This window comes from Chitinivorax sp. B (genome assembly GCF_005503445.1).
Taxonomy (GTDB): Bacteria; Pseudomonadota; Gammaproteobacteria; order Burkholderiales; family SCOH01; genus Chitinivorax.
Window position 1 is genome coordinate 1 of the sequence record NZ_SCOH01000002.1, and the last position, 115,343, is coordinate 115,343.

Below are 115,343 nucleotides of genomic sequence, written 5' to 3' on the forward strand. Positions count from 1 at the left end.
AATTGCCCGCCACCTTACCGCCTGAACTCGCGGCCCGCTGGCCCCACGTGAAGACGCTTATTGAAGTGAGCAGTGAGCGCACCGAGGGCGGCCGAAGCTGCAGCGACGCACGCCGGTACCTGAGTTCCCTGCCGGTGGACGCCAGGCAGGCAGCCCATGCGGTTCGCCGTCACTGGGGCATCGAGAATGAACTGCACTGGGTACTCGACGTAGTCTTCCGTGAGGACGAGCTGCGTGTGGCTGACCCGGAGGGTGCGGCGCAGCTGGCGTTATTCAACCGCGTGGCACTGAGCGTGATCCGGCAGCATACCAAGCGCAAGGATAGTGTCGCGGGCAAACGACAGCGGGCAGCATGGGATCCGCGCTTCAGGACTGAGCTTTTATTTGACTAAACAAGGAGTAAAGTTCGATCCCGCCCTGGGAGCAATAGTAAAACAACAACTTGCAATTGGTTAAGGCACCTCTGCACAAATCGGATTTTGACAGATTCTTCAATCTTAAGTGCTTGAATTTACTAGGTGCTGTTTTTCGATTTTTGATTCGTGCAGAGATGCCTTAAGTTAAATATTTAAATAGAATGACTTAACTTTGCCTACTGTCGCTGTACTCGGCAAGGATACTTCTCCATACAATATGAATAACCTCCCTGTTTATGGATTAAGTCCGTGTTTCGACGCACTGCAGTTCCGCTAGTCTAATACAGGTCGCTGACAATCATGGGAGCCCATGACTTGCCAAAGTACAATTCATCTGCTTGTTCATTAGAGCAAGCAAGGTACATTAGATATGTCTATACTCGATATAAAAAGATTAAGTAAACTCAATTTCTTAGCCCTACTTGCTTTTGGGCATGACATCACTGCTGTTGCAATCGCGTGGTATCTATCGTTCTGGCTACGCTTCAATCTCACCTTGCCAGAACCATTTTCCACCACAGTTTGGCACTCTATGCTATTAGCACTGGTGATCTATTCAATTTTTTTCTGGAAATTTGGTCTATATCGCGGTATCTGGCGCTATGCCAGCTTACCAGACCTGAAAAATATCCTGGCAGCCATTACCATTGCAACCATGGCAACCTTTCTGGTGGTCTATATGTTACAGGTCAGCCATATACCACGGTCTGTTGCGATTCTCAATCCATTGCTGCTGGTGTGTTTGATGGGTGGTAGTCGCGCACTCTATCGATCATGGAAAGATCGGGCACAGTACAATGCCGATCGGGAACCTATTTTAGTACTAGGAGCAGGAGCCGCCGCTTCAAAACTGCTATGGGATCTTTCACGCCACCCCAAGTGGCGTGTAGTGGGACTTCTAGATGATGACCCGGCTAAACATCAACGGGAAATATATGGTGTTAAGGTATTGGATCCTATTATCCATTTACCAACATGGACAAAGCGTATGCGGGTTTCAACCTGCCTGATAGCTGCACCATCCGCTACGCCTAGTGAGCGGGAACGTATGCTGAGAGTCTGCGAGGCAGCCGCAGTGAAAGTACTGACAGTTCCATCCTTGGATGATTTGCTTTCAGGTAATATCTCCATTTCTGCAGTACGAGAGGTGGAAATTGACGATCTCCTTGGCCGCCACCCTGTTGATTTGGATATTGCAGGTTTGAAACATTTGATCACCGATAAAGTGGTATTGGTCAGTGGCGCTGGCGGATCCATTGGCTCCGAACTTAGCCGTCAAATCTTGAAATTCCGCCCTAAGCGACTGCTGCTGCTTGAACTGAATGAATTCGCGCTGTATCGAATTGAACAGGAATTTGAGAAAAATCATCGCGATGAACTCATCGATTATCTGGTAGGGGATGTCAAGGACAAAGCTCGGCTGGATGACATCATGTCCCGTTTCAAGCCATCTCTTGTATTCCATGCCGCAGCCTATAAGCACGTTCCATTGATGGAAAGCTGCAACGCATGGGAAGCAGTACGTAACAATGTATTTGGTACTTACTGTCTAGCCATGGCAAGTATGGAATATGGTGTAAGTAAGTTTGTGCTGATTTCAACAGACAAAGCAGTTAACCCGACAAACGTGATGGGTGCCTCCAAACGCATGGCTGAAATGGTCTGCCAAAGTTTGCAAGGCCACCATGATACTGAGTTTGTTATTGTTCGCTTCGGCAATGTATTGGGCAGCAATGGAAGCGTCGTGCCTAAATTCCGTGAACAGATTGAGCGCGGTGGTCCAATTACCGTCACCCACCCAGAAATCACCCGCTACTTCATGTCGATTCCTGAAGCTGCACAACTTGTGTTGCAGGCAGGTGTAATGGGTACAAAAGGACAGATTTTTGTATTGGACATGGGGAAACCCATCAAAATCGTTGATCTGGCAAAAGAAATGATCCGTCTTTCAGGTTTTGATGAAGAGCAAATTCCAATCCAGTTTACTGGGCTGCGTCCTGGTGAAAAATTATACGAAGAATTGCTCGCAGATGACGAGCATACACTCCCTACCCCACACCCTAAACTGAGAATCGCCAAGGCTAGAACAGCAGAACATCAATGGCTGGAAATGACTGTCTCGTGGATTACCCAAACCCGTCGCCCGTCGCCCCAAGAGTTGCGTTCCAGCCTGCAAGCATTGGTCAATGAGTATCAGCCCAGCAAGGAAGCCACCCGAGCCTTCGTTAACTGAACAGACGGGTTGCCAGTAACAGGCAACCCGTCTAAAATGTCGCCTCTGCTGAACGCGGGTGTAGTTCAATGGTAGAACGGCAGCTTCCCAAGCTGCATACGACGGTTCGATCCCGTTCACCCGCTCCATCTCCCTGTCACTTTAATTATCCTCTTCGTTTTCGTACCGTACCGCATCTGAGCAATACATCTCCAGATTCGGATGGTGCAATGCACCACAAAAGTCAGATTCGCTGTCTACAATGCCTATTGCAGTCAAGTACCGGCATCCCATAATGCAGTCCTGAACTATCGATATCCGCCTTCCGAATATTGCATTTACTGACTGGCAACTTGGCATGCTGTCGGCGGCCAAGTGATACACGATAGAACAGGGTCACCTTGTACGAGGAGTGATCATGGCAGGCAAAGCAGCTTCATCCCGTAGTCAAAGAACCGCACTGCTGATTGGTGGTGGTGCGCCTAATTCCAGTTTGATGGCCGGTGCCTTAGTGGCCTTCATTGAGCACAACATGCAGTTTGATGTCATTTCTGCATCGGGAGCTGGTGCATTAATGGGCTTGCTTTATCAAGCTCCCAAAGACGGTGATGCGATCAAGGCACTCAAGGCTTGGTCGTCGGTTGGCGTATCTAACGCTATTTATGATGTCTTCCCGGTCAATTACAAAGTATTTATGAAACCAGGTCCTGCAGCTGAGTGGTATCGGGCAATGTTGGCACAAAACCCCATTACACGACCTATCGTCAGTGATTGGTCTGGCGACGGACTATCTGGCGTAGTCGGAGATTGGTTACGCTTGATATTGGCCACGTTTTCGCCAACCGACCTTAGCAGCCGAAGCTTGGGGCTGTGTGCTCATCTCCCGTTTGCCGAGCAGGTAATTGATTTTTCTGCAATTGCCAAAATAAAACCAGAATTCTATATAAACGCATATAACGTTACCAGATCGGAAATGGAAATCTGGGGAAAACACGAGATCACGCCTGCCCACCTACGATGCGCGTTCTCGTTCCCAATGATCTACCCGCCATTCCATTTGGATGGCAATGACTATATTGAAGGTGCAGCAATCGACACATTGAATTTCAAAGCTCTGGTATCTGACGACGACAATCGGCCAGGCTGCGAGCGTGACGTCGATACGCTGGTGATCTTTGACATTCTTGGGGCAGACAAACTGATACGTACACCGAGAAATCTCTACGATGCCTGGGTACAATCAATCATCACACCATTAGTTGAAATTGCCAAAGACGACATCCGACTGTTTGAACTTTGCCATAATGTAGATCAGCAGACAGGCAAACCCAAACGCAAGCTACTCAAGGTGGACCTGATGGGAAGCATTCCACATGCTTACTGGCCGGAGATCATGGACTGGTCAAATTCCAACCTAAAGTATCTGTATGAGGTTGGATATCAGGCAGGTGTACGCTTCTGCCAGGAGCATCCAGAATTATTGCCTCAATTTACACCGCCACGCTCAACCAAGCAGGAAGCCTTGGCAACCATGGCCCAGTAAGCAGCAATCCAATTTGTGATGGAAACACCAAACCCGCGTGGTTTTGCTCGGCATGTCACGATCGAAGCCGGCAAATGTGTGTTTCCATTACAAACTGGCATGTACAACACACACGTGATCAAGCCCTGCATTCCCACTCCAAAGCACGTCCATTGAAACACATGTATCAGATGGTTCCAACCCAATGGCATGTATCTCAATTTGCCTAAGACATATCGTTGACAAGGTCATCGTATAGTAATACCAGTCTAACACTCGACCAAAGCAAAGAGAGGACCAGATGCGGAAGTATGTTTTCGGGGCATTGCTACTGCAATGCCTTCCTCTGTGCATTGCAATTTACATGCTTATCTGCCAAGGAACACTATTTGGTGCAGCAGTAGTAGCAATATTGGGTGGCATTATTCTGACTTGCAATTTGTTTTGGCTGGAGAAAAACATTTGCAAGCCAGTTCATTGCCTTATCGAGACGGTCGCAGACATGGCTGAGCGACACCCCCAAAACTTGGCATTACCCATACCAATGCCGGGCGGACAGTTCAATCCTATTGCAGTAGCATTCAATCACTTCCGAATAGGGTTGGCCGACACCCTGCAAGTCACACGACACGACAATATCAAGCTTTCAATTGAAGCCGCCCAGGTTGGTAAGCAGATAAAAGATGCCAACCTTAAGGCGCAAGAACAACGTGCTTTGGCTCAAGGTATCTTTGCATTGACCGAACAATCCAACCATGAGGTCGATAATGTCAAAAGCAGCATTAGCGTCATTGCAGGCTTTACCCAAGATTTAGCCATTGGTGCAGAATCCACACAGAGTGACATGTCGATCGCCAACGACAACGCGATGAAAGCTGCCAATGTTATGCACGGATTTACTGCCAGTATTGGCAAACTTTTGGAAGATACCGAAACCATTATCAGCAGCGTTGGTGAAATCCGTGAAATTTCAGATCAAACCAACCTGCTTGCATTGAATGCAGCCATCGAAGCAGCCCGTGCGGGTGAAGCAGGACGAGGCTTTGCTGTGGTGGCCGACGAAGTGCGAAAGTTGGCTGAACGAACACGTGGCCTGGCAGAAAATGTCACCGACAAGGCTCAGCGTATCCACCTACAATCCCAAGAAACCTCCACGTCTGCCACTTCCATCGCTACGAATATCAGTCGAACCAGTGAAGTACTAAGTGCAGCTACCACACAACTCACCCAATTTGCCAACGGCAGTCAACGTGTCAATACCGAGATTGATAGCATCTGCGGTGCGATTGACGCCCTGTCAGCGAACAATCATGAGGTTCACCGAAATGTTGGCTCGATGAACGAGCTGACAAGCGATATGTCAATGTTGATGCAGAGTTGCTATGACACTTCACTGGATCTGATCAATGCTGCCGAACACGTCATGCGCAAGCTAGGGCGATTCCACCTTGGTGATCATGCTTTCGATCGCATCATCAAGCAATTAGATGAGGCGCGCCTACAATGTGAGGGCATGCTGGACAGACTAGCCAATGACGGACACAACTTGTTTGATAAGCAATATAAGGTGATTCAAGGTACTAACCCACTTCAGTATCATGTCAGCTATGACACTGCTTTCGAAAAGCTATTTCGACCCTATTACGACCAACTTACAACTTCGATATCAGGATGTGATCTTGCAGTTATGGTAACGGCTGATGAAACCTACCCTCCTACCCATGTCAGCAAATACTGTGAAACGCAAACCCACGATGTTTCGCACAATACTGCATATAGCCGCGACAAACGCTTTCATAACAGCAATCCAATGCTCTACAAATGTGGCAAAGATCAAGGTGACTTCCTGTTCCAGGCTTATGTGCGCGATATTGGGGACATCTTTGCATTACTCTCTGTTCCGATTTTCCACAGGGGGCGACATTGGGGTGGTTTTATGTTTAGCTTGCAACATCAGGCGCTACTGCAACCAATGCCACCCAAATAGAAGAATAACCTATTCATTTGTTTTTTATTGGGAATGTCTGAAGCCAGACTATATTGACCAGAAAAAAAACCCATGCATTGCATGGGTTTTTTGTTTTCTGGCAATACCGATCAATTCAACTTGCCATGGCACTGCTTATATTTCTTACCTGATCCACAAGGACATGGATCATTTCTACCAACTAATGAATATTCGTTCGCCTCGGCACTTGCCACGGCAACAGTCTCGTCACTTGGTGACGCATAGGATGAGCCAAAATCGGCGTGGCGCATCTGCATGTTATCTGGTTCGTGCAACGATTCCTCAACAGCCTCGACATCTTCCTGGCCACGAATTTGAACAGTCATGAGGATTTGTGTTACATCACGTTTCACACGATCCAACATAGCTGCAAACAGGTCGAACGCCTCGCGCTTATATTCTTGCTTCGGGTTTTTCTGGGCATAGCCACGCAAATGAATACCCTGGCGCAGGTGATCCAATGCTGCCAAGTGCTCACGCCACGCATGATCCAGATTCTGCAACATCACCGCACGCTCAAACTGGTGCATTGATGAGGCACCAACCATTTCTACCTTGGCAGCATATTGCTTATGGGACTCATCCACAATTCGCTGCAGCATCCCCATCGGGTCCAAGTTCTGATCCGCTTTCAACCATTCCTGAACAGGCACCTCAAGCAACAGGTCGCTTGCCAATGCTTTTTCCAGCCCCGGTATATCCCATTGCTCTTCAATACTCTGTGGTGGAACATAAGTATCAAAAGTTGACTGGATAACACCCTCGCGCATACCTGTAATGGTTTCCGAAATGTCTTCAGCTTCCAATAATTCATTACGCTGCTGATAGATCACTTTACGTTGGTCGTTTGCCACATCATCATATTCAAGCAATTGCTTACGGATATCGAAATTACGGCCTTCTACCTTACGTTGAGCATTCTCAATGGCTCGTGTCACCCAAGGATGCTCAATCGCCTCACCTTCAGGCATCTTCAAGCGGTCCATGATCATGGCTACGCGGTCACCGGCAAATATACGGAGTAAAGGATCTTCCAGCGACAGATAGAAACGGCTTGAACCTGCATCCCCCTGGCGACCCGAACGGCCACGCAATTGATTATCGATACGACGCGACTCGTGACGTTCCGTACCTACAATATGTAAACCACCAGCATGTAAAACCTGATCATGCAAGGCTTGCCACTCGCTTTTCAGTTGCTCAATCTTGGCTGCTTTTTCCGAATCAGAAAGCTTCTGATCTGCCTCAGCAAATGAAATCTGCTTTTCAAGATTGCCTCCCAGCACAATGTCCGTACCACGACCAGCCATGTTGGTTGCAATAGTGATCGTACCCGGTCGGCCAGCCTCAGCAACTATCTGCGCTTCGTTCTCATGCTGCTTGGCGTTCAATACCTGGTGCTTGAGCCCTTCGGCGGTCAACATTTTCGACAACAACTCAGACGCTTCAATTGAGGTGGTGCCAACCAAAACAGGCTGGCCCCGACTCTGGCAATCTTTGATGTCGAGGATAATGGCCTTGAATTTCTCATTGACACTGCGATATACCTGATCCAACACGTCCTTACGTGCAATCGGACGATGGGTCGGGATCACAACAGTTTCCAGACCATAAATTTGCTGGAACTCATAAGCTTCAGTGTCAGCAGTACCAGTCATGCCCGCCAACTTACCATACATGCGGAAGTAATTCTGGAAAGTGATCGAAGCAAGAGTCTGGTTTTCCTTGTTGATGGTTACACCTTCTTTGGCCTCAACCGCCTGATGAAGTCCATCTGACCACCGACGTCCAGGCATCAGGCGTCCAGTAAATTCATCAACAATAATGATTTCATCATTTTGCACCACATAGTGCTGGTCGCGGTGGAACAAGCTGTGTGCACGCAACGATGCATACAGATGGTGCATTAACGTAATATTTGCCGCAGAATAAAGGCTGTCACCCACAGCAATCATGCCGGCTTCAGTCAGCAGTTGTTCGGCATGCTCATGGCCTGTCTCAGAGAGGCTGACTTGATGCGCCTTCTCGTCCACCCAATAGTCTCCCGGGCCTTCTTCCGTCTCCTGACGGATCAACTGTGGGGCAATGCCATTCATACGCTGATAAAGATCAACGTTATCGTCAGCCTGACCAGAAATGATCAGTGGCGTACGGGCTTCATCGATCAGAATCGAATCAACTTCATCGACAATTGCATAATTCAGACTTCGCTGCACCCGCTCATTAGGTGAATACACCATGTTGTCGCGCAAATAGTCGAAGCCGAATTCGTTATTCGTACCGTATGTAATATCCGATGCATAAGCCGTTTGCTTGGTATCGTGATCCATTTGACTCAGATTGATACCGACAGACAAACCAAGGAAATTGTACAAACGCCCCATCCATTCCGCATCGCGGCGCGCCAGATAGTCGTTGACAGTAATGACGTGAACACCCTTACCGGAAATTGCATTCAAGTAGGCAGGCAATGTCGCTACCAGCGTCTTACCTTCACCTGTACGCATTTCAGAAATCTTGCCGTAATGTAGAACCATCCCACCAATCAGTTGCACATCAAAGTGACGCATCTTCAGCACACGCTTGGATGCTTCACGGCAAACCGCAAAGGCTTCCGGTAACAAATCATCCAGCGATTCGCCCTTCTGATGTCGGGCCTTGAACTCCTCTGTCTTGGCCTGCAATTCGGCATCGGTCAGCTTGGCGATGCCCTCTTCCAGAGCATTGATACGCGCGACCGTCTGACGATATTGCTTGATCAGCCGATCATTCCGGCTACCGAAAATTTTCTTCAGGACGTTGGCAATCATGGGCGTTTCTTGTCTGGCCTTAAACAAACGGCCAATTGATCTTATCGTTCATAAAAGGCAAGGGGAGGTAGAACCCGCCCCCTTGCCGTGAAAATCTATGGGATAACGAACAAATTCATCCCAAATGCATTTTGCATGTTATTGCAAAACCTGGGCATCTTACCATAGCTACTGATCCCCGCGCACCCGCCAGCCAGTTAACGCCTATGCTGTCCACTGGTTGACACTTGGCGATATAGTACAAGCCCAGCTAAGATGTGGATACTCAGTGGAATATTCAAGTCTTATGCCGCAATTAAAGGATTGGCTGCCCAGCAGCGAGATGTCAGTTTTCAAACAAACCCAACGCATGTTGGCCACCCAACGCCAAGTTGCGTCATTGTTACCTTACGGCGGAAAAGGATTACAGGTGGTTCGATGGGATGGCAGCGTGTTGGTTTTGTTTGCCGAGAATGCGGCCATTGCTACACGTGTCAGACAACAAACCCCTAGTCTGCTGAAAAAAATGCGCGAAGCGGGTTATGAAGCATCTGATATTCGTGTCAAAGTTACGGTAAATGAAGAGCGGGCAATCAAAGCTAAACAGGCACTTATGAGTGATGCAGCCCTGAACAGTCTTGCCCAATTGGCAGACACCGTTCAAGCACCGGAATTGAAAGATAAACTGAACACATTGCTACAACGCCAGTTACATCAACGTTAAGCACAGAGCATTCTTGTATCGCAGTGGAACTGGATTCATATCAGCCTACCGAGCAGGTAGTATGCAACATACAACAAACCTACCAGCAAGCCAGTTTTGATCAAACGTTTTGCTAGTAGTACGTATCCAGGCTGCCGAGTGAGTACTCCCAATAACACCAATACAATGCTTACCACAGCTACGACAATAACAATTAGTCGCAGCCAACCCACGGTCATCAGACCAATGTGGGTTGCAAACGGTGGAACGAGTTGGGCACTTGCTCAGGCTTGTCAAAAGTTACCCACTCCCAAGCAGAGGCATCCGCCAATAGCGCCCGCAACAGCTTATTGTTCATCATATGACCGGATTTGAACCCTGAGAATGCACCAATCAACGGGTGCCCTAAAATATACAGATCCCCTATCGCATCCAGCACTTTATGACGGACAAACTCGTCTTCATAACGCAGTCCATCTCCATTCAGTACACGATACTCATCCAGAACAATTGCGTTGTCGAAACTTCCACCACGGCCCAAACCCATTTCACGCATCATCTCGACCTCATGCATGAAACCAAAGGTACGAGCCCGGCTAATTTCCGTCACAAAGCTCGTATCGGCAAAATCAATGGTGACCGATTGGCTGGATTTACTGATGGCGGGGTGACGAAATTCGATAGTCAAGGAAACCTTGTACCCATTATGGGGCTCTAGCTTGACCCATTTGTCGCCATCGCGTATTTCTACTGCTTTCAACACCCTGACAAACCGTTTCGGTGCTAGCTGCTCCACAATACCTGCTTGTTGGAGTAAATAGACAAACGTTGCCGCGCTACCATCCATGATCGGCGTTTCTTGAGCATTGATATCAATATAGAGATTGTCCAGACCTAAGCCCGCAAAAGCTGACATCAAATGTTCAATCGTGGCGACCCGTACACCATCTTTCACAAGCGTTGAAGATAGACGCGTATCGTTGACCAAATCCGGCGTCACCCGAAACTCTGGAACAGCGGGTAGATCAACACGACGAAACACCAAACCAGTGTTGACCGGCGCAGGCCACAAATGCAGCGTGACACGATCCCCGGAGTGGAGCCCAACACCACTAGCTTTAACGGGTTGCTTGAGTGTACGTTGCTGAATCATGGTAAGCGTCGATGCAAACTATTCGAAAGGACATGAAAGTCTAGCATATCGGTCTACTCACCCCAATTGAGTATTACTATTACATTCATCACCTGTTCAGCTAAAAAGCTGGGCTAGGTCGCCGCTGCAATGGTAATTCGATTTCGGCCCGCTCGCTTTGAAGCGTACAATGCCTCATCAGCTGCATTGATCAACTCTTCAACTGAATCAAAACCTGGATAGGCAGACACACCAGCACTAAACGTGATATTGAAACGGGTATCACGATATGGGTGTTCGATCAGGGCAAAATCTCCACGAATCCGGTCCAGCACCAATCGAGCCTGCTCTGCATCCACACCAACCAAACCGATCACAAACTCTTCGCCACCATAACGGCCAATAATATCGCTCTTACGTAATCGCTGTTTGAGCAACCAGGCCAAACTTCGAATGATTTGATCTCCCACAGGGTGACCGTAGGTATCATTCACTTTCTTGAAATGATCGATATCTAACATCGCTACCGCCAACCGGCCATTTTCCCGCAGAGCGTAATTCAATGCAGCATCCAACGATGTTTTTGTACTGGTATGATTGAGTAAGCCCGTCAGACTGTCGTGAAACATTGAACGCCGCAACATGCGATAGCGCTCAATTTTGCTTTTTACAATCGCATTTAGAAAAACTTGATTGAACGGTTTGGTCAGGAAATGATCCCCCCCCAAGCGCAATGCATCAACCTGCAACGCTACATCAGTTTCACCCGATAAATAGACAATAGGGATCGACAGAAATTCGTTGTGTTGCCGAATAACACGAGCAGCCTCAACACCCGTGCAATTGGGCATGTACATATCCATCAGGATCAAATCTGGCTGGAACTGCCTCAAGGCATTGAGAACCTGAAGTGGGTCTTGAATTGATTGTGTCGTGATATGGTGCTCTTCCAACGCACGCTGAATGGCCCTTGCTGCTGTTAGAGAATCCTCTACCACCAATACCCGGAACGGCTCCTGATCCGTAGGGTCGTTCAGCTCAAGGATTTGTGCTACCACACCTTGCAAGGAAGCTCCATGTGGAAAGCACCAGTCCGCACCACTTTTCAAGGCAAGTTGCAGTAAACGAAAATCCGAAGGCACGGACAAACCAATAATTTGTGCGAGTCGATGCTGTTCACGCAATACTTTTAACCGCGTAGACCAATCCTCCGTTGGAATGTCATTAGTATCAAGCAATATTAAAGGATTGGGAGGGGCATCCAGCGGCAGCCGATCATCCCACCGCAGCTCCAGCACCTTTACCCCAAAATAGGTAAGCTGCCCAAGCAAATCCAACCACTCCTCGGCTGAATGTCCAATGAAATAGACAACTCGTGTAGGCCGCATTTCCTGTTGACTACGGCCAGCGCGACGATCATCCAAACGTTCTGTCGCGTGGACGTAACTTTCCACCAACTTGGAAAGTGTATGCACTCGGTCATGCAGATCCTGCATCGACATATCCGGCATAGGGTGATTGGTTTCATCACCAAACAGCGACAACGCAATCTGCTCAAGCTCCTTACTAGCGTGAAGCAGGCCAGTGACTGCCTTATCGATCAGATAATCGGTAAATGCATTAAGGGAAACCGCAAACTCGACGAAGTTCTCAAAGCTTGGAACTTTGCGATACCGTTGCCAGGTCAAGATCAGAGCCTGGTTCTTTTGGGCGAGTTCGACCGGCGAACAGGACATTTATGGAGTCTTGATATCAATATCCGAGGAAGGCCATAACCAACACGGCCACTTAGGAATATTCTAGCACGGTCGTTGAAGTCTGCCTGGAATCCATCGCCCAAACAAAAGGCCAGCATAAGCTGGCCTTAATTTTGGTGGGTTGTGCGCGACTCGAACGCGCGACCAACGGATTAAAAGTCCGCTGCTCTACCGACTGAGCTAACAACCCGGTTTTTTGCGGGTATTGAAATCGTGCAATTGCGATTTCATTGAAATTGGTGGGTTGTGCGCGACTCGAACGCGCGACCAACGGATTAAAAGTCCGCTGCTCTACCGACTGAGCTAACAACCCGCACGCGGCGAGCTGCCACGGGAGGAAACTTGGTGGGTTGTGTAGGGATCGAACCTACGACCTACGGATTAAGAGTCCGCTGCTCTACCAACTGAGCTAACAACCCAAGAAGGCCGGCATTTTAACAATCGTATGAAAATTGTCAACTAATTAACCGACCTTTTTAAAATCAACGATAGCGCGTTACATCAACAACCCCTGCCAATTCAAAGCCTTCCTTGCGCAAACGGCATGAGTCACATTGCCCACAAGCACGTCCTTCTTCATCGGCCAGATAGCAGGAAACAGTCAGTGCATAATCCACTGCGCGGGTGACACCGGCAGAAATAATCTCTGCTTTGGTAAGATCAATCAACGGAGTATGGATTTTGAAAGGATGCCCTTCCACCGCAACTTTGGTAGCAAGGTTAGCCATATCTTCGAAAGCCGAAATATATTCAGGGCGACAATCTGGATACCCAGAATAATCCACAGCATTGACACCGACAAAGATGTCTTGTGCCTGTAGAACCTCTGCCCAAGCCAACGCATATGAAAGCATGATGGTATTCCGTGCAGGGACATAAGTCACTGGAATAACACCCTCCTGCACCCCATCCGTTGGCACGTCAATTGACTTATCAGTTAATGCAGAGCCTCCAAATGCAGCCAGATCAATAGTCGCCAACCGATGCTCACGGGCACCCAAGGCATGAGCAACACGTTTGGCAGCAGCCAATTCAGCCGAATGACGCTGACCATACTGGAAGCTCAAGCAATAGCAATCAAAACTCTGTTCTTTAGCAATAGCCAGCACCGTTGCAGAATCAAGCCCGCCAGACAGCAGGATGACAGCTTTTTTGTTCATTTCAACCATCCTCAAAACCGAGCCGATCATTTACCCGGGATATTACCCCATAACACTTTGTGCAACTGCAGCTGATACCTGACCGGCAAGCGGTCACGTAATAACCAGTCGGCCAGTTCATGCGGCGCCACTCCACCATTGACTGGCGAGAATAGGACAGGGCAACGTAGATGTAACTGATGTTCCATCAACACTTGCTTGGCCCATTCATAATCCGCTTCGTGGCATATGACAAATTTCAGTTCATCATAAGGTGTCAACAATTCGATATTAGGCCAATGATTTTTCATGACCTCGCCAGAACCGGGGGTCTTCACATCAACGATCCGTGAAACACGAGGGTCGACATCATTGATTGGCAACGCACCACTGGTTTCCAGCGATACAGAATAGCCCTCATCACAAAGCCGCTTCAAAAGCGTCAAACAGGTTTTCTGTGCCAGCGGCTCACCACCTGTCACACAAACATAGGGGGTACCATATTGCTGCACTTCATCCAAGATACGATTAACGGTCCAGCCCGAGCCACCATGGAATGCATATTCGCTATCACAATATCCGCAGCGTAATGGACAACCGGTGAGGCGTACAAAAACCGTTGGTAAACCAACTCGGCTGGTTTCACCTTGTAGTGAATAGAAGATTTCAGTAATGCGTATGGATTGCGTGGTGGACATCGTCTTGTGAGCCGGCGCGTTGTGATGCACGTCGGCTGCTTGAATTATCGGCTATTGGCAAGCAACCGCTTGGCTTTATCTGCGGCTGTTGAAACGGGATACTTGGCAACGAGGTCGTCAAGTGTCTTTCTGGCGGCTTTCTTCTCCCCCAACTCCAGCTGATTGGCGGCAATATTAAACATCGCATCCGGTACTTTGCTTGCATCCGCCCATGCGGCAATCAACTTCTGCTGGGAGACAATCGCTCCTTTGTAATCTCGCAACGCTGACTGGGACATACCGATCCAGTATTGCGCATTCGGTGCCAGCTTACTCTCTGGGTATGCTTTCAAGTATTCACGGAAGCCAGATACAGCTCCTTGATAATTACCCATTTTGTAAAGATTGAATGCCGCGTCATAAGCTGCCTGATCTCCTTCAGCTTTGGCCACGGTAACCAGTGGCTTTTCACCACCGCTACCCGTCCCAGCGTCAGCACCGCTATTGGGCTCCAAAGCACGCAGGCGACTATCCAGATCAATATACAAATCCTTTTGTCGCTTTTGGGTTTGCTCGATGTTGTACTGCAACACCTCCAATTGCCCATTAAGTTTGTTCAGGTTATCCACTTGCGCATCCAGCTGCGAAACCAGATTGGATACCTTAAGGTTATCCACACGGGTTTCCAGTTGATTCAGACGATCACGCATTGCATGATTATCCTGACGCAATTGCTCAATCTGGGCTTTCAGATCAGCAATCATCTTGCGCGCTTCGGTGTCATCAAACAGCCCCGCTTGGCTGCTGGCAGCATAGGCCAGCAGCACTAGCGGGAACAGGCGCTTCATCAGACGCGGCATCATCGCTTACTTATCGTCAGAATAAACGACATCAGCACGGCGGTTGATGGCAAATGCCTCTTCATCATGGCCCGTTGCCTTCGGCTTTTCTTCACCGTAACTGATGGTTTCGATCTGGCCTTCGGTTACACCGAGTGTCGACATCATCTTCTTAACCGCTTCAGCACGCTTCTGGCCAAGCGCAAGGTTGTATTCACGACTACCACGCTCATCTGCATTGCCTTCGATCTTGACTTTCAGGTCACGTTTCTCAGTCAAGTATTTAGCGTGTGCTTCAACCAGCGCCTTGTGATCGTCACGTACGACATACTTGTCATAGTCAAAATAGATGCTACGTTCAGCAAGCTTATTGTTCGGGTCTTGATGCGGCGGCAGATTGGCAGTGCTCAGGCCATCACTTGGCACCGGATTGGTTTCAGGTGACTTGGTCGTGTCTTGCTGCGAGGTTCTGTCTTCAACCGGTACCTTGGGGGTAGCTTCCGGCGCGGGAGTGCTGGCGCAAGCAGCCAACAGGCTGACTACCAAAGCGCTGAGCAGTACTTTTTTCATGTTTTCTCCTAATGATATAGGTGGGAATACTTCCCGGCGGGGTAAGTTTGATCTTCCCACTTAACTGATTATGTTAACGTATCTGGTCCAAATATGATCGATTCAGGCATCAATACTGAACAATACAGAACCACCAAATGGGCTGGAGATACTTGGTATTCCGCATAAAACACAGAGTCATCTCAAGCCAGACCTTTATTGAAAAGCTGGGCTCCATGCTGGTTCACGAATATCGCCTGATTGCACACGTAAGCGCTGCTTGACCCGACCATCACTTGATGCAGCCGCAAGCACCCCCCTGCGCCCTACTTCAGTGGCATAGAGAATGATTTTACCGTTTGGCGCAAAAGATGGCGATTCATCTGCCGCAGTATCGGACACAATTGTCGTCACACCACTCGCCAAATCCATCACAGCCACCTGAAATTTGCCACTTTCCCGTTTGACGAAAGTCAGGTTCTTACCATCAGGGCTAAACCGTGGCGATACACAATAATCACAATCAAAAGTCACACGCCGGACATCACCACCAGAAGAAGACATCATATAGATTTGAGGGCTGCCACCTCGATCAGAGGTAAACACGATGCGGCTACCATCAGGCGAGAACTCCGGCTCGGTATCAATACCGGAGCTATTGGTGAGTCGAGTCAAGCCAGAACCATCTGCGTTCATTCCATAGATCTGCGACAAGCCGTCCTTGGTCAGCACCACAGCCAATCGACTTCCATCTGGCGACCAGGCTGGTGCGCTGTTGCTGCCCTTTGAGGCCGACACGACACGACGTTGCCCGGTAGCTAGCACATGCGAATAAACGATAGGTTTTTTCTGCTCGAAGGACACGTACGCCAATTTTGCACCATCTGCAGACCATGCTGGCGAGATGATTGGCTCTGAAGAAGCCAGTACGGTTTGTGCATTGAAGCCATCAGCATCAGCCACTTGAAGTTCATAACGCTTACCTTGCTTCAGGATATAGGCGATTCTGGTCGCAAACACACCTTTGTCACCTGTCAGTTTCTCGTAGATCACATCCGCAATCTTATGGCCCGCCAAACGAATCTGATTCGGTTTGACCACATGGCTTACCCCGGCCAACTGCTGTTTGCGCAATACATCCATCAAGCGCACACGAATAGTGGCGGACCCATCGCCATTATCACTCACCGACCCAATGGCAATCGCTTCCGCCCCTTTGCTCTGCCAGTCCCCATAATTGAGTTGATTGGGTTCGGTGGGCACGGGATTGACACTGGCGGCATCCACCAGCTTGAACATGCCGCTACGCGCCAGATCAGCTTGCACAATGGCTGTTACCGATTCCTTGAGGACGCCTTCTTTACCCAAGGGCGCAATAGCCACCGGGATCTGCTTAGCGCCACCGCCAATAATCTCGATGGTCAAGGCCGCATTTGCGTATTGACATGCCAAACCGCAAGCCAGTGCGGCCATGGCGAATAGTTTTTTGCTGATCATGAAACGACTCATTACTCCATCCAATCAATCGTTGGGCCTGAACACCAAACGCAACACTCGAAAATCCTGGAAACGCATGCCATCCGGCAATGGCGGCAATGGGCTGGATTTCAAAATGGCACGCTCAATCGAATCATCGTAGGCGGTGCTGCCACTGGACTTGCGCTTGACAACATTAAGCACTTCCATCGTCGGCAACAACGTCACTTCAAACACGGCTTCTGGGTTGTCGCGCACATCATCGGGCACATTCACGAAGCGCTTGATCCGCGATTGCACTTGCGAAATATAGTCTCCAACTGCCTTCTGTTTAGCTGTATCAGCAGCAGCCTTGAGCTTGGCCTCATTTTGTGCAGCCGCCCTGGCCAAGGCATCCTGCGCTGTTTTAAGCTCATGCTTGATCTTCTCATCTGGCGGCACTGGCTTAAGCTCAGGCTTTTTCTCAACCGGCTTGGATTCCGGTTTCGGCTCTGGTTTCTTCTCTATCTTTTCCGGCTCACGCTTTTCAGGCACCTTCTTGGGTTCCTTGATAGCAATGTCCGGTTTGGCAATGTGATCCGACACCTCCGGGTCCGGTTCAGGCACCGGACGTTTCACCACCTTCTTTGGCGGAGTAGGCTGCTCAACCGGGCGTGTGGTTGGCTTGGGCATGCCCGCCCACAATTCGACCGATACCGGTTGTTTGCGTTCATTCTGCCACTGCAGGCCAAATACCAGTAGACAGAAAAAAACCACATGAACGCCGACAGACAATGCGAGCGATAGCCCCCGTTTGTCTTCATGTTGCGACTGCGTCATTTGCTCTCCGGCCGCACCAGCAGCCCAACACGGCTGATCTGCTCACGTTGCAGGCGATCCATTACACGCATCACCGCATCGTATTTCACATTCTTGTCTGCTGAAATCACAACCGGACGATCGGCTTTGTTTGCTACCGCGGTCTTGACCTGCGACACCAGTTCATCCAGCGACAAATGCTGGGTATTGCGTTTACTTTCCGTGTCTCGCAAGGTCAGTTCGCCTTTGGCATCGATCTGCACTTCCAGAGGCGAAGCAGGTGGCGTCTCGGCTTTGCCGATACTGGGCAAGTCGACAGTACCGGATTGCATCATCGGTGCAGCCACCATAAAGATGACCAACAGTACCAACATCACGTCGATGTAAGGTACGACGTTCATCTGCGCCATCGCGCGGCGACGGCGTCGACTCATCGGTGTGCTCCCTGCCGCTGCAGGATGTTGGAAAATTCCTCGATGAAGCTTTCGAAACGCACCGCCAAACGATCAATATCAGCAGCAAAGCGGTTATAGGCAATCACAGCCGGGATAGCTGCAAACAAACCAATAGCAGTTGCAATCAACGCCTCTGCAATGCCTGGTGCCACATGTGCCAATGTTGCCTGGCCTACGCTACCAAGCGCCCGAAATGAGTTCATGATGCCCCAAACAGTGCCAAACAGACCAACATAGGGGCTGACCGAACCCACTGTCGCGAGAAATGACAAATGGCCATCCAGTTGATCAAGCTCCCGTTGAGAGGAAGCCTTCATTGCCCGACGAGTACTGTCCATGACGTCAGCCAGTTCTGCACCGGGGGTTTTGCGCTGCTTCATGAATTCTGTAAAGCCGGCTTCGAAAATTCGCTCTAGCGCCAAGCTTCGCCCCTGTACATCGGTATAAAGACGGTTCAAATCCGCCCCACTCCAAAAACGCTGTTCGAAATCAAGCGTGCGAGAGACCGCGTGGCGCACAGCAAATAGTTTGCTGAAGATCATCGCCCACGATGCCATCGACGCCAATGCCAAGCCCAGCATCACCAACTGCACCACAATACTGGCATTTGCAATCAAGCCTAGCATCGAGAGATCGTGACTGGTTTCCACAATTTCCTTTCAACAAATCGATGATACGAAAACAGAGAATGATAACGTATTACAGAGAAAGTTCGCGATTTCGCCGACGTTCCGGATAAAAACCAGCGGCTTAAAGCACCTTGAACAGCAGAATAGGTAACAGTACCAATGCAGCCACTAATTTGATCAAGTGCCACACCAACACCGGATCAAGCGGTACCAGCGGTGGCGCCGGCTCGACAACAGGGCTGTCAACCACAGATGGCGCGACTTCTTCGTCATCCGTTGTATTGATCTTCGGCTCAGCCATGAATCATCACGGGGTCAGCTGCCATTCCACAAATCGCCGTTGACCGGCTGCGTTTGTGGCGCTTGCAAACCAAAATGTTGATAAGTGGACATAGTTGCCATTCGGCCACGCGGCGTACGCTGTAACAGACCTTGCTGAATGAGGTAGGGTTCCAGCACATCTTCGATCGTATCGGTACTTTCGCCAATCGCTGCGCCTACATTGTCCAAACCTACCGGACCGCCACCAAATTTGTGAAGAATGGCGGACAACAGCTTGCGATCCATCAAATCCAACCCGGCATGGTCGACATCCAGCATGAACAAGGCTGCATCGGCCACCTCCAGTGTGACATGACCATCAGCTTTAACCTCAGCAAAGTCACGCACCCGCCGCAACAAACGATTAGCAATACGAGGGGTGCCACGTGAACGACGAGCAATCTCGAAAGCACCATCCTCAGACATTTGCACATTCAGTAAACTGGCCGAACGCCTGACAATCTTGGTCAGTTCTTCCGGCGTGTAAAACTCAAGTCTGGCTACAATACCAAAGCGATCACGCAATGGATTGGTCAACATGCCCGCCCGAGTCGTCGCACCCACCAAGGTGAAGGGCGGTAGATCCAGTTTGACTGACCGGGCTGCCGGGCCTTCACCAATCATGATATCGAGCTGAAAGTCTTCCAGAGCCGGGTAAAGAATTTCCTCGACAACGGGGCTCAATCTGTGAATTTCATCAATGAACAACACATCATGCGGCTCAAGATTGGTCAGCAAAGCAGCCAGATCGCCAGCCCGCTCCAACACCGGACCAGAAGTCTGTCGCAAATTGACACCCAGCTCCCGCGCCACAATATGGGCTAATGTGGTCTTACCCAGACCTGGTGGGCCAAACAACAAGACATGATCCAATGCCTCGCCACGCATCTTGGCGGCCTGAATGAAGATAGAGAGTTGCCCGCGCGCCTTCTCCTGTCCCACATATTCGTCCAACAACTTGGGGCGTAATGCACGCTCCAATGCTTCTTCTTGGGCAGAAAGCTTATGTGAGGTGACGATCCGGTCTTCAGAGGGAGCTGCCTTGAGATTGTCAGTCTGGATCATGGTGGAGTCTGATTACATGCATTTGATAAGACATTGTAACCCGGATAACAGCAAACTTAGCCCTGCTGCACACAGGGTTGAACCATCCCCATGATATGGATATAGTCCGCCTGCCGGCATACTGCCGGTAACATTCAGTGCGTCTTCAGGGCGGGGTGCGATTCCCCACCGGCGGTATGGTTGAAAAACTGAGCCCGCGAGCGCTTGATGCGTATGAATCGATGTACGATCAAGGTCAGCAGATCCGGTGAGAGGCCGGAGCCGACGGTATAGTCCGGATGAAAGAAGATGCAAAGTGCCGCCGTTGCCTAGCTTTGGCTGTTGCCTAAAGTACGGCCACGTGTTGACGCTTCCGCCCTGAAACGCTTATTGCCGACATCCAGCAAGGAGCGTTTCACCATGAACTTCAATCCCGATGATTTCCAAGTGCGTGTTACAGCAGCATTGGATGCCATGCGCATTGGCAAACCTGTGTTGCTGATGGATGACCTCGATCGCGAAAACGAAGCTGATCTGATCATAGCGGCAGAACGCATCACTATATCCACCATGGCAATGCTGATTCGCGATTGCAGCGGCATTGTCTGTCTGTGCCTGACAGACGAGAAACTCAAGCAATTAAACTTGCCGCCAATGGTCAGCCACAACCAAAGTCGACATGGTACAGCTTTCACCATAACCATTGAGGCACGTCACGGCATCAGTACGGGCGTATCTGCGGCAGACCGGGTCACGACCGTTCAAGCGGCGATTGCAGCAGACACCAAAGCGGATGATCTGGTCAGCCCTGGCCACATGTTCCCGTTACGCGCAGCACCCGGTGGAGTGCTTTCAAGGCGGGGACATACTGAAGGATCCGTCGATCTGGCCTTGTTGGCGGGATTACAGCCTGCCACTGTCTTGTGCGAATTGATGAATCCAGATGGCACGATGGCACAGGGTCAGGCTATATGGGATTACGCTGCACTGCATGCACTGCCGATTCTATCGATAGAAGATATTGTCCGCTTTCGCCAAGCCAGTTGCCTGGCGGCATAACACCCACTGAAAACAGGCTTGAAGCAGATCACCACTCATCGGCTATATGACTCTCCGGTGAGTTGTGAGCTATGGCCTAAACTTTGGCCAAGCTTTTCAATGCAAGGCGAATGCCATCCGATACACCAACATCGTTTGGCAGTAACTTGATGGCAGCAGCAGCTTCGCGTTCGTTGTATCCCAACGCCAGCAATGCATTGATAATGTCGCTGCGTTCAGATGCCACCGACAGCAACGGCAAGCCACCACTCGGTGTCGGTGCACTACCACCATCAAAACTCAGCTTGCCACGCAGCTCCAACACCAACCGCTCGGCTGTTTTTTTCCCTATACCAGGGATTTTTGATAGCCTTGCCACATCCTCACCTGCGATCGCAATGGCAAGCTCATCAGCGCTCATACCGGAAAGAATGGCCAGGGCAATCTTGGGGCCAATACCGGATATCTTCAGCACCTGCCTGAAGGTCTCACGTTCACCTTTGGTAGCAAAACCATATAACAGATGAGCGTCTTCCCTGATCACGTGGTGAGTAAACAGGGTGACCTTTTCGTTCAAATGCGGCAGAACATAAAACGTGCTCATCGGAACATCAACCTCGTAACCTACTCCGTTTACATCGACCACAATTTGCGGTGGCTGCTTTTCAGCCAACACACCATTCAATCTTCCAATCATGTTTTCTTTCCGTCATTGCTCGGATAACGCCCAATTAAGATAATCAAGCATGATGAATCATACAGAGATCAGGCCAAACGCCCGCGCTTGACTCGATAACCCTGACTGGCCAGACCTTTGGCCAACGAACCATTGTGGTTGGCATGACACAACGCACAGGCCAAGGCATCCGCCGCATCCGCCTGTGGATAGCCTTCCAGTTTCAACAATCGTTTTACCATTTCCTGCACCTGCTCCTTGGCAGCCTTGCCATGACCAACCACGGCCTGCTTGACTTGCAACGCGGTATATTCTGCCACCGGCAGATCACGCATCACTGCCGCAGAAATCGCCGCACCCCGCGCCTGCCCCAAAAGAAGAGTTGATTGTGGATTGACATTGACGAAGACCTGTTCAATTACCACCTGATCAGGTTGATACTCCGTAATAATTGCAAACAAACCATCAATAATGCATTTCAGCCGGGCAGGTAATAAGTCATCCCCTAGGGTGCGAACGCATCCACTGGCAACGTAGTAGCGAGCCTGCCCTTTCACATCGATCACGCCGAAACCTGTCACCCGCAAGCCAGGGTCAATACCTAATATCCGCATAAAGAGGGTTGAGCTCGTATAAAAATGCTATGTTTATGAAAGAGCAAGCTTTATTCCATATTTCAAGCAGCACGACTACACAAACTATTGTATAAAACCCCATTGTGGCAATGTTTCATCAGTTTGAATGTAGCGTACTTACCGACTTTCGACAGCTTGCCATACCCGACGACCGACACAATCAGCCGTTGGCCCTATTGGCGTGGAGCCATGTTGTGTCACCCACAGCGTGCATCCTTTGCCCCTGAAAGCATAACGTGCGGCCTGCAAGTCACTTACTCACCAACCATGACCCAACATTGCAGCACGCATTTGCAATGATGACGGTCGCTGCGTTACTGGACGATGTCGACATATTGATATTCGCCACCGACTTGGACGGGCGTATACTGTTTCTCAACCAAACCGCTGCCAGAACACTAGGAATAGCCCAAACATCAGGTGCTGAGCTGATTTGTGCCGAGCTGATGCCCGCCTGGTCACATATTCTGCTAATGAAGACAGCCATCCCCCACGCCAATACAGAGCGAATTTGGCGTGGGGAACTGGCCTTACTGTCCAGTAATGGTGGTGAAATCCCGGTGCGTTTACAGCTATTGGCACACCAGCCATCACCAGACAGCCCCATCATTCATCTATTTTATGCGCAGAACCTAACTGGCGAACGTCGCCGAGAACATGCACTGACAAGGGCCAAACACGATGCCGAAAACAGCAATCACGTACGTGGGCAATTTCTGAGCAATATTGCGTCACAGCTGCGCAACCCGATTGACTTGTTGCACGATGACTTAACGCAGCTTTGCCAAGCAGACGAACTAGATGTGGCACATCGCGTGTTGTTGCAACAATCACTCAATCAAATCCGGAAAATTCAACGCTTCATAGACGACGTGCTTGCCTACATCGATCTCGAAAAAATATAGTGATTGCGCCTATCGCGCCATGACTGCCAGCTCATTGGCTTCCGCCAAACGTGCTGGCGTCCCGACATCCAACCAGTGTCCATTAAATCTTTCCCCACTCACCCTACCTGACTCAATGGCAGGGCGAAGCAACTCAACCAGTTTCATTTTGGCACCATGGGGTACCGTTGCGAAAAATGCAGGGTGGAAGCAGGCAATTCCAGAGTAGGTCAGTCGCTCACCACCTTGTAATTGGAGCAGACCGCCCATCAAGCCAAAATCCCCGGCAGGATGATGAGGTGCATTCGGCACCATCACCAAATGCGCCCGACCAGAGACACCAGATGCAAGCCCTTGCAAAACCGGAATCAAGATTGCAAAGTCAAACACGCAAAAAACATCGGCACTGACCACAATAAACGGTGCGTCATCCAGCAAAGGCAAGGCTTGGGCAATACCGCCCGCCGTTTCCAGCGCTTCATGTTCGGCCGAATAACGGATGCCCACCCCAAATTGCTCGCCTGCCCTCAAGACCTGCTCAATTTGATTACCTAGGTGAGCATGATTAATAACCATTTCGGTCACGCCCGCCCTGGCAAGGCGCTCGATATGCCACTGGATCAAGGGCTTTCCACCGACCATCAACAGTGGTTTGGGGGTGTGGTCAGTCAACGGCCGCATCCGCTCACCACGGCCAGCCGCCAAAATCATTGCACGATAAGTCATCAAGTGTGTCTTTATCAGAAGGTATAGCCCACCTGCGGTTGACGGCCTTCAATCTCATCCATCAACTTCAGCAAAGGTTTGAGTTGGATATAGCGAGTAGCATTCTTTCTCAGGTAATCCCAAACCCGAGGCAAATCGATGAGGTAACCTGTTTTGCCATCCCGATGTGCCAATCTCGCGAAAATGCCAACCACCTTGAGTTGGCGCTGTACACCGACCATTTCGAAGTCCTTATAAAACTCGGTCACATCCGGCGGTACCGGCAAACCCACTTTACGTGCCCGTTCCCAATATCGAATTACCAGATCCAGCACTTGCTCTTCTTCCCATTCCAGATAGGCATCTTTCAACAAGGACATCAAATCGTAAGCCAATGGGCCATACAGTGCACCCTGAAAATCAATGATGCCTGGGTTGGGTTTGCATACCATCAGGTTACGGGAATGAAAATCACGATGCACAAACACTTTGGGCTGGGCCAGTACGCTTTTAAGTACGACCTGTTTCGTGTTATCAAACCAACCTTGCTGCTCTGTAGAAAGAGTCAACTTTGCCTCATGTGGCAAGTACCATTCCTGAAAGATATCGATCTCGCGTGCCAGAAAAGCCTCATCGTAATCTGGTAGCACACCTGGGCGGCTGGCGAGCTGGATGTTGATCATTGCATCAATCGCATCCAGGTACAGATTGCGCATGGTGTCAGCATTCAACACATCCTGATACATCGTTGTGCCAAAATCCTCCAACAACAGAAACCCCTGTGCCAGATCCTGCGCATAGATCATTGGCACATGCACGCCAGCATTGGCGAATACCTCGCGAATCTGGATAAACGGGCGGCAATCCTCTTTTGCCGGGGGAGCATCCATGATAATTCGGGTACTGCCGTCATCCAGCGTGGTGCGGAAATAACGCCTCTGGCTGGCATCTTCCGACGCTGGAACCAGGTTCAGGGATTGGCCGGGGAACAAATCCGCCAGCCAGGACTCAATTTGCTGCTTTCGTTGCATGTTAAAGACTCGACGCGCTTTTAAGATAGAATGCCTAATTTTACATCGTCCACGTGCGCAACCGTACTATGCGGCCGTTCCACCTGACTCCTATTGCACTGCTCCTGCTGGCATCCACCTCCCATGCGGAAGGCCCAACAGCCCCGTTGAAGCTGGATTCCAATCTCATCCTCAATCCGCCCCGCGGGGAGCCGGTTGGCGCCTGGCACCTGTCGGCAGACAAGATTGAGGGTAGTCCTCAAACCCAGCTTAACGCCAGTGGCAATGTGCAATTACGCCGCCGAGGAGCGTTGATCGCCGCTGATACCATGTGTTATCGCAGCAATCCAGAACAGATCGAAGCCGAAGGCAATGCCCGTGCCGAACAGTATGGGGACATTGTATGGGGTGATCAAATGCTGCTGCGACAGGATAACTCAACCGGTTTTGTAAACAATGCCCGTTATCAGATGGGACTTGGTGCACGCGGCACTGCTCGCAAAATGGTGATGGAAGGCGAGAAACAATACAGTTTCGAGACTGGTAGCTTCACCACCTGCCAACCCGACAACGACGATTGGGTATTCCGCAGTGACAAACTGACACTGGATTACAACCGCAACGTAGGTGAAGCCCATCACACCACCTTGCATTTCCTTGGCGTACCAGTCCTGTATTGGCCCTGGATGGATTTTTCATTGAATGGTCAACGTAAAACGGGCTTTCTTCCCCCGATACAAGGCTCATCCAACAAGGGTGGTTTTGAAATCACGCTACCGTTTTACTGGAATATTGCACCCAACTACGATGCAGAGATTGCACCACGTATCATCAGCCGACGCGGTTTGGCGCTGAATACCGAGTTTCGTTATCTGCAGCCCTCGTTCACCGGCACCTTGAAGTCAGAGGTACTGAACAGTGACCGACTCACCAATACCCGCCGGTCTTATGTTTCGTTCCAACATCAGCACAAGCTGCTGGATAACCTGCATGCCAATTTGAATTTGCAGCGTGCTTCTGACGATGAATATTTCATCGACCTCAGCAACAAGGTCAGCTCAACTTCACAAGGTATTCTGCCTCGAGAAGGCTCGCTGACGTATACGAATTCGGGGTGGGTCGCACAGACCAGAGTGCAACGCTACCAGACGCTCAAAGACGAACAGCTCAATCTGGTATCAGCCCCTTATGCACGCGTACCTCAAGTCCAGTTAACCAGACAGGGCTATGATGGCTTCGGGACCAATTACAACTTCATGGGTGAATATACCCATTTCTCCCATCCGACCCAGGTTTCCGGCAAACGTCTGGTGATCAATCCATCGATCTCCACCACGCTGAATACCACTTATGCCTACATCACACCGAAGCTTGGGCTGCATTACACCCAATACAACATTGACCGGTTTGATCAGACCCCTGGCTATCGGTACAAACGGACACTACCCATTTTCAGCACCGATGCAGGCATCGTGCTGGAGCGCGACGATTCATGGTTCGGTAACGAATTCGTGCAAACATTGGAGCCACGTATCTTCTACGTACGCACACCTTACCGTGAACAAAACCAATTGCCACTTTTTGACAGCGCTCTGCGTGACTTCAACTATGCATCGATGTTCAGCGAAAACCAGTTTGCGGGCCAGGACCGCATCAATGATGCAAATCAGATCACTGCGGCAGTCACGACACGCTTTCTGGAAACCTCAACGGGCCGAGAACGGTTGAGGTTTGGAGTGGGGCAGCGCTTTTACCGAAGCCCACAACGAGTCACCTTGACGCCACAGGCCGAAGACCCGTCCGGACGCTCTCGCAATTCATCTGACATCATCACTTTCGGCGGCGGTCAGCTGACTAATAGCTTGGATGTGGATGCCACTTGGCAATACAACTCCAGTATTCACAAAACACAGCGTATTGATTACAACTTCCGATACCAACCGGCAATTGGCAAAGCCATCAATCTTGGCTATCGCATGAACCGTGACTTGCTGAGGCAAGTTGATTTCTCTACCCAGTGGCCTATTAGCAGCCGCTGGTCTGGCGTAGGCCGGGTTGCCTATTCGTTGAAGGATCGGAAGAATCTAGAGAGCTTGGCAGGTATTGAATACAATGCCGGCTGCTGGGTATTACGCTTGGTTGGCCAGCGCTTTGTGGCCAGCACCAATCAGGTCAACAGCAATATTTTCCTACAGATTGAATTGTCCGACGTTGCGCGAATCGGCACCAACCCGCTGGAATTGCTAGCGCGGACGATTCCTGGTTATTCAAAATTGACGGCATCACCGCAGCCTCTACAAAGCGATGCCTACAAATAAGCCCTGTTCACAATGAAAGTATATCCCCGATGAAGTTGCATCTAATCCGTGCCGGCCTGCTGGCCGCCCTGATTTCCGCCGCAACCGCCCAGGCTGCGCCGATTGCCGTTGATCGTGTCGTCGCAGTGGTGAACAAGCAGGCGATTACTTATAACGAGCTGAAGGAACGGGTGAAAACGGTCACTCGGCAGATGAATGTTCAGAAAATCCCGCTCCCCAAGACAGAAGTACTGGAATCGCAAGTACTGGAACGGATGGTTAGTGAACAGGTATTGCTGCAATTGGCATTCGATACCGGTATTCGAGTGGACGATACTCAACTTGACCGAACTGTAGAGCGAATCGCACAACAGAATAATATGTCCCTGCCGTCTTTCCGTGCAGCGCTGAAAAAAGATGGGATCGACTTCAAGCAATTTCGTGAAGAGATCCGCAGTGAAATCATTATCAGCCGCCTACGCGATCGGGAGGTGGACAACCGAGTGGTCGTGACCGATGCAGAAATCGACGGCCAAATGAAGCAGCAAGAGAGCCAAGGGGAAGGCGGCCAGGAATATCAGCTGTCACATATTCTGGTATCGATCCCGGAAAACGCCACACCAGAACAGATCGCCAAACTGCGTGAAAAAACAGAGAAAGCCGCCGCCGAAATCCAGAAGGGCACCAACTTCTCGCAAGTAGCGGCCAGCTATTCCGATGCACCGGATGCACTGGAGGGGGGATCGTTGGGTTGGCGCCCAGTAGGGCGTCTACCAAGCCTGTTTGTCGAGCAAATCGAAAAAATGAAGGCTGATCAAGTCAGTGGCGTACTAAAGAGTGCCAAGGGCTTCCATATCATCAAACTGCAAGACAAGCGCATCAAGAGCGAACAAATGGTGGTTGAGCAGACCCACGCACGCCATATTCTGATTCGTACCAATGAGGCGGTTTCCGAGCAGGAAGCCAAGCAATCCATCGACAATATTGCGGCACGCATCAAAGGTGGTGGGAAATTTGAGGAAATTGCCCGTCAACAATCCGAGGACGGCAGCGCACCCAAAGGTGGTGACCTTGGTTGGCTCAGCCCAGGTGATACCGTACCTGAATTCGAAGAAGCCATGAACAAGCTCAGCCCCGGGCAAATGAGTGAACCGATACGTACCGCTTTTGGTTGGCATTTGATTAAGGTGATTGAGCGTCGCAATCAGGATGTCAGCACAGACCGGCTACGTAGTTCTATCCGCCAAGCGATCCGTGCCCGCAAGTCGGATGAAAGCTTTGTTGACTGGGTGCGCCAACAACGTGACCGGGCTTATGTCGAATTGAAGCTGGAAGATCGTTGATGGCAGTTGCCCCACTTGTTCTGACCAGCGGTGAGCCCGCTGGTATTGGTCCTGATCTGGTATTGATGTTGGCACAGTCAGCGCAGATTTGGCCTATGGTTGTCCTGGCAGACCAAGACCTGTTGGCAGCCCGCGCAGAACAGCTTGGCATGCAGATTACACTAAGATCTGCGGACTCAGGCCCAGCCCAAGTTGGCGGTGGTGTATTGTCAGTACACCATGTGCCACTGCAGGCAAGTTGCCAAGCAGGTAAATTGAACCCAGCTAATGCTGGTTACGTTCTGGCACTGCTTGAAGCTGCTGTCATTGGTTGCCAGACAGGTCGATATGCTGCCATGGTGACGGCCCCTATTCACAAAGGCGTCATCAATGAAGCGGGTATCCCGTTCACCGGCCATACCGAATGGCTAGCCGAACGTACAGCTACTTCAAAAGTGGTCATGATGTTGGCTGGCGAGGCGATGCGGGTTGCGCTTGCTACCACTCATCTGCCATTGAAAGACGTCTCAGCCTCGCTGACAATCGAGAGTCTGCGGCAGACATTACGGATTCTGTACCACGACCTGCAGAACAAATTCGGTTTTGACAATCCACGTATTCTGGTGGCTGGACTCAATCCTCACGCTGGTGAGGGAGGTCATATGGGACGGGAAGAAATCGATGTCATCATTCCTGTCTTGAATCAGCTACGTGCAGAAGGTATGCAACTGATTGGTCCATTACCAGCCGACACCCTGTTCAATCGTCCAGTCTTGTCGCAAGGTGACGCCGTATTGGCGATGTACCATGATCAAGGATTGCCAGTGCTGAAATATGCCACCTTTGGTGAAGGCATCAACATCACCCTCGGCCTACCGATCATTCGAACTTCGGTTGACCATGGTACCGCACTGGATCTGGCCGGAACTGGCCGAGCAGACGATGGTAGCTTGCGTGCGGCCGTCAATCTGGCACAGATACTGGCTAATCGCACAGCAACGCACTGACCGCGACAACGGCTACAACAAAAGCGCCTTCACACACTACAATGCAATGGCTTATTCAAAGCATCGCACTTGGCCTACAAATTGGCCAGATCGATGTTGCGCATCTTTGTATTCAGTCTTACTGACGCGCGACAGCGCGTCTGCTTTTCAACACGCTTCGTGGTAACCCATTATGAGTCAACATATTCCGCGCAAGCGCTTTGGCCAGAACTTTCTGGAAGATCAAGGCGTCATTGGCGACATCATTTATGCCATCAATCCTCGCCAGGATGACGTCATTGTCGAAATTGGTCCAGGGCTTGGCGCCCTCACCCAACCATTGCTCGCTCACCTCAAGCACCTGCACTGTGTAGAAATTGATCGTGACATCATTGCGCGATTGGAAAAGCGATATTCAGCGGATCGACTAACCATCCATGGCATCGATGCCCTAAAGTTTGACTTTTGCACTTTAGGCGACAAACTTCGTATAGTCGGCAATTTGCCCTATAACATTTCATCACCACTGTTGTTTCATCTTGCTGAATACAACAGCCGCATTGTCGACATGCATTTCATGTTGCAAAAAGAAGTGGTCGATCGTATGGTTGCAGAGCCGTCTACAGCGGATTACGGCCGACTGTCTGTCATGTTGCAATATCGGTTCTACATGGAAAAAGTACTGGATGTACCGCCGGAAGCATTCAATCCACCACCCAAGGTAGATTCAGCAGTTGTTCGCATGATCCCGCTGCCTAAGCCCACTTTGGCTTGCCAGCACATTGGTCAGTTGGAACAACTTGTCACACAAGCCTTCTCACAACGCCGCAAAACTTTGCGCAATAATTTGAAAGAGTGGCTGGATATCACGGATTTTGAACAGTTGGGAATCAACCCGGGTCTGCGCCCTGAAAACCTGTCGGTAGAGGACTTTGTCAGGATGACCAATTACTTGTCATCTCGGCTTGAAAAGTAGCTTGTACGCGGGATAGCAGGATGTTGGCACCCGTAACGCAAGATGACATACAAGCACAAATGCACCATACAGGAAATTAGCAATTGTACTTAAACGTCGGTCGGTTACGATGCGGCAAAAAGAAGCCATATCGGCATTTGCAGATACAAAACTGTAACATCCAGGCTCATCAGGGCCGAGCTTCATAATTCAAGGAGACATTTTATGCGCGTCAGCAAGACCATTCTGGCCATGTTGGTTACTGGTATTGCCGCATCAGGAGCAGTACACGCTGCGGAACTGACCGGCACCCTGAAAAAAATCAAGGATAGCGGGTCCATCACCATCGGCCACCGCGAATCGTCGATTCCTTTTTCCTACATGGACGACAAACAGAAAGTGGTTGGCTACTCGCATGAAATTGCGATGGCCGTTGTTAATGAAGTGAAAAAACAACTCAGCACCCCTGGGCTGATTGTTAAACTCAACTCCGTCACCTCGCAGACACGCATTCCGCTGGTACAGAATGGCACAGTGGACCTGGAGTGCGGTTCTACCACCAACAACACCGAGCGCCAGAAGCAAGTCGCCTTTTCCAACTCGATTTTCGTCATTGGCACTCGCCTGATGACCAAAAAAGATTCTGGTGTCAAAGATTTTCCAGATCTGTCTGGCAAGAATGTCGTGACTACTGCTGGCACCACCTCTGAACGGATCATTCGTAAAATGAATGCCGAAAAGAGTATGGGTATGAACATCATCAGCGCCAAAGACCATGGCGAATCATTCCTGATGCTGGAAACCGGCCGCGCTGTAGCCTTCATGATGGATGATGCACTGCTGTACGGTGAAATGGCCAAAGCAAAGAATGCGAAAGACTGGGTCGTGACCGGTAAACCTCAATCTTTTGAAGCTTATGGCTGCATGATGCGCAAGGATGACCCTCAATTCAAGAAAGTGGTCGATGACACCATTGCGGGTTTGATGAAGAGCGGCAAGGTCAATGAAATCTATAAACGCTGGTTCCAAAGCCCGATTCCGCCCAAGGGTCTAAACCTCAATTTTCCATTGAGCGACGATATGCAAGCATTGATCAAGAATCCGAACGACAAGGCATTCGAGTAATCCACACCATGAACTGACTTGGTAAGCACCCGAGCAATCGGGTGCTAGATTGGCAGATCTATGCCTCTGCCAACTACCTCTTCTGCGTCCCAAAAGGACCAACAGTTCGTAACGGATTGCCTAATATCAAATACAACAGATAGCTGGGTGGCATCCAAAACCCACCCATTGCACGAGAGCTGTTCACCACACAACGCGTATCACCCGCAATGCAGGCTTACCAACCATCGTCATTGATGGCAATGGGCTAGCCGCGTCTGCCATCGGGGGATGGCGTGATGTGATTTTTGCTTTGTCGTGTTCCACTCTGGAGATGCAGCATGTCTTACCAATGGAACTGGGGAGTCTTCTTCCAGACCACACCGGATGGTACGGATACCTATCTCGGCTGGCTCATTACCGGTATGAAATGGACATTATCCGTTTCGCTTTCCGCCTGGGTAATTGCGTTGGTAGTCGGATCCGTACTGGGCGTTCTGCGCACAGTCCCCAATCGCTGGCTGTCCGGCTTTGCCACCGCTTATGTCGAACTATTCCGGAATATCCCGTTACTGGTTCAATTGTTCATCTGGTTCTATGTTGTTCCCGAACTGCTACCAGAAAGTATCAAGATGGCGATCTTCTCGCTGTCGCCAGTCACATCGCAGTTCATTTTCGGCTTTGTTGGCCTAGGTATGTTTACCGCTGCACGGGTCTGTGAACAAGTCCGGTCTGGGATCCAGTCCCTGCCGGTGGGCCAGAAAAATGCTGGGTTGGCCATGGGGTTCACCCTGGCTCAAACCTATCGCCATGTATTGCTACCCATGGCATTTCGCATCGTCATTCCACCGATGACGTCCGAGTTCATGAACATTTTCAAGAACTCCGCTGTTGTATCTGTAATTGGCATGCTGGAACTAACCGGCCAAGCTCGTCAGTTACTGGAATATACCGCTCACGCCTATGAATCCTTTACTGCCGCCACGCTAGGTTACTTCCTGATCAATGTGATTGTGATGTACTCCATGCGCTGGCTAGAAAACCGCACCCGTGTACCGGGCTACATGGGAGGTAAATAATGGCCTACGAATTTGACTGGAGTTCCATACCTGGCGCGGTACCGGCGCTACTCGACGGAGCCAAGATCACCTTTGAAGTATTACTGACTGCCTTGACGGTTGCCATCCCGTTTGGTGCGTTGCTGGCTGTCATGCGCTTATCGTCCAGTAAGCCCCTCTCATGGTTTGCGGCAGCGTATACCAATACCTTCCGATCAATTCCATTGCTGATGGTGATCTTGTGGTTCTACCTGATTGTGCCACAACTGCTGCGCTCAGTATTAGGAGGTGACATCGAGAATATTGGCTTGGTATCAGCCATGACCGCCTTCGCCTTGTTTGAATCAGCCTACTATGCGGAAATTTTCCGTGCTGGTATCCAAAGTGTGCCCAAAGGCCAGATGGGGGCTGCCACAGCGTTGGGAATGACCAATAGCCAAGCCATGATCCTGATCATCCTGCCACAGGCATTTCGCAATATGACGCCATTGCTACTGACACAGGCAATCGTATTGTTTCAGGACACCTCGCTGGTCTATATCATCGGCGTAATGGATTTCCTGAAAGCGGCGTATTCCGTAGGTGAACGCGATGGCCGGATCGTTGAAATGCTGATCTTTGCCGGTGCCATGTATTTCATTGTCAGCTTTGCCATGTCGCACGCTGTCAAACAGCTTCAAAAGAGGATGGGTAAATGATTTCTATCAAGAACGTCAGCAAGTGGTACGGCCAGTTCCAGGTGCTCACCGACTGCTCGACTGAGGTCAAGAAAGGTGAAGTGGTTGTGGTCTGCGGCCCGTCCGGCTCGGGTAAGTCCACGTTGATCAAGTGTGTGAATGCATTGGAGCCATTTCAAAAAGGCGAGATCATTGTCGACAATATTTCGGTTGGTTCACCCAAAACAGATCTCCCCAAGTTACGCTCACGGGTGGGAATGGTCTTCCAGCATTTTGAACTGTTCCCGCACCTATCAATCACGGAAAACCTGACGATTGCCCAAGTCAAAGTCTTGAAACGCAATCCTGATGAAGCTCGTGATAAGGGGTTGAAGTTACTCGACCGCGTTGGCTTGAAAGCGCATGCTGAGAAATTCCCTGGCCAATTGTCTGGTGGACAACAACAGCGTGTCGCCATTGCCCGTGCCCTGGCAATGGACCCAATTGCCATGCTGTTTGACGAACCGACTTCAGCATTGGACCCGGAAATGATCAACGAAGTCCTGGATGTGATGACCGAACTGGCCCACGAAGGCATGACCATGATGTGCGTAACGCACGAAATGGGTTTTGCCAAACGTGTCGCCAACCGGGTCATCTTCATGGATCGCGGTCAGATTATTGAGGATTGTACGAAGGACGAGTTCTTCGGTACCCAGCGCTCAGAACGTGCGCAGCAGTTCCTGTCCAAAATTCTGCAACATTGATCTGAAATTCTTTGGGAAATATTGATAAACCGGCGTGACCGCCGGTTTTTTTATGCGCCAGGGAATCGCCGTGGATCAGGTTCCCGACGCAGCGCCTCAAAGGCGCTCAGCTCCCAGCTACGAATCGCCAATAGCAGGCTGCTGCCAAATCGGGTCGATTCCGGGGCATCGGTGCTTTCCTGGTGCAGTTCGGCAAACTCTTGTGCCAGTCGGCGCATACGCTGCTGCAATTTCGCATTTGCCTCCGGTGTCAGCATGCCATGTACAAACAACAATTGTTCGCCCGATTGATCAAACTTGGTATTCAGAAAATCATCCCGTACCCGCTGGCGGAAGAAATATTCAATTGGACCACTGGGCAACCATGAAAAATCACGCGCCACCTTAAGTCGAACCCGATTTCCAGGCATCAAATCGATCAATCCCAAACGGTCCAACCGCAACATATGCTGGATACACTCGGCCTCTGTCAACCGATACGTCGCCACAATCCGTGATGCAGTCCAGTGATTGATGATACAAACTGCAACCAACAGCAAAGTACTATCAGACACCAGTTCCTTTTCTTGCGCTGCAGTCAAGTGACGTACAGTGGCTTCGTGTTCTGTGGCCAAACGGGCCAGATCACTCAATTCCATATCCAGCAGACCACACAACTCTTCCAACCTGGTCAGAGTCATTTCCTTACGTGACAACAGGCGTTTGACGCTGGATTCTGACAGATTAATGCGCTGGGCAACATCCGCATAAGTCAAACCATAGGCGCGCAGTTGCCGTTTCAGAGTATCGATCAAGTGATTGGATTGGGCCATGACAAAGTACCAGATTCTGATACGACAGAGCCTATCCAATACCACACTTGCAAGCAAGCTTTACGCTAGGGTGAACATCATCGAAAGTGGCGCGGTTACTTACTCTAATTCCAATACCGTGACACTTGCCCGCCCTCACTTGATTCCAATTGCAGTATCACTTTTACTCTTGATCGTATTTTTACTTCACGGCCCAATTGGTCAACTTGATCATTATCACGACTTTGCCGATCAGCGCAGTCTCGGTGGCATTCCGCATGCCATGGATGTCTGGTCAAACGTCGGTTTTGCCATTGTTGGCACCTTAGGCTTAGCAGTCTGCTGGATGGGCCGCCGTCAATTAGGCGCTCGAACAGCTGGCTACACCATATTTTTTGCCGCCATGCTGATGACCGCTTTTGGCTCCAGCTGGTACCACATCGCCCCAGATAACAGCCGACTGGTTTGGGACCGCCTGCCAATTGCGGTGGCGTGTGCCGGGATCATGTCTGCCGCATGGGCAGAATTTGTTAACAGCAAACAAGCTCGATTTGCTCTACCGTGGCTGCTCTTGGGTGCCTGTTTGAGTGTGGCATGGTGGCACGTGACAGAATTGACTGGTATGGGGGACCTGCGCCCTTATCTCTGGCTGCAGGCCTTGCCACTGATTACTGTTCCCTTGTTGCTCTGGAAAAGCCCAAAGCGTCCAGCACGGGCCGGCGCCTGGACCATTGCCATTCTGTGCTATGTCTTGGCCAAAGGGTTTGAACTGGCAGATCATGCAATCTTTGATCTGCTTCATTTGATTAGTGGCCACACCTTCAAGCACCTGTTCGCCACGTTAGCAGCATGGGCCATTTACTGGCGTCTCCAACAGCTTGTTTCAACTGACACAAGTTATGAGCCAGTGACCCAACACAAGCTATCTATGATCAGCAAGGCCCATTGATCAGAACACCAATGCCAGTATGAAAATACCCAGCATGGTAAATCCGAGGGCAACCTTGGCTGCCATTCCAAGCACGACACCGACCCATGCTGCGGCACCCACTTTGCCAGCACGGACCATATCCTTGCGAACCAGGTATTCACCCAACAATGCACCAACGAAGGGTCCTAGTAAAATGCCCGGCAGACCACCAAAAATGCCCACGACAGCACCGATTGTGGCACCCCATACGGCCTGTTTACTGGCCCCAGCTTTTTGTGCACCAAAGCTGCCAGCCACAAAGTCGATCACCTGTGACAGTATCATCAGTACTGTCAGTACAATCAGCGTACCCCAGCCAACCTTATCAAAACCGTCAATCCATGCGCCAAGACCCATACCAGCCAACATGACCGGCGTACCTGGTAACAATGGCAGGACATTGCCAGCCAACCCAATTACGATCAGTGCACCGGCCAACAGCCACCACCATGTTGTTGCATCCACATTTCACTCCATTTTTTGGACGTATTGAAAACATTTCAACTTCTGGGCAATCCATATTTTGCACGGATGATCAATCCGCTATCCAACCAAAGCGTTTAAGGTCAATTCGACCAGCATCATTGAATGCAACTCCTTCCTCTTCCAGCAATATACGCTGATATTCATCACACCCATCCAGGCCACGTGGGCTGATTCGACCCTGACTATTGACCACTCGCCACCACGGAATATTCACGCCGTCCGGCATTTGACGCAGTGCGTAACCCACCAGACGGGATCGGCGCGGTAGTCCCGCCAATTCGGCGACCTGCCCGTAAGTGACAACATACCCTTGTGGCACTTGACGAATCACCTGATAGAAGCGCGCATAAGTATCTGTTGAGGACATCTTATCCCTATATCCTTTTATAACGTTTGGCAGACATCAGGATAGCCTAGGCTATGATAGCCAGCCGCAACACCCCTATACATCGATTGAGGATGCTATCAATGAAGAAAACTTTGGCTGCCTTGCTATTGTTCACATCTACCTGGGTTGGCGCAGGAACTTTACAAGTGCCGTTGGATAAAACCAAACCCTTTCCCTACAACGAACAGGCTGACGCAAAAGCCGACCTCCGAGCAGTCCAGACCGCAGCCCGTGTCGATGGCAAGAAGGTGCTGGTGGTATTTGGCGCCAATTGGTGCCCAGATTGTCGTGGCCTATCTCAGGAATTGGTATCCGGTGAAACAGCCAAGATTGTGGCCTCATCCTATCATGTGGTGAAGATCAATTTGGGGCGCTGGGACAAAAACCTGGACATCGCTGACATTTACGGCAAACCACAGGCGAAAGGAATTCCCGCGTTGGTGGTGTTGGACCAAGAAGGTGTACTACTAAAAACAATGGATGGCGAAGCGTTGGATAAAGTTCGCGAAGGGCATGATGCAGATATTGCCAAGTTTCTAAAAGAACAGGTAAACAAAAAAGCATCTTGAACATGAATCGGTGCCGATAATCGGCACCGATTCATCAGCCATGCTTAACGATGACGCTCGACCTGGGTTACGTCACGCACAGCTCCGGTATCCGCTGATGTCGCCATGGCAGCATAGGCACGCAAGGCTGCCGATACCGGGCGATTACGGTTCAGTGGCTTCCAGGCATCTTTGCCTTTTGCCTCCATCGCTGTCCGACGTTTGGCCAACACATCATCAGCCACCTGTAAGCTGATCGTCCGGTTAGGAATGTCGATATCGATGGTGTCGCCCTCTTCCACCAAGCCAATCAATCCTCCCTCCGCGGCTTCCGGGCTGACATGGCCAATGCTCAAACCAGAAGTACCACCGGAAAAACGGCCATCTGTCAGCAAAGCACAGGCTTTGCCCAACCCTTTCGATTTCAGGTAGCTGGTGGGGTATAGCATCTCCTGCATGCCTGGGCCACCTTTGGGGCCTTCATAACGGATCAGCACAACATCGCCAGCTACGATCTGATCCGCCAAAATGGCTTCTACCGCAGCATCCTGGCTTTCAAAGATGCATGCCCGGCCAGTGAACTTGAGGATGGAATCATCCACGCCCGCTGTTTTCACAATACAGCCACGTTCTGCAATGTTGCCGTACAACACAGCCAGACCGCCGTCTTGCGAATAGGCATTGGCTTTGTCGCGGATGCAGCCACCCGCTCTGTCGATATCCAGGTCCGGATATCGCATGCTCTGGCTGAAAGCGATGGTTGTGGGAATACCACCTGGCGCAGCACGGAAGAACTGGCGCACTGCATCGCTGCAACTGGCACGCATCACGTCATATTGATCCAACGCTACGCCCATATTGGGGCTATGCACCGTGTGTACCTCACGGTTGATCAGACCGGCTCGGTCCAACTCGCCCAAGATGCCCATGACGCCACCCGCGCGGTGCACATCTTCCATATGGTATTTTTGGGTAGCCGGTGCCACCTTGGCCAGACATGGCACGCGACGGGACATGCGGTCGATATCCTTCATCGTAAACGGTACATTGGCTTCTGCTGCGGCTGCCAGCAAATGCAATACCGTGTTGGTGGACCCACCCATCGCAATATCCAGCGCAATCGCGTTCTCGAAAGCTTCAAAGCTGGCGATTGAGCGCGGCAGCACGCTGTAGTCGTCCTGCTCGTAGTGGCGGCGGGCCAGCTCCACAATCAGCCGGCCCGCTTTCAGAAACAATTCCTTACGGTCGCCATGGGTCGCGACTGTTGAACCATTGCCCGGTAACGACAAACCCAAAGCTTCGGTCAGACAGTTCATCGAATTGGCAGTAAACATGCCGGAGCAAGAACCGCAGGTTGGGCAGGCAGAACGTTCAATTGCGGCAACCTCTTCGTCACTGACCTTATCGTCTGCTGCTTCCACCATCGCATCCACCAGATCCAATGCCCGTGTTTCTCCATGCCAGTTGACCTTGCCAGCTTCCATTGGCCCGCCGGACACGAATACCACTGGAATATTCAAGCGCAGTGCTGCCATCAGCATACCTGGCGTGATTTTGTCGCAGTTCGAGATACAAACCAACGCATCGGCACAGTGGGCATTCACCATGTATTCGACCGAATCCGCAATCAGATCGCGTGATGGCAACGAATACAGCATGCCACCGTGACCCATGGCAATACCGTCATCAACGGCAATGGTATTGAATTCCTTGGCAACGCCGCCGGCCTTTTCAATTTCCCGCGCCACCAGTTGGCCCAGGTTATGCAAGTGAACATGGCCAGGAACAAACTGGGTAAACGAGTTGGCAATGGCAATGATCGGCTTCTGGAAATCTTCATCCTTCATGCCGGTGGCACGCCATAATGCGCGTGCACCAGCCATGTTGCGACCATGTGTGGTAGTACGGGAACGGTAAACGGGCATAGCAACCTCAATCGATTCGGAAACAGTCAGGCCTGCTGTGCAGCGCACAGCAATGTCTTGGGCGTCGCTGTGGGTGATGCGACGAAGTGGCAGGGTTAGCCAGAAGTCACGGTGCTTGCCCGGATGAGAGCAAGCACCATGCGGTCATTCAAGTGTTGATGTGATTGTAACAAAAACAACGGTGATACGAATGCGGACAAACCGTTAGGAGCTACGTGCAACCTTCATACCTTGCCGGGATGCATGCCTGCGGCCACTTCACCCAGTGCAGCCACATTTTCAATACGCGAGATCTGTTGCAACAGGTGGTCGGCGACCTGATCCTCAACGACTGCCAGCTCATTTTCCATCATGCCTAAAGCCTTGCCATACTCAACAATGCGCGCCCTTTCAGTGGTGGAATACTGGCCATCTGCATAAGCCAGCAACAGGCAGGAATGGAGGAATGCGCGTTTCAGTTCTGGCGTATTGAAATTATCTGCCAAGGCTGACAGATCCAGCTTGACGGATACCAACTCCTGAAAAGTGGTCAGTGCCTGGCTATCTGCCTGGCAGGCTTGGTAGAAGCCGTTGAGCATGACCCGCTCAGCATCATGTACGCCATCGACCAATGACAGCTCGTGCATGGCACGAACCAGCAGCTGGACGTGATTGATGTTCAACTCGATATTCATGGTGGAGATCATGGTCTTCCTCTCGTTTCGAAATAGTGCAATCCGTTGAGCGTCATCGCCTCGATATCAGGGCTAAAGCCGCAATTCACGCTTCAGTTCCCGCAGACGCTGATGTATCTGTTCTTGTGTGTAATCACGGTAGCGGGCCGGCAACATACTGCGACGGGATGCTTCAAATACGGCTTGCAGCTCCATGTACTCCAGCATCGCGCTATCACGTGAGGGCATGTAATCCTGCGCTGCAGTGTCCAGAATCGGCAACGTAATGGCCTTGCCATCCGCCAGTGCGTGCGCCAACAACGCCACCGCTTCCAGATCCGCATTGGCGTAGCCAGTCAGCCGGCTCAAAACCGGGTCAGCTTGAGACCAGTCGAAACCGCTCGTCAGGCGATGCCGGGCGAACAGCGCTTGCAAAATGGCCGATACTTCATCGACCGAATCCGGGTAGAAAAACGGTATCTTGCGATCAAGCCGACCGGCCCGTTTGATGTCGATATCCAGTTTGTCTGGTCGATTGGTCATCATCACAAACAACACCACCCCCCGGTTTTCCGGGTCGCTCATGAATGCCTTAAGCCGGGCGATGATTCGCGAAGAAGTACCGCCATCTGTGTCTTCAGAGCCCCCGCCAAAGCTGCGATCACCTTCGTCGATGATCAGAACAATAGGGCCCAGTGCTTTGACCATGCCCAATACCTTTTCCAGATTGGCTTCTGACGAACCCACCCACTTGGATCGGAAGTTCTTGAGCGTGACTGCACTCAAACCCGCACTTTTGACAAAACAATTGGCCACGAAGGTTTTACCAGTCCCCATTGGGCCAACAAACAGCAAACCCATCGGTACCCTTGTCTTGTCACCGCTACGGATCGCAGCAGCAATCTGCTCCAGCTCTGCCTTCAGCCCTTCGTTCCCACCCACAGCCGACAAATCGTGGCGAGAATCGACAAACTCAATCAACCCTTCGCACTCTTTCTCGATGATCTCCCGCTTGCGGGCATACACCAGATCCAGTACTTCTGCATAGGGATCGCTGCTGGCTGAATGTTGCTGCTGGATATCAGGGTTCAACAGGTGGCGGATTTCGTCGGCATCCATACCACGTGTCAGCAGGGTCAATTTGTCGGCACGGGTGCTGACATCCACCGAATCCGCCAACAGGGACAAAATCAACACACGTCGATCGTCATCGCTCAAGTCATCTGCCCTTGGCGACAGAATCTGGGCAATCTGCACAGCACGTAGCCCTGCGGTATGTTCTGCCAAGCGTTGCACTTGTGTTGACGGCATGGTCGTATCGCATTGCTGGATGACGGTTTCACGCAAGACCCGATCGGGTAACGGTATTTCGACAGCCGCCACACGTGGGTTGGCTACAATTTTGGCATTCAGCTCGGTCAGAGATTCGGTCAGCAAAAACACCACATTATCCTTGCGATGCAATTGCGGGCTAAGTGTCCAACGGTGAAGCCGGATGGCGGCAAAACGATCCGCGTGCGTCAGCATGCTCTCATCACCTGGTGGGGCGACACTGCTGGCGTAGGGTATGATCAACGCCGTGCGATCCTGGGCCATCAATTCAGGCTCCAGCTTGGCCAATACCTCATCGGGCAAAGCCCCGGCTGGCAACGAAGTAACTGGCGACATGACTGCCCGCTTGGCATAACGCACACCAGCCGACGGGTCGTAAACAATGATTGTCTGCTTGTTGTCCTTCAGCAATACATCCGTCAAGAAATCGACCAGTGTGTAATAGTGCCCGTCGTAAAGCTGCTCATCGAACACATTGTGATGCAGCACAAACATGGAAGCTTCACCACTCACATATTTGCGGCGAACATTTTCGGCCCAACCAGGCAAAGCTGGTCTTGCAGGCAACGACGGCGGGGTCATCATGACATTACATCTGCTTGCCAGCAGCAGCCTGGGCGCGCTGCCGCTTCAACTCGTCCAATTGGGCACGGGCAGTCACCGTACCAGTTTGTTGACGCAGTTTATCCAGACGCACATCCAGATCGGTATCGCGTAGTTCCTTGCCCAAATTGGCCTCGGCAATAGTGGTTTTGATGTGCTCACGAACACGGTCCAGCGCTTGCACGTCAGCCTCAACACTCAAACCTTCCAGTTGCGATTGAATCTGGATCCGGGCCTGGGCGCTTTGCATCTTGGCCAGCATCCGGTCACGCTCATCCTTGAGTTTGCCAATTTCACCCTGCACAGCCAGCAAGGCATTCTTGGCATCATCAGCATCAGATTTGGCCTGCTCTGCCTCGCCCACCAAGCCATTCAGATCGGCCTCGATCGCACTTTTCTTTTGCAACAGCACCAGCGCCAAGTCATCCTGATTGGTGGCCAATGCTGTCTCCAGCTCGCGCGTGACCTGGTCAAGCGCTTTGCGTTCGGTATTCACCCGGCCATCGATTTCGTCACGACGACGGATGATTGCTGCTGTCGCCGACTTCAAGCGGGTGTATTTGGTCACCATGCCATTGATGGCGTTCTCATAGGCTATTTCGGGATGTTCTTTTTCAACATCGGCAATCCACAGCGATACAAAACCACTCCACAGGTTACCCAAACGGGCAAAAAAATTAACATTCGCCATGTTTCGCTCCTATTTCTGTCAGATTCATTAAGGGGTCATGATTAACCCGCTCGAAAAAAGTTCGGTGATCTTCGGCAAAACGCTTGAAGCCCTGATGCAACTGCGCACGCAATACGTCATGCATAGCTGTCGGCACATTGCGGAAGGCCAGTCTCGCACCTTGTGTTGCCCAATCGAAATGGTCTGCCTCTGCGCCACCACCATGTCCGGAATGAATGGCAAGCCATTGGTATGCCACATGGTCTTGCCCGGCAATATTGACCCGGGTGTTTTTCAATGTCTGTACAAGCGTCGGCGCGTAGAAACACAGCGTTTCGTCAATGATGGAAAATTCACGATCCGCCAATAATTCGGAACCCAGGTGATAACCAATGCAGCTGAAAATGGCCGGTAAGTCATCTGCCGTACCAACGCCATACCCTTCGGCGACACGGGCATTCAATAATGTCAGCCATTCAGGTTCATGCAACAGGGCATTGAGGTCGGCATGCTGTAGAGGATTGGCAGCGGTCTCAACATCGATCACCCCTTTCAGCATGGATTGCGCCAGACAGCGGTGTGTATCACGGTGGACGGTATCGCGGTCATCGAACTCATCACGTGCAGCATCAAAGAAAAAGCTGGCCACAAATACGCTACGATCTGCCAATGCGGCCACTGGTTGCGTCGCATCATTGAACAGACCACGGGAACGGCCGATTTTACCGGCCAACGATGCGACACCTGAGCCAAAAAAACCGTTCCAGCTAGCATAGCGCCCAAGGAAACGAATGCGCGTCAGCGGGGCCTGTAATGCATCGGTCAGGGTATCTTTGACCAAGGCCTCGTGCAGTCCAAAATCGCACAATGCTTTCAGTTCCGAAACGGTGATGTTGCCCATAGCCTCTTCCTTACGTCGATCAATTGAAGCGATTCATTGGGTCGGCCAAGCTAACCGTTCAGTGACTGACATTCACGGTTGCTTTACCTGCAGCGGGTCGAATTGGCTCACGCAATTCGGCCTCATAACCACTACACAATTCTTCCTCCAGGCGCAGGCGATCAATGGCCTCTTGCAGCCTGCCTCCTCCTTCATTAAAGGCAGGGACGGCAATCACTGCCTGATAGATTTCCTCCACCGCATCTGGCAATGATAGCAGCGCAGCTTCCACAGCCGCTTTCCGCCCAGTCAAACGTTGGTGGCGCTGGCGAAGTTCTTCCAGATCGGCTCGCGCTTTCAACAAGCTATGCTGATCGCCACCACCGGCCGCAATCTGGCTATCGATCTGTTCAATCTTGCGTGTCAATTTGGCCTCATCCACGCTTTCCTGTCGGGATGCAATACTCAGACGTGCCAACCAAAGACTCATGAAATCCACCGGTGCATCTTCCAGTCTGGCCATATCATGGGAAGGAATGGCCGTTTCACGGTGAGATGCTGCGGCAATGATCGCCATAATGCGCTCTTGTATTTGTACCAGCACCCGCCAATTCGGATGCCCTTCATTGCAATGACGCAGGATTTCTGATCGTAGTTGCGCCATGCGCAAATCGCGTTGGCGATTCCGATAGGCCCGATCCACCTTGGCACGGAAGGTTGAAGATGATGGAATGAATGTTGCGGCAATGATTTCGCCAGCAACAAATGCAATGGCCGGCAAAATTGCGCCGGACAGGCCGAATGGTATGGCAAGCAAAGCGCTGGTCGCTGCCGTACCCAAAAAAGCATAGAAATTGGGCTGGCTCCGCAGCATCTCCTTCAGATAGGACGGTTGTTCTGTTTGGCCGGTCGTCCAGCCATTCTGCTCGCTCAAGGTACTACTGCTCCTACTCGGACATTTTCCATATCAAGGTGGTTCGACTTCAGACCGATACCGCTACCGTGCCGCGCCGATTACCACTATGCAGTGTCGCCAATACGCGCTCCTCCATTTTGATGGCTTCAGCTGATCGCAGCCATTGCTCACCGCGCGGTCTCAGCGCATGGATATTGAAGTCATCAGCAATTTTTGCCGGCTGGGTCGACAACACAATTACGCGATCCCCCAGTATCAAGGCTTCAGTGACATCATGGGTTACAAAGATGGTCAGGCAAGGTGAATCATGGTGCAGCTTGGCCAACAGCTGCTGCATTTCGGCGCGGGTCTGTGCGTCCAGCGCACCAAATGGCTCATCCATCAACAGGATTCGCGGCCTAAGGACGAGTGCCCTGGCCAACGCCACCCGCTGATTCTGCCCACCGGACAATTGCCCAGGAAGATTCCGCTTGCGGTCAGCCAAGCCGACCGCTTCCAGCATTGCATCCACTCTGTCGGTCCACTCCTTTTGTGGCACACTCTGGCGCCAGCGAGCAAAACGAAAAGGTAGTGCAACGTTGTCCCATACCGTCAGATCCGGTCGGTTGGCATAGCGCTGGAACACCATCACCACGTCATCATGAGCCGCCGTACATGGCTGACCGTCAATCAGCACCTCACCTGTAGTAGGTGTATCGACACCAAATGGGCGCACCCCACCCATCATGTGTAACAAGGTCGATTTGCCACATCCTGACGGCCCCAACAACATGTTGATGCCAGGTTTGTCGAAGCGTAGGGAAACATCATTGATGACGGTGATGGGTTGACGGCTGCCATCACGGGCCGGATATTGCTGCACGATGTTACGCAGCTCGACACTGATGGCCGGCGCAGTGCTCATAACTGGGTTTCCCATGGGTAAAGTCGGCGCTTGGCGTATTGCATCCCCTGATAGGTGGCAAGGGCCAGTGCAATGATGACGATAATGCCGGCAAACACCTGATCCATCGCCGAGAAACGTCGTGCGTTCTGAATCAACTGGCCAAGGCCTTCCTGAGCATTGACGTACTCTGCAACAGTGATATAAGTCCACATCACGGACACCGACACGATCACGGCATCCGCAATACGCGGCATCGACAGCGGCAGTACCGAATGACGTACCGCCTCCCACGGCGTAGCGCCAAGGTCACGGGCACTGATCCAATAGGCTTGCGGTACGGCACGCACAGCATCACGTACCATGGGAATCAGGTACACCACGGCCCCTACGAACAGAAACAGGATCTTCATCCATTCACCAATCCCGAACCACATCACCATGATTGGCAGCAAAGCCACCACTGGCGCCGACCTGAAAGGATCAATCAATGGCGACAAGGTAGCATTGACCCGTGGTGAGGCCCCCATCAACACGCCGACAGGGATACCGATCATCAGCACCAGGACACCTGCAGCCAGTACCCGCCCAACGGACCAGAGCGTGGCGGTCAACAGCAAACTGGTCTGACGCTCGCCATCCCAAACCAAGTATGTCAATGCTTTGGCCACCTGCCATGGTGCTGGCAACTTGTTGGGGCCTACCAGACCGGAACCAGCTAGTGCGCTCCAAACCATCAGGACAACCAATACCGCTAAAATACCCAGCCAGCGACGCTGGCTGGCGTCAAGCAACGCATAGGGATTCCAGAAACTCTTCGCGTCTGACATGGTTACCCACTCAGCGGGTCAATACAGCCGTACGGGTTGTACGGTTCAAGGCACGGCAGTCTTCAACCGTCAACTCTTCCGCCGCTGCATTGCGTTCGTCACACAACGGCTTGTCCGGGCCGTTGCCGAGGATTTTGAACCGGGCTCGGTCAAACTCCCATTGACTGACCAAGTAGTTCACCACCGCCTGAGCACGGGCTTGCGACAGGCGCATATTGGTGTCTCGCGCTCCAGTTGCATCCGTATTCCCAGAGATTTCAAAATAAGCCGATCCATTGTTTTCAATGAAAGGCACCATTTCGTCATCAATGGTCTTCTGCGCCCGCTTGGTCAACTCAGCTGATCCGCTGGCAAATCCGACCCGCACCGGTTTGGTCACGGTGGCTTCTTTGCTCGCAGCTGCTTCACGGCCCGTATCGCTGAAACTGTACTCAGGTTTGGTCGCGGCTTGCTGAGCAGCCTTGTTCTTGTCCAGCAATGTCTTTATGTAGCGCAGATCAACCGAATCCTGCGGCTCAATGACCGGAGATTTGGGGTTGGCCAAGGCACCGGCAGCACGGTAAATGCCATCAAAACGACGGTAAACCCGCTCGTAGTGGTTGGTACCACCCGCCAGACCCAGAATCCGCGCGTTGTCTTCCAAGCCCGTCCATACCAGATTATTGAACAAGCTCTTGATGAACGGTTTGCCTTGATCTTTGGCCAGCAGGGCAAAAAACTCCTCGGTGTTCACCAAGGCTTCTACTGCATCGTCTGGTTTGGCCTTGGCCGCATCGATACCTGCCATCCAACCACTGACAAAACCCTGGATTGCCGCTTGGTTGACCGGATCCTGCAACACGCGCTGGTCACACACCATGACGTCGTAAATCAGATTGGAAGCTGTCTTTGTGGAATACACCACCTTGGCACCAGGAATCTTTTTCAGCGCAAGTGACAGGTCGGGATCCCACAATGCAGCGGCATCGACATTACCAGCCTCCAGTGCGGCACGAACCCCGGCCGTACCTTCCTCTGCGTTGATGAAGACCATCTTCACCGATGCCTTTTTACGAGCAGTGAGACTGGAGCTATCCAGCGCATCAATCACCATGCCGTGTGAAGGGGTGAACTGCAACATGGCGATGTTGCGCCCGGCCAGATCTTCCACACTCTTGATGGCTGGATCACGGGTGATGATGGCATCTGCCCCCTGTGTGTTATCGACCACCATGACCGCGCGTGCATCCAAGCCAGCATTGCGCAGATTAGGCTGCTCCTGAGCCCAGAAATCCGAGGTACGCCATGCACAATGGGCAGCTTTGGATTCAAAAATGGTCGACAAGGTAGGGATATCGTCCTGAATTACCAACTTTACTTGCACCCCCTGCCGATCAAAGATTGAGCCGGACTGGGTAGTCAATGACTTACCGTTGGCCACCAGCGCTGGAGCATAACCGTGAAAGCTGACAATGCTGACCTTCAAAGGATTGCCATTGCTACCCAAAGTGCCTGACACTTTTTCCGGTGCAGATGGCGTAGCTTTACCTGAAGTAGCTGTTACATCAGTCCGCTGACCAGCATCAGCACCACTCATCGGTTGCGAATTACTCATGCGCTGTACGATGTCTTTCAAGCCGAAATGCCAGGCGACTGCTGTCGCACTACCCAGCACGGCTACCGTAATCAGGCCTTTGGCCAAAGGAGTCAGTCTTGCCATAGTTGTCGTGTGTCGTCCGAAGAAAATTGAAAAACCGAGCCGCATTCATGTTGACTGCGGTAATGAGAATTCATGCGGCAGGCGTACCAAAAATGCGCCGGATTTCCTCTAACCTGCCGATTTCCACTTGTAGTCGGGCGGTTTCACGCTCTGCGGCCTCCCGTGTCGCTCTGGCCTGGTGTTCAGACTCGGCCTTTTCATTGGCGGCCCGAGCCAGTTCCCGCTCCATCAATGCTTCCAGGTCTGTCATTTGCTGGCGGATACGTGCGACGCTCTCTTGTAGCACCTGTTCCCGCTCGATAATGGCTTGCTGCGTCGCTTGTTCGGCCGAAGCAACGGCAGCCATGATTTGCTGCTTCGCTTTCTCCAGCGCCTGCACTTTGATTGTTGCATCAGCAACCGAATCATCGATGGTCCAGCTTTCATCTGCCGCATCCAGTGCCAGCACCGCTGCTTTACGGGTATTTGCATCCAATGCCAGTAACCCGTCCAATACTTTCAGCAGTTTTTCAGCAGCAAAGGGAGAAGGGGGAATATTGAACGCACTGTAGATTTCTTCCAATGGCCGTTGCTCGGTCACACCTTCAGCTACCGGCACAGGTATTTGCGCTGGGATTTCCAGAGTAAACGGTTCAATTGGCACGTCACGCCCAGGGACATCGTCACCTGTATTGATAAGTGATTTGGTCTCAGCAACCTGGGGGTCGTTCGGGACATCATCCAGTTCAATCAATCCAACCTTGTGCAGTGCGCGCATGAAGCCACTCACGTGATACTCCCTTTGATTTTATTGATCGTATCGAGCGTCATCCACCCCATGCAAGCGAACATCATGGGCTGCATGCTGTAGTCAGACCGCCATCACAGGCGATCTCAGTATACACCGCCAGCCTAGGCTGGCGCAGTGTGTTGCATTGCATATGCAGTGTGCCAACCAACAGCGTCTTCTCACCGTCTTGTTACCATCACGCAACGGGTCAGTAAACCCATCACCACCCCCCAGAATGCAGAGCCAATCCCAAGCAAAGTCACCCCGGATGCGGTTACCAGAAAAGCTACCAAAGCAGGTTCCCGTTCAGTTTCATCGTGTAATGCGGTCGACAGGCCACGTCCGATCGTGGGCAATAATGCCAAGCCGGCAATAGAGATGATCAACTCACGCGGAAAGGCCTGGAATACATCGACAATCACCGGTGCCACCAGTGCCAAGGCAATATATAGCGCACCGGCGCCAACAGCTGCCCAGTAACGTTTACCTGCATCGGGATGAACTTCAGCACCCATGCACAGCGCTGCCGTGATGGCGGCCAGATTCAGACCAAAGGCACCAAACGGAGCGAACACCAGCGTAGTCAACCCTGTCAGGGTAATGATGCGTGAAATGGGGGCAGGATAGTGGAACGCCTTCAGTACAGCCACACCTGGCACATTTTGTGAAGCCATGGTGACCACGAACAAAGGCAAAGCAATGCTGATGATATCGGTGAATACAAATTGTGGTGTAGTCCAGATCGGCAGATTGAACGTCCCCATTGCTTGGGGTAGCGGCAGTTGCCCACATAAGGCGGCGGCGGCGACACCCACCGCCAGCACCCATGGCACAGCAAAGCGCGGTGACCAGCGTTTGCCCAAAAAATAGGTCAGTACCATGCTACCAACGATCGGGAATGCCGTCTGAAGACCTGCGAAAGTCTCCAGTGCAAACTTGACTAGTACGCCGGCCAGCAAGGCACTGGCCAATGCTGCCGGGATACGATGCATACCACGTTCGAACCAGCCCGATACCCCCATGAGCGTCAACAATATCCCACACACCACAAATGCACCAATCGCACTAGGCAAACTACCCTGATGCGCAGTAACGGCCAACAGGGCAGCCCCTGGTGTCGACCAGGCAGTGACAATCGGCATCCGTAACCAAAGGCTCGGCAGCAAGGTGGTCAACCCCATCCCCAGACACAGCACTACAGTCATAGAAATGATGTGTTCGCGGTCCATTCCCATAGCTTGGCCGGCCTGCACCACGATGGCGTAAGAGCTGGTGAACCCAACCAGCACCGTCACCACGGCGGCGGTTGCAATGGTCAAGGCGTGAGAACGCACACTCATAAATACCTTTCAATCATTCATATCCGGTTATAGCCATGCTATATGGTGATTATGGGGCCGATTAGGAAAACTTGGATAGCACCTTTCACGTTCCATGCCGCATCAGCTCATCACCTTTCATTAAGTGGCTGTGTATAATTTGCGACTTTCCTTTGTAAGCCGAGTACACCGCCATGATCACCCACCCACAATTTGACGCCGTGGCGATCCACTTGGGGCCATTGGCCATCCGTTGGTATGGGTTGATGTATCTGGTCGGATTCATCCTGTTCATCGTCTTGGGGCGCATGCGCATCAAACGCCGTCCTGACTTGGGCTGGGATAATCGCCAACTGGATGACTTGCTGTTCTACGGTGTGCTAGGTGTCGTACTGGGTGGACGCCTGGGATACGTGTTGTTCTACAAATTTGGCGATTACCTGAGTAATCCAGCAGCGATTCTGAAAGTCTGGGAAGGCGGTATGTCCTTCCATGGTGGCTTTTTGGGCGTATTGGCAGCAATGTGGCTGTTTGGCCGCAAAACTGGCAAGACGTTTTGGCAAGTAGCGGATTTTGTCGCACCACTGGTCCCCACCGGCTTGCTGGCTGGCCGTATCGGTAACTTCATCAACGGCGAGTTATGGGGTCGTGTTACCACACCTGACTCCCCCTGGGCCATGTTGTTCCCACAAGCAGCACGTGAAGATATCAACGCAGCCGCCAGCAACCCACAATGGCAAAGCTGGCTGCTGCAGTATGGTGCCTTGCCACGGCATGCCTCGCAGTTATACCAAGCTGCACTGGAAGGTCTGTGCCTGTTCCTTATTCTGTGGGCCTTTTCTGCCAAGCCACGGCCATCTGCTCAAGTGTCAGCCGTATTCCTGATCGGTTATGGCAGCTTCCGCTTCATTTCAGAATTCGCTCGCGAACCAGACAGCTTTCTGGGTTTACTGGCCATGCAATTGAGCATGGGGCAATGGCTAAGCCTGCCGATGATCATTGCGGGTATTGGTTTGTTTGTCTGGGCGGGGCGCAAACAAGCCTGATTGAGCAAGACCACCCAAAGAAACGGGATGGGCTGGCATACTAGCCCATTTTTCATGCCCGACAGTGCAGGAGCACTTTTTCAGATGCATACCTGCCATGCATCAATGACATTGCCAATCGTTGCCTAACGCCATTAGGCTCCTTGTTCACCTAGAACTATGGAGCCAACAATGTCTTCCCAACCCATCACGCTTTATGTGGATGCCCACTTCACCAGCCCCTACGCCATGTCGGTATTTGTTGGCCTACATGAGAAAAAGCTGCCATTCGAACTAGTCACCGTCGATCTCTACGCTGGTGCCAATCGCGAACCCCATTTTACCGGCACCTCGTTGACACAACGGGTACCCACGTTGGTGCATGGCGATTTTGCGCTTTCGGAGTCATCCGCCATCACCGAATACCTGGACGAGACCTTTGATGGTGTTGCACTTTACCCGCGGGAACCACAACAACGTGCACGAGTGCGTCAAGTACAAGCTTGGCTACGCAGTGATCTGATGCCAATTCGTGAGGAGCGCCCGACCACAACCATTTTCTATCAACCCAGTACAATCCCGCTATCTGACAAAGCGCAACAAGCCGCCAAGAAATTGATCTTTGCGGCCGAATCGCTATTGCAAGGTCGGGACACCCTGTGTGAGGAATGGAGTATTGCCGATGTGGACTTGGCGCTCATGCTGAACCGGTTGGCAATGAATGGTGATCCCTTGTCACCACAGCTTGCCGACTATGCCAAACACCAATGGCAACGACCCTCAGTCCAATTATGGGTGAATCGGCAACGCCCCGCCTACTAACACCGTCATGTGCCCGGCTGCTGCTCGGTCCGGGCCGTCAGATTTATTTACATATTCGATTTAATTTACATTCCAATAAAATAACAAGTAATTGATTAAAAATAAATATAACGCATTGGTGCAACCATTGCTTTCAGCACTGCATGCACATCTACCGCATAAAGGAGTCATGCCATGCTGCGTCGTCCCAAGCTGTGTGCTCTTGCTGTAACCGGCCTCATTGCCGCCTCTATCCACACCAGTTACGCCAGCCCATTCACCAGTTCACTATCCGCAACTGCCAGCAGCAGCTTTGATCTGATCAATTCGCTGGCACCAATAGGTACCGCACAACAATCTGGCTCCATTTTTCACACTGCTGGCGGTGTCATAACCAGCAGTGTATTCAACGGTGTCAGCATTACGCCCGGCTCGATCAACGGCGGCCTTACCGATGTTGGGGATGGCGTAGGCATGTCGATCGATGCCAATGGAAGCGGCCAGAGCGGGGTATCAGAAAATGGTGGTATTTTTGGCGATTGGCAAATGTCATTGCAGAATACGTCTGCCGTAGACACGCTATTCATCAGGCTTGCCCTGCATGTCGTCTACGATGGCCCGGCCGCATTTGGGCAGGATGCTTTCATGCTGTTTGATGTGTCCATTCAGGATAGTGGACTCAACGAATTGTTGTTCAGCCATCGATTGGCAGACTCGCTCAATGGTGACAATCCACCAGGAGACAGCAACCCGGGTCATATTGATATATCGCTGCTTCCAGGGCAATCAGCCAGCTATACCGGGGTAGTAAGAGCACGTGGCGGCGCGTTTGCTTTCGATTCCTCCTACAATGGCTTCATGAATGCCTCGTTCAGTATCGAGAGTGTACGAACCAGCCGACGGAACATCCCAGAACCATTCCCGCTGTTACTGATCGGAACGGGCTTGCTCAGCATCGCATGGCAACGTTCGAAATCCAGCTTCTCTAAATAAATTGATACCCCATTCAGCAATACCTACTGCGGCATCAACCCAGCAGCGGGCCGGGCCACGTCGCTGTTTCATTAACCGATAGGAGCTTGTCATGATTCGCATGCAACATCATTTGTTGATTAGCACTGTCTTGTTGGTCACGCCACTGTCTGCGACGCTGGCTTGTTCTTCAGAACCCATCCTGGGATCCATCTGTACCGTTGGATTCACCTTCTGTCCGCGCGGCTGGGCAGAGGCCAACGGGCAATTGCTTTCCATCGCACAGAATACGGCTTTGTTTGCATTACTGGGTACAACTTATGGTGGCAATGGGCAAACCACCTTTGCGTTACCCGATCTACGCGGCAGAGCCATCGCTCATACAGGGCAAGGGCCAGGCCTATCCAATCTGGACCAAGGGCAGGTCTTGGGAAGTGAAAATACCACGTTGATCGTCAACAATCTGCCACCTCACAATCACAGCGCCAGTTCCAACGCCGCCATCACAGCCAAGCTTCGTGGCAGCAGTGGCAATGGATCGACCGACAGCCCTGCTGGTGGTGTGCTGGCGAAGCAAGCCCGCACCAACATCTATGGCGCCGGACCGGCCGATACGGACATGGGACCATCAGCCATTGCTGTTAATGCGACGGTGGCAACCACAACCAGCAACACCGGTGGTGGCCAACCATTCGACAATCATCAGCCCACTTTAGTCATGCGACAGTGCATTGCTCTGGAAGGCATTTTCCCTTCCCGAAATTGACCACTGGCATGCCACAGGCCAAAACAAACGGGGCGCAACGTGTCAGCGTTACACCCCGTCATATTGAAATATCATCAACCCTACTACAACCAGCGACGTCGCCAGAACGAATAGCCCATCACCGATGCAATTACCACCAGTAAACCCAGTACGCCAAAGTAGCCCCAATGCCACTCCAACTCCGGCATGTATTTGAAGTTCATGCCATAAATCCCGGTAATTAACGTCAGCGGCAAGAAGATCGTGGTAATCGCGGTCAAAAAGCGCATTTCGACATTCAGGCGATTTGACAGCGCGGATAGATAGATATCCTGCATACCCGCGATCAGATCTCGGATAACCTCGGTGGATTCGATCACATGCACAGTGTGATCATAGACATCACGCAGGTAAAGTCGGGTATCTGCACCAAACAGATCATGCTCACCACGAGCCAGCGTACTGAACAGCTCGCGCAGCGGCCATAACGAGCGTTTCAGCAACAAGGTATCTGCCTTCAGTATATGAATACGCGGCAACAGCTTGTGACTGGGACGTTGTAGCAATTCATCCTCTAGCCTTTCAGTGGCATCATTGACTCGCTCCAACACGACAAAGTAGTAGTCAACAATCGCATCCAGAATGGAATAGGCGAGATAGTCCGCACCGGATCTACGTAATAGGCCGGTGCCCGCACTCAAACGCTGGCGAAGGTCCGCCAGTTTGCCTGTTGGCCGTTCTTGAAAAGTCAGTACCCAATTCGGCCCCACCGCCAGGCTGACCTGTTCGGAAAACAGATTGCCATGGGTGTCACAGTCAAACACCCGAGCCACAATGTATAAATAGTGACCGTAATCCTCCAGCTTGGGACGCTGATCGGTATTCAGAATGTCTTCCAGTGTCAATGGGTGCAGATTGAAGCGCTCACCGATCTCAGCCATGATCTCTGGCTCATGCAGGCCGTGCACATTCAGCCAATATACGCCGCCATTCGGCTGATAAGCTTTGCCCTCTTCCAGGCTACGAAAATGCGTCTCCCGATACCGCTCAACATCATATTCGATCAAGGTGATCGCTGGCACGTCCGTTTTCACGTCACCGATGTGTATCAATGCGCCCGGGCCTTGGCCAGTTTTGCGCAGGCGGTCTTTGTAGAGCTTACGCGCTCTTGCCATGACGAATCTCCAAGCCCAATCCAACGGCTTGCCAGAATTCAGCTTCCTGCTTCAATGCCATATCCGTCAATGGACTGTGTTCCAGCCATTTGCGATCGATCGTCAGCGTAAAACCCTTGTTACCATTGATGACCAGCTGGATATCGGGCAGCTTGACGTCCATCCGGCTCCGGAAGAACAAGGCTCCCAGACGGATCGCTACGATGCGAGACCATTCGGTCAGACTGGCACCTTTAAGCTGCTTCCCAAGATTACCGCGATGGGCCAGTGCCATGCGCGACAACGCCAACTGCTCTGGCTTGGAAAAACCAGGCATGTCGGCATTTTCAAGAATATAGGCTGAGTGCTTGTGATAACCCGTGTGTGATACCGATAAGCCGATTTCATGCAGTTTGGCCGCCCAGCTGATGATTTGTAGCGCCTGCTCATGGTCACCTTCCAGCTGCCTTGCCAGCTGTAGGTAAAGCTTCACGGCCAGGTTCATCACGCGTTCGGTCTGACCGATATCCACATGATAACGGCGTTTGAACTGCGCCACCGTCACATCACGCATGTCCTTGTGATGGTGGCGCCCCAATAAATCCCACAATACTCCTTCGCGTAGCGCACCATTGGCTGTGATCATCTGTTTGATGCCCAGCTCGGCAAACGCTGCATACATGATGCAGAAACCACCCACGATCACCGGGGCGCGATCAGGCCGTAAACCATTGAGTTTAAGATCCGCAATATTCCCCTGAGCAAGCAACATATCACGTACACGCTCCATGCCTTCAGCGGTGATGCCATTGGTACTCAGGTCGTTCAATTCCATAATGTCAGCCAGGGACCTGGCTGTACCGGAAGTGCCGACCGCCTGTTGCCAATGGGTCGCATGGAACTCGCCGACTATACGAACGATTTCATTGCGTGCGGCCAGCTCTGCTGCCCGCATTGCCTGCTTGGTGATCTTGCCATCAGGAAAAAAGCGCCGTGTATAGCTGACGCACCCCATGTAAAGACTCTCAGTCTTTTGCGGTTTAAGTTGACTACCAATGATGAATTCCGTCGACCCACCTCCAATGTCGATCACCAGACGTTTTTCCTTAGTGGCAGGTAGACTATGTGCTGCACCCAGGTAAATCAGGCGTGCCTCTTCACGACCAGCAATGATCTCAATTGGGAAATCGCCCAAAGCCTGTTCAAAACGCGGCATGAATTCGGAAGCGTTCAACGCTACCCGCAACGTATTGGTACCAACAATGCGGACCGCCTCCTTTGGCAGGCCACGCAAACGCTCACCAAACCGGCGTAGGCATTGCACAGCACGTTGAATGGCTGCCTCTTCCAACCAATCATCAGCGGTCAAGCCGGCCCCAAGTCGAACAGGGTCTTTCAGGGTATCAAGGGGATAGATCTGATCGTCGACAACACGGGCAACCTGCAGCCGAAAGCTGTTGGAACCCAAGTCAACTGCGGCAATAGTGGGAAAATTCATCGATAGGAAAATGCCGCTCACATATCGCAAGCGGCTTCAAAAATGACAATGCTGTTATTGTAACGCTTCGCGCTCGACTTCTTCGACAGAAGTGTGACGAACGTCCTTACCCTTGACCATGAACACCACGTATTCACTCATGTTTTTGGCGTGATCGCCAATACGTTCCAATGCTTTGGCAATCGACAAAATCTCCAACGAAATCGAAATGGTTCGTGGGTCTTCCATCATGAAGGTAATCAATTGTCGAATGATGGCACGGTATTCTTCATCCACCTGAAGATCAGCCCGTACCACTTGAGCCGCTGCAGTCAAATCCAGACGCGCAAAAGCATCCAGTGCCTTGCGCAACATTTCCAGCACCAGGTCAGCCATATGGCGCACTTCATGGAAACGCGGCAAATTCACCCGATCCGACTCATAGATCATCTTGCTCATTCTGGCGATTTTTTCGGCTTCATCACCTATACGCTCCAGATCTGTCGTGGTCTTGATCATTGTCATGACCATACGCAGGTCACTGGCGGCAGGTTGCCGACGGGCAATGATATGCTGGCAGGCATCATCGATTTCCACATCATAGGCATTGACGCGGTGATCATCGGAAATGGCCTTATGGATCAGATCCATATCGCCTGTGGCCAAGCCTTCCATCGCGGTGATGATTTGCTGTTCAACCAGTCCCCCCATTTGCAGCACGCGGGAGCGAACCGATTCCAGCTCGGTATCGAATTGTTTTGAAATATGTTCCGGCATTGCTGCATTCTCCTGCGACAGGCTTCATAATCGGCTGACGATAGCAGCCGATTATGACAATTGTGTTGCAATTTAGGAAATGGTCTGAACTCCATCAGGCTTGCCAAGCAACAGCACATCCGCGCGCCGGGCGGCAAACAGGCCATTGGTCACCACACCCACGATCTGGTTCAACATAGCTTCAAATTCAACTGGCTTTACAATTTGCAACCCATGCACATCAATGATTACGTTGCCGTTGTCAGTGACCACACCTTCACGCAGTGCAGGGTGACCACCCAGTTTGACGATTTCCCGAGCTACATGACTACGCGCCATCGGAATAACTTCAACCGGTAATGGGAAAGCACCCAATACGTCCACCAGCTTGCTTTGATCCGCAATACAGATAAATTGTTTCGCCACCGCAGCTACAATTTTTTCTCGGGTCAGTGCAGCACCACCGCCTTTGATCATGTGTAGATGATGGTTGATCTCGTCCGCCCCATCCACATACACCGGCAATTCGTCCACCACGTTCAGATCCAGCACTTGTATTCCGTGAGACGTCAAACGCTTCGCACTGGCTTCCGAACTGGCCACCGCACCATTGATGCGATGTTTGATCTTGGCCAGTTCATCAATGAAATGGTTTGCTGTTGAACCAGTTCCAACCCCAACGATGCAATCATCAGGCACATACTGAATGGCAGCCTTGGCCACCGCTTGTTTCATTTCGTCTTGCGTCATACCAGATATCCAGTTGATCCAGCTTCAAGCATAGCCTTTGGCGTGGTAATTACACAATAACCATGCATTGGGTGTTGGGTTTGAGAGAGAAAATAGCGTACTCAACAATTTTCGCATATGACTGCCGGTCAAATGCTGGCAAAGATATGGCTTACCAAATCCAGAGTGGCACGCCTGTAGCCCATCTGATACGCTTATTGGCTTAGACCGCACGCAGAATCAGGCACATGAAACAGGATTATCTGGAACGCATACTCACCGCCCGCGTTTATGAAGCAGCGGTTGAAACCCCCTTGGAAACTGCCCCCAACCTCAGCAAGCGCATTGACAATCAGGTATTGCTGAAACGCGAAGATATGCAACCGGTGTTTTCCTTCAAATTGCGTGGCGCCTATAACAAAATGGCATCACTCAGCGATGAGGAGCTGGCACGGGGGGTGGTGACCGCATCGGCAGGCAACCATGCACAGGGAGTGGCCTTCTCGGCGCAAAAACTTGGGGTGAAAGCCACCATCGTCATGCCTGCTACCACACCACGTATCAAAGTGAATGCAGTGGCCGCACGGGGTGGCAATGTGGTGTTACATGGCGATAGTTATGACGATGCCTATCGTCACGCGCTGTCCATCGTCGAACAGGAAGGCGCCACCATGGTCCATCCGTTTGATGATCCGGACGTGATCGCAGGCCAAGGCACTGTTGGCATGGAAATCCTGCGACAAGAATCCAAACTGATTACCGCAATTTTCGTCCCCATTGGCGGCGGCGGTCTGGCCGCTGGGCTGAGTGCCTACGTCAAACGATTGAAACCCGAGATCCGTGTGATTGGGGTGGAACCGATAGATTCGGACGCGATGTACCAGTCACTACAAGCCGGTGAACGTGTCACCCTGCCACAGGTTGGGCTGTTTGCCGATGGCGTGGCCGTTAAGTTGGTTGGGGCAGAAACCTTTCTGTTATGTCAGCGCTATCTGGATGAAATCGTACGTGTGGATACTGACGAAATCTGCGCAGCCATCAAAGACGTATTCGAAGATACCCGTTCGATCATGGAACCTTCCGGTGCCTTGGCACTGGCTGGCCTGAAGCGTTGGGCTGCACGTGAGCAGGTGAAAGGCCAGCGACTGGTCGCCGTCACATCCGGTGCCAATATGAACTTCGACCGCCTTCGCCATGTAGCAGAGCGGGCCGAAGTAGGTGAACAACGTGAAGTGTTGCTGGCTGTGAACCTGCCAGAAAGACCAGGCAGCTTCCGCCATATGTGCGAGTTCCTGGGTGGACGTTTCGTCACTGAATTCAACTATCGCTATGCCAGTGCTGATCAGGCACATGTCTTTGTTGGCCTGCAGGTGAATCATCGCAGCGAGGCGACGGAGATTGTTCGGGAGCTAGAGGTGCATGGGCTGACAGCCCTGGACCTGACAGAGAATGAACTTGCCAAGGTCCATATCCGTAACCTGATTGGTGGTCGCGCACCGGCGGCGCGCCACGAACGCCTGATCAGCTTTGAGTTCCCGGAACGCCCTGGCGCCCTGACACGCTTTCTGGACAGCATGAATCACGACTGGAACATCAGCCTGTTCCATTACCGCCACCATGGTGCTGACTATGGCCGAGTTCTGGTTGGCATTCAGGTGCCACCTGACGAAAATGCCGAATTTGGCGAATTTTTGGCCAAACTGGGCTATATATGGGCAGAAGAGACCGACAATCCTGCATACAAACTGTTCCTCAGCTGAATCACAGCATCAGCTAGCAATAATGGCCTACCCCTTGGTGGGCCATTGTCTTTTTTGTATCTGATCAATGGCTTGAACTCGGCCAACCATTTCCCACGATGCTATAGTGTTTAAAGGAGTATTTGAGCAAACAAATGTTCAATCAGCTGTGATGTTTACACCGAAGGTTGTTCCATCACCCGGAAATCTCCGCCACGAACCGATTGCATGCCACAACGGCAGGGATGACTGTACTTTCTCGCCTTGGTGCTGGACCCAATCCCCGAATGGGAGACATTGTGTTGCAAGATCCGTTTGACTTGTTGCTAGGCAAAGCTTGGCATTGGCTGACAACCTCCATCCTGACTGTGTTCTGTTCGTGCTGGATGCAGACATCACAGGCGAGCACGCTCAGCATCACCGTCAATGATCAATCAGGCAAACCGCTGGAACATGCAGTAGTCACACTTTCCCAGCCCAATCAATCGCCAGCCCTTAAGCCTGGTAAGGCCACCATTGATCAGATCGACAAGGAATTTGTGCCTTTCGTCTCTGTCATCAGTACCGGTACCAGTGTCAGTTTTCCGAATAAAGACAACACGCGACATCATGTTTACTCATTCTCCGGAACTAAAAAGTTTGAACTGAAGCTATATTCCGGTACGCCATCTCAGCCTGTGATCTTTGATAAGCCAGGCATTGTGGTGCTGGGATGCAATATCCATGACTGGATGCTGGCCTATGTTTATGTCACCGATGACCCCTATTTCACCAGCACTGGCAATAATGGCCTAGCCAAGTTTGACACACTACCCAGTGGGGACTGGCAAGTACGCATTTGGCACCCTCGTCAAACAGGAGCGGAATTCACGGCCATAGTGAAGCAGACAGATACCCATCAAGTCATCACGTTAAAAATTGATACCACCACAACCAAGCAGCCCGCCAAACGCCCACCTGGTGGTGGAAAATACCAATACGACCGACCTTGATTGAGGATCGACGGCATGGCCCATGCACGCCAAAGCTTCCGTAGCCGTATTTTCTTTTTCAGTACCGGCTTGGTGTCGTTGCTGGTATTGGTGCTGTTTTTGCTGATCAGCGATACCAGTTTCCGCTTTGGACGTCAGCAACTGGAAAAAGGCTTGGAAATTGCGGAACGTGTTTTTCGACAGTCACTTGCCGACGATCATGCGAAACTGGCGCAGGCGGCGCAGGTATTGTCTGCAGACTTCGGGCTACGGGAAGCCGTCGCATCCAACGATGGCCCCACGATCGCTTCGGCCCTTGGCAATCACGCAAATCGCATCCGGGCAACACTTGGCATCATCACCACAACGGAAGGCAAGCTGCTTGGCAGCACTGATGCCCGGTTGAAAAATCCTTTGCCAAAGGAGGTGATATCCCTGCTGTCGTCACAAGCGGGGGAAAGCTCAGGACTGATTCACGTCGGTGACAAGCTCTATATTACAGTCGCCGCACCGATTCGGGCTCCGTTACTGATGGGCTGGGTCATCCTGGGATTTGAGGTAGACGATAACCGTGCAACACGCGTGTCACAGTTGACCGGGACAGATATCACTTTCGCTTCGATTAACCATGGCCGGTGGACAATCCACGCCAGTACACTGTCAGGCAACAAACGCTCAGCTCTTGATAGCCAGCTACCACAACGTACCGGCATAACCGATACGGTGGATGGCGAACTGCTGGGGAAACACTTTCTGTTCCGGGCCGCAATCCTGGAACCCAAGACACACATTGTCGCCATTCTTCAGCAATCCATCGATGAAGCCATGCAGCCTTACTATGACCTGCGTTCATCCATTTTGCTGGTATTGTTGGCCAGTCTGATTGTCGCAATCATTGGTAGCCGATGGCTATCCAGTGCCGTTGCTCAGCCGATCGCTTCGCTGGCCAACGCCACCAAAGCCATCGCTCAAGGAGACTATACCCTGCGGGTTGATATCCGAACCAGCGATGAAGTCGCCACACTGGCCGAAGATTTCAATCGCATGAGTCAGGCCATTTCAGACAGGGAACAGCGAATTCGCTACCAGGCATATCATGACAGCCTGACCGACCTACCAAACTATAAGTTACTTCACTCCACCGGCTCCGAGATATTGCTGAAAACTGCGCGCCGTGGTGATTTTGCAGTATTGCTAAAACTGGATATTGACCGTTTTCGACTGATCAACGATGCACTGGGTTACGAAACTGGTGACGCCGTTATTCGTGAGGTTGGCCAGCGTTTACAGCACCTGATGAGCGAAGAGGATTTGCTCGCCCGCCAAAGCGGCAATGAATTTGCAATACTGATAACTGCCCCAGAACCCCTGTCGCTGGAAAAGATTCAGCATCAGCTAGAGCAGTCATTTGACAACCCGATTATCATTTCGGGACAACCCCTTGATGTGAAATTCAGCATTGGTGCCGCATTATTCCCACAACATGGGAATGGCATGGAAGCATTGATGCGTAATGCTGAAATCGCCTTGTTTGCTGCCAAACGCAGTAAAACAGGTCTGGCTACCTATGATCCACGTCATGAAGACAACGCAAGAACCAAACTCTCCTTGCTGGGTGAACTCAAACAGGCGATCGAATCCACAGATCAGCTACAATTTTTTCTTCAGCCCAAAACCAACCTGCTGGATGGCCATATTCTGCAGGCGGAGGCGCTGATTCGCTGGCATCATCCAGTCAGGGGGTTTATTTCACCTGCAGAGTTTGTCCCATTTGCCGAGCAAACCGGCCAGATCAGCGGCTTAACACAATGGATGCTGCATCAGGCCGCCACCTGGGCTCCAAAGTTTGAGGCAGCAGGCATGCCACTGACCATTTCAGTCAATGTATCCATGCGCGACATTCAAAATGAACAGTTTCCGGACCGATTGGTGTCAACGCTGCAATCCTTGCATGTCGACCCAGCTCAACTATGTCTGGAAGTGACGGAAAGTGGGCTGATGGATGATGCAGATCATGCACTGGCGGTACTTCGACGGTTACATGACATGGGGTTCAAATTATCTATCGATGACTTTGGCACAGGCTATTCCTCCCTCGCCTATCTGCAAAAGATGCCAGTCGATGAGCTAAAGATCGATCGTTCATTTGTACGTGGCTGCAAACGTGGTACTGATAGTGAATCCCTGTTACGCTCAATTATCCAGTTAGGGCGATCATTGGGGTTGCACATTGTGGCAGAAGGTGTCGAAGATACCGAAGAATGGCTGTTACTGAAGGATCTGGGCTGCGATCTGGTACAAGGCTACATCGTCAGCAAGCCGCGAGAGGTAAATGAATTTGCAGCATGGCTAAAACAGAACCAGCGATTTGTACTGCCCGATACAACACCGGAGAAGCAATCCTCAAGCTGAGCCTACTCAGCGCTTGCTTACAGCGCCTATAGTGAAATAGCACAGCACCGATCGCCAAGTGTCGGTCCGTAACATTGCTACCACCACACATGCCTCCGGGAGCCCGTCATGTCTGCAGAGCAGGACGAACTGAGCCGACAACTTGCGTTTACCCAGGCACTGCAGGCAGTCACCAACAGTATCCACGCAACCCGTAATCTCGACGAAATCATGCTGGAATTGAGCCAGTCGGTCTGCGACCTGTTCAATGCCGACAGGCTAACTATTTACGTGCTGGACGATACCCGCACAGCCATCGTATCCAAGGTAAAAACTGGTATCAATTCAGCCAAAGAACTTCGGCTTCCAATCAATGAACAAAGCCTGGCGGGATTTGTCGCGCTGCACAAGCGCGGGCTGAATATCACCGATGCCTACGATGACACCGAGTTGGAGCGCTATAGTCGCGAACTGCGCTTTCTGAAAGCGGTGGATCAGCATACGGGGTACCGCACCAAGCAAATGCTGGTATCACCGGTGCTGGACGAAAGTAACCGTTCATTAGTCGGCGTGGTTCAACTGATCAATAATCGGGCTGACGAGCCATTCTCCATGTTAATGGAACGTGGCCTGAATGAACTGTGCAAAACGCTCGCCATTGCCTTGAAACAACGCATTGGCGGTCAGCCATTTGTCGCGAATACCAAGTACGACTACTTGGTTGCGGATGGCATTCTATCGACAGCCGAATTTGAATTGGCCGCTCGTGCCGCCCGTCGCAAGCAAATGGATCTGGAAGAAACCTTGATCCAGGAATTCCAAGTCTCGATTACAGCCATCGGCCAATCACTCGCCAAGTTCTTTGGCGATAGCTACGAGCCCTATCGAGGCGACCGAATCAAACCTGCCGAACTGCTCAAAAACATCAAGCCGGGCTTTGCACAAAGCAATGGCTGGCTACCGGTGGACGAAACACCAGAAGGAATTGTCGTCATTGCGTTGGACCCGGCCCAACTGAAAAACTCCCATCAAGCGACACAGATCCTGGGCAAACAAAAGATAGTCTATCGTGTCACCACCAAACGCGAATTTGATCAGACATGTGACTTGTTCTTTGGCGAAAGCATGACACTCGGCAACATTGACGACATGCTTTCAACGCTGGATGAACAAGATGAGGAAGGCAACGAAACCGTTGATGTCTCGGCGGCGCAGGACAATGAACTGGTAAAGCTGGTCAACAAGATCATCGTCGATGCCTACCATCTGGGCGCATCCGACATTCACATCGAACCCTACCCAGGCAAACAAAAAACCTTGATCCGTATCCGACGCGATGGTTCGTTGATGAACTTCATCGAAGTCCCCGCAGCTTATCGCAGCGCCCTGGTCGCCAGACTCAAAATCATGTGCGATCTGGATATTTCGGAACGGCGGCGACCACAAGATGGCAAGATCCAATTCAAACGCTTTGGCCCATTGGATATCGAACTCCGGGTTGCTACCGTCCCAACTCAAGGCGGGCTGGAAGATGTCGTGATGCGCATTCTGGCCGCGGGAGAACCCATACCGCTGGAAAAACTCGCGCTCTCGCAACCCAATCTGGAAAACCTCAAAAAAACCGTCAGCAAACCTTACGGCCTGTTTTTTGTTTGCGGCCCAACTGGTTCAGGCAAGACCACTACATTACATTCGGTGCTCAAATTCCTGAACACACCGGAAACCAAAATATGGACAGCTGAAGACCCTGTAGAAATCACCCAGGCCGGCCTCCGGCAGGTTCAGATGAATCCCAAGGCCGGTCTGACCTTCGCGACAGCCATGAAGGCCTTTCTGCGGGCGGATCCAGACGTCATCATGGTCGGTGAGATGCGCGACAAGGAAACTGCCGCCACCGGGATTGAAGCATCGCTCACCGGCCACTTGGTCTTAGCCACACTACATACCAACAGCGCACCCGAGAGCATCATCCGCCTACTGGATATGGGCATGGACCCATTCAACTTCTCGGATGCCTTGTTAGGTATCCTCGCCCAGCGGTTAGCCAAGCGCTTATGTTCAAAATGCAAACAGGCCTATCACCCAGATGATGCCGAAATCGATGCGTTATGTGACGAATACGCCGAAGAATTACTCCCCACACCGCCATGGCAACAAAATGCCCAAACTGAACGCGCCAATTTGCTCGAACTTTGGAAACAACAATTTGCCGATTCAAATGGCCAGTTCACCTTCTATCGCCGCAAAGGTTGTGAACAGTGCGCCAGCACTGGCTACAAAGGCCGAGTTGGGTTACATGAATTACTCGTTGGAAGTGACGAGATCAAAAAGAAAATTCAGGAACACGCCCGTGTTGCCGAGCTGTTCAGTGTTGCACTGGAACATGGTATGCGGACACTGAAACAGGATGGAATCGAAAAGGTATTACAAGGGCTGACTGACATTCATCAGGTGCATACGGTGTGTATTAAATGATGACTCAGCCTGAAGTCCCCGGGTAAGACGAACACTCTTTCCGGCCCAAAATTTGCGGTCAGTACGAATGCCATTCACAAGAACTCCGACGATATCGCCACTCGAAGGATATGCTGAGAAATCTCCTCGCGCACCCGATGACTGATCCACCATACCCCACCCTTACGAATACGCCAACTTGCGGCATGACCCGCCAACAGGAATGCAGCCGTTTCGCCCAGTACAGGCTGGTGGCCGACAACAACAACCGCATGACGGGCATCAGGCCAATTGGCCGCAGTAAGAAGGGAGGCAACGCTGGCGCCAGGATTGAGCTCAGAACATATCGTGAAATGATTGGTCAATGCCTTTGCAGTAACCTGAGCACGAGCAGCTTGGCTGGTGAGGACAATGTAGTTGTCTGGCAAATGCTCACGTAACCAAGCAGCCATTTTCTCGGCCTGCTTAACGCCTTTTGGGGTCAGCAAACGTTGCAGATCTTGTTCCGCTGGACGTTCTTCGGCATCTGCATGACGCCACAGGATAAGATCCATCAAGTTTTCCTCAATTTAATGGGATATCACCGATGAGCGGCTTCCACTGGCATACTGAGCAGCACCTCTTTTCGGGTTTGATACCTACTTTTGGCGACCAACCTCATACTCACTGGCCTCATCAAGCCTGCTCTGTCGGGTACTATTTTTCCCTCAACACGTATTCGCGATTTCAGGGCGATAACTCCGCCAACAATGTATGTTGGGCCGAACGGGCTTTACCCGCCCGGGCGATTTTGCGGCGATAGCTGCCGTCTGGCTCCATCTCCCAGGCTCTGACATTATCAACCAGATAGGGTCGCAAACCTTCACGGATCACTCGACGTTTGACCTTGCTATCCAGAATCGGAAAAGCAACCTCAATACGGCCGAACAGGTTACGAGCCATCCAGTCTGCACTGGCAAGATAAACATCCTCGTGCTTGTCGTTATGAAAGTACCAAACACGTGTGTGTTCCAGAAAACGACCAATAACCGAACGTACATTGATATTGTCTGACAAGCCAGGTACCCCTGGGCGCAAAGCACACACACCGCGAATGATCAGATGAATTTTCACGCCCGCCTGTGAGGCCTTGTAGAGCAAGTCAATTACTTTGGGCTCTAGCAATGAATTCATCTTGGCAATGATGGAAGCAGAACGCCCCGCCTTGGCAATGTTGATCTCATTGTTGATGGCCTGTGCAAGCTTGTCGAACATGGTGAACGGCGATTGCCACAATTGCTTCAATTCACTGGCATGGCCCAGGCCCGTCAACTGCAGAAAGACGTCATTGACATCAGTACAAATGGTGTCGTTACAGGTAAACAGGCCAAAATCCGTATAGAGCTTGCTTGTACGCGGGTGATAGTTACCCGTGCCAAGATGGACATAACGACGCAGCTTTTCATTCTCACGACGTACGATCATCAGCATCTTGGCGTGGGTTTTGTAACCGACAACTCCATACACAACGTGCGCACCGACTTCCTCCAACTTGGCGGCCCAATTAATGTTGGCTTCTTCATCAAAACGAGCCATCAGCTCGACCACAGCTGTGACTTCTTTCCCGGCACGGGCCGCTGCAATCAAGGATTCCATCAATACAGAATCAGTCCCCGTGCGATAAACCGTCATTTTGATGGCCACGACATGCGGATCATTGGCCGCTGCCTGCAACAACTCAACGACTGGACTGAATGATTGGAAAGGATGATGCAGCAAGATATCGCCATGCCTGATGGCCGAGAATACATCCGGCGCACCTTTCAATTGTGCTGGCTCGGACGGTATGAAGGGCGGAAACTTGAGATCCGGCCGGTCAACCTTGTCAGGCACATGCATCAGTCGCACCAGATTGACCGGGCCATCGACACGGTAAAGGTCTTCCGGTGCCAGTTCAAACTGTTCCAACAGGAATTCGGTAATATGTGACGGTGTATTGTCCGCGACCTCTAACCGTACCGCATTGCCAAATTGACGATGCACCAGTTCACCCTGCAAGGCCACTCGCAGATCTTTCATTTCCTCTTCGTCAACCGATAAATCAGTATCCCGTGTAACCCGGAATTGGTAGCAACCGTTTACAGACATGCCGTTGAACAATTCGTCTACGTGAGCATGCAAGATGGAAGACAGAAACACAAAGCCGAAACTGGACCCGGAGATATCCCGCGGCATCAGGATCACTCTCGGCAAAATGCGTGGCGCTTGGACGATTGCAATACGTGATTCACGACCAAAAGCGTCCCTACCATCCAACTCGACAACAAAATTGAGGCTTTTGTTGAGAACACGAGGAAATGGATGCGAAGGATCCAGTCCGATGGGTGTCAGAATAGGCGCCAATTCACGGAAGAAAAATTCACGCACCCAGGCTTTTTGGGCGTCATTCCAGTTCAAGCGGCGGATAAAATGCACACCCTGTTCGGCAAGTGCTGGCATCAGCACATGCTGCAGTACACGATACTGTTTGGCTACGATATCGTGCACTTCATGGGCCACCAAGGCAGACTGCTGACGGAGCGTAAGGCCATCAGGGCCGATAATATCCGGATTGGCACGAATGCTTTCTTTCAGCGAGGCCACCCGAACTTCGAAGAATTCATCCAGGTTACTGGAAACGATACACAGAAATTTGAGCCGCTCCAATAGCGGCATGCTGTCATCTTCCGCTTGCGCCAGCACTCGGCGATTGAACGCAAGCAGGCTCAATTCACGGTTGATGAACAGTTCGCCGGCTACACCGGCAGGTGCCAACATCTTCATGCGGTAGCCAATCGTGCGCCGAGTGGCGGCGCGACCGGCCCCGCTGGTAGTGGTGCGGGGCAAGATCATACCGCTATCGGCTTATCAATTCTGAGGGGGGACATAACCCTGCGGCATATCTGCACCCGGGCCGAAGAAATACGATTCCAGCTGGTCCTGCAGATATTTGCGGGCACGGCTGTCTGCCAAGCTCAAACGGTTTTCATTGATCAGCATGGTCTGGTGTTTGACCCAGCCTTGCCATGCTTCTTTCGAAACATTTTCAAATACGCGCTTACCCAGTTCCCCTGGCAGTGGCGGAAAATCCAGGCCCTCGGCTTCACGACCGAGCTTCACGCAATGAACCATTCTAGCCATTGTTGCATTCCTTCTAGACGGCAGAGTCTACTGCCGATTGATGACATAATTGTGACAAGTCGCCCCTGCGGCGATCATGCATTATAGCGCCATAAACTGCATAAAAAGCGCGTCAGGCCTGAAGCATGCTGGCCAATGCCGGATGATCTGCCCGCGGTTGGTCGAGGTAATAGCCTTGAACCATATCAACACCGAAACTGATCAACATTTCCAGTGTTGCCTGATCCTCAACGAATTCTGCCACGGTCAGTTTGCCCAGCCCATGAGCCATTGCCACCATGCCTTGTACGAATACTTGGGAATCGGTGTCGTTGGGTAAGTTCCGAACAAATTGACCATCGATCTTCAGCACATCCGCCTTCAGATGTTTAAGATAGGTAAACGATGAAAAGCCAGCGCCAAAGTCATCAAGACACACGTGACAACCTGTCGCACGTAATGCATCAATGAAATGTTCGGCATCTTGCAAGTCAGACACTGCGGCCGTTTCCGTCACCTCGACATAAAGCCGTGATGGATTGACGCCATTTTGCTGCAATTGGTCGGCAATAAAAGCAGGTAACGTCGGATCATCGAACGAGCGACCTGAGATGTTCACTGAAATAGGTAGCAGGCTGGATCGTTCTGCCAACATGGTAATAACCTGTCGAATTACCCAACGATCGATTTCAAGAATCTTGCCTGTTTTTTCTGCCACAACAATGAACTGGCCAGGGGGAATCATTCTGGTTGGATCATCCAGATCACGCATGCGCAACAAGGCTTCCAAATGAGTCAGCCTTTGATGGCCTGCTTCGTAAATACCCTGATAATGCAGCTCGAACAATCCCTGATCCAATGCACTCTGGATGCGATCCGACCAACTCCAGCGCTCAACGAGCTCCGCCATCATGGTTTGGTCCGGCGAATATGCGCGCCATGTGTTCTTGCCAGCGGCTTTGGCCTGATACATGGCCATGTCTGCGTTGGCAACCAGATCCTCCCCACTGGCCGCATGTATTGGGTACAAGGCAACCCCCACACTAGTACCCATTCGAAGCAGCTGGCCTTCGAAATCCACTTTCACGCGACTGACTGATTTCACGATTCGTTCTGCCATTGCCCCAATCGCCTCCAGATTGGCATCGGGGATCAGCAATGCGAATTCATCACCGCCCAAACGATACAACAGCTCATTTTGTCGCACTTGCAATTCAATCTCGCGTGCGACCCGCACCAATACCATATCACCAGCGCCATGGCCAAAGGTGTCATTGACGTACTTAAATTCATCCAGATCAAAAAACAACAGGCCACAACTCCGGCCATGGTGATCAGCCATTGAAAGTTCTCTCGCCAGATCCTGCTGGAAACGATGCCGGTTATAAAGCCCCGTCAACGAATCACGTTCTGCCAGATACACCAGGCGTTCGGAGGCTAGACGAATTTCGGTAACATCTTCAAATACCCAAACCTGCCCCAATGCAATATGGTTGTCCCCGACCACAGGGTGGCTATGGCGAAGAATCACCCGCCCATCCGCCATGACCAATTCTTCCAATACGGTTTTGCCCAGTAAAGCGGCTCCACTCATCACGGGCGGGTCTGAGGCTGGTTCAGGGGCATTGCTGGCCACCGCCAATACCGTTGCCAGGTGCTGACCAATGGCAACAAAATCTGGTGGCAACTGCCATTGCTCAACAAATGTATTGTTGTGATAAATCACTTTGTCGTGACGATCCACAAACAGAATGCCAATGGCCATTGCACCCAATAGTGCGGTCAATCGGGCTTTTTCTTCTTCCGCCGAATCCAGATAGCGTTGTTGCATGGCTTGAGCATGTTGCAACTCAATTACCGCTTGCGAGAGAACAATCTGACTGTCTTTTTCATGACTGGCATCTCGAATACTGGCACGCATACCAAAATATTCATCCTCCGCCCCGAAGATGGGCAACCACGACATAATCGCCCAATATTCTGTCCCGTCAGCCTTCAGCCCACAAAATTCCACTTCTTCACGGCTGCGATGTGTCATACCTTCATTCAGGCGTCGTTGCATATCAGCACGGTCTGACGGGCTGATCAATGGCAATGGAAAATCTGCCATCGCCATACAGGCCTCTGGTGTATAGCCTGTGACACGTATCGCCTCAGGATTCACCCAGATCAGCCGGCCGCCTGGCTCAATCCACATCTCGCAACCATGAGTATGATTGGCAATTGCATACAACCTGCGTTCATTTTGCTTCAATGCTTCCATTCGCCACCGCAACTGATCGGCCATACCATTGAAGCTGATGGCGACTTGGCCAATCTCATCGTTGCGCTCAACAGGCAATCGAACATCCGTTTCGCCAACAGCCAAAGCGTCTGTTGCTTGTGCCAGACGCCCCAACGCCCGCGTCAACGGCAATCCGAACAAAATCAGCACCCAGGCAGACAACACAATGCTAAGGCCGACAATCAACATACTTTGCCAATACAGATCCTGCATCGACCGTACAACATGCTGAATCGTAAAACCATAACGAAGATCACCATAAACCTGTCCCGCCAATGACAATGGTGCAACAGCGTGGAACTGGGTCTGCCCGCTGGCAATATCCGGTAACGTTGAACTGGGCGGCACACGTTGATTGAGCTTCCAGCCGCTGGCAGCGACTGGTTGACCTTGCCGGTCATAAATCACCAGATAATCCAGCTGGCCAGTGCCGCGCATCTCTTCCATCAGATCGCTGGCTTCGGCGAAATCATTCGCTACCATGCTGGGGGTTAATGCTGCGGACAAAAGTGTATTCAATTCACTGACGCGGCGCTCCACAATTTCTTGCGTCAGGTGATCACTGACGCGAGAAAAATTGAATACCAACAGCAATAACAAAACCAGTTGAACAATTACCGTAGTGGCAATCAATTTCGTCCGGAGCGGAATATACGGTTGTGATGCATTCATTGAATACCCTGACGTCGTTTCAATGCCTCGACATAGGGCTGCAACACCTTCTTATCCTGATCAGTGAAGGGTCGATTGAAATTGATGCCAATGCGCACCAGGAAATTCTGCTCCGGCGGTGTATTCATGGTGAAACGGACCACAGCCTGGGTTACTCGATCACGTTCCAGTGCAGGTATTTGATGGTGCGCCAGCAATACCAACGATGGCACGACGCTGCTTTCCGACAATACTGTGACACTTTGTTTGATTTCAGCTGTCATCGGCAGCAATGCCAGATCTGAGATCAACGCGGCGGACACGTCCCCCCTAAGCAGGGCCATCGCAGCACTATTCTGGAATTCGTTATAACGGAAGGTGACGTCACGACCATCGATCATGCCAGCTTGGCGAAACATGTCGCGTCCCAGCATAGCAGTCATCGTCAGTGCATTCGGAAAAGCAATCGATTGTCCGTTCAAGTCACTCATCTGCTTGATCGCTGCACCCTGTTTGACCAGCAATATCGCCTTCAGCCCCCCTGCAGCTTTCAGTAAGGGTATATAGCCAGCTCGTTCCACAGCCAGTAATGCAGAGTGAGAACCGATAATGGCAAAGTCGTATCCTCCTCGCAGCAAGCGGGCCAGATACTCATCATAGTTACGAGCAGTCACCAACACCACCTGATGACCGCTTTGTTCGGAGATCGCATCCCGAAGCGGTTGAAAAGCAGCCACCAGGGAACGGGGAGTGAGAAAAGGTTCGACCGCGAGCGTCAGTTCCCGCGCGGATAACAGGCTTGCCCAACATAACAATAGGGCCACATACCAGCGTTTGCGACGCATGTGACCCTCCTGAGCATTACAGCGTCTTGATAAATACCTTCGACCTTCTCTGGTAATTATAGAAACGCTGTTTCTCAAGTGGCAGATCATCGACACTGGCTGGCTGGAATCCACGCTCGATAAACCAGTGAGCGGTACGTGTGGTCAGTACAAACAGACGCTTGATACCACCCAACTGACGAGCACGACGCTCCAGTTCCTGCAACAGCTTGTCACCCAGCCCACGATCGCGAAATTCTGGATGAACTGCCAGACATGCCAGCTCGGCCATGTTGTTATCAGGGTAGGAGTAAAGTGCGACACAACCAATCACCATGTCGTAGCGTTTCAACACAGTGAACAGGTTGATTTCCATCTCCAGCAGTTCCCGACTGCGCTTTACCAACACGCCCTCGTCTTCCAGCGGCTCAATCAGCGCCAAAATACCGCCGACGTCGTCAATGGTTGCCTGCCGGATCTGCTCCAACGGCTCAGCTGTGACCATGGTACCAATACCTTCACGGGTAAACAGTTCCATGATCAGTCCGCCATCTACCTTACGATTGATCAAATGGGCACGCGGCACCCCATTTCGTGCCGCACGAATGGCGCCGGGCAAATATACACGGATGTCTTCGGTCAAATCAGTCGCCACATCCAGGATTTTTTGGGCTTTTTGTGCGGGTAACTCCGATAGCAACTGACCATGCCGGTTTACCACACCGCCAGATCCCGTCAGGAATACCAGCTTGTCGGCACGCAAGGCAACAGCGGCTTCGGTCGCTACGTTTTCCAGCGTCAGATTGAATACTTCACCCGTCGGCGAGTAACCCAATGGCGACAGCAACACGATTTCACCGTCATCCAGGCTACCGTTGATCATCATGGTATTGATCTTACGGACTTTTCCTGTGTAGTTGAAATCAATGCCATTACGTACGCCCATGGGTTGCGCTGTGACGTAGTTGCCACTGGCCACCCGAATATCAGCGCCTGCCATTGGCGAGTTGGGCAACCCCATCGACAACGCGGCTTCAATTTCAACGCGCACTTGACCGACCGCCTGTTTGGCGCATTCCAACGCATCCCCATCCGTTATACGGATATCGTCGTGGTATTCCGGTGTCAGCCCCTTTTCCGCCATTTCAGCTTCAATCTGTGGGCGCGTTCCATGGACCAGCACCAAGCGTACGCCTAGACTGACCAACAAATTCAAATCATGAGTCAGATTGTAAAAAGTACCGTCCTGAACAACCTCACCACCAAACGCTACGACAAACGTCTTACCGCGAAAAGCGTGGATGTAAGGTGCCGAGGCACGGAACCAGTCGACAAATTCGGCCAGATGGTCGGAGTTCTGCATTTGCGGTACTTCGAGCTAAGTTAAACCGGTGAAGACTAACAGAAAATCCTATCTAGCACGATGCAGAAAATACATCACTAAATGGCGGCTCGTCTTAAGTTGGAGTTCGTGCAAAGACATCATCCATACACGCCACACAGTCACCCATGCAGATATCATTACACTGCGGTTTTCCGATAGCCCTTGCAAATAATGAGAGGCGGTCACGAATCAAATTTCATAACACAGATCTGTCACATTACACAATCCGATACATGCACAATTCCCCCAATCTACCAATTGCTTTATTTTAGATACCCTCTTGGCAGGTATCGATAGTCAATTTCCACATATAAATCAATTGCCTACCTATTTTCCGGCAATGACTCAGGAAACATTAGACTCACTCTGATACTGCTTCACCCTAAGGCGGCCAACGATACGGGCGTCTCTTCTTCTGGAGCTGTAAATCATCATGCAAAGAGCAACCTGGGGCTCAAAATTGGGCTTCATCCTCGCATCCGCGGGTTCCGCCGTCGGATTAGGGTGCATCTGGAAATTTCCTTATGTCACTGCATCCAATGGTGGCGGTGCCTTCCTGATCGTCTTCCTAGCCTTCTCGTTTACGCTCGGATTGGCATTGATGAAGTTGGAGCTGGCGCTGGGTCGTGCCGGCCGCGCCGGCATCGTCGGCACCTTCCGTCAATTGGGTGGCGAACACTGGCGCTGGGTGGGCATCCCCACAGTACTGGGATGTTTGATCATCATGATGTTTTACGGTGTGGTAGGAGGCTGGACCATCGCCCATATCAAGATGACCGCTTTTGGTGAATTGGCAACAACAGATACAGCCAAGCTCAGTACAGCGTTTGGTGACTTCATCAAGCAACCCATCACACCCATTGTGTACCACGGCCTGTTTTTGGCCTTGACTTTGGGTGTAGTAATTGGCGGAGTACAACAAGGGATCGAGCGTTTGTCGAAGGTATTGATGCCACTGCTGTTCATTTTGATGCTGGTATTGATCGTACGCGGGGTAACCCTACCAGGCGGCTGGGCAGGTGTTGAATTCATGTTCCGCCCTGACTTCAGCAAGCTGTCGATTGATGCGATCATCAGTGCATTAGGTTTAGCATTCTTTTCGCTATCGCTTGGCATGGGTGTCATGATCACCTATGGCTCCTACATTGACGAACATACCCACATCCCGGGTACAGCAATGTGGATTGTCAGCCTGGCTGTCATGGCCTGCTTACTGGGTGGTTTGATGGTATTGCCGCCTGCCTTCGCCTTTGGCATGAACCCAGCTGCCGGCCCAGGCTTGACGTTCATCAGCATGCCCGCCGTTTTTGCCCATATGCCAGGTGGTGTGCTGTTTGGTACGGCCTTCTTTGTTCTGCTGTTGGTTGCCGCGTTGACCTCGTCGGTTTCATTGCTGGAGGTAGCCGTCAGCTATTTCGTCGATGAACTGAAGTGGTCACGCCGAACCGCATCGATTGTGCCATCCGTTTTGATGCTGATTGGTGGTATTCCCGCTTCGTTGAGCTTTGGTCCTTGGGCAGACATCAAACTGTTCGGCCTGACGATTTTCGACATGATGGATTACCTGACATCCAACATCATGTTACCGCTGGGGGGGGTTGTCACTGCACTATTTGGTGGCTGGGTTGCATGGAAAGCGGTCGAAAAGCAGTTGGCGCACGGCAATCAATTGCCTGCCGTTGCCATGCAAATGATCAAGGTAACGGTCAGCTGGGTCGCTCCGGCTGTGATCTCCGTTGTACTGCTGAAAGGTCTGTAGGGCGCTGAAACAGCAGGTGGCACAGCGTGGAGTAATGCAACCTGTAATTCACAACAGCAGCGGGCGCTGTTTACTGCTGCCTTTGGCAGGAATCCAGTATTCCTGCTCATTAGACACGCGGCAAAACGAATCCGAAAAAAAGCCCCTCGGTCATCCGAGGGGCGCAGTCAACACAAGGGAGGGAGATTTAACGTGTCAGCTTTACTAATGCTTCGCGATACTTCTCTGCCGTTCTGACTGCGACTTCTACTGGAAGTTCCGGTGCTGGGGGTGTTTTATTCCAGCCCGTCGACTCTAACCAATCCCGAACATACTGCTTATCAAATGAAGGTGGATTGATACCAATCTGGTAGCTTTCTGAAGGCCAGAAACGCGAGGAGTCCGGTGTCAGCGCTTCATCCATCAACGTCAGTACGCCATTATCGTCCAAGCCAAATTCAAACTTGGTATCAGCAATGATAATACCGCGCGTGGCAGCATATTCTGCCGCAGCTTTATACAACGCAATGGCGGTATCCCTTACCCTTTCAGCTAACTCCACACCGATTTTGCTGGTTAGCTCGTCAAAGCTGATATTTTCATCGTGGTCACCGACCGCAGCCTTCGTCGAAGGTGTAAAGATCGGCGCTGGCAACTTGGCCGCTTCCTGCAGGCCCACAGGCAGCTGAATGCCACAGACGGTGCCAGATTTCCGGTATTCCTTCCACCCACTTCCCGCCAGGTAACCTCGTACAATAGCCTCGACCGGCACCGGCTTCAAGCGCTTGCACACCACTGCACGACCTTCCACCTGGGGACGATCAACTTCGCTGACCACGTCTTCTGGCTTGTCACCTGTAAAATGACTAGGTACCAGACCCTGCAATTTGTCAAACCAGAAGTTGGAAATAGAGGTCAGTAATTTGCCTTTTTCTGGAATCGGCTCATTCAGAATGACATCGAATGCCGACAGACGATCCGTCGCAATCATCAACATACGTTGCTCGTCGATTTCATACAGATCACGCACCTTGCCGGAGTAGATCTTCTTAAGACTTTGCAGATTGGTTTGAGTCAGGCCAGTCATGGCTATTCCTTCGTCAGATGTTTCATTGCCTCGCGCACCGAAAGCGGCGAGAGCGGGGTGTATTCGACAAAATCGCGGACTGCATCCGGGTCAGTATAGGCATATTCGCGCAACGCCCAACCTATGGCTTTGCGGATGAAGAAATCAGTTTTGTCAGCATTGATATGGCAATAGGCAAATAACCGACGGATATCAGTCTGTTGCTTCCATTTCAACTGGTGAAGAATCGCAACCCGCCGCAGCCATTTGTTCTCATGCTGGCTGAGTACATCAATTCGATGATGCAAACTGCGATTCGCCAGCACCAGCGGACCGACTACCCATACCGCCAAGCCATCTACGGTATCCCACCAACTGTGCTGGATGACCAATGCTTCCAATTGAGGTAAAGCATTGCCGGATAATTGGCCCACTGCAGCAGCCAAGGTGTCGACAGCGACGTAATGCAGCTCCCGTTGCGGGAAGGCATATAAAGCCTGTGCTGCTTCCAGTAATCCTACCTCGTTGAAACTGTGTTTGGCACCTTGCAACAAGGGCTTGACCAGCTTACGCCGCAATGGGGTTTTGACACCGTAGAAGTCAAACTGATCACGCAGATAGGCACGCATGGCAGCAGCATTCTGCACATTGGCATGCTGCTGCAGCACCTGCTGTACAGCAGCAACCCACGCACCTGTAGTTAAAATGGAACGCGCACTCACTCTGCCTGTTGAAGCATCTGCTTCAATTCAATGGCTTGGGCCAAAGCTGCATTGACATCATCTGCCAACACATCGAAGTGCCCCATCTTGCGGCCGATACGCGCCTCGGTCTTACCATACAAATGCAGCTTGACGTTCGGCTGGGACAGCAGTTTGTCCCATGCTGGCTCATCATCGCGCCATATATCGCCCAGCAGATTGACCATGGCCACTGGCTTGAGCAGGTAATTGTCCCCAGGGGGCAAAGCACACATGGTACGAACTTGCTGCTCGAACTGACTGGTCAGACAGGCATCGATTGTATAGTGGCCGCTGTTGTGCGGACGTGGGGCAATCTCGTTGATCAACAGGCTGTTGTCGTCCAGTACGAAAAATTCAACCGCTAGCACACCAACATAGTTCATTGACTCAGCCAGCTTCAGTGCCATCTCACGGGCTTTATCTGCAATGGCTGTAGGTACCCGTGCCGGCACGATACTGATATCCAGAATACCAGATTCGTGCTGATTTTCAGCTACAGGGAAAGTGCTGACCTCAGTAGTGGAGGTACGGGTGACAATGACGGAAATCTCCGTCTTCAAGTTCAACATTTTCTCCAGTACACAGGGTTTGCTGCCCATTTGCTGCCAAACGGTACGCACTTCCTCTGCAGTTTTGACCCGAATCTGACCCTTGCCGTCGTACCCCAAACGAGCACTCTTCAGAATGCCTGGTAGATAGGCTTCCATTGCCTGTACCAGATCCGCCTCATTCTCTATGGCCAGAAAAGGGGCCACACCCAGGCCTGCACCACTGATGTAGCGTTTTTCCTTGATACGATCCTGCGCTATCGATACACATTCTGCACTTGGCGTCACCCGCATTCGCGCTTGCAAAAAACGCATACTTTCCGCCGGTACATTCTCAAACTCGGTGGTCACGGCAGCACAGGTATCAACCAACATCTGCAGTGCGCCGGGATCATCGTATTTGGAACAGATATGCACATCCGCCAAGCCACCTGCTGGACTGTCCGGATCAGGGTCCAATACGGTGACACGGTAGCCCATGGCACGAGCAGCCATCGTGAACATGCGGCCAAGCTGGCCGCCACCGAGAATTCCCAGCATGGCGTTGGGCAGGATATGGGGCGTGGTCATGGTACTTACTCCACGTCAGGCAATGTCATCGCCAAGACGGTTTGTTTCTGTTTGTCGCGGAAGGCTTCCAATGCCAGACGCAGACGGGCATCCTGATTGGCCAACAGCGCCACCGCAAACAAGCCGGCATTGGCCGCACCAGCTTCACCAATAGCAAAAGTTGCCACCGGAATACCCTTCGGCATCTGCACGATAGAATAAAGGGAATCCTGACCTTTCAGATACTTCGAGGGGACAGGTACACCCAGTACAGGCACAGTAGTCTTGGCTGCCAACATGCCAGGCAGGTGAGCAGCGCCACCTGCACCTGCAATAATGGCTTTCAAACCGCGCTCTTGAGCGGTTTCCGCATATTCGTACAACAAATCTGGCGTACGATGTGCCGAAACCACGCGTGCTTCAAATTCCACGCCGAACTCTTTGAGCACGCGTGCAGCATGCTGCATCACGTCCCAATCGCTATTACTACCCATTACGACGCCGACTTGGATCATGGTGTCACTCTTGATATCAAAGGCGATGAAAAAAAGATGGCAATTTTAACCCGAATATCAGTTGAACATACGAGAATCTACCGGTTAAGCTTTATGGTCTTACAGTAAACAGAGTGCGCCCGGCTAAATATTTGAAATAAGAAATTTAACCCTGGGCACGGAGGAGTTCACACGATGGCAACCTCGATTACCATCGAAGCATGGAAAAATCAAACAGTTGTGCAACGGACCAGCAGCTATGCGGTGCTTTTACTACCACTAATATATCTGTTTTTCGGCATAGATCAATATGCATTATTAAATGAGAACGAAGGTCGCTATGCTGAAATAGCTCGTGAAATGCTGGAACGGGGTGACTTCATCATCCCACATCTGAATGGCCTACCCTATCTCGAAAAACCGCCGTTGCTCTACTATTTGACAGTGTTGTCATTCAAGTTGTTTGGCGTGACGGATGTTGCGGCCCGACTGGTACCAATCAGTGCATCATTGTTAGCAATAGGTACACTGGCCTGGTTTGGCCGGGCGGTTGGCCGACCATTAGCCGGGTTGATTGCCGCCTTCGTTCTAGGCTCGTCGCTAGGGTTTGTATTGCTGGGCAACGTGCAGATGACGGATTCGTTGTACAACGCACTGTGGTGCTCTGCTTTGCTGGTCGCATATGTTGGTCTGACTCAGCCATCCCAGCAATTGATGTCGCTTGCCTATGCTTTACTGGCGTTGGCCGTGTTGGCTAAGGGCCTAGTCACATTGGTGCTGTTCTATATGGTTCTGATCCCATTAGCCTGGATCGCCCGTGAACAGCCTGCCAATATTTGGCTGAAACGATTGTTTGCCCCGTGGCCATTACTACTGTTCGCCCTGATAGCAGTGCCCTGGCATGTAGCAGCAGCATTAACGTTGAAGGAGTTTTCCTGGTTCTACTTCATCAATGAGCATGTCTACCGCTTTACGGGTCAGCGAATGCCGCGAGACTATTTTGCTGGTGGTACGCCACTATTTTATGTCCCGCGGTTGATCTTCCTGTTCTTCCCATGGTCGATCGTCATGCTAGCAGCGGTAATCAAGCACGATATCGTGATAGATCCGAGCGATCGTCGTCTCACCTGGTTTGCCTGGTTGTTGGCTGGTGTGCCGACTGCGTTTTTCGCCATCTCATCATCCAAAGCAGACTATTACGTCATGGTGGCGTTGCCGGGCATGGCGCTGGTATTGGCTCAAGCATTGACTCGAAGCTGGCAGCGCAGTCAGCAACATGTCATGACGTGTGTGGTGTTGGGTATATTCGGTGCAGCATTCGGTGTATGGCAATCCTGGATTTTCGCACCGCCAGGCCTGTCTTCGTTCATGCCATGGCATATTCTGCCGGCCGCACCCGTTGCGTTGGCGTGGAGTGTACTGGCCGGGGCAGCGGCACTGCTGTTCCGCCTCAATCGCCCCATTCTTGGCTGGCTGGCGGTCGGGCTGATGTTCTTGCCGATGAAAGTGGCATTGTTGAATGCATTGCAAAGCAAAGAACCGCACTATTCCACCCGGGATATGGCAAGTTACATCAAACAACACCATGCAGTGGCGCCGGTCATGCTATACCGTGACTATGAGTTGTTGTCGAGCCTGACGTTTCACCTTGAACGGATCGTCCCGGTGGTGGATTCCACCAGCCCGGATCTATGGTTTGGCAAACAGCTGGGCACGGTTCCACACCAGTTCCCCTCGTCATCTGAACTGGTTACAACCGGCCGTGGGTTCTTCCTGGTGGTGCCGGATCGACGGCAGCAAGAGCTGACTGCCTCGCCACTGGTTGCCAAGTTGTCACTGATTACCCGTATCGGCAACGCAAGTCTGTATCGCTACACCCCGTAAGCCGCGTGACATGCCGATGGTCGGCAACGATCCATCGGCATTGCCCGTTGCGGCATGCCCGGAATCTGAGTGGGTTACAGCCTGTGATATGCTGATACAGTCTCTGCTGGTGTCATTCATCACCTAATGCTCATTCGCCACTCCTCTCTTGCTGGCCGTACGCTCACCCGAATGGGTGTCCGCATTGCGGTTGTCATTGTCACGGCCACACTGCTGGCCTATTGGCACCTCTATTCCACACTTCAAACAAGCATGCTCAACGGTTTGAAGGGCTATGTGGATGCGCGAGGCCGTGGCGAAAGCGAACATTTCAAACTGGCTGAAATTCAGACCAAAATGCTGGCGAACGAGTTCATGCGACGTTTGCGAGCCATGGGGCAGTATGACCCCCAAACAGAATTCAACGAAATATTCCAGCGTTACCCTGATGGCTTGGTCCGCGTCAAACCAGAGCTCAACGATTTTCGGACCAAAGCCACCGTTTTTGTTCGCCATGATGTCTCGTTAACGCCTGACTTACGTCGGCGATTGGTCATCGCCTACCAACTGCTGTCTGACTGGGGTCTGTTGACTACCAACCGCTTCATCGACAGCTTTATCAACATGCCCGAGCAGTTGTCGGTCAACTATGCCCCATTTGTGGACTGGAGCTTGGCTGCAACGCGCGAGACCGATATCTATACCTATGAAACGGTGTGGCGTTCCACGGTATCCAAGAATCCACAGCGCAGCCCTTTCTGGACAGGCATCTATTTTGACGAGGGTGCCAAGAAATGGATGGTTTCGCACGTCACGCCAAGCGATGTCGACAATCGCTGGGTGATGTCGGCCGGACAGGACATTGTGATTGATGACATGGTCAAGCGCACGGTCAATGAACAGCTGACGGGTACGTATAACATTATTCTGCGCCATGATGGCGAGCTGCTTGCCCACCCCACGCTAATGGAACAGATTCGCAAAGCAGGCGGCAACCTGAATGCAGTCAAATTGCATGATGCAACACTCACCAGCATCGTTAATGCCGCGGTTAAAACACAAGGTTCGCCAACCATTGTCGAGACTGAAGATTCACAGTATTTTCTGGGCGTCACGCGCATTGAGGGCCCAAACTGGATTTTCGTCACGGTCTATCCCAAATCGTTGCTTCAACGTTTGGCATTCGACAACGCCTCGTTCGTATTAGGCTTGGGTGCTGTTTCACTGATTCTGGAACTACTGCTGATTCGATTAGTGCTCAGGCGGCAAGTCATTGCCCCACTTGAATCCCTGTTGGGTGCAACGGAGCGGGTACGCGGTGGCGACTGGAATATCCGCATCAATTGGCCTCATCATGACGAGATCGGACAACTGGCGAGTTCTTTCACCGCCATGGCCCAATCATTGGGTGAACGTGACCGACAACTCCAGCGCAGCGCACAGGATCTGGCGACCCAGGTTGAACTGGTTTTGGCCAACGAAGCCCGCTTGCAAGCAATCAGTGCAGCCATTCCAGATGCCATTTTTGTGTTGGATCGAGATGGCAATGTACTGGAGGCATTTGGCAATCAAGCCTTGTTTGCCATGAATAACCGCCGCAGCACCAATGTGGCGGAAGCCCTGCCACAAGATATTTCGCGCGAAATCCTATTGGCCGTTGGCCGATGCTTGGACACTGGCGATACGCAAGTTTACGAATACCCCTTGATGCTGCAAGGGCAACTCTACTGGTTTGAAGGCCGTACGGCACGATTACCACAACATGCCGCGCAGAATGCGGTGGTTTGGTTGGCTCGGGACGTATCCGCCCGTAAGTTAGCAGAAATTGAGTTGCGCCAAGCACGGGACTATCTGGTCGAACAGGTTGCCTTGCAAACAGCGGATCTGGTTGCCGCCAAAGAGAAAGCCGATGCTGCCAATCAGGCCAAGACACAGTTCCTGTCAAATATGTCGCATGAGCTACGCACCCCCATGCATGCCATTCTCAGCTTTGCACGCTTGGGGTTGGACAAGGCAGAGCAAGCCCCACCAGACAAGCTGAAACGTTATTTTTCGAACATTGCTGATTCCGGTGAGCGCATGCTGGCTTTGGTGAACGACTTGCTGGATGTCACGCGACTGGAGTCCGGTAAGATGGCATTCAGTTTGAGCGAACAACCACTGCGCCCCATCATTGAATCAGTCATGGTTGAACTGGATGAACTAGCCAAGCGACAGGCACTGACGGTGGTATTAAAAACCGATGACAATGATCCCGCATTCTGCTTTGACCGATTGCGAATTGGCCAGGTCATCCGCAACTTGTTGTCCAATGCCATCAAATTCAGCAAAGAACACGAACAAGTCATTATTGAATTGCATACCAGCATTGAATCGCCCCCACGTGCAGTCATTCGAGTGCTGGATCGTGGGATTGGCATTCCACCTGACGAACTGGAAGCAATTTTCGACAAATTTGTGCAGAGCAGCCGTACATCACGCGAATCGGGGGGTAGTGGTCTAGGCTTGGCTATCTCACGGGAAATCATTCGTGGTCATGGCGGGGACATCCATGCGGAGCTTCGTGAGGGAGGTGGTTCGATTCTGACCTTCTGGTTACCTTTTACACCAACCGGAACAACATCACAGCCGTGTGATGAATAATTCTGACCTCGAAGTATTTTGTCGTCACAGGACCGGCAACATGCACCTGCCCTGTTAGAAGCTGTTCAAGGTCTGTGATGAGCGGCCACCAGCAGAGTGAAGCACAGCGCAAAAACCGGCATGTATGGGTGATACATGAGGATGTTGAGCAGCACATGAGCCCCCGATCGTGGTCACGCACTAAGACTTTGAACAGGCTCTTAGAGAGCAGCCCCAGTATCTATTTGGACAATACCGTTTTGGCTACTTGATCCAACGCTTCCTGTGGCTTCTTTCGTGTAGTGAGCTCGGTAGTCATCTGCTGCAAAGCAGTGCTCATGGCACCCCAGAAGCGATTCATTTCCGGATTGTGTGGCATCGGCTTGCCAGAATGCACAGCATCCATCGAGGCTCGGATTTTTTCATCGTTATAAAGCTCCCAGAAATAACCTTTATGGGCCGGCACCCCAATTGGCACGTCCTCGTTCACCTTGCGTAGGCCATCCGGTTTCAACAAGAAGTTCTCGATAAAATTGATGGCGGCTGGCTGATTGGGCGTCCTGGCTGAAATCATGGCACCCAGCACACCAACAAATGGCTTAGCCGGTTTGCCTTTGATGGACGGTAACGGGGCAACACCAAAATTGATCTTGGCGGCCCTCAAACCATCCCACGCCCATGGTCCGGATATGAACATGGCTTGGCGTCCTTCCTTCATGGAACGCTCTGCATCGGCATAAGCCATGCCATTTGCTGGCAACACACCTTTATCGATCAACGTCACCAACATTTCAGCACCGATAACAGCCCCAGTCTTGTTGACCCCGGTTTCGCCCGACTGATAGTTACCACGGGTATCACGAGGGAATACGAAACCACCATTCGCCGCCATTAATGGCCAGCTGAAATAAGGGCTGGTGTATTCCCAGCCAATGGCGCGCACACCACGTGCTTTCAGCTTATCGTTCAAGGCGGGGATATCCTCGAACGCCTTGGGCGGATTGGGGAGCAGATCCTTGTTGTAAATCAGGCTGATCGCTTCCACCGCAATCGGATATCCCCATTGCTTGCCTTCCACCATGAAAGCATCCCAGCCTACATTCACAATTTCCTCTTGCAGGGCTGGAGTTGGTTTGACCGGGTTCAACAGGCCCTTTCCAATCCATTCACCGATGCGGTCATGTGGCCAGATCCAGACATCCGGCCCAGCTTTGGTACCGCCGACCTGGGTAAATTTGTTGGGCGCGTCATCAGGATGTTCCACCTTGGCAGGAATGCCAGTTTTCTTAGTGAACTCATCGGCCAGCTTCTGCAAACCCTTGTGGCCTTTGTCTCCGTTGATCCAAATCAGTAGCTTGCCGCTTTCCCAAGCGTGTGCCCCACTCGATAACAGCAGGCTTGCGAGCAATAAAGCGCCGCGTAACGGATAATAGTTGATATTTCTTTGACTCATAGCCACCCTCCACTCTCTCATTATTAGGATTACACCGATCCAAGGAGAAAAGCATTGGCCTTACTGATGTGCACCCAGTTTAGGCTTTGTGTTCCAGTATGCTTACCCCAATAGCGTTGTTGATATGAATATAAGAAAACCCTGTTTGTTGTAAAAAAATAATGGCGCCATCCACATGGCGCCGTTGCCGATTTTGGCTTAACGTCCCGCGGACATCAAGGCCTTGGCGGTATCCAACATCCGGTTCGAATACCCCCATTCATTGTCGTACCAAGCCATGATTTTGACTTGGGTACCGGCAATCACCTTAGTCTGTGTCGCGTCAAAAATACTCGAAGCCGGATTATGGTTGAAATCGACCGACACCAGCGGCAGGGTATTGACCTTCAAAATTCCCTTGAGTGGGCCTTCTGCTGCCGCATTCACAATGGCATTCACTTCATCTTTGGTTGTCTCGCGAGCTGCCTGAAACACCAGATCCACCAAGCTGACATTGATTGTCGGTACACGCACCGCCATCCCATCCAGCTTACCCACCAGTTCCGGCATCACCAAACCAATTGCCGCCGCTGCCCCTGTTTTGGTCGGAATCATTGAATGTGTGGCCGCACGAGCGCGACGCAAATCACTGTGATACAGATCCGTCAGTACCTGATCATTGGTATAGGAATGCACGGTAGTCATCAAGCCAGAAACAATACCCAACTTATCATTCAACGCTTTTACCACCGGTGCCAAGCAGTTGGTAGTACAAGATGCATTGGAGATGACCGTATATTCAGGTTTGAGCACTGCATGGTTGACACCATACACAATCGTCGCGTCAACATCATTGCCGCCCGGCGCAGAGATGATGACCTTCTTAGCGCCAGCCGCCAGATGGGCTGAAGCCTTTTCCTTGCTGGTGAACAGGCCGGTACATTCCAGCACCACATCGACATTCAAATCCGCCCAAGGCAACTTGGCCGGATCACGTTCAGACAGAAACTTGATGCGATCGCCGTTGACAATCATGTCATTGCCGTCCACCGACACCTCGGCATGGAATGGGCCATGCACGGTATCGTATTGGGTCAGATGAGCGTTGATATTGGTATCACCCAGTGTGTTGACGGCGACGATCTGAAACTCGGCGTTGCGCTTGGCTTCGTACAACGCACGCAGTGTATTGCGGCCAATACGGCCATAACCGTTGATGGCAAGACGAATGGTCATGAACTTCTCTCCTACAAGGCGAATACCCTCTCCGGCGCTTAGCCCCTGCCGTGCACCTTTGAGGTGGGTTACGTTGCAATCAGGACAGCACTCGATTTTCTTTATTTATAACGATCGGGCTGCCGTTTCCATCGCTCCGTGGGGGAGAGCAATTTTCCATTTTCCTTCAAGCCAGCGAGTCAACCGACCTGTTTACATCAGTTTGCCGTGTCAGCGCACTGCATACGTTGATCTGGATCAGGGCACTTCGTGTCCCAAAGTAGCCTCCAACAACATGAACCACTGCTCACGACTCAGCTCCAACTGGCTGGCACGGACGGCATCCTGCACATTGGCCAGTTTTCCGGTCCCGAGAATGGGTTGAATTTGGGCCGGGTGAGCCAGCAACCAAGCCAAAGCCACCTGCGACAACGATGCACCACCCAGGTCCCTGCCAACATCGAGTGCGATCTGTTTAACTGGCGAATCCTGCGTCAATAAGCGGCCACCGCCCAATGGAGACCACGCCTGTGGCGTGATACGCAAACGTTGGCATTGATCGAGCGTACCATCGAACAACGGTGCGGTATGACCCAGTGATATCTCAATCTGGTTGGCTACCAGCGGGAAAGGCAAACGTGATTGCAATAGCTCTACCTGGGAAGGAGAGAAATTGGACACACCGAATTCACGCACTTTGCCAGCATTACGCAATGCTATAAAGGTTTCGGCCACCTCATCCGCATCCATCAGTGGGTCTGGGCGATGGATCAGCAAGGTATCCAGGTAATCGGTATGCAAGGCTGTTAAGGTTTGATCAACCGCCGCCACAATATGGCCGCGACTGGTGTCGTAATGCTTGACTTGTCGCTCGGGAAATTTGCTGGATAGTAGTTTGATACCTGTCTTGCCAATACAGCGCAGACGTGTACGTAAGCCAGGTTTTATTGCAAAGACTTCGCCGAAACGGGTTTCTGCGTCGTAATCGCCATAAATATCAGCAAAATCGAGTGTGGATACATCCAAGTCAAGGCAGGCCTCAATGAAATTCAACAGTTCGGATGTGCTGTACTGCCAATCCAGTACACGCCAGGAGCCAAGAATCAGACGAGAATCGTGTTCGCCAATCGACATAAGTCTGCTTCCAAAATTGGCGGCCCTATATCAGGCCGCTCGAAGATTAGTTCTGGCGCGCTTTCAGTGCAGCTTCCAGTGATAGGTAGATATTGCGGTCGCCTGCATTGACCCAGATTTCTCGGGTCTGTTTGGTATCGAACTGCATATCCTTACCACCTTGCTCCTTACGATCACCTTTGTGAATGATGTAATAGACCACGCCGGACTTGCCAAATTCAGCCACCTTGCGTTGCCAGTACACACCAAAATCGTCCTTGCCACTGATCTTCGCTGGATTATGCCAATCCACTCCATCCAACGGCATATCTGGCGTACCGCCTTCCCTGCGCCAAACATGAAGCCCCCAGCCCTCATAAGCACCGTCTGGGCGGGAATAATGGATGGTGACGACATCATCTGGCTGTTCGCCAGCGAGCGTCAGCGATGCGCTGGCGGACCATACTGCTACCAGTGCCCATTTCAAGAAATTACGTTTACTCAGCATATTGTTCACTCCTCAAATCATGTGATTGTGTTGGTGTTGTTATTGTTTGCCCCTGCCGAGTAATCGCTGTGGCAGGTTATGGGTGAAAACCTGCACAGCTTCGTTCATCTATTGGATTGGATGTTTCTTAACCTTTCACCCCGCCAGCAGTCAGACCCGAGATCATCCATTTCTGGGCGATCAGGAATACCACGGTGATGGGCAAGCCAGACAGAATTGCGGCAGCGGCAAAATCGCCCCACATATACTTTTGCGGGTAAAGGAACATTTTGGAACCGACAGCAAGTGTCAGGTTTTCCTGTTGATGCAACAGAACTGACGCCACCGGGTATTCGATAATGGCGTTGATGAAAGCCAGCAGAAAGACCACCATCAAAATAGGTAGCGCCATCGGCAGCAGCACCAATCTGAAGGCTTGCCATGGGGTAGCACCATCTACTTTGGCTGCTTCTTCTATTTCGGCTGGAATGGTGTCGTAATAGCCCTTGATGGTCCAAACGTGCATGGCAATACCACCAGCGTAAGCCAGTACCAAGCTACCATGGCTATCAATGCCCAACCAGGGAATGTAAGTACCGATCTGGTCGAAAATGGCAAAGATCGCCACCAGCGCCAAAACTGCAGGGAACATCTGCATCAGCAGCATGGCTGTCATGGTCTGATTCTTGAACGGGAACTTCATCCGCGCAAAGGCAAATGCACAAGTAGTCGACAGCAGCAGTGTGACTACTGCGGACATTGTGGCCACTTTAATTGAGTTCCATAGCCAACGCATGACCGGAAATGGCGGCTGAACGAGACTGCCATCCGGCCCCTGGTAGGAAATACCCAATGCCAGCTTCCAGTGCTCGAAGCTGATGGTTTCCGGAATGATGCTACCGGCGGCAAAATTACCCGGTCGCAAGCTGATCGACAGAATCATCACAAACGGGAACATGATCAGTGCGATGAAGGCGATAATACCAATATGCGCCACCACCACCCGCCAGCGATGCGATTTATCCAATACAACAGCCATGTTTGATACTCCCTATCCTTGACTCTGATGCCCGGCCCGTTTAACGAGTTTCAGTCTGGTTCACCTTGGTCAGGCGCAAATTAGCCAACGACAATGCTGCCACCAAAATGAAAATAACCGTGGAAATTGCTGCTGCCAGGCCAAAATTCTGGCCGGAATCCTCAAAGGCAATCCGGTAGGTGTAGGACACCAGCAAATCGGTTGTCCCCGCGGGCACTTTGGTATCCAGGAAATCTGGACGGCCTGATGTCAACAAGCTGATCAACACAAAGTTGTTGAAATTGAAAGCGAAAGCAGAAATCAACAATGGGGTGATCGGCTTGACGATCAACGGCACGGTGATTTTGAAGAAGTTGGTCAACGGCCCAGCCCCGGCAATCGCAGAAGCCTCATACAAATCGGACGGAATCGCCTTGATCAACCCCATACACAACACCATCATGTATGGATAACCTAGCCAGGTGTTTACGATCAAGATCATCACCTTGGCAAGGAATGGGTCGGAGAACCAAGCCGGCTTGATACCGAACAAGGCATCCAGAATCATATTGATTTCACCGAAGCTCTGGTTGAACAGGCCTTTGAACACCAAAATCGAGATAAAACCCGGTACTGCATAAGGCAGGAACAACATGGTACGGTACAAGCCACGGAAACGAAGTGCTTCCCAGTTCAGTACGACCGCCAACACAATACCCACACCCAGCGTGAATACCACGGTCAAACCCGAGAACACCACCGTCCACAAGAAGATACGGGCAAATGGCTCTTGGAAGGCTGGGTCCGTGAAGATACGTGTAAAATTGGCAAAACCGACATTCACTTTGAAGCCAGGCTGCACCTGCTCACCTTTGGTATTCTCGTAGAAGCCGGTAGTGAAATTGGGACGAAGGATGTCATTGGTTTCCTGATTCACCAACGCGCCATCTGGGTTTTGCACATACAACTTGTGAACCGGCGCAAACTCGCGCAATCCGGACATGGACGCCTGCTTGCCACCTGGCATAGCGACTGAAATGGCCTTTAACGCAGCCTGCAGCTTGATTAATTCACGCAATTGCACTGCATCGCCCAAGACGATCTTGGCCTGATCAAAAGGCTGCATTTCCAGCTTCAGCGGTTCGACTTTTTTCAACGCCAATGCATTACTGACAAAGACATCACCCTTCTGGCTATCTTCCAGGCGAATGCGATAAGCCTCACCATCGGCATGCAACGAAAATGCGAAACTGTCACCCTCTGCCCGATAGGTTTCATCCATCAGGTACTGGGTGGCACGATCGAACGTCAGCAGGTTTTTGGAGCTGTAATTGGTGAAGCCAATGGCGATGGTGTACACCAGTGGCAACAATACAAAGACTGCAATCCCTGCCAAACCGGGGAACAAATAACGGTAGGCATACGCACGTGGCGACATGTACACATAAGCCGCCAGGCAAATCACGGCCAATACAGCCAATGCAAGAACCGGCTGGCCAGCGGTATACACCATCACTACGCCATAGAGCGCAGCCAGCAGCATTGCTACCAACGCACCCTTACCGATCAAGACTCCTAACGACCTACCCATATACCCTCTCACTACCTTTTGACGACCCGAAGGCCGAGCCAGCTCATCCCGCTGACCAGGGGGAATATCCTGCAAGCGCATGGTTTGTCACCCATCTGTCAGGCGCCTCCGCTGTGGGGCGTGGCACTGCGCCATGCTTGTTATACGGGCCATTGACCGGCCTCTGCGCGAACACCTGTGGCATTCGCATTACCTACCGTGAAAACCCGCCGCTGGCCTAAACCAGACAGCGGGTCGATCACTACGTGATTACTTATTTGCTGACGATCCGTTTGGCGGCTGCGTCCAAGCCTTCCTTCACACTTTGGCGGCCTTGTGTCACGTTCTGTAACGTGGAGTTCATCGACGACCAGAAGCGCCCCATTTCCGGATTATTCGGCATTGGTGCACCGGCTTGTGCAGAAGCCATGGTGGCCTGAATATTCGGGTTGGCCTTCAATTCGTTGAACAAGGCCTTGTTCGCAGGGGTGCCCAGTGGCACATCTGCATTACATGTTTTCAAACCAGCCATGCTCAACATGTGGTTTTCAATGAACTCGACTGCCAGATCCTTATTGGGTGAAGCACGGTTGATCATGGCACCCAGTACGCCGACAAATGGTGCAGCCTTCTTGCCATCTACAGTCGGGATTGGGGCAACACCGAAATTCAGCTTGGATTTTTCCAAGTTATCCCACGCCCATGGACCGTTGATCATCATGGCGATCTTGCCCTGATTCACACCCGCTTCCATGTCTGCATAGCTGGCACCCTTTGGCATGGCACCTGCCGTGATCAGCTTCATGATGGCTTCCGCACCCTTGACGGCACCTGCAGTATTCACACCGGTATCATTGGCATCGTAGGTACCATCAGCCTTGGCCTTGAAGGCATAACCGCCACCAGCGGCCAGCAGGGGCCAGGAGAAGTAGGTATTGGTGTAGTCCCACAGAATGGCACGCTTGCCTTGTTTCTGCAGTTCCTTATCCAGTTTCAACACATCATCAAAGGATTTTGGCGGAGTTTTAACCAGATCCTTGTTGTAGATCAGCGCAATTGCTTCGATCGACATCGGGTAACCATAAGTCTTGCCACCCACAGTGAAGGCTTTCCATGCCAACGGGTCAATCTCGCCCTGAATCTTCTTGGATGGCTTCAGATCAACAATCAGGCCGGACTGGATCCACTCGCCAATGCGGTCATGCGGCCAAATCCAAATGTCAGGGCCTTTACCAGCTGCGGCGGCTTGCTGAAATTTGCTCGGCGCATCTTCCGGATGCTCGACTGTGACCTGAACGCCCGTCTTCTTGGCAAATTCTTCACCGACCTTTTGCAGGCCGTTGTAGCACTTGTCTCCGTTGATCCAGACCAACAGCTTGCCCTGCTCGGCTGCCTGGGCAGTACCGGCAAAGGCGAAGGCAACGGCGGCTGCCGCTACTGCATATTTCATCTTGTCACCTGCTGAGGACATTTACATCTCCTTCTACGTTTTTGGCCCCAAAGCGGGGTGGTGGTGTCTGCCAAATTTACATTGATACCTGACGCGCTTTGCCCAACACGTCGTTGATCCGCTTTCAAGCGACTTTTTCTTGTGCAGTTTCACTCGTTTCGATCGTGCGCTTGCAAGCCAGGCCTTTGTCGTCGAACAGGTAACAATGCTGTTCAGGTAGACCAAGCGTGATCGTTTCACCACGCATCGCACGGTTATCTGGCGCAGCACGAGCAACCAGATGGTCGTCCGCGCCCGCCACATCGATATACAAATAGGTCACGTCCCCCAAGTGTTCAGCCACTTGAAGTTTGCCGTGCAATACGTTGTCACCCAACACACCATCAGCCACAACGTGCTCAGGGCGAATACCCACCGTCACTTTGCTGCCGGTTGGCAAGTGGGATGCATCCACTGCCACACGAATCACATCACCACTGTGCAATTTCACACGGGCCGTCTTATAGTCAGCCGATACCAGTTCGGCCGGTGCGAAGTTCATTTTCGGCGAGCCGATAAAACCAGCTACAAACAGGTTACAAGGATGGTTGTATAACTCGATGGGGTGGCCAACCTGTTCAACCTTACCTGCACTCAGCACAACGATCCGATCCGCCAGTGTCATCGCTTCCACCTGATCATGTGTGACATAAATCATGGTGGTTGCCAATTCACGATGTAGTTTGGCGATCTCGATACGCATCTGCACACGCAAAGCTGCATCCAAATTGGAAAGCGGCTCATCGAATAGAAACACATTGGGCTTGCGGACAATGGCGCGGCCAATAGCCACCCGTTGACGTTGCCCACCCGACAAGGCCTTGGGTTTACGTGCCAACAGGTGTTCGATTTGCAGAATCTTGGCGGCGCGTTCCACAGCCGCATTCATCTCTTGCTTGCTTGCCCCTGCCAGTTTCAGACCAAACGCCATGTTCTCAGCCACAGTCATGTGCGGATACAGCGCATAGCTCTGGAACACCATCGCTATACCGCGCTTGGCAGGCGGAATGTCGTTGCACAACTGACCACCGATGTATAACTCACCCGCCGTGATGTCCTCCAAACCGGCAATGGTGCGCAACAAAGTTGACTTACCACAGCCAGATGGCCCGACAAACACAACGAACTCGCCATCTTTGATGTTCAAATCAATGCCGTGCAATGTTTCAATATCGCCATACGCCTTGCGAATACCCTTGAGAATTACTTCAGCCATGTCGTCTGCCTCTAGATTACGATCCGCGTCTACTCAGGTGCGGTTGATGTGTCCGTAGAATGCCGAGTAAGCAGGCAATTCAATTGATCTGCCGTCAATGCGGCTGGTAAAGCCATGTCCTTCAATTGGCGCCAACGTCATGTCGGCCGGTATGGCCACATGCTGTGGCTGTGCACTGAAATTGAAACAGACCAGCAAAGCGTTACCGCCCTGGTTACGTTCAAAAGCCAATACCTCTGGCTGTGTCTCGACAAAGCGAATTGCGCCATCCAGTAACAAAGGTTGCGTCTTGCGCCATCTCAGGAAAGCACGGAAGAAATGCAAAGGCGATGTTGCATCCTTCTCTTGCACGTCAACAGCACGGGCCCGGTGCTCACTTGGTACAGGTAACCATGGGGATACTGTTGAGAACCCACCATTGTCCGCAGACTGTTGCCAAGGCATCGGCGTGCGACAACCATCACGGCCTTTGAATTCGGGCCAGAATGTAATACCGTAGGGATCTTGTAACAGCTCAAACGGAATATTCGCTTCAGTCAGTGCCAATTCTTCACCTTGATACAGACAGACACTGCCACGCAAGCTGGTTTCCATAGCCAGCAACATCTTGGACAGATCGGTATTGGTTTCGCCTTTGCCCCAGCGAGTCATCACGCGTTGCACGTCATGATTACCAATCGACCAACACCCCCAGCCATCACCAATTTTGGCTTCCAGCTCTTCAACCTGCTTACGAATATACGCCGGCGAACCATCCTGCGTCAGTAAGTTGAAGCTATAGGCCATGTGCAACTTGTCACCGCCATTGGTGTAGGCCGCCATCACGGTGAGTGAATCGTCGTCACCCACTTCCCCTACACTGGCAGCACCGTACTCATCCAGCAAAGCACGTACACGCTGCAGGAACGCCAGATTTTCAGGCTGAGTCTTGTCATATAGATGGCGCTGGAAGCCATAAGGATTCTCAGCTGACACGGTCATGCTGTCCCGATTGGCAGCAGGTGGGTTGTTACGCAGTTGCTTATCGTGGAAATGGAAATTACAGGCGTCGAACCGGAACCCATCCACACCACGAGCCAACCAAAAACGGATGGTTGCTAGAATGGCATCCTGTACATCTGGATTGTGGAAGTTCAGATCCGGTTGGCTTTGCAGAAAGTTGTGTAGATAGTACTGTTTCCGTCTGGCATCCCACTGCCAGGCGGAACCGCCAAATACCGACAGCCAATTGGTCGGTGGTGTGCCATCCGGGTTGGCATCTGCCCACACATACCAGTCTGCCTTCGGATTAGTGCGGCTCTGGCGGCATTCCTTGAACCAGGGGTGCTGATCGGCCGTGTGCGACAACACCTGGTCTATCACCACCTTCAGCCCCAAGGCATGTGCCGTAGCAATCAAACGGTCAAAATCAGCCAAATTGCCAAACAACGGGTCGACATCACAGTAATCCGATACGTCGTAACCGAAATCCTTCATCGGCGATTTGAAGAACGGCGAAATCCAGATGGCATCGACACCGAGGCTTGCCACATAAGGCAATTTCTCGACGATGCCGGGCAAATCACCCACGCCATCATTATTGCTGTCTGCGAAGCTGCGAGGGTAGATCTGATAGATCACCCCCCCGCGCCACCAATTTTTACCTGCCTGTGTCATTTTTATATGCCTTCATGCAATCCGATATGCCCGTGGCACAGGCACATTGCATTGCAGAAAGAAAAAATGCGGCGAACGGGCGGAGATCAATACCCGCCGCCGCTAACCCTCTGGGAGGAGCTTAAGAAGGAAACTTGCTTAACTTAAATTCGGCTTACCACCAAGCTTCGGTCTGGATGCCGTAGGACGTGCCATTGGTCTTGTCCTTGAACACGTCGCCACCGGCTACACCTTCCTTGTTCCACTTCGCGTAGGTAACAAAGGCACGGATGGTTGGACGGGACCAGTAGCTCTTGCCAGCAGAAATCTGCGGTGCAATGGTAACCTTCCATAGATTGCGAGTATCACCAGCATTTGGCTTCACACGGTCGTAACCAACTTCTGACGCCAAGCTGAACAGCTCATTGAAGTGGTAGACCGGGCGCACACCTGCTGTAAACCATCTATCACCATCCTTGACCTTGGTGTAACCCAAGAGGCCTTCACCATCCAGGTTGCCAACATTGAAGAAGAAGCGGTCCAGAACACGCCACTTGCTCTTGTCGTTAGCCCCTGGGTAGGAAGAACCATCCAGTTCGATGTTCTTGTTTGCATACTGAACAATGAACTTGTTCCAACTATCACCTAATGGCAAATTGTGCTGCACAGTCACGGATGTACCGTTCTTGTTGCCATCACCATTATTGTCAACGTTGTTCTTTGAACCGAAATTCAAACCCAAGTCCAATGTACCAGCTGTACCCAAACCAATGGCTTCCAGACGCATATCGTGGGTCGTCTGGGAAATCTTGCTGTTCTTGCTGTCAGCGCGACGGATATAGGCATAAGAAAACTTACCGAATCCCAGATCAATATCTTCAATACCACCGCCAGGACCTGAGTTGTTCCAGTAGAAGAAGTCGTTCAGGTGAACATCGTTACGTTTGTAGTAACGCTTACCTGCCCAGATCTTCGCAGTAGCCAACGCACCTTCACCAAAGCCACCAACCTCAGTCCAAGTCTGACGCCATGACGGATCAGCCTGTTCCCAGTCACCATCTGCTGGCACCGAGAAAGCAGCCATCGTATGGAGCTTGAAGTACGCACTACCTTGCGCCGATTTGTACAAATCGGCATCGAAAGCCAACTCGCCATAGGTTTCGCATTCGTTACCCAGCCGATACTTCGACGGCGCGCCATCCAATTGGAAACAAACCTGCTTGCCCCCTTTAGAGCTGCTACCTGCGCCAGAACGTAGATAGCCGTGGAAATCAACACCAGCAGCAAAAGATTGTGCCGCAAGCGCAGCAGAAACAGCAGCTACGGACAACGCGATTTTAAATTTTTGATTCATGTCACCCTCCGAAAGTTGAAAGGACGACTGGCGCCTCACGCAGCCAATCGTCTAGAAAAACGGTAAACATTTATTCTTGTTATGCCCCTGCCGTTTTTCATTCTTCGCCTTCTTTTTTAACTCCCCCTGTAGCGGGACGCCTCCTTTCATCAGTGAGTGCGTTTTGTTTTTATAGTTGTTTATCCACGTAACGCGGCTGCTTCCCGCGCCAGTTTAGTAATTGCCTCCCAATCCCCACCTTCAAGCAGGGTCTTAGGTGTCAGCCATGAACCACCCACGCAAGCAACATTTGGCAAGGACAAGAACTCTGGGGCAGACGCCAGCGAGATACCACCGGTTGGGCAAAACATGATGTCTGCAAAGGGTCCACCGAGCGCCTTCAGCATCCCAACCCCACCAGCCTGTTGTGCCGGGAACAGCTTCAGGCGACTAAAACCAGCATCGCGCGCGCGCATGACATCAGACGGGGTCATTACGCCAGGCAGCAATGGCACGCTGGTGTGCTTACTGGCTTCGGCCAACGAATCGGTCAAGCCGGGGCTGACCAGAAACTGTGCACCGGCTTCAACCGCTGAATTCAACTCGCCAGGGTTGGTAACTGTGCCAGCACCAACAATGGCATCCGGTACCGCTTCACGCATCAGACTGATCGCCTCCAGGGCAATAGGCGAACGCAAGGTGACTTCCAATACACGAATGCCGCCAGCCACCAGCGCCTTGGCCAAGGGCACGGCATGATCAATGCGCTCAACGACAATGACCGGCATCACCGGCGAACTGTGCATGATCGCGAGAATATCCATTGGTCGTTTATCCTGGTTGATTACTCACGGCGGCGAAGCCACCACATTACCGCCATCAAGCGGCGGCTTTACTCCATAAAACCGAAGCTCATTCCACCCAATTCAGCACCCGTAGCCGCTGCGCGGAAGGCACCAAACAGTTCTCGCCCCATACCGAAACCGTTTGCAGTCAGGTCAGGTCGTGCAACATCACGAGCAAGCCATTCTGCCTCCGATACATCTACCCGGAGTACACTTTGCTCGGCATCCAGAAGGACAAGGTCACCATTGCGTACTTTGGCCAACGGACCGCCCGCAACACACTCGGGTGTTACATGAATAGCAGCCGGCACCTTGCCAGACGCACCGGACATCCGGCCATCGGTCACCAATGCAACCTTGAAGCCTTTGTCCTGAAGATTCGCCAAGGTCGGGGTCAGTTTGTGCAGTTCCGGCATACCGTTTGCACGAGGACCTTGGAAACGAATGACAGCAACAAAATCCCGCTCCAGTTCGCCACGCTTGTATGCAGCCAACAACTCATCCTGGCCATCAAACACCATGGCTGGCGCATGAACAACACGGTTTTGCGGCTTCACGGCCGATACCTTGATCACGGAACGACCCAGATTTCCTTGTAACAACTTCAAACCACCATCTACCGAGAATGGTGCATCAGCCTTACGCAGCACATCGGCATCCAGACTATCGACAGGCGCATCACGCCAAGTCAGTTCGCCATCCAGCAGGAACGGTTCTTGTGTATAACGACGAAGGCCTCGACCCAGCACTGTCATCACGTCCTCGTGCATCAGACCTGCATCCAGCAACTCGCGAATCAGGAACCCCATGCCGCCTGCCGCATGGAAGTGATTCACATCCGCGGAGCCATTGGGGTAGATACGGGCCAACAGCGGTACTACCGCAGACAGCTCGTCAAAATCGGTCCAATCGATCACGATACCGGCTGCACGGGCAATCGCAATCAGATGAATGGTGTGGTTGGTTGAACCGCCTGTTGCCAGCAAGCCAACAATTGCGTTGACGATCACTTTTTCGTCAACAATATCTGCTACTGCAATATATTGATCGCCCAGTGCCGTGATTCTGGCAGCCTGACGGGCGGCTTCCCGGGTCAAGGCTTCGCGCAATGGTGTACCAGGGGTGACAAATGCCGCGCCAGGCAAATGTAGGCCCATTACTTCCATCAGCATCTGATTGGAATTGGCTGTGCCATAGAACGTACAGGTCCCGATGCCATGATAGGCCTTGGACTCTGCTTCCAGCAGCTCGTCACGCGACAGCTTGCCGGCCGCATGTAATTGGCGAATCCGCGCTTTTTCATCATTTGACAGGCCGGATGTCATTGGGCCAGCAGGCACAAACACCGTCGGAAGATGGCCAAACTGCAAAGCACCGATCAACAGACCCGGCACAATCTTGTCGCACACGCCCAGGCACAAGGTGGCATCAAACATGTTGTGGGATAGCGCAATAGCTGTCGACATGGCAATCACGTCACGCGAAAACAGCGACAGCTCCATACCTGGCTGCCCTTGAGTCACGCCATCGCACATCGCTGGCACACCACCAGCAAACTGTGCAGTTGCCCCAACTTCACGAGCAGCTTCTTTGATCCAGACAGGAAAAGCCTCAAAGGGCTGATGCGCCGACAACATGTCGTTGTAGGCAGAAACAATAGCCAAGTTGGCCTTGCGGATTTCACGCAACAGAATCTTGTCGCCAGTCGGTGCTGCTGCAAAACCGTGTGCCAGATTGGTGCACGAAAGATGCCCACGTAGTGGCCCCTGGCCACGAGCGCTAGCCACCCGTTGCATATACGCTCCGCGCAGTGTCGCGCTACGGGCCTGGACTCTTGCAGTGACTTCGGCAACTCTTTGATTCAGCATGCTTTACTCGACTCTGGCAATTTCATTACATACCAGCAGACTTGCTGGCACGGCAATGGTAGTTTTCCTACAATCCAAATGCAAGCTCTATTTTTAGTTTTGCTACATTCCCATGCACCACAATAACGACAAAACACATATTAAATTGATTTCAAACAATTTAATGAAGTTCAATATTGCACCATCATGTAATGATACTACGTAGCACACCGCATTTTCTTTGCACTTTTCAATATCGCTGTAGTAATCTTACATTCAAATCTATAGACCGATTACGAGTTGAGGCGCAACCCGAAAACAGATCAAACAGAACGATGTGATGAATGACCCAAATAACAGTTTGTTCTGTAAGGCCTCAGGGTCATTCATACCCAATGCTGGATCAGCATCTGGTTTGCACCTCCTCTGCCCGATCTCCGACGCCTTATCGACGTATTCATACACCGACCCGCGGCGCCACGCCCCACAAGTGTGCCAAGGATTCAGGATGGACCCCAATGCGCCTGTTGACCTTACTCACAGCGCACGAGACAGAAGAAAGGATAAGCTGTGGCTGCGGTGCAAACGTTTGACATGATTTTGTTCGGTGGGACTGGTGATTTGGTAATGCGTAAGTTGTTACCCGCGCTTTACCACCAACATCGCGACGGACAGATGGGTGAAGGTTCGCGCATCATTGGTGTGGCACGTAGCAACCTGAGTAGTGATGACTACATTGCCACAGCTGAGAAACACTGTGCTCAATATCTCGGTGCTGCATTCGACAAGCAGGTCTGGGCCAGCTTTGCACAGCGTCTTGCCTATCAACGTGTAGATGCGCAGAACCCAACACACTTTGCCGATCTGGCAACAGTGCTGGATAGCTTTAGAGAACGCATCCGTGTCTATTACCTGTCAACGGCCCCCAGCTTGTTTACCGCCACTTGTGAGAATCTGGCCAATGCCGGTCTGGTGACACCCAACTCCCGAGTGGTACTGGAAAAACCGCTTGGCCATGATTTGGCTTCATCCCAAGCGATCAACGACGCAGTGGGCCGTTTCTTTGCAGAAAATCAGATTTACCGCATTGACCATTATCTAGGCAAAGAACCTGTACAGAATCTGCTCGCACTAAGGTTTGGCAATGCACTGTTCGAACCCTTGTGGCGCCGCGAATGGGTGCGGGATGTGCAAATTACCGTTGCGGAACAGATTGGCGTGGAATCGCGTGGCGATTTCTATGACAAGACTGGCGCACTGCGCGACATGGTGCAAAACCACCTGTTGCAACTGCTGTGCATTGTCGCCATGGAGCCGCCGTCCAGCATTGACTCTAACGCGGTCCGCGACGAAAAACTAAAGGTACTGCGTGCGCTGAAGCCATTCACACCCAATGATGTAGTCGCCAAAACCGTTCGCGGCCAGTACCGTGCCGGTGCTGCTGCAGGACAACCGGTACCAGGCTATCTGGATGAGCAGGAAATTCCATCCGACAGCCGCACTGAAACCTTTGTCGCCATCAAGGCAGAAATCGACACCTGGCGTTGGGCAGGTGTACCGTTCTTCCTGCGTACGGGCAAGCGTATGCAGGAAAAAGTTGCGGAAATCGTGATCAACTTCCGCGATGTGCCCCATTCCATTTTTGGCATGCCTGCGGGCCACGGGTTCAATCGTTTGGTAATCCGCATGCAGCCTGAAGAGTCGATGAAGTTGTATTTACTGGCCAAGCAGCCTGGCGATGCAATGAACCTGGGGCAGGTCCATCTCAACCTGGATTTTGAAGAAACCTTCAAAACCCGTCGCCTGGAAGCTTATGAACGCCTGTTGATGGACGCTGTACGTGGCAAACTGACCTTGTTTGTACGTCGTGACGAACAGGAAGCCGCTTGGCGTTGGGTCGAACCCATCATCGACGCCTGGGAGCAAAGTACCGAAAAACCCAAGACCTACACCGCCGGTACCTGGGGCCCGGCGGCTTCCAGCGCGCTGTTGTCACGTGATGGTTTAGCCTGGCATGAGGAAGTGTAATGGCTGTCATTGAACATTTATTTGACTCCCCCAGCGAACTGGACCAAGCACTGGCGACACGTGTTGGCAACGTTCTGCGGGATGCTGTCGCTGTTCGCGGTCAAGCCAGCTTGGCGGTATCCGGTGGGCGTACACCACTCGGCTTTTTCAAAGCATTGTCGCAAGCGGCACTTCCCTGGTCGCAGATTACCATTACATTGGTTGACGAACGCTGGGTTGGCGCAGATCACAGCGACAGCAATGCAAAATTGGTGCAGGACAATCTGCTACAACACGCCGCCAGTGTGGCGCGATTCATCCCGATGAAGAACGCCGAGCCCAGCCCGGAAGCTGGGTTGAGCGCGCTGACACAAGCCTATGCAGCAGCACCATTCCCCTTTGACGCAATCATTCTTGGTATGGGGGATGATGGACACACAGCATCCCTGTTCCCGGATGCGGATGAGTTGGCGCATGGCCTGAGCAGCCAGGCTTTATTGTGTACAGTCAACCCCAAGCATGCCCCGCACCCTCGGATGTCACTCACTGCGCACAGCATCAGCCAAGCTCGCCATCTATTCCTGCACATCAGTGGCGCCAAGAAGCGCGAGGTGTTTGATCAGGCACAGCAAGCCGGTCCAATTGAAGCATTGCCGATCCGATTCGCCATTCAGCAAAACAAGGTACCTTTACATGTCTATTGGACAGCCTGACAGCTTTCCTCGCCTGCTGGGCGATATTGGCGGCACCAATGCCCGCTTTGCCATTCAACTGGTTGAAAATGGCCAGTTCGAACACATTCAAACCCTGGCCTGCGCAGATTACCCTACGCCATTAGAGGCTATTGAGCACTATCTGGCACAGACCGGCACGCAACGCCCGCGTTGGGCTGCCGTGGGTATAGCCAATCCGGTGACCGGTGACCTCGTCAAGATGACCAATCACCATTGGTCATTCTCAATCGAGGCACTACGTAGCAAATTGCAGTTGGACAAGCTACTGGTGTTGAACGACTTCACCACATTGGCTTTGTCATTACCCGCATTGGCGAAGACCGATCTAGTACAGATTGGTGGCGGACTGCCGGTTGAACACGCACCGATCGCGTTACTGGGTGCCGGCACCGGCCTCGGCGTATCAGGATTGGTCCCTTACCCCGGCGGTTATGCACCGCTGGAAGGCGAAGGTGGTCACGTTACCTTACCGGCATTCAATGATCGGGAATCCGCCATCGTCAACCTGATCCGCCGTGATTTCCCACATGTATCGGCAGAGCGCGTATTGTCTGGACTGGGGCTGCCAATACTGTACCACGCCATTGCCCAACTGCATGACCTACCCAGTGAAGACCGGACACCTGCACAGATTACCGAACAAGGTATTGCCAACACCTGCCCCATCTGTACAGAAACACTGGCCACCTTCTGTGCCATGTTGGGCACGGTAGCAGCAGATCTGGCGCTAACACTGGGTGCAAGAGGCGGGGTGTTCATTGGGGGGGGGATCGTACCCAAACTGGGGGCTTACTTTGAACAATCCCCTTTCCGCACACGGTTTGAACAAAAGGGTCGTTTTGAAACGTATTTGCGTGGCATCCCTACCTTTGTGATCCATGCCAAATACCCGGCGCTGACAGGTGCAGCACGCGCACTGCAATCAGCTTCTGCCAACAACTGATGATCCATTGGCGGCCAGCCCAGCTGGCCTGCTGACTACCTGCCCTTGGCAGGGGTGTACCCACAACCATAACGGCTGATCGACAGCCGACTCAAGCGAAAGAAGGGCTGATACATGCTGAACAAAATTCAGGAAGTGCTGGACAGTCTCTCCAAATCGGAACGAAAAGTCGCCGAACTGGTACTGGCCCAGCCCAACATGGTCGCCAGCGCCCCAATTGCCACGATTGCCGATCAGGCAGGTGTCAGCCAGCCCACCGTGATCCGTTTCTGCCGGAGTCTGGACTGCAATGGCCTGCAGGACTTCAAGCTTCGATTGACGAAAAGCCTGGTATCTGGCGTGCCTTATGTGCATCAGTCAGTCATGTCAGGTGATAGTCCACACGACCTGATCGCCAAGGTTTTTGACAATTGCGTCTCAAGCCTGCTCCGCACACGCAATGAGATGAATCCAGATTCGCTGCAACAGGCAGTAGGCATTCTGGCCAGTGCCAACAAGATTGAGTTCTACGGTTTAGGTAACTCTGGCATTATTGCCGCCGATGCCCAGCACAAGTTCTTCAGGTTGGGTGTCCCCACCGTGTCCTATTCCGATCCACACATCCACGGTATGGCAGCGACCATGTTGCAGCCGGGTGATGCTGTGGTAGCCATTTCCAATACCGGTCGTACTGCGGACTTGATCCGAAGTGTGCAGATTGCCCGAGAAGTAGGTGCCAAAGTGGTTGGCATTACCCGTAGCAACTCACCCTTGGCCCAGTACTGCCATGTTGCATTGTATGCCGATACCCCTGAAGACCCGGATATCTATACACCGATGGTGGCGCGAATCGTTCATCTGGCGATCATTGATGCACTGGCGGTAGGCGTATCGCTACGCCGTGGGCCCGAGCTGATCAGGCAGCTGGAGCAGGTCAAACGCATCCTGAAGGAAAAGCGCGTACGCGGCTTTGAGTAAATCAGGTGCCACAAGCGCCTGGGCATGACTGGAAACCGGGGTACACCGGTTCCATCAACACAACCTGACAGCAGGGTGACAAAACGCTGCCGCTAGCAAGCAGACCTTGGTCAGCGCTTGCCTTGCGGGATTCGAATGTAATTATAATTTCTGCCTGTATCGGTGCCATTTGGCTTGGCATGCCGATTTCCGGGCTGAAATCTGCACGGGAATCACGATGTCCAGCCTTACCCAATCTCCAGCTTGGCTTGCGCTGCAGGCCCATTTCGAGCAAACCCGGCATTTGCATCTACGCGAGTTGTTTCAACACGACCCTGGGCGGGCGGAACGGATGTCAATCGAGGTATGCGACATGCTGCTCGATTACTCCAAAAACCGTGTCACCGATCAAACCCAGCGCCTACTGATTGATCTCGCCAAGCAGGAAAACCTACCCCAGAAGATCGCCGCCATGTTTTCTGGCGAAAAGATCAACGTCACAGAGAACCGTGCTGTGTTGCATACCGCCCTACGTAACCGCGCGAATACGCCAGTTTACGTGGATGGTGACGATGTAATGCCCAAGGTCAATACAGTGCTGACCCGGATTGGTAGCTTCTGCGACCGGGTTCGTCATGGCGAATGGTTGGGTTACACGGGCCAGCCGATTACCGATATTGTCAACATTGGTATCGGGGGGTCTGACCTTGGTCCATTGATGGTATGCGAAGCGCTGAAAACCTATGGTCACCCGCGCCTCAACATGCATTTCGTGTCAAATGTGGATGGTGCACAGATCGCCGATGTCCTTCGCAAGTGCCATACGGCCACGACCTTGTTCGTGATTGAGTCAAAGACATTTACCACTTCCGAAACACTCACCAATGCGCATACCGCGCGTAACTGGTTCTTACGATCCTCTCGTGACGAGAAGGCGATTGCCAAACATTTCGTGGCAGTATCGACCAATGCCAAGGCCGTCTCCGAATTCGGGATCGATACCAACAACATGTTCGAATTCTGGAACTGGGTCGGTGGCCGTTATTCACTGTGGTCGGCTATTGGCTTGCCGATCGCACTGTTGCTGGGTAAAGAACACTTCCAGGCATTGCTGACCGGTGCACACATGATGGATCAGCACTTCCGCAATGCACCGCTGGAAAAGAACATGCCGGTCATTCTGGCACTGCTGGGTATCTGGTATGGCAACTTCCACGGCGCAGCCAGCCAGGTGATTGCACCCTATAACCAGAGCCTTCATCGCTTGCCTGCATACATGCAACAGTTGGATATGGAGTCGAACGGAAAATCAGTCCGGATGGATGGTAAACGGGTGGATTACCAGACCAGCGGTGTGATCTGGGGTGAAACAGGCATCAACGGCCAACATGCCTACTTTCAGATGCTGCACCAAGGTTCGCAACTGATCCCGATCGATTTCATTGCATCCATCGAGAACCCCAGCACGTTACCCGATCACCATCAGATATTACTGGCCAATTTCTTTGCCCAAGCAGAAGCTTTCATGCGTGGCAAGACTGAAGCAGAAGTGCGCACCGAATTATTGGCGCAAGGTATCGATGGCGAAAACGCAGAACGACTGTTGCCGCACAAGATTTTTGAAGGTAATCGTCCTTCCAACACACTGTTGCTACATCGGCTCGATCCTAAAACCCTGGGTGCATTGATTGCCTTGTATGAACACAAGATTTTTACTCAAGGGGTAATTTGGGGTATCAACAGCTTTGACCAGTGGGGCGTGGAGCTTGGCAAGCAATTGGCCACCACCATCCATGGGGAACTGATGAATCCGTTGCCTGCCCAACATCATGACAGCTCAACCAACCGGCTGATCAACTACTTCAAGCAGCGTGCGAAATCCTGACCCTGTCGTATCCAAAAGCCTTGTTCATACAATACCGTAGGAAACGACGGGCATTTCACGGCGAATGAGGGTGCGGACTCCTCATTCGCCTTTTTGTGAACCTATCATCAGTAGCACCAGTTTCTGTGCCCTGGGCAGACGCTTGATGGCGATCTCTCGTTTCAATGCTTGGCTTTTCCCTTCGACCAGCTCCACGTATGCCAGATTCACAGGTAAGTGGCTGCGCGTATAACGAGCGCCGGTGCCTTGAACATGTTCGTTAATTCGCTTCGCCAAGTTATTGGTCACCCCGGTATACAATGAATCATCGCCACAACGCAGTATATACACCACCCATTGCCCAGGTGGAAAAGCGTCCATATCCATCAAATCCGCCTAAAACAAACCACAACTCAACCCGGCTGCAAGCGTTGCACCCAGCTCTTCACAGGCTCGCAAGGCATCCGCTGTCAGTTCACCTTTGCAGATGATCGGCTCTGCAACCCGTTGTAGCGGATACCCCCTCGCAATTCGTTCAATCGCAGCCAATGCGCCCGTACCGTCATTTCCTGCACTGATGAACACCGCAAATGGCAGCCCCTCCACCAAACCTTGTGCCGGGTAATAGGTGCGATCAAGAAAATCCTTCAACGCACCAGACATATACCCAAAATTCTCAGGTGTCCCCATCAAGATAGCATCACACCACAACAGGTCATCCAATCCAGCCTGCAAAGCGGGCAGCACACGCCATTCAACCTCATCGGCAAAAGCCATTGCACCACGCCGTGCACTTTCCGCCATCATGAAAGTTCGCCCACTCTGACTGGCGTACACAATCAGTAAATGTTTCATGATATGGGTTTGGAAGAATCTGCAGCAAAAGCTGGCCAACTGGATGGCACAATAAAGCCGCGACTACGTTCCTGCCAGTCGCGATATGACATTTGTACTAGTTCGGCAATCAGCATTGGCCGTGGATGGGTACTGAAACGCTGGGCTAATATGGCATGTAAGGTCTGCGTGTCATATGTTGTCACTTGGTGTTGCGTAACCGTTGCGACCCAATTCACTTTGGGCAGAATTGCATATTGGCAAGTGGGATTGAGCCAGTCGGGGCGCTCTGAGGGCCGCCAATACACCCACCAACCATTGGGATGCAACCATTGACCCGCTTGCCAGTCGTGCCAAGCATAGAATAACCAGCCTTTCAGCCAAGCCAATGCCTGCCCCGGCCGTACCGGCATCATTGCCAACGCCTCAGGCTGAGCCGACATTGGCAATTGATGTGTTTGCAACCGCTGTAACTTCAAATCCAGACGATCGGCAGGATTGGGTCCCACCAGGGATGTCGGGCCATTACCCGTTTGCAGGAACAACTTGAAAGCGCACTCAACGTGGCTCAAACCGAATTCAGGTAATTGGGCCAGAAAATCCAGCTCGCCGATGGTGATCTGACCACGCTTGATCAGCAGATGTTGGGCAATCAGACCAAATCCAGGCGCATGCTCAAACAAGTAAGCCAGCAGCGCTTCCACATAGTAGCCCAGCCGACCTACCACAAACGGGGCGACATGAGCATGCAAAGTCTGTGGTGAAGCATCTTGTACCTGCAACCACGTCGCCAGCACTTCACCACATCGGGCATACCATGCATCAGTCAAACAGGCATCACATGAGTTGACCGGCACTGCAGAAGCCAGACCTGGCGCGGTAGCCAACCATGCCAGATTGCGCACATGCAGGTCGCCCAGCGTGGTCGGCAATCCAGTCGTATGCATGCTTAGTCCTCGTACAACTCCAATGGCAATCCGTCGGGGTCCTGAAAGAAAGCAAAACGCCGCTTGGTCAGCTCATCCACCCGTACTGGTTCAACCTCCACGCTATATGCCCTGAGGTGGGCCAACGCTGCATCCAGATTCGCTACCCGCAATGCCAAATGTCGGAGGCCACAGGCTTCTGGCCGGGTTGGTCGGGCCGGTGGCGAAGGAAAGGAGAATAGTTCAAGCTGGACGCCATCCGGCAGTGCCAGATCCAGCTTCCATGACTCGCGTTCTGCACGCCAGGTTTCAGCGATCACCCGCAGCCCCAACACAACGGTATAGAAGTAACGCGAACGCGAATAATCACTACAAATCAACGCAACGTGATGTAACCCACCTAACCCAATCATGCCTCTTCACCAGCTTTAACCTTGGGTTTACGACGGCGACGGCGACGTGATTTGGCAGGCTTTCCTTCACCATCGACGAATTCAGCTGCTGTGGCATTACCTTGGGTCTGGCCGACGACGGAAGACGATGTAGCGACGGGTGTGGTAATTACTTCGCTAGTGACGACCACCGAACCGGCTCCCAAGGTTGGGGGAGTTGTATGTACCGAAGGCTCTGGCATCACTTTGGCGGCTTTCTTGGTCTTACCCTTAGTACGCGTCTTATCCTTGATTTTATCTTTTGCTTTACCCAATTTGTCGGGCTTCGAATCCACCCAGACATTTGGCTCACTGGACGCAGGTGCCTGAGGTGGCGCTGGCGCCAATTCCGGGGGCATCGGAATCAGGACACTACCCTCCATCAAACGGCGGGCACTACGATGCATCACCACTTTACTGACAGTCCATTCCGTCCCCTTACCTTGCACATCTGCAGCCATTTCAGTCACGCCTGACGGCTGCCCGAAACGCAAAGTCCGGCTGGCATCCAACGCCTTGCCAATGGTCTGTGATACGACAGTGCCCGGGATATATGCCGCAACAGTCAATGCAATAGCGCCGGTACCGGTATAAGCATGATGCAATTTACCCATCGAGACAATGCGTGCCGACAAGTCATAGTCTGCCTTGCTGACCGCCTTGCCACTGGATGAAACAAAGTCGGCAGGTTTGGCCAGAAAACTGATCTTGGGTGTTGCTGGGCGGTTAGTCGTCGCGTCTTCCACTGTTGCAGCCAACCCCATCGCGACTGCAGCATGGGCTCGAATGGTCTCCAGCTTGCTGAGCAACGCCACCTGATGATTCACCTCTACCTGATTTTCCAAACCAGTCAAACCAAGATCTTTAGCTTTGACAAATACTGTCGGGTTACCAGCATCAATCAACGTCACCTTGATCTTGCCAATCCCTGCCAGCTCCAACGTATCGGTTTTATTGCCTGTCGGGAACAATTTACCGACACTCCCACCAGCCGGATCAAGAAACTCCAACTTGATATCGGCACCCGGAAAGGCCACACCATCAAACTGAAAATCCTGCTCGACAACCGGCTGACCATACTTGACCGGTACATAAGCCACAATCAGCTTATTGATGTTGGCCTGCCAGATGCGGATGGTGGTGATGCCTTCTTCTGCCGTGACCAATTTTTCTTCAATTGCGAATGGCCCGACAGCAGCGGTCAAATTGCCACAATTACCAGAAAAATCGATCAAACCATCTTCAATGGAAACATGCCCAAACAGGTAATCCACATCAGCATCATCACGACTGGAAACGCTCACCAACACCACTTTACTGGTACTGGAAGTACCACCACCGACACCATCGATCTGCTTGCCATATGGGTCCGGACTACCAATGGCGCGCAACAGAATGCGGTTGGCCATGGCCGGATCAGCCGGTAACGTGTCAGCACGGAAGAACAGTCCTTTGCTGGTACCACCTCGCATCAGGGCTGCTGGAATTTTGAGTTGATTCATCGATCACTTAACAGGCATGGCTTACGCCAATACCGAGAATTCATCACATGTTAGCCACTCGACGCCGAGGCGGAACAGGCTAACGCACAGAATATTTTTCCAAGGTAGGGTACAGGCTCCCAATACCCTTCCAGCTCATACCCCGGTCAATTTGATTTATCGTCACCCAACAACATCAAGCTGGCGAGCCAGGACAGCACACCATACAACAAGGCGCCCCAGAATGCAGCACCAAAGCCAGATACATGGAAACCTTTGACTACATAGGATACCAACCAGAACAACAATGCATTCAGCACTAAGCTGAACAGCCCCAGTGTCAATACAGTGATCGGTAAGGTCAGCAATTTGAGAATCGGGCGGACAAAGGTATTGATCAGGCCCAGTGCCAATGCCACGATCAGAGCCCGCACCAATCCATCAATATAGATGCCGGGCACCAATTGCGTCACCAGCAACAGGCACACCGCATTGATTAGCCAGACAGCGAACAGTTTCAAGATAGCAGGCCTTCCGTGAGTTGAGCCCGCCAGGGGGAAAACGAATTGGCAGGCTGGGCACCATGCCCAGCCGCTATTATGCCTCGACCGTCTCGGTTGTGACGACCTCACCGCGCAAACTATGTGACATAGCTTCGGTAATACGAACATCGACAAAATGACCGATCAAACGTGGATTACCAACAAAATTCACCATGCGATTATTGTCGGTACGACCTGCCAGTTCTTTTTCATCTTTGCGGGATGGCCGTTCCACCAATACACGTTGGATAGTTCCAACCATACGTTGAGAGATATCACTTGCCATGTCTTCAATACGCTTTTGCAGACGCATCAGTCGTTTGAGTTTGATGTCCTGTGGCGTGTCGTCAAGCAGTTCCGCCGCTGGAGTACCAGGACGGCGACTGTAGACGAATGAAAATGACGTATCAAAACCCACATCCTCAATCAGCTTCATAGTGGCCTCAAAGTCGGCTTCCGTCTCCCCTGGGAAACCAACAATGAAGTCGGAGCTCAGGCTCAGATCAGGTCGTGCGGCACGCAATTTTCGGATGACTGATTTGTATTCCAGCACCGTGTAGCCACGCTTCATGTTCATCAACACCCGATCGGAGCCTGCCTGTACGGGCAGATGCAAATGAGATACCAGCTTTGGTAGCGTGGCATAGCAATCAATCACCCGTTGAGTCATTTCTTTGGGATGGCTGGTGGTATAGCGGATACGCTCAATACCTGGCATTTCATGTACAACCTCCAGCAATAACGCAAAGTCGGCAATCTCGCCATCAGCCATCGGCCCACGATAGGCATTGACGTTCTGTCCAAGCAGCGTGACTTCCTTAACCCCTTGTTGGGCCAAACCCGCAATCTCGGTCAAGATATCTTCAAACGGTCGGGAAACCTCCTCGCCACGGGTATAAGGCACGACACAGAAGCTACAGTATTTAGAGCAACCTTCCATGATTGACACGAAAGCCGTCGCACCATCAACCTTGGCAGGCGGCAAGTAATCAAACTTTTCGACTTCAGGAAATGAAATATCAACTTGGGCGTGACCACTATGCTTACACTCAGCAATCAATTCCGGCAGTCGGTGCAACGTTTGCGGGCCAAACACCACGTCTACATAAGGTGCACGTTTGACGATGGTATCGCCCTCTTGACTCGCGACACAGCCCCCTACCCCAATGACCAGATTAGGATTCTGCTGCTTCAAATGCTTGATGCGGCCCAGGTCAGAGAATACCTTTTCCTGCGCCTTTTCACGTACCGAACAGGTATTGAACAGGATGACATCTGCTTCTTCCGGATTGTCTGTCTTGATCATACCTTCAGACGCATTCATTACATCCACCATTTTGTCCGAGTCATACTCGTTCATCTGGCAGCCGAAGGTCTTGATAAAAATTTTCTTGGTCATTTGGAATAATACCGGCGTTCCGCGAAATCGGCGGAAGATATCACAAAAAGCACCTAATTTTCAATCAGATAAGGTGTAAGCTGCTGTTATAAACCAGCTACCAAGCTAAGTCGCCGGTTCCAAGTCTTCCAGTAAATGCTCCATTTCCTTTTCACGCTCCGTTGCATGCTTGGCAAACCAGCGCACCCGAGCACAAGGATAGGTCTGCCCGATTGGCACATAAATCTCTTCGACCATGCCTTTGCGACGGTCAAAAAAACGGGCGACCTCCGGAGGAAATGACTGCAGTCTGGCAGGAATAATTCGAACGATTTGTTTTTCTTTAACTTGCATGCGAGAAGGCAGCGTCAAGCTGACAATACGAACCAACACTATTCTACTTTAGTCTTTTGCAGGCCACTCGCCAATCAGTTCACAACCAAACCAGCCAACACTTGTTGCAGTGAGAAATGCCAATCCGGCAATGTCAGATGGAAAGTTTCCTGCAATTTCTGGTTGGACATCACTGAATACGGTGAACGCTTGGCCGGTACCGGATACTCGTTGGACGGGATGGGTAACAACGTGGCCAGCCGTTTGTTTTCCCAGCCCGGCAGCAGATGCAGCCCATCCAGAATTGCCGAGGCATACCCAAACCAGCTGGTTTCACCCGCTGCAGTGAGGTGATAGATGCCCGATACATCAGCCAGACCATCACGATCCTGAGCCCAACGCTGAGCCACAATTTGTGCGGTCGCTTCTGCAACCAGTCGGCTCCAAGTTGGCGCGCCGATCTGATCAGCAACAATCTTCAGTTCTTCTCGTTCTTGTGCAAGGCGCATGATCGTCCGCATGAAGTTGCCACCTCGGGCGCCATACACCCAGCTGGTACGTAGGCATAGATGATGTGCACCAGATGCGGTCAAGGCCTGTTCACCTTCCAGCTTGGTTTGTCCATAGGCATTCAGTGGATTGGTAGCATCCGTTTCCAAATAAGGTGCTGCCTTGATGCCGTCAAACACATAGTCGGTGGAGTAATGGATCAACGTCGCACCCAATGTGCAGGCCTCTTCGGCCATCACTGCCGGTGCAATGGCATTGACGGCACGGGCAGTCACCAAATCGCTCTCCGCCTTATCCACAGCGGTATAGGCCGCAGGATTGACTATCAACGCAGGTTTGAAGGTACGTAATGCATCGCGCACTTGCCTGGCATTAGTCAAGTCAACCTCACGCCGACTCAATGCCACCACATGTCCCAGTGGCGCCAAGGTACGCGATAGCTCCCAGCCAACTTGCCCTTCCCTACCTGTAACCAGAATGGTTGGACGGTTCATGGATAGACCTCTGCTTGTGACAACACAATACCCTGACGATCTTTGGCTGACAAAGTTGGTTTATCGAGCAATGGCCAAGAGATTGCCAAGATCGGATCGTCCCAGGCTATGGCACGCTCAAACTCTGGGTACCAGTAGTCAGTGGTCTTGTAAAGAAACTCAGCCGTCTCGGACACCACCACAAAGCCATGAGCAAAGCCAGGTGGCACCCACATCATGCGTTTATTGTCAGCAGACAGGATTTCTCCCACCCATTGCCCAAATGTGGGCGAGCTGCGGCGAATATCCACAGCCACGTCGAACACTTCACCAGCCACCACCCGCACGAGCTTGCCTTGAGCATGTTGAATCTGGTAGTGCAAGCCGCGTAATACGCCTTTCGCAGATTTTGAATGGTTGTCCTGAACAAAGTCCAGCTTGATGCCCGTCAACTCATTGAACAAGCGGGTATTAAAACTCTCATAAAAGAAGCCACGCTCATCACCAAATACTTTCGGGACGATCAGTTTGACATCTGGAATTCTGGTATCAATCAACTGCATCAAAACACTTTCTCTTCCAGGATTCGCAACAGATATTGGCCATAACCGGTTTTAGATAAGGGCGCCGCCAAGCGGCGAACCTGCTCCGGGTCGATATAGCCCATACGGTAGGCGATTTCTTCTGGGCAGGCGACCTTTAGGCCTTGGCGCTTTTCCAAAGTCTGGATAAAAAGACTCGCTTCCAGTAACGACTCATGTGTACCTGTATCCAACCAAGCATGGCCACGCCCCATCGTAATCACATCCAGCTGATTGAGCTGCAGATACCGATTATTGACATCGGTTATCTCCAACTCACCTCTGGGCGATGGTCTGATGGATTTGGCGATTTCTATGACTTGGCGATCATAGAAATAGAGTCCCGTTACCGCATAACGGGATTTGGGTTGTTTGGGTTTTTCTTCCAGGCTGACGGCATGGCCGTTGTCGTCAAACTCCACCACACCATAACGCTCAGGGTCAGTCACTGGGTAAGCGAAGACGGTAGCACCATTCTCCTTGGCCGCGGCAGCTTGCAGGGGGGTCGCCAGGTCATGACCATAGAAAATATTGTCCCCCAGTACCAGAGCGCAACGATCATCACCAATAAAGGATTCACCAATGATGAAGGCCTGCGCCAAGCCATCCGGCGAGGGCTGCACTGCATAGGTAAACTGCATACCCCATTTATGACCATCTCCCAGGAGTTGCTGAAAACGCGGCGTATCCTGTGGCGTGGAAATCACCAAAACATCCCGAATACCAGCCAACATCAGCGTACTCAGCGGGTAATAGATCATTGGCTTATCGTAAATCGGCAACAACTGCTTCGACACAGCCTGCGTAATCGGATGTAGCCTTGTACCGGAGCCACCCGCCAGAATGATACCTTTCATCGCGACCTACCTTTCTGATCGACAGAGCATCGCCGATACCCCGCAGACAACATGAAATTCATAACCTTAGTTGTTCAACCATATTGCCGACTGACCCACTCTCGATATGTCCCGCTGGTGACATTGGCCACCCAGCCAGGGTGATCCAAATACCATTGCACCGTCTTGCGTATGCCAGTATCAAATGTTTCTGCCGGCGTCCAACCCAATTCCCTTTCAAGTTTATGCGCGTCAATGGCATACCGCCGGTCATGGCCTGGGCGATCTTTGACATAAGTAATCTGATCGACATAGGATTGCCCATCGGTACGAGGCTTCAATTCGTCCAGAATACGGCAGATCGTGGTGACCACCTCGATATTGGTCTTTTCGTTCCAACCACCAACGTTATACGTCTCCCCCAACACGCCGTCTGCCAGCACCGTGCGGATAGCCGAGCAATGATCAGTAACATACAACCAATCCCGCACATTCAAGCCATCACCATACACAGGTAACGGCTTGTCGCTCAGCGCATTCAGAATCATCAATGGGATCAGTTTCTCGGGGAAATGGTAAGGGCCATAATTATTGGAACAATTGGTCGTGAGGACCGGCAAACCATATGTATGATGATAAGCTCTGACCAAATGGTCAGATGCTGCTTTGGATGCCGAATAAGGACTGTTTGGCTCATAGCGGTGTTGCTCGGTAAACGGGGCATCGTCATGAGTCAACGAGCCGTATACTTCGTCAGTCGACACATGAAGGACGCGAAACGTTGCTTTAAACTCACTGCTCAGCGACATCCAATACGCCCGGATCGACTCCAGCAGATGAAAGGTGCCAACCACATTGGTCTGGATGAAGTCTTCAGGACCATGGATGGAACGATCCACATGACTCTCAGCTGCAAAGTTCAATACAGCCCGCGGCTGATAGGTCGCTAGCATTTGATCGACCAAAGCACGATCCCCGATATCGCCATGCACAAACACATGTCGTGCATCCCCTTTAAGAGATGCCAGATTATCCAGATTGCCCGCGTAGGTAAGTTTGTCGAGATTGAGTACTGGCTCGTCAGATTGAGCCAGCCAATTGAGAACGAAATTTGCGCCGATGAAGCCGGCGCCGCCTGTGACGAGAATCATGCAATGTACTTTCCAAGTGCATCACATCATTCCACAGGCGGCACAACAGTCAAGCCAGCGATTTCATGTACCAGTCGATGGCTTCCTGCAAACCTTGTTCGATGGTATGGCTTGGCTCATAGCCAAGCAATTGCTGCGCCTTGCCAATGTCGGCCTGGGAATGACGTACATCACCAGCCCGGAAGGGCCGATAGATGGGTTGAAAACTGGCCAGATGTGGGTAATGTGGCATCAATACCCGCTGCATCATTGCCAACAGCTGGTTCAAGCTGGTACGCCCGCCCACAGCCACATTATAGACTTGGTTGACGGCATCGGGATTCGATGATGTCGCAGCCAACAAGTTTGCTTGTACCGTATTGGCGATGTAACAGAAATCGCGCGTAGTCTCGCCATCCCCATTTACATACAACGCCTCCCCGCGAATCATCGCAGACAACCATTTTGGAATGACTGCTGCGTAAGCACCATTTGGATCTTGCCGCGGACCAAATACGTTGAAGTAACGCAGACCAATCACTTCCATGCCATAGCTTCGTGCAAACACATCTGCATACAGCTCATTCACAAATTTGGTGACGGCATAAGGCGAGAGAGGGCGACCAATGACATCTTCCACCTTGGGCAAAGACGGGTGATCGCCATAAGTAGAGCTGGATCCGGCATAAACGAAGCGTTTCACATTGGCATCCCGTGCTGCAACCAGCATATTGAGAAAACCCGTGATATTGGCTGCGTTACTGGTAATCGGATCTTCCAAAGAACGCGGAACCGAACCCAAAGCTGCTTGATGCAACACATAATCAACACCCATCACTGCTTGCTGACAATCAGCAAGCTCACG

General features: G+C 51.8%; 103 protein-coding genes, 4 tRNA genes and 1 riboswitch (1 of these 108 running past the window's edge). Of the genes, 34 read left to right on the plus strand and 73 right to left on the minus strand.

The genetic code is table 11. The features are described 5' to 3' along the window. The 5 genes from FFS57_RS01425 to FFS57_RS01445 form a co-directional block, all read left to right on the plus strand. On the plus strand, nucleotides 1–392 hold a 392-nt coding region (locus tag FFS57_RS01425), incomplete at its 5' end, for an ISAs1 family transposase (RefSeq protein ID WP_212749153.1). A 394-nt stretch (nucleotides 393–786) separates the two neighbouring features. Next, nucleotides 787–2,649, plus strand: a complete 1,863-nt coding sequence (locus tag FFS57_RS01430; protein ID WP_137935978.1) for a nucleoside-diphosphate sugar epimerase/dehydratase — start codon at nucleotides 787–789, stop codon at nucleotides 2,647–2,649. A gap of 54 nt (nucleotides 2,650–2,703) precedes the next feature. Further along, a tRNA-Gly gene (locus FFS57_RS01435) sits at nucleotides 2,704–2,777 on the plus strand. A 269-nt stretch (nucleotides 2,778–3,046) separates the two neighbouring features. Then, nucleotides 3,047–4,171 carry a patatin-like phospholipase family protein gene (locus FFS57_RS01440; RefSeq protein ID WP_137935979.1) on the plus strand — a complete coding sequence of 375 codons (1,125 nt, stop codon included), beginning with the start codon at nucleotides 3,047–3,049 and terminating at the stop codon, nucleotides 4,169–4,171. A gap of 865 nt (nucleotides 4,172–5,036) precedes the next feature. Continuing rightward, the gene (locus FFS57_RS01445) at nucleotides 5,037–6,137 is read left to right on the plus strand and encodes a methyl-accepting chemotaxis protein (RefSeq protein WP_502705891.1); all 1,101 of its coding nucleotides are present in this window, start codon (nucleotides 5,037–5,039) and stop codon (nucleotides 6,135–6,137) included. A 110-nt stretch (nucleotides 6,138–6,247) separates the two neighbouring features. Here the strand turns inward: FFS57_RS01445 and secA are convergent, their stop codons facing one another. Continuing rightward, complete coding sequence (secA, locus tag FFS57_RS01450) at nucleotides 6,248–8,968, minus strand: preprotein translocase subunit SecA (protein ID WP_137935981.1); 2,721 nt, start codon at nucleotides 8,966–8,968, stop codon at nucleotides 6,248–6,250. 286 nt (nucleotides 8,969–9,254) lie between these two features. Between secA and FFS57_RS01455 the strand changes: the two genes are divergently transcribed. Beyond that, nucleotides 9,255–9,671, plus strand: a complete 417-nt coding sequence (locus FFS57_RS01455; RefSeq protein ID WP_283204893.1) for a DciA family protein — start codon at nucleotides 9,255–9,257, stop codon at nucleotides 9,669–9,671. A gap of 217 nt (nucleotides 9,672–9,888) precedes the next feature. Here the strand turns inward: FFS57_RS01455 and lpxC are convergent, their stop codons facing one another. The 15 genes from lpxC to ruvB form a co-directional block, all read right to left on the minus strand. Then, entirely contained in the window at nucleotides 9,889–10,803 is a 915-nt protein-coding gene (gene lpxC, locus FFS57_RS01460) for a UDP-3-O-acyl-N-acetylglucosamine deacetylase (RefSeq protein ID WP_137935983.1), read from the minus strand. Nucleotides 10,804–10,916: 113 nt separating this feature from the next. Next, nucleotides 10,917–12,518 (minus strand): GGDEF domain-containing protein, encoded by a 1,602-nt coding sequence (locus FFS57_RS01465; protein WP_137935984.1) that lies wholly within the window; start codon nucleotides 12,516–12,518, stop codon nucleotides 10,917–10,919. A 135-nt stretch (nucleotides 12,519–12,653) separates the two neighbouring features. After that, a tRNA-Lys gene (locus FFS57_RS01470) sits at nucleotides 12,654–12,729 on the minus strand. 47 nt (nucleotides 12,730–12,776) lie between these two features. After that, nucleotides 12,777–12,852, minus strand: a tRNA-Lys gene (locus tag FFS57_RS01475). Between the two features lie 30 nt (nucleotides 12,853–12,882). Next, nucleotides 12,883–12,958 (minus strand) — tRNA-Lys (locus FFS57_RS01480). A 63-nt stretch (nucleotides 12,959–13,021) separates the two neighbouring features. Next, the gene (gene queC / locus FFS57_RS01485) at nucleotides 13,022–13,699 is read right to left on the minus strand and encodes a 7-cyano-7-deazaguanine synthase QueC (protein ID WP_137935985.1); all 678 of its coding nucleotides are present in this window, start codon (nucleotides 13,697–13,699) and stop codon (nucleotides 13,022–13,024) included. 26 nt (nucleotides 13,700–13,725) lie between these two features. Continuing rightward, a complete protein-coding gene (gene queE, locus FFS57_RS01490) occupies nucleotides 13,726–14,376 on the minus strand; it encodes a 7-carboxy-7-deazaguanine synthase QueE (RefSeq protein ID WP_137936189.1) in 651 nt (216 codons plus the stop codon). 44 nt (nucleotides 14,377–14,420) lie between these two features. After that, nucleotides 14,421–15,218, minus strand: a complete 798-nt coding sequence (ybgF, locus tag FFS57_RS01495; RefSeq protein ID WP_137935986.1) for a tol-pal system protein YbgF — start codon at nucleotides 15,216–15,218, stop codon at nucleotides 14,421–14,423. Between the two features lie 3 nt (nucleotides 15,219–15,221). Continuing rightward, the gene (gene pal / locus FFS57_RS01500; protein ID WP_137935987.1) at nucleotides 15,222–15,764 is read right to left on the minus strand and encodes a peptidoglycan-associated lipoprotein Pal; all 543 of its coding nucleotides are present in this window, start codon (nucleotides 15,762–15,764) and stop codon (nucleotides 15,222–15,224) included. 195 nt (nucleotides 15,765–15,959) lie between these two features. Beyond that, nucleotides 15,960–17,252 carry a Tol-Pal system beta propeller repeat protein TolB gene (gene tolB, locus FFS57_RS01505; RefSeq protein WP_137935988.1) on the minus strand — a complete coding sequence of 431 codons (1,293 nt, stop codon included), beginning with the start codon at nucleotides 17,250–17,252 and terminating at the stop codon, nucleotides 15,960–15,962. Nucleotides 17,253–17,264: 12 nt separating this feature from the next. Continuing rightward, a complete protein-coding gene (gene tolA, locus FFS57_RS01510) occupies nucleotides 17,265–18,038 on the minus strand; it encodes a cell envelope integrity protein TolA (RefSeq protein WP_137935989.1) in 774 nt (257 codons plus the stop codon). Further along, the gene (gene tolR / locus FFS57_RS01515; protein WP_137935990.1) at nucleotides 18,035–18,451 is read right to left on the minus strand and encodes a protein TolR; all 417 of its coding nucleotides are present in this window, start codon (nucleotides 18,449–18,451) and stop codon (nucleotides 18,035–18,037) included. Before tolR ends, tolA begins: the two co-directional genes overlap by 4 nt. After that, nucleotides 18,448–19,122, minus strand: coding sequence for a protein TolQ (gene tolQ, locus FFS57_RS01520; protein WP_249383843.1), 675 nt, complete (start codon nucleotides 19,120–19,122; stop codon nucleotides 18,448–18,450). Before tolQ ends, tolR begins: the two co-directional genes overlap by 4 nt. A 100-nt stretch (nucleotides 19,123–19,222) precedes the next feature. Continuing rightward, nucleotides 19,223–19,402 carry a hypothetical protein gene (locus tag FFS57_RS01525; protein ID WP_137935991.1) on the minus strand — a complete coding sequence of 60 codons (180 nt, stop codon included), beginning with the start codon at nucleotides 19,400–19,402 and terminating at the stop codon, nucleotides 19,223–19,225. A 14-nt stretch (nucleotides 19,403–19,416) separates the two neighbouring features. Then, nucleotides 19,417–20,487, minus strand: coding sequence for a Holliday junction branch migration DNA helicase RuvB (gene ruvB / locus FFS57_RS01530; protein WP_137935992.1), 1,071 nt, complete (start codon nucleotides 20,485–20,487; stop codon nucleotides 19,417–19,419). 137 nt (nucleotides 20,488–20,624) lie between these two features. Continuing rightward, nucleotides 20,625–20,781: riboswitch (FMN riboswitch) on the plus strand. Nucleotides 20,782–20,886: 105 nt separating this feature from the next. Between ruvB and ribB the strand changes: the two genes are divergently transcribed. Next, nucleotides 20,887–21,525, plus strand: a complete 639-nt coding sequence (ribB, locus tag FFS57_RS01535; protein WP_137935993.1) for a 3,4-dihydroxy-2-butanone-4-phosphate synthase — start codon at nucleotides 20,887–20,889, stop codon at nucleotides 21,523–21,525. A 76-nt stretch (nucleotides 21,526–21,601) separates the two neighbouring features. On the opposite strand, the gene ruvA is transcribed toward ribB, so the two are convergent. Both ruvA and ruvC read right to left on the minus strand, forming a co-directional pair. Then, entirely contained in the window at nucleotides 21,602–22,201 is a 600-nt protein-coding gene (gene ruvA / locus FFS57_RS01540; RefSeq protein ID WP_137935994.1) for a Holliday junction branch migration protein RuvA, read from the minus strand. A gap of 68 nt (nucleotides 22,202–22,269) precedes the next feature. Beyond that, on the minus strand, nucleotides 22,270–22,794 hold the full coding sequence (ruvC, locus tag FFS57_RS01545) for a crossover junction endodeoxyribonuclease RuvC (RefSeq protein ID WP_137935995.1): 525 nt from the start codon (nucleotides 22,792–22,794) through the stop codon (nucleotides 22,270–22,272). A gap of 317 nt (nucleotides 22,795–23,111) precedes the next feature. Between ruvC and FFS57_RS01550 the strand changes: the two genes are divergently transcribed. Next, a complete protein-coding gene (locus tag FFS57_RS01550; protein ID WP_137935996.1) occupies nucleotides 23,112–23,720 on the plus strand; it encodes a PAS domain-containing protein in 609 nt (202 codons plus the stop codon). A gap of 9 nt (nucleotides 23,721–23,729) precedes the next feature. Here the strand turns inward: FFS57_RS01550 and murU are convergent, their stop codons facing one another. Together murU and FFS57_RS01560 are read right to left on the minus strand one after the other, a co-directional pair. Then, nucleotides 23,730–24,425 (minus strand): N-acetylmuramate alpha-1-phosphate uridylyltransferase MurU, encoded by a 696-nt coding sequence (gene murU / locus FFS57_RS01555; RefSeq protein ID WP_249383844.1) that lies wholly within the window; start codon nucleotides 24,423–24,425, stop codon nucleotides 23,730–23,732. Nucleotides 24,426–24,439: 14 nt separating this feature from the next. Continuing rightward, nucleotides 24,440–25,435, minus strand: a complete 996-nt coding sequence (locus FFS57_RS01560) for an aminoglycoside phosphotransferase family protein (RefSeq protein WP_137935997.1) — start codon at nucleotides 25,433–25,435, stop codon at nucleotides 24,440–24,442. 53 nt (nucleotides 25,436–25,488) lie between these two features. Between FFS57_RS01560 and FFS57_RS01565 the strand changes: the two genes are divergently transcribed. The 8 genes from FFS57_RS01565 to FFS57_RS01600 all read left to right on the plus strand — a co-directional run bounded on the left by FFS57_RS01565 (nucleotide 25,489) and on the right by FFS57_RS01600 (nucleotide 34,559). Beyond that, entirely contained in the window at nucleotides 25,489–27,732 is a 2,244-nt protein-coding gene (locus FFS57_RS01565; protein ID WP_137935998.1) for an LPS-assembly protein LptD, read from the plus strand. Nucleotides 27,733–27,761: 29 nt separating this feature from the next. Continuing rightward, a complete protein-coding gene (locus FFS57_RS01570) occupies nucleotides 27,762–29,054 on the plus strand; it encodes a peptidylprolyl isomerase (protein WP_137935999.1) in 1,293 nt (430 codons plus the stop codon). Beyond that, nucleotides 29,054–30,040, plus strand: a complete 987-nt coding sequence (gene pdxA / locus FFS57_RS01575) for a 4-hydroxythreonine-4-phosphate dehydrogenase PdxA (protein WP_137936000.1) — start codon at nucleotides 29,054–29,056, stop codon at nucleotides 30,038–30,040. The genes FFS57_RS01570 and pdxA overlap by 1 nt, the downstream gene beginning before the upstream one ends. Nucleotides 30,041–30,212: 172 nt before the next feature. After that, entirely contained in the window at nucleotides 30,213–30,995 is a 783-nt protein-coding gene (gene rsmA / locus FFS57_RS01580) for a 16S rRNA (adenine(1518)-N(6)/adenine(1519)-N(6))-dimethyltransferase RsmA (protein ID WP_137936001.1), read from the plus strand. Between the two features lie 204 nt (nucleotides 30,996–31,199). After that, nucleotides 31,200–32,099 carry a glutamate/aspartate ABC transporter substrate-binding protein gene (locus FFS57_RS01585; protein ID WP_137936002.1) on the plus strand — a complete coding sequence of 300 codons (900 nt, stop codon included), beginning with the start codon at nucleotides 31,200–31,202 and terminating at the stop codon, nucleotides 32,097–32,099. A 320-nt stretch (nucleotides 32,100–32,419) separates the two neighbouring features. Beyond that, nucleotides 32,420–33,157, plus strand: coding sequence for an amino acid ABC transporter permease (locus tag FFS57_RS01590; RefSeq protein WP_137936003.1), 738 nt, complete (start codon nucleotides 32,420–32,422; stop codon nucleotides 33,155–33,157). Next, on the plus strand, nucleotides 33,157–33,834 hold the full coding sequence (locus FFS57_RS01595) for an ABC transporter permease subunit (protein WP_137936004.1): 678 nt from the start codon (nucleotides 33,157–33,159) through the stop codon (nucleotides 33,832–33,834). Before FFS57_RS01590 ends, FFS57_RS01595 begins: the two co-directional genes overlap by 1 nt. Next, the gene (locus FFS57_RS01600; protein WP_137936005.1) at nucleotides 33,831–34,559 is read left to right on the plus strand and encodes an amino acid ABC transporter ATP-binding protein; all 729 of its coding nucleotides are present in this window, start codon (nucleotides 33,831–33,833) and stop codon (nucleotides 34,557–34,559) included. Before FFS57_RS01595 ends, FFS57_RS01600 begins: the two co-directional genes overlap by 4 nt. Before the next feature lie 50 nt (nucleotides 34,560–34,609). Here the strand turns inward: FFS57_RS01600 and FFS57_RS01605 are convergent, their stop codons facing one another. After that, nucleotides 34,610–35,371 carry a helix-turn-helix domain-containing protein gene (locus FFS57_RS01605; RefSeq protein ID WP_137936006.1) on the minus strand — a complete coding sequence of 254 codons (762 nt, stop codon included), beginning with the start codon at nucleotides 35,369–35,371 and terminating at the stop codon, nucleotides 34,610–34,612. Between FFS57_RS01605 and FFS57_RS01610 the strand changes: the two genes are divergently transcribed. Further along, complete coding sequence (locus FFS57_RS01610; RefSeq protein WP_137936007.1) at nucleotides 35,370–36,299, plus strand: alkaline phytoceramidase; 930 nt, start codon at nucleotides 35,370–35,372, stop codon at nucleotides 36,297–36,299. The genes FFS57_RS01605 and FFS57_RS01610 overlap by 2 nt on opposite strands. Here FFS57_RS01610 and FFS57_RS01615 read toward each other — a convergent pair whose 3' ends face one another. Together FFS57_RS01615 and FFS57_RS01620 are read right to left on the minus strand one after the other, a co-directional pair. Beyond that, nucleotides 36,300–36,785, minus strand: coding sequence for a DUF456 domain-containing protein (locus FFS57_RS01615; RefSeq protein WP_137936008.1), 486 nt, complete (start codon nucleotides 36,783–36,785; stop codon nucleotides 36,300–36,302). It abuts the gene before it with no gap. 70 nt (nucleotides 36,786–36,855) lie between these two features. Then, on the minus strand, nucleotides 36,856–37,173 hold the full coding sequence (locus tag FFS57_RS01620) for an MGMT family protein (RefSeq protein ID WP_137936009.1): 318 nt from the start codon (nucleotides 37,171–37,173) through the stop codon (nucleotides 36,856–36,858). Nucleotides 37,174–37,274: 101 nt separating this feature from the next. Between FFS57_RS01620 and FFS57_RS01625 the strand changes: the two genes are divergently transcribed. Next, complete coding sequence (locus FFS57_RS01625; RefSeq protein WP_171013504.1) at nucleotides 37,275–37,763, plus strand: thioredoxin family protein; 489 nt, start codon at nucleotides 37,275–37,277, stop codon at nucleotides 37,761–37,763. A gap of 44 nt (nucleotides 37,764–37,807) precedes the next feature. On the opposite strand, the gene ilvD is transcribed toward FFS57_RS01625, so the two are convergent. The 11 genes from ilvD to FFS57_RS01680 form a co-directional block, all read right to left on the minus strand. Continuing rightward, nucleotides 37,808–39,667, minus strand: coding sequence for a dihydroxy-acid dehydratase (gene ilvD, locus FFS57_RS01630; RefSeq protein ID WP_137936011.1), 1,860 nt, complete (start codon nucleotides 39,665–39,667; stop codon nucleotides 37,808–37,810). A gap of 224 nt (nucleotides 39,668–39,891) precedes the next feature. Further along, nucleotides 39,892–40,353, minus strand: coding sequence for a TerB family tellurite resistance protein (locus tag FFS57_RS01635; RefSeq protein ID WP_137936012.1), 462 nt, complete (start codon nucleotides 40,351–40,353; stop codon nucleotides 39,892–39,894). Nucleotides 40,354–40,413: 60 nt separating this feature from the next. Further along, nucleotides 40,414–42,237, minus strand: coding sequence for an ATP-binding protein (locus tag FFS57_RS01640; RefSeq protein WP_137936013.1), 1,824 nt, complete (start codon nucleotides 42,235–42,237; stop codon nucleotides 40,414–40,416). A 4-nt stretch (nucleotides 42,238–42,241) separates the two neighbouring features. Further along, complete coding sequence (locus FFS57_RS01645; protein WP_137936014.1) at nucleotides 42,242–42,946, minus strand: PspA/IM30 family protein; 705 nt, start codon at nucleotides 42,944–42,946, stop codon at nucleotides 42,242–42,244. After that, the gene (locus FFS57_RS01650; protein ID WP_137936015.1) at nucleotides 42,933–43,826 is read right to left on the minus strand and encodes a hypothetical protein; all 894 of its coding nucleotides are present in this window, start codon (nucleotides 43,824–43,826) and stop codon (nucleotides 42,933–42,935) included. The genes FFS57_RS01645 and FFS57_RS01650 overlap by 14 nt, the downstream gene beginning before the upstream one ends. A gap of 58 nt (nucleotides 43,827–43,884) precedes the next feature. Further along, the gene (locus FFS57_RS01655; protein ID WP_137936016.1) at nucleotides 43,885–44,739 is read right to left on the minus strand and encodes a hypothetical protein; all 855 of its coding nucleotides are present in this window, start codon (nucleotides 44,737–44,739) and stop codon (nucleotides 43,885–43,887) included. Between the two features lie 49 nt (nucleotides 44,740–44,788). Then, nucleotides 44,789–45,625: an ABC transporter ATP-binding protein gene (locus tag FFS57_RS01660; protein ID WP_137936017.1), complete on the minus strand. Its 837-nt coding sequence runs from the start codon at nucleotides 45,623–45,625 to the stop codon at nucleotides 44,789–44,791. Beyond that, complete coding sequence (locus FFS57_RS01665; RefSeq protein WP_137936018.1) at nucleotides 45,622–46,434, minus strand: ABC transporter permease; 813 nt, start codon at nucleotides 46,432–46,434, stop codon at nucleotides 45,622–45,624. The genes FFS57_RS01660 and FFS57_RS01665 overlap by 4 nt, the downstream gene beginning before the upstream one ends. A 10-nt stretch (nucleotides 46,435–46,444) precedes the next feature. Continuing rightward, nucleotides 46,445–48,133 carry a phosphate ABC transporter substrate-binding/OmpA family protein gene (locus FFS57_RS01670; RefSeq protein WP_137936019.1) on the minus strand — a complete coding sequence of 563 codons (1,689 nt, stop codon included), beginning with the start codon at nucleotides 48,131–48,133 and terminating at the stop codon, nucleotides 46,445–46,447. A 70-nt stretch (nucleotides 48,134–48,203) separates the two neighbouring features. After that, nucleotides 48,204–48,890: a flotillin family protein gene (locus FFS57_RS01675; protein WP_171013505.1), complete on the minus strand. Its 687-nt coding sequence runs from the start codon at nucleotides 48,888–48,890 to the stop codon at nucleotides 48,204–48,206. A gap of 191 nt (nucleotides 48,891–49,081) precedes the next feature. Next, on the minus strand, nucleotides 49,082–50,242 hold the full coding sequence (locus tag FFS57_RS01680; RefSeq protein WP_137936021.1) for a benzoate/H(+) symporter BenE family transporter: 1,161 nt from the start codon (nucleotides 50,240–50,242) through the stop codon (nucleotides 49,082–49,084). A gap of 173 nt (nucleotides 50,243–50,415) precedes the next feature. On the opposite strand from FFS57_RS01680, the gene lgt reads away from it, so the two are divergent. From lgt to FFS57_RS01700, 4 genes are all read left to right on the plus strand, one after another. After that, nucleotides 50,416–51,267, plus strand: coding sequence for a prolipoprotein diacylglyceryl transferase (lgt, locus tag FFS57_RS01685; RefSeq protein ID WP_137936022.1), 852 nt, complete (start codon nucleotides 50,416–50,418; stop codon nucleotides 51,265–51,267). Nucleotides 51,268–51,438: 171 nt separating this feature from the next. Beyond that, nucleotides 51,439–52,068, plus strand: a complete 630-nt coding sequence (gene yfcF, locus FFS57_RS01690) for a glutathione transferase (protein ID WP_137936023.1) — start codon at nucleotides 51,439–51,441, stop codon at nucleotides 52,066–52,068. A gap of 174 nt (nucleotides 52,069–52,242) precedes the next feature. Beyond that, nucleotides 52,243–53,040 carry a hypothetical protein gene (locus FFS57_RS01695; RefSeq protein ID WP_137936024.1) on the plus strand — a complete coding sequence of 266 codons (798 nt, stop codon included), beginning with the start codon at nucleotides 52,243–52,245 and terminating at the stop codon, nucleotides 53,038–53,040. 91 nt (nucleotides 53,041–53,131) lie between these two features. Continuing rightward, nucleotides 53,132–53,785, plus strand: coding sequence for a phage tail protein (locus tag FFS57_RS01700; protein WP_249383845.1), 654 nt, complete (start codon nucleotides 53,132–53,134; stop codon nucleotides 53,783–53,785). 83 nt (nucleotides 53,786–53,868) lie between these two features. Here FFS57_RS01700 and corA read toward each other — a convergent pair whose 3' ends face one another. The 4 genes from corA to rpiA all read right to left on the minus strand — a co-directional run bounded on the left by corA (nucleotide 53,869) and on the right by rpiA (nucleotide 57,901). Further along, nucleotides 53,869–54,939, minus strand: coding sequence for a magnesium/cobalt transporter CorA (gene corA / locus FFS57_RS01705; RefSeq protein WP_137936025.1), 1,071 nt, complete (start codon nucleotides 54,937–54,939; stop codon nucleotides 53,869–53,871). Next, nucleotides 54,923–56,416 carry an exopolyphosphatase gene (gene ppx, locus FFS57_RS01710; protein WP_137936026.1) on the minus strand — a complete coding sequence of 498 codons (1,494 nt, stop codon included), beginning with the start codon at nucleotides 56,414–56,416 and terminating at the stop codon, nucleotides 54,923–54,925. The genes corA and ppx overlap by 17 nt, the downstream gene beginning before the upstream one ends. A 54-nt stretch (nucleotides 56,417–56,470) precedes the next feature. Continuing rightward, on the minus strand, nucleotides 56,471–57,172 hold the full coding sequence (gene phoU, locus FFS57_RS01715) for a phosphate signaling complex protein PhoU (protein WP_137936027.1): 702 nt from the start codon (nucleotides 57,170–57,172) through the stop codon (nucleotides 56,471–56,473). A gap of 72 nt (nucleotides 57,173–57,244) precedes the next feature. Next, complete coding sequence (gene rpiA, locus FFS57_RS01720) at nucleotides 57,245–57,901, minus strand: ribose-5-phosphate isomerase RpiA (RefSeq protein ID WP_137936028.1); 657 nt, start codon at nucleotides 57,899–57,901, stop codon at nucleotides 57,245–57,247. Between the two features lie 227 nt (nucleotides 57,902–58,128). Between rpiA and ilvA the strand changes: the two genes are divergently transcribed. From ilvA to FFS57_RS01740, 4 genes are all read left to right on the plus strand, one after another. Next, on the plus strand, nucleotides 58,129–59,640 hold the full coding sequence (ilvA, locus tag FFS57_RS01725) for a threonine ammonia-lyase, biosynthetic (protein ID WP_137936029.1): 1,512 nt from the start codon (nucleotides 58,129–58,131) through the stop codon (nucleotides 59,638–59,640). Nucleotides 59,641–59,921: 281 nt separating this feature from the next. Then, nucleotides 59,922–60,611 carry a methylamine utilization protein gene (locus FFS57_RS01730; RefSeq protein ID WP_171013507.1) on the plus strand — a complete coding sequence of 230 codons (690 nt, stop codon included), beginning with the start codon at nucleotides 59,922–59,924 and terminating at the stop codon, nucleotides 60,609–60,611. 15 nt (nucleotides 60,612–60,626) lie between these two features. Next, nucleotides 60,627–63,002 carry a bifunctional diguanylate cyclase/phosphodiesterase gene (locus FFS57_RS01735; protein ID WP_137936031.1) on the plus strand — a complete coding sequence of 792 codons (2,376 nt, stop codon included), beginning with the start codon at nucleotides 60,627–60,629 and terminating at the stop codon, nucleotides 63,000–63,002. Between the two features lie 108 nt (nucleotides 63,003–63,110). Further along, nucleotides 63,111–65,456: a GspE/PulE family protein gene (locus FFS57_RS01740; protein ID WP_137936032.1), complete on the plus strand. Its 2,346-nt coding sequence runs from the start codon at nucleotides 63,111–63,113 to the stop codon at nucleotides 65,454–65,456. Nucleotides 65,457–65,530: 74 nt separating this feature from the next. Here the strand turns inward: FFS57_RS01740 and FFS57_RS01745 are convergent, their stop codons facing one another. The 6 genes from FFS57_RS01745 to argA all read right to left on the minus strand — a co-directional run bounded on the left by FFS57_RS01745 (nucleotide 65,531) and on the right by argA (nucleotide 73,695). After that, entirely contained in the window at nucleotides 65,531–65,989 is a 459-nt protein-coding gene (locus FFS57_RS01745; protein ID WP_137936033.1) for a SixA phosphatase family protein, read from the minus strand. A 172-nt stretch (nucleotides 65,990–66,161) separates the two neighbouring features. Further along, nucleotides 66,162–68,231: a polyphosphate kinase 1 gene (ppk1, locus tag FFS57_RS01750; protein WP_137936193.1), complete on the minus strand. Its 2,070-nt coding sequence runs from the start codon at nucleotides 68,229–68,231 to the stop codon at nucleotides 66,162–66,164. A gap of 90 nt (nucleotides 68,232–68,321) precedes the next feature. Then, the gene (locus FFS57_RS01755; RefSeq protein ID WP_137936034.1) at nucleotides 68,322–68,594 is read right to left on the minus strand and encodes an oxidative damage protection protein; all 273 of its coding nucleotides are present in this window, start codon (nucleotides 68,592–68,594) and stop codon (nucleotides 68,322–68,324) included. A 112-nt stretch (nucleotides 68,595–68,706) separates the two neighbouring features. Then, complete coding sequence (locus tag FFS57_RS01760; protein WP_137936035.1) at nucleotides 68,707–71,529, minus strand: EAL domain-containing protein; 2,823 nt, start codon at nucleotides 71,527–71,529, stop codon at nucleotides 68,707–68,709. Further along, complete coding sequence (locus tag FFS57_RS01765) at nucleotides 71,526–72,353, minus strand: phosphate/phosphite/phosphonate ABC transporter substrate-binding protein (RefSeq protein WP_171013509.1); 828 nt, start codon at nucleotides 72,351–72,353, stop codon at nucleotides 71,526–71,528. The genes FFS57_RS01760 and FFS57_RS01765 overlap by 4 nt, the downstream gene beginning before the upstream one ends. 16 nt (nucleotides 72,354–72,369) lie before the next feature. Further along, nucleotides 72,370–73,695 (minus strand): amino-acid N-acetyltransferase, encoded by a 1,326-nt coding sequence (gene argA / locus FFS57_RS01770; protein WP_137936037.1) that lies wholly within the window; start codon nucleotides 73,693–73,695, stop codon nucleotides 72,370–72,372. A gap of 454 nt (nucleotides 73,696–74,149) precedes the next feature. On the opposite strand from argA, the gene FFS57_RS01775 reads away from it, so the two are divergent. Beyond that, nucleotides 74,150–75,475: a sodium-dependent transporter gene (locus tag FFS57_RS01775; RefSeq protein ID WP_137936038.1), complete on the plus strand. Its 1,326-nt coding sequence runs from the start codon at nucleotides 74,150–74,152 to the stop codon at nucleotides 75,473–75,475. 187 nt (nucleotides 75,476–75,662) lie between these two features. On the opposite strand, the gene FFS57_RS01780 is transcribed toward FFS57_RS01775, so the two are convergent. The 4 genes from FFS57_RS01780 to purE are packed head-to-tail and all read right to left on the minus strand — an operon-like array spanning nucleotide 75,663 to nucleotide 78,875. Further along, complete coding sequence (locus tag FFS57_RS01780; protein ID WP_137936039.1) at nucleotides 75,663–76,541, minus strand: phosphoribosylaminoimidazolesuccinocarboxamide synthase; 879 nt, start codon at nucleotides 76,539–76,541, stop codon at nucleotides 75,663–75,665. Nucleotides 76,542–76,543: 2 nt separating this feature from the next. Then, complete coding sequence (locus FFS57_RS01785) at nucleotides 76,544–77,242, minus strand: DNA alkylation repair protein (protein ID WP_249383846.1); 699 nt, start codon at nucleotides 77,240–77,242, stop codon at nucleotides 76,544–76,546. After that, the gene (locus FFS57_RS01790) at nucleotides 77,239–78,381 is read right to left on the minus strand and encodes a 5-(carboxyamino)imidazole ribonucleotide synthase (protein WP_137936040.1); all 1,143 of its coding nucleotides are present in this window, start codon (nucleotides 78,379–78,381) and stop codon (nucleotides 77,239–77,241) included. The genes FFS57_RS01785 and FFS57_RS01790 overlap by 4 nt, the downstream gene beginning before the upstream one ends. 5 nt (nucleotides 78,382–78,386) lie before the next feature. Then, nucleotides 78,387–78,875 (minus strand): 5-(carboxyamino)imidazole ribonucleotide mutase, encoded by a 489-nt coding sequence (purE, locus tag FFS57_RS01795; RefSeq protein WP_137936041.1) that lies wholly within the window; start codon nucleotides 78,873–78,875, stop codon nucleotides 78,387–78,389. A 174-nt stretch (nucleotides 78,876–79,049) separates the two neighbouring features. Here purE and FFS57_RS01800 point away from each other — a divergent pair, with 174 nt between their 5' ends. Both FFS57_RS01800 and FFS57_RS01805 read left to right on the plus strand, forming a co-directional pair. Next, nucleotides 79,050–80,738, plus strand: coding sequence for an ArnT family glycosyltransferase (locus FFS57_RS01800; RefSeq protein ID WP_137936042.1), 1,689 nt, complete (start codon nucleotides 79,050–79,052; stop codon nucleotides 80,736–80,738). Between the two features lie 126 nt (nucleotides 80,739–80,864). After that, nucleotides 80,865–83,360, plus strand: coding sequence for a cache domain-containing sensor histidine kinase (locus tag FFS57_RS01805; RefSeq protein ID WP_137936043.1), 2,496 nt, complete (start codon nucleotides 80,865–80,867; stop codon nucleotides 83,358–83,360). A 220-nt stretch (nucleotides 83,361–83,580) separates the two neighbouring features. Here FFS57_RS01805 and malE (FFS57_RS01810) read toward each other — a convergent pair whose 3' ends face one another. The 12 genes from malE (FFS57_RS01810) to edd all read right to left on the minus strand — a co-directional run bounded on the left by malE (FFS57_RS01810) (nucleotide 83,581) and on the right by edd (nucleotide 98,560). Further along, nucleotides 83,581–84,792, minus strand: a complete 1,212-nt coding sequence (gene malE / locus FFS57_RS01810) for a maltose/maltodextrin ABC transporter substrate-binding protein MalE (RefSeq protein ID WP_137936044.1) — start codon at nucleotides 84,790–84,792, stop codon at nucleotides 83,581–83,583. Nucleotides 84,793–84,990: 198 nt separating this feature from the next. Further along, nucleotides 84,991–86,007 carry a type I glyceraldehyde-3-phosphate dehydrogenase gene (gene gap / locus FFS57_RS01815; RefSeq protein ID WP_137936045.1) on the minus strand — a complete coding sequence of 339 codons (1,017 nt, stop codon included), beginning with the start codon at nucleotides 86,005–86,007 and terminating at the stop codon, nucleotides 84,991–84,993. A 237-nt stretch (nucleotides 86,008–86,244) separates the two neighbouring features. Further along, nucleotides 86,245–87,120 carry an aldo/keto reductase gene (locus FFS57_RS01820; RefSeq protein ID WP_137936046.1) on the minus strand — a complete coding sequence of 292 codons (876 nt, stop codon included), beginning with the start codon at nucleotides 87,118–87,120 and terminating at the stop codon, nucleotides 86,245–86,247. Between the two features lie 46 nt (nucleotides 87,121–87,166). Continuing rightward, complete coding sequence (locus tag FFS57_RS01825) at nucleotides 87,167–87,607, minus strand: pullulanase-associated domain-containing protein (protein WP_137936047.1); 441 nt, start codon at nucleotides 87,605–87,607, stop codon at nucleotides 87,167–87,169. A gap of 127 nt (nucleotides 87,608–87,734) precedes the next feature. Continuing rightward, the gene (gene malG, locus FFS57_RS01830; protein WP_137936048.1) at nucleotides 87,735–88,625 is read right to left on the minus strand and encodes a maltose ABC transporter permease MalG; all 891 of its coding nucleotides are present in this window, start codon (nucleotides 88,623–88,625) and stop codon (nucleotides 87,735–87,737) included. A gap of 40 nt (nucleotides 88,626–88,665) precedes the next feature. Further along, nucleotides 88,666–90,195 carry a maltose ABC transporter permease MalF gene (gene malF / locus FFS57_RS01835; RefSeq protein ID WP_137936195.1) on the minus strand — a complete coding sequence of 510 codons (1,530 nt, stop codon included), beginning with the start codon at nucleotides 90,193–90,195 and terminating at the stop codon, nucleotides 88,666–88,668. Between the two features lie 253 nt (nucleotides 90,196–90,448). Beyond that, a complete protein-coding gene (gene malE, locus FFS57_RS01840; RefSeq protein WP_137936049.1) occupies nucleotides 90,449–91,645 on the minus strand; it encodes a maltose/maltodextrin ABC transporter substrate-binding protein MalE in 1,197 nt (398 codons plus the stop codon). A 103-nt stretch (nucleotides 91,646–91,748) separates the two neighbouring features. Next, nucleotides 91,749–92,879 (minus strand): ABC transporter ATP-binding protein, encoded by a 1,131-nt coding sequence (locus FFS57_RS01845; protein ID WP_137936050.1) that lies wholly within the window; start codon nucleotides 92,877–92,879, stop codon nucleotides 91,749–91,751. 33 nt (nucleotides 92,880–92,912) lie between these two features. Further along, a complete protein-coding gene (locus tag FFS57_RS01850; RefSeq protein WP_137936051.1) occupies nucleotides 92,913–94,535 on the minus strand; it encodes an alpha-glucosidase in 1,623 nt (540 codons plus the stop codon). A 154-nt stretch (nucleotides 94,536–94,689) separates the two neighbouring features. After that, on the minus strand, nucleotides 94,690–95,868 hold the full coding sequence (locus tag FFS57_RS01855; protein WP_137936052.1) for a maltoporin: 1,179 nt from the start codon (nucleotides 95,866–95,868) through the stop codon (nucleotides 94,690–94,692). Nucleotides 95,869–96,047: 179 nt separating this feature from the next. Further along, nucleotides 96,048–96,671, minus strand: a complete 624-nt coding sequence (locus tag FFS57_RS01860) for a bifunctional 4-hydroxy-2-oxoglutarate aldolase/2-dehydro-3-deoxy-phosphogluconate aldolase (RefSeq protein WP_137936053.1) — start codon at nucleotides 96,669–96,671, stop codon at nucleotides 96,048–96,050. Nucleotides 96,672–96,739: 68 nt separating this feature from the next. Further along, nucleotides 96,740–98,560 (minus strand): phosphogluconate dehydratase, encoded by a 1,821-nt coding sequence (edd, locus tag FFS57_RS01865; protein WP_137936054.1) that lies wholly within the window; start codon nucleotides 98,558–98,560, stop codon nucleotides 96,740–96,742. Nucleotides 98,561–99,166: 606 nt separating this feature from the next. Between edd and zwf the strand changes: the two genes are divergently transcribed. From zwf to pgi, 5 genes are all read left to right on the plus strand, one after another. After that, complete coding sequence (gene zwf / locus FFS57_RS01870) at nucleotides 99,167–100,567, plus strand: glucose-6-phosphate dehydrogenase (protein WP_249383847.1); 1,401 nt, start codon at nucleotides 99,167–99,169, stop codon at nucleotides 100,565–100,567. Beyond that, entirely contained in the window at nucleotides 100,567–101,259 is a 693-nt protein-coding gene (pgl, locus tag FFS57_RS01875; RefSeq protein ID WP_137936056.1) for a 6-phosphogluconolactonase, read from the plus strand. Before zwf ends, pgl begins: the two co-directional genes overlap by 1 nt. Next, the gene (locus FFS57_RS01880) at nucleotides 101,240–102,223 is read left to right on the plus strand and encodes a glucokinase (protein ID WP_137936057.1); all 984 of its coding nucleotides are present in this window, start codon (nucleotides 101,240–101,242) and stop codon (nucleotides 102,221–102,223) included. Before pgl ends, FFS57_RS01880 begins: the two co-directional genes overlap by 20 nt. Nucleotides 102,224–102,337: 114 nt before the next feature. Further along, nucleotides 102,338–103,180: a transcriptional regulator HexR gene (gene hexR, locus FFS57_RS01885; protein ID WP_137936058.1), complete on the plus strand. Its 843-nt coding sequence runs from the start codon at nucleotides 102,338–102,340 to the stop codon at nucleotides 103,178–103,180. A gap of 217 nt (nucleotides 103,181–103,397) precedes the next feature. Further along, on the plus strand, nucleotides 103,398–105,044 hold the full coding sequence (pgi, locus tag FFS57_RS01890) for a glucose-6-phosphate isomerase (protein WP_137936059.1): 1,647 nt from the start codon (nucleotides 103,398–103,400) through the stop codon (nucleotides 105,042–105,044). Nucleotides 105,045–105,125: 81 nt separating this feature from the next. Here pgi and FFS57_RS01895 read toward each other — a convergent pair whose 3' ends face one another. The 13 genes from FFS57_RS01895 to FFS57_RS01955 form a co-directional block, all read right to left on the minus strand. Further along, entirely contained in the window at nucleotides 105,126–105,410 is a 285-nt protein-coding gene (locus FFS57_RS01895; RefSeq protein ID WP_137936060.1) for a GIY-YIG nuclease family protein, read from the minus strand. Nucleotides 105,411–105,419: 9 nt separating this feature from the next. Continuing rightward, nucleotides 105,420–105,878 (minus strand): flavodoxin family protein, encoded by a 459-nt coding sequence (locus tag FFS57_RS01900; RefSeq protein WP_137936061.1) that lies wholly within the window; start codon nucleotides 105,876–105,878, stop codon nucleotides 105,420–105,422. Further along, a complete protein-coding gene (locus FFS57_RS01905; protein WP_137936062.1) occupies nucleotides 105,875–106,804 on the minus strand; it encodes a DUF1853 family protein in 930 nt (309 codons plus the stop codon). Before FFS57_RS01905 ends, FFS57_RS01900 begins: the two co-directional genes overlap by 4 nt. Before the next feature lie 2 nt (nucleotides 106,805–106,806). Next, nucleotides 106,807–107,196 carry an SMU1112c/YaeR family gloxylase I-like metalloprotein gene (gene gloA2, locus FFS57_RS01910; protein ID WP_137936063.1) on the minus strand — a complete coding sequence of 130 codons (390 nt, stop codon included), beginning with the start codon at nucleotides 107,194–107,196 and terminating at the stop codon, nucleotides 106,807–106,809. Continuing rightward, nucleotides 107,193–108,716: a 2-methylaconitate cis-trans isomerase PrpF gene (gene prpF, locus FFS57_RS01915; protein ID WP_137936064.1), complete on the minus strand. Its 1,524-nt coding sequence runs from the start codon at nucleotides 108,714–108,716 to the stop codon at nucleotides 107,193–107,195. Before prpF ends, gloA2 begins: the two co-directional genes overlap by 4 nt. A 146-nt stretch (nucleotides 108,717–108,862) precedes the next feature. Beyond that, nucleotides 108,863–109,216, minus strand: a complete 354-nt coding sequence (locus FFS57_RS01920; protein WP_249383848.1) for a phage holin family protein — start codon at nucleotides 109,214–109,216, stop codon at nucleotides 108,863–108,865. Between the two features lie 76 nt (nucleotides 109,217–109,292). Then, the gene (gene miaB, locus FFS57_RS01925; protein WP_137936066.1) at nucleotides 109,293–110,636 is read right to left on the minus strand and encodes a tRNA (N6-isopentenyl adenosine(37)-C2)-methylthiotransferase MiaB; all 1,344 of its coding nucleotides are present in this window, start codon (nucleotides 110,634–110,636) and stop codon (nucleotides 109,293–109,295) included. A 105-nt stretch (nucleotides 110,637–110,741) separates the two neighbouring features. Then, nucleotides 110,742–110,969 (minus strand): hypothetical protein, encoded by a 228-nt coding sequence (locus FFS57_RS01930; protein WP_171013510.1) that lies wholly within the window; start codon nucleotides 110,967–110,969, stop codon nucleotides 110,742–110,744. Nucleotides 110,970–111,043: 74 nt separating this feature from the next. Continuing rightward, on the minus strand, nucleotides 111,044–111,952 hold the full coding sequence (rfbD, locus tag FFS57_RS01935) for a dTDP-4-dehydrorhamnose reductase (RefSeq protein WP_137936068.1): 909 nt from the start codon (nucleotides 111,950–111,952) through the stop codon (nucleotides 111,044–111,046). After that, nucleotides 111,949–112,494 (minus strand): dTDP-4-dehydrorhamnose 3,5-epimerase, encoded by a 546-nt coding sequence (rfbC, locus tag FFS57_RS01940; protein ID WP_137936069.1) that lies wholly within the window; start codon nucleotides 112,492–112,494, stop codon nucleotides 111,949–111,951. The genes rfbD and rfbC overlap by 4 nt, the downstream gene beginning before the upstream one ends. Beyond that, the gene (rfbA, locus tag FFS57_RS01945; RefSeq protein ID WP_137936070.1) at nucleotides 112,494–113,369 is read right to left on the minus strand and encodes a glucose-1-phosphate thymidylyltransferase RfbA; all 876 of its coding nucleotides are present in this window, start codon (nucleotides 113,367–113,369) and stop codon (nucleotides 112,494–112,496) included. Before rfbA ends, rfbC begins: the two co-directional genes overlap by 1 nt. Before the next feature lie 74 nt (nucleotides 113,370–113,443). Then, nucleotides 113,444–114,499, minus strand: coding sequence for a dTDP-glucose 4,6-dehydratase (rfbB, locus tag FFS57_RS01950; RefSeq protein ID WP_137936071.1), 1,056 nt, complete (start codon nucleotides 114,497–114,499; stop codon nucleotides 113,444–113,446). Between the two features lie 49 nt (nucleotides 114,500–114,548). Beyond that, nucleotides 114,549–115,343, minus strand: the 3' portion of a protein-coding gene (locus FFS57_RS01955; RefSeq protein ID WP_137936072.1) for an SDR family oxidoreductase. 234 nt of this gene lie beyond the right edge of the window; the window shows 795 of its 1,029 coding nt (coding positions 235–1,029); its start codon lies beyond the right edge, outside the window; the stop codon is at nucleotides 114,549–114,551.

Bases quoted from the DNA above. Each gene is read 5' to 3' on its own strand.
- FFS57_RS01430 (WP_137935978.1), top strand. From the start codon at position 787: ATGTCTATACTCGATATAAAAAGATTAAGTAAACTCAATTTCTTAGCC.
- FFS57_RS01440 (WP_137935979.1), top strand. From the start codon at position 3,047: ATGGCAGGCAAAGCAGCTTCATCCCGTAGTCAAAGAACCGCACTGCTG.
- FFS57_RS01445 (WP_502705891.1), top strand. From the start codon at position 5,037: ATGCACGGATTTACTGCCAGTATTGGCAAACTTTTGGAAGATACCGAA.
- secA (WP_137935981.1), bottom strand. From the start codon at position 8,968: ATGATTGCCAACGTCCTGAAGAAAATTTTCGGTAGCCGGAATGATCGG.
- FFS57_RS01455 (WP_283204893.1), top strand. From the start codon at position 9,255: ATGCCGCAATTAAAGGATTGGCTGCCCAGCAGCGAGATGTCAGTTTTC.
- lpxC (WP_137935983.1), bottom strand. From the start codon at position 10,803: ATGATTCAGCAACGTACACTCAAGCAACCCGTTAAAGCTAGTGGTGTT.
- FFS57_RS01465 (WP_137935984.1), bottom strand. From the start codon at position 12,518: ATGTCCTGTTCGCCGGTCGAACTCGCCCAAAAGAACCAGGCTCTGATC.
- queC (WP_137935985.1), bottom strand. From the start codon at position 13,699: ATGAACAAAAAAGCTGTCATCCTGCTGTCTGGCGGGCTTGATTCTGCA.
- queE (WP_137936189.1), bottom strand. From the start codon at position 14,376: ATGTCCACCACGCAATCCATACGCATTACTGAAATCTTCTATTCACTA.
- ybgF (WP_137935986.1), bottom strand. From the start codon at position 15,218: ATGATGCCGCGTCTGATGAAGCGCCTGTTCCCGCTAGTGCTGCTGGCC.
- pal (WP_137935987.1), bottom strand. From the start codon at position 15,764: ATGAAAAAAGTACTGCTCAGCGCTTTGGTAGTCAGCCTGTTGGCTGCT.
- tolB (WP_137935988.1), bottom strand. From the start codon at position 17,252: ATGAGTCGTTTCATGATCAGCAAAAAACTATTCGCCATGGCCGCACTG.
- tolA (WP_137935989.1), bottom strand. From the start codon at position 18,038: ATGACGCAGTCGCAACATGAAGACAAACGGGGGCTATCGCTCGCATTG.
- tolR (WP_137935990.1), bottom strand. From the start codon at position 18,451: ATGAGTCGACGCCGTCGCCGCGCGATGGCGCAGATGAACGTCGTACCT.
- FFS57_RS01525 (WP_137935991.1), bottom strand. From the start codon at position 19,402: ATGGCTGAGCCGAAGATCAATACAACGGATGACGAAGAAGTCGCGCCA.
- ruvB (WP_137935992.1), bottom strand. From the start codon at position 20,487: ATGATCCAGACTGACAATCTCAAGGCAGCTCCCTCTGAAGACCGGATC.
- ribB (WP_137935993.1), top strand. From the start codon at position 20,887: ATGAACTTCAATCCCGATGATTTCCAAGTGCGTGTTACAGCAGCATTG.
- ruvA (WP_137935994.1), bottom strand. From the start codon at position 22,201: ATGATTGGAAGATTGAATGGTGTGTTGGCTGAAAAGCAGCCACCGCAA.
- ruvC (WP_137935995.1), bottom strand. From the start codon at position 22,794: ATGCGGATATTAGGTATTGACCCTGGCTTGCGGGTGACAGGTTTCGGC.
- FFS57_RS01550 (WP_137935996.1), top strand. From the start codon at position 23,112: ATGATGACGGTCGCTGCGTTACTGGACGATGTCGACATATTGATATTC.
- murU (WP_249383844.1), bottom strand. From the start codon at position 24,425: ATGACTTATCGTGCAATGATTTTGGCGGCTGGCCGTGGTGAGCGGATG.
- FFS57_RS01560 (WP_137935997.1), bottom strand. From the start codon at position 25,435: ATGCAACGAAAGCAGCAAATTGAGTCCTGGCTGGCGGATTTGTTCCCC.
- FFS57_RS01570 (WP_137935999.1), top strand. From the start codon at position 27,762: ATGAAGTTGCATCTAATCCGTGCCGGCCTGCTGGCCGCCCTGATTTCC.
- pdxA (WP_137936000.1), top strand. From the start codon at position 29,054: ATGGCAGTTGCCCCACTTGTTCTGACCAGCGGTGAGCCCGCTGGTATT.
- rsmA (WP_137936001.1), top strand. From the start codon at position 30,213: ATGAGTCAACATATTCCGCGCAAGCGCTTTGGCCAGAACTTTCTGGAA.
- FFS57_RS01585 (WP_137936002.1), top strand. From the start codon at position 31,200: ATGCGCGTCAGCAAGACCATTCTGGCCATGTTGGTTACTGGTATTGCC.
- FFS57_RS01590 (WP_137936003.1), top strand. From the start codon at position 32,420: ATGTCTTACCAATGGAACTGGGGAGTCTTCTTCCAGACCACACCGGAT.
- FFS57_RS01595 (WP_137936004.1), top strand. From the start codon at position 33,157: ATGGCCTACGAATTTGACTGGAGTTCCATACCTGGCGCGGTACCGGCG.
- FFS57_RS01600 (WP_137936005.1), top strand. From the start codon at position 33,831: ATGATTTCTATCAAGAACGTCAGCAAGTGGTACGGCCAGTTCCAGGTG.
- FFS57_RS01610 (WP_137936007.1), top strand. From the start codon at position 35,370: ATGACAAAGTACCAGATTCTGATACGACAGAGCCTATCCAATACCACA.
- FFS57_RS01605 (WP_137936006.1), bottom strand. From the start codon at position 35,371: ATGGCCCAATCCAATCACTTGATCGATACTCTGAAACGGCAACTGCGC.
- FFS57_RS01620 (WP_137936009.1), bottom strand. From the start codon at position 37,173: ATGTCCTCAACAGATACTTATGCGCGCTTCTATCAGGTGATTCGTCAA.
- FFS57_RS01625 (WP_171013504.1), top strand. From the start codon at position 37,275: ATGAAGAAAACTTTGGCTGCCTTGCTATTGTTCACATCTACCTGGGTT.
- ilvD (WP_137936011.1), bottom strand. From the start codon at position 39,667: ATGCCCGTTTACCGTTCCCGTACTACCACACATGGTCGCAACATGGCT.
- FFS57_RS01635 (WP_137936012.1), bottom strand. From the start codon at position 40,353: ATGATCTCCACCATGAATATCGAGTTGAACATCAATCACGTCCAGCTG.
- FFS57_RS01640 (WP_137936013.1), bottom strand. From the start codon at position 42,237: ATGATGACCCCGCCGTCGTTGCCTGCAAGACCAGCTTTGCCTGGTTGG.
- FFS57_RS01645 (WP_137936014.1), bottom strand. From the start codon at position 42,946: ATGGCGAATGTTAATTTTTTTGCCCGTTTGGGTAACCTGTGGAGTGGT.
- FFS57_RS01650 (WP_137936015.1), bottom strand. From the start codon at position 43,826: ATGGGCAACATCACCGTTTCGGAACTGAAAGCATTGTGCGATTTTGGA.
- FFS57_RS01660 (WP_137936017.1), bottom strand. From the start codon at position 45,625: ATGAGCACTGCGCCGGCCATCAGTGTCGAGCTGCGTAACATCGTGCAG.
- FFS57_RS01665 (WP_137936018.1), bottom strand. From the start codon at position 46,434: ATGTCAGACGCGAAGAGTTTCTGGAATCCCTATGCGTTGCTTGACGCC.
- FFS57_RS01670 (WP_137936019.1), bottom strand. From the start codon at position 48,133: ATGGCAAGACTGACTCCTTTGGCCAAAGGCCTGATTACGGTAGCCGTG.
- FFS57_RS01675 (WP_171013505.1), bottom strand. From the start codon at position 48,890: ATGCGCGCACTGCACAAGGTTGGATTGATTGAACTGGATGATGTCCCG.
- FFS57_RS01680 (WP_137936021.1), bottom strand. From the start codon at position 50,242: ATGAGTGTGCGTTCTCACGCCTTGACCATTGCAACCGCCGCCGTGGTG.
- lgt (WP_137936022.1), top strand. From the start codon at position 50,416: ATGATCACCCACCCACAATTTGACGCCGTGGCGATCCACTTGGGGCCA.
- yfcF (WP_137936023.1), top strand. From the start codon at position 51,439: ATGTCTTCCCAACCCATCACGCTTTATGTGGATGCCCACTTCACCAGC.
- FFS57_RS01695 (WP_137936024.1), top strand. From the start codon at position 52,243: ATGCTGCGTCGTCCCAAGCTGTGTGCTCTTGCTGTAACCGGCCTCATT.
- FFS57_RS01700 (WP_249383845.1), top strand. From the start codon at position 53,132: ATGATTCGCATGCAACATCATTTGTTGATTAGCACTGTCTTGTTGGTC.
- corA (WP_137936025.1), bottom strand. From the start codon at position 54,939: ATGGCAAGAGCGCGTAAGCTCTACAAAGACCGCCTGCGCAAAACTGGC.
- ppx (WP_137936026.1), bottom strand. From the start codon at position 56,416: ATGAATTTTCCCACTATTGCCGCAGTTGACTTGGGTTCCAACAGCTTT.
- phoU (WP_137936027.1), bottom strand. From the start codon at position 57,172: ATGCCGGAACATATTTCAAAACAATTCGATACCGAGCTGGAATCGGTT.
- rpiA (WP_137936028.1), bottom strand. From the start codon at position 57,901: ATGACGCAAGACGAAATGAAACAAGCGGTGGCCAAGGCTGCCATTCAG.
- ilvA (WP_137936029.1), top strand. From the start codon at position 58,129: ATGAAACAGGATTATCTGGAACGCATACTCACCGCCCGCGTTTATGAA.
- FFS57_RS01735 (WP_137936031.1), top strand. From the start codon at position 60,627: ATGGCCCATGCACGCCAAAGCTTCCGTAGCCGTATTTTCTTTTTCAGT.
- FFS57_RS01740 (WP_137936032.1), top strand. From the start codon at position 63,111: ATGTCTGCAGAGCAGGACGAACTGAGCCGACAACTTGCGTTTACCCAG.
- FFS57_RS01745 (WP_137936033.1), bottom strand. From the start codon at position 65,989: ATGGATCTTATCCTGTGGCGTCATGCAGATGCCGAAGAACGTCCAGCG.
- ppk1 (WP_137936193.1), bottom strand. From the start codon at position 68,231: ATGTTGGCACCTGCCGGTGTAGCCGGCGAACTGTTCATCAACCGTGAA.
- FFS57_RS01755 (WP_137936034.1), bottom strand. From the start codon at position 68,594: ATGGCTAGAATGGTTCATTGCGTGAAGCTCGGTCGTGAAGCCGAGGGC.
- FFS57_RS01760 (WP_137936035.1), bottom strand. From the start codon at position 71,529: ATGAATGCATCACAACCGTATATTCCGCTCCGGACGAAATTGATTGCC.
- FFS57_RS01765 (WP_171013509.1), bottom strand. From the start codon at position 72,353: ATGCGTCGCAAACGCTGGTATGTGGCCCTATTGTTATGTTGGGCAAGC.
- argA (WP_137936037.1), bottom strand. From the start codon at position 73,695: ATGCAGAACTCCGACCATCTGGCCGAATTTGTCGACTGGTTCCGTGCC.
- FFS57_RS01775 (WP_137936038.1), top strand. From the start codon at position 74,150: ATGCAAAGAGCAACCTGGGGCTCAAAATTGGGCTTCATCCTCGCATCC.
- FFS57_RS01780 (WP_137936039.1), bottom strand. From the start codon at position 76,541: ATGACTGGCCTGACTCAAACCAATCTGCAAAGTCTTAAGAAGATCTAC.
- FFS57_RS01790 (WP_137936040.1), bottom strand. From the start codon at position 78,381: ATGACCACGCCCCATATCCTGCCCAACGCCATGCTGGGAATTCTCGGT.
- purE (WP_137936041.1), bottom strand. From the start codon at position 78,875: ATGATCCAAGTCGGCGTCGTAATGGGTAGTAATAGCGATTGGGACGTG.
- FFS57_RS01800 (WP_137936042.1), top strand. From the start codon at position 79,050: ATGGCAACCTCGATTACCATCGAAGCATGGAAAAATCAAACAGTTGTG.
- FFS57_RS01805 (WP_137936043.1), top strand. From the start codon at position 80,865: ATGCTCATTCGCCACTCCTCTCTTGCTGGCCGTACGCTCACCCGAATG.
- malE (WP_137936044.1), bottom strand. From the start codon at position 84,792: ATGAGTCAAAGAAATATCAACTATTATCCGTTACGCGGCGCTTTATTG.
- gap (WP_137936045.1), bottom strand. From the start codon at position 86,007: ATGACCATTCGTCTTGCCATCAACGGTTATGGCCGTATTGGCCGCAAT.
- FFS57_RS01820 (WP_137936046.1), bottom strand. From the start codon at position 87,120: ATGTCGATTGGCGAACACGATTCTCGTCTGATTCTTGGCTCCTGGCGT.
- FFS57_RS01825 (WP_137936047.1), bottom strand. From the start codon at position 87,607: ATGCTGAGTAAACGTAATTTCTTGAAATGGGCACTGGTAGCAGTATGG.
- malG (WP_137936048.1), bottom strand. From the start codon at position 88,625: ATGGCTGTTGTATTGGATAAATCGCATCGCTGGCGGGTGGTGGTGGCG.
- malF (WP_137936195.1), bottom strand. From the start codon at position 90,195: ATGGGTAGGTCGTTAGGAGTCTTGATCGGTAAGGGTGCGTTGGTAGCA.
- malE (WP_137936049.1), bottom strand. From the start codon at position 91,645: ATGTCCTCAGCAGGTGACAAGATGAAATATGCAGTAGCGGCAGCCGCC.
- FFS57_RS01845 (WP_137936050.1), bottom strand. From the start codon at position 92,879: ATGGCTGAAGTAATTCTCAAGGGTATTCGCAAGGCGTATGGCGATATT.
- FFS57_RS01850 (WP_137936051.1), bottom strand. From the start codon at position 94,535: ATGACACAGGCAGGTAAAAATTGGTGGCGCGGGGGGGTGATCTATCAG.
- FFS57_RS01855 (WP_137936052.1), bottom strand. From the start codon at position 95,868: ATGAATCAAAAATTTAAAATCGCGTTGTCCGTAGCTGCTGTTTCTGCT.
- FFS57_RS01860 (WP_137936053.1), bottom strand. From the start codon at position 96,671: ATGGATATTCTCGCGATCATGCACAGTTCGCCGGTGATGCCGGTCATT.
- edd (WP_137936054.1), bottom strand. From the start codon at position 98,560: ATGCTGAATCAAAGAGTTGCCGAAGTCACTGCAAGAGTCCAGGCCCGT.
- zwf (WP_249383847.1), top strand. From the start codon at position 99,167: ATGCGTAAGTTGTTACCCGCGCTTTACCACCAACATCGCGACGGACAG.
- pgl (WP_137936056.1), top strand. From the start codon at position 100,567: ATGGCTGTCATTGAACATTTATTTGACTCCCCCAGCGAACTGGACCAA.
- FFS57_RS01880 (WP_137936057.1), top strand. From the start codon at position 101,240: ATGTCTATTGGACAGCCTGACAGCTTTCCTCGCCTGCTGGGCGATATT.
- hexR (WP_137936058.1), top strand. From the start codon at position 102,338: ATGCTGAACAAAATTCAGGAAGTGCTGGACAGTCTCTCCAAATCGGAA.
- pgi (WP_137936059.1), top strand. From the start codon at position 103,398: ATGTCCAGCCTTACCCAATCTCCAGCTTGGCTTGCGCTGCAGGCCCAT.
- FFS57_RS01895 (WP_137936060.1), bottom strand. From the start codon at position 105,410: ATGGATATGGACGCTTTTCCACCTGGGCAATGGGTGGTGTATATACTG.
- FFS57_RS01900 (WP_137936061.1), bottom strand. From the start codon at position 105,878: ATGAAACATTTACTGATTGTGTACGCCAGTCAGAGTGGGCGAACTTTC.
- FFS57_RS01905 (WP_137936062.1), bottom strand. From the start codon at position 106,804: ATGCATACGACTGGATTGCCGACCACGCTGGGCGACCTGCATGTGCGC.
- gloA2 (WP_137936063.1), bottom strand. From the start codon at position 107,196: ATGATTGGGTTAGGTGGGTTACATCACGTTGCGTTGATTTGTAGTGAT.
- prpF (WP_137936064.1), bottom strand. From the start codon at position 108,716: ATGAATCAACTCAAAATTCCAGCAGCCCTGATGCGAGGTGGTACCAGC.
- miaB (WP_137936066.1), bottom strand. From the start codon at position 110,636: ATGACCAAGAAAATTTTTATCAAGACCTTCGGCTGCCAGATGAACGAG.
- FFS57_RS01930 (WP_171013510.1), bottom strand. From the start codon at position 110,969: ATGCAAGTTAAAGAAAAACAAATCGTTCGAATTATTCCTGCCAGACTG.
- rfbD (WP_137936068.1), bottom strand. From the start codon at position 111,952: ATGAACCGTCCAACCATTCTGGTTACAGGTAGGGAAGGGCAAGTTGGC.
- rfbC (WP_137936069.1), bottom strand. From the start codon at position 112,494: ATGCAGTTGATTGATACCAGAATTCCAGATGTCAAACTGATCGTCCCG.
- rfbA (WP_137936070.1), bottom strand. From the start codon at position 113,369: ATGAAAGGTATCATTCTGGCGGGTGGCTCCGGTACAAGGCTACATCCG.
- rfbB (WP_137936071.1), bottom strand. From the start codon at position 114,499: ATGATTCTCGTCACAGGCGGCGCCGGCTTCATCGGCGCAAATTTCGTT.